The following is a 115,343-nucleotide window of genomic DNA, read 5'->3' on the forward strand; positions in this document are numbered from 1 at the left end:
TCTTAAAAAGTGTCGCGGGATGGAGCAGCCCGGTAGCTCGTCAGGCTCATAACCTGAAGGTCGCAGGTTCAAATCCTGCTCCCGCAACCAACTATAGCGAACCAGCCGCCGCAAGGCGGCTTTTGTCGTTCTGGGCCAGCCCAATCATTGCTGCAGGGCACCCTCCAGTTCGATCTGCACGCCAACCCGTTCATGTTGGATCGTGACACGTTCGATCAAGCCCCGGATAGTCTCCAAAGCTCGTGTGCGGATAACTTGCCACGGTGATCGGGGACATCGGCCATTCAAACCAATAGCAAATGTCAGGTGTCAGCGAGGTGCTGATGTCTGGGTTTGGTGGGAGGATTGGAGGGCCCAATAGCCGACTTCGACCATGCTTCGGTCTTTTGTCAGCGCAGCAAGTCGTGAATCGCTCATTCCGGACGTTCAAAACCAAGTTCTGATGGCTGGTGAGCGGACGTAGCCGCCGTTAGCTTCAATGATGTGCTGGTCCTTGAGATGAACCTAGTTTCTTTGGACAACTCAAACCTTCCCGAGTGTGTCTTTTTCATTTGGCACAGATTTCACTATATTGTTCCTGACTGTTCTAATGGTCGCGGAGACCTGGTACGGCCACCAACCTCCGGCAATTTGAGGAATGCAAATGACGAAGTACTCGGCACCTGCGGAAGAAGCTCCGCATGCTCGGACTTGGATGTGTTGGCCGACGCGGGCTGAAATATACCAGTATGGTGATCGCCCGGAAAAATATCATCAAGATGTCATGGCAACGATTGGGCGATTGGCAAAAGCGATTGCTGAGCATGAACCGGTATCAATGTGCGCTCCCGAAGACCAACACGGAATTGCCCGCGCTGTTTGCGGCGAAAAAGTGGACCTTGTTTCAATTCCGACCGACGACATGTGGGCGCGTGACACCGGACCTGTTTTTGTTTCCGGTGAGTACGGCGAACTGGCCGGGATCACACTAAATTTCAATTCTTGGGGAGAGAATTGGCACCAACCGAATGACGCTCAGGTCTCAGAACGAATTCTCGACTATGCGGGCGTGCATGAAATCAAAGCATCGATCGTAGGCGAAGGTGGTGGCATCGAGTATGATGGCGAGGGGACGCTTCTGCTCACCGAAAGCTGCTGGGTCAATGAAAATCGGAACCCGCATCTGTCGCGCGATGAAATAGAAAGCGAACTCCGTCGCGTTCTGGGCGTTGAACATGTCATTTGGCTGAAGGGCGTTTCAGGCGAAGAGGAAACAGACGGTCATATCGATGGGTACGTTCGCTACATCCGTCCAGCGCTCGTACTCATGAGTGGGATGGATGAGTTAGCAGTTGAATGGGAAGGCAATGACGTTTGGAATGAAGACTACCGCGATGCCCGCGAGCGCCTTAGAAAAGCACGGGATGCCCAGGGCCGCAAATTCGAAGTCATTGAGCTTCCGTGGGCAAACAAATCTCGTTCTAAAGATCCCCGTTTTTTTACAAGTTACGCAAACTTTTATGTAGGCAACAAGGCGGTATATTCTCCGCATTTTGGAGATGACAAGGCAGATCACCGTGCCGAAGAAACCTTGTCAGCGCTGTTCCCCGACAGAACAGTCGTCATGCTTGACGTTGACCGAATTTATGAGAACGGAGGCGGCATTCATTGCGTCACCCAACAAGAGCCGGCCTCGGGCTCTTGATGAGTTTTCGACGCGTTCAACTTGACTCGATAGCGATGGCTGCTTTCAACAGTAGCGGTCGTTCGTCAACAAACCGCGAAGGTCCGATTTGTGGACCCAGCTATCTTTGACCCAGCCAGCGCATTGGCCGCTCTCAGCCCAAACCAGACCTTTGACTGGAGCTTGGTTGCAAGTAGCTTGAGGATGAAATCGGCATCAGAATTCTGCCTCAAAATTTTGGCAAGTATCGATCCAACAGGGCATCGACCAACCCTTCCTGAAGTTGGTAGCCAGTTGCTTCATCCACACGCAAAATATCTTCAAGAATAATAAGTTGTTCCATGCCCGTCGTCATGGACAATCGCTTCGCCAGGTCGTCAATTTCTTTCGGCTCCATCAATGAGTGAACTGGTGTAAGTGCTTCCGAAAAAGCCGCCACTCTTCTGGCACCACGCATTTTAACCGTTCCATCCTCAAGTGATGCCTTGAGTGATTCAGCCAGAAACTGCCGGAAGTGCGCCTCATGAACCCGAGAAAAATCCAGATAGTAGCGCGCGACGACATGTACACGGCTTCTGACGTTTTTCAGCCCTCTAAGAAGTTCCGACGTTGGAGTAACTTCAAGATCGAGCGTCGCATCCAAAGCCAAGACACTTGGGTCAGAAAAGTAACGATAGACCGTCGCGCGGCTGGTTTTGGCGCGTTCAGCGACTTTTGCCAGCGTGACTTCCTTGCCTTCTGACATCAGTTCACGTGCAGCGGAAAGAAGTGCTTCTCGCGTTCGGTTGATTTGATTTGTACGAGGCGCCAATTTCAAGCCTTTTGTGATACACTTGTCTCATAAGTAGATATATGTATCATAAGAGTAGTATGTTTCAAGTAAAGGGAGTCGCAGCAATGACTGAACCTCGCCCGCGAGTTTACCATCTTCTTGGGAACCTTCTGACCTTTCACGCCTTTCCAAGTGAGACCGGAGATCGTTGCACAATTGTTGAGATAAAGACGGCACCGGGTGCCGGTGCGCCGCCTAATCATCATGCCGGCGAAGACGAGAGTTTTTATGTACTCGATGGTGAATTCGAGTTCTTTTTGAATGGGGAGACAGTCAACGTCAAAGGTGGTGACTTCGTCAAAGTCCCGGACGGCGCAGTGCACGCTTTTACTTGTACCGGGGAACAGCCTGGCCGGTTACTCTGCATAAACGCCCCCGGCGAGATGCATGACACTTTCTTTACCGAAGCTGGCGAAGCAATGCCTGACGGTACGACAGACATTCCGGCGCCAGATGGACCGCCAGACATTCCGGCGATCATGGCCGTAGCAGACCGAGTGGGAATGACGATCCTGGTGCCTGCGGACATTCCCAGCTAACGAACGCGCTTACACAACTCCGCCCTGCGAAGTGGAGGCTTTGGAAACAAGACTCTGTCGTACGCTCCACCCGGCAATTCTAGCTGCCGGCCCGAAGCAGACCTTAAAATGACTATTCGCCATTGGCCGCATGGCGGGACTTTCCGTTCATTAGGTTTTCGAAAGTCGCTGAAGCAGCAACCCTTCGCGGGTGCAGCGTGGCTCTTGCGCCGGCGCATCAGTTTTCCGCTTCCGGTCATTCGGAAGCGCGTGTGGAGCAGGATATCAGATCAGGCATTCGCTGCGCGCCTGCTGGAGAAGCAAGACTCGGACAGAGCGTTCATTTACTGCGGTCCAAAATTGCCGAAGTCAACGGACGAGCATATGGGCAATTACGCAAGAACTGCAACAGTTCCTTCGAGTGTGCGCTGTAGTTTGCAAACGGCGCAAACCGGTGACTTAACGCCGATAGTTTCTAAGTTTGGCTTTAGGCGTTTCTTTGCTTCGGTTAAGAGTGTCGCTGAGGTCCCGAAATCCGAAAACGGAATATAGTGGCAGTTCTCCTTCAAGCGTCTACTCATTTCCGCCACCTTGTTCTTCGATGCGCCCAAGCGCACTTCTGAACGCTTTTGGCCAATACTTTTTGAAAACCGCTCGTGTCGAACGCCTAGGATTGCGTGTATTTATACTTGCAGTTCGTATTCTCCATCGACGGTCACTTCACCGTTTGCCGCAAAAGCGCAGGCTTCTTCGAGAGCCGACGTCACCGTGCCGGATACCGAAAACTTTTGTTGAATCGCGATTTTCTTCATGAGGTATTGGCGTGCGCCGATTTTGATTTCGAGGTCCAGTCGCGCCACGGCAAGGTCAATCAGGGATTTGATATAGGTGCTGATCTTTTCCATGACCGCGTTCACGACGACCTTCGCCCGTTCGCCAAGCGCTGAGGTCATTTCCGAAATCTTTTCCTGGGTCCGCTCGATAATCGGACCGGCGGCGTCCATACCTGATTGAACCGCGGACCGTATAGCGCCTTCGGCGAAGTCCCAGATCCGACGGATCCAGGTGTCTTCATCGGTGTCCACAACCGTGTTGAGGACACCGACAGAGTATTTCATGCTATCACCAAAGTGGGTGGCACGCGATAGTGCCTCGTCGTGCAAGTCTTCTGTCAGCGTCAACGGTATCATGTTTTGTCCTCAAATCTGGGCGTCGCCGGGATGATGTCCCATAGGCCCTCACGTTCTTGAAATAGGCCAGTCACTCCTGTCACAATACGCATTTTCGAAGTCTCAAGCCATGTCGAAGCAACTGGTGCGATGCCTGTCCGGAAAAACGCTTCGATCACCTCTTCGCGTTGATAAGTGACATCGCTGGTCATATCGTCAAAGCCGCCCCTTGCGACGGCGCGGGACCGGTTTTCATCGCAGAGCAACGCGTGCAACAAGTCTGCGGCGCAGTCTCGCTGCCGGTTCAACCGCGCAGTCTTTTGCGCGTCGTCATCCAGCAAGCCGGTGGCCTTTGCTGCCACACGGTCTGTCCATGTTATGAGTGGCACGGCTACCGGTTGATCGCCCAAAGCCCACTCGTCCTGGTTTTGCACCCAAGCCAGGGTACGACGGGCGCCTTCATGTCCGCGTGCGACAACTTCGATTTCTGACTGCCGGGCAGGATGGTTCAAAACCCGTTCTCGCACCCAATCTTTCCGAACCGGATGCTTTGCCAGGCTGGATTGCAACAGCTGGTCGAGGAACTGATTGGCGCCCGTGACAAAAAACCAATCCCCATATTCCAGCGTGAGAAAGTGCATGCCGGCTACTTCGGGACTGCCGTAGACCATGCCATTGATGTCCACGATGCGCCGCACTTTCAGCCGCGGCACGCCGGTTTCATCCCAATGGCGTCTGATCTCGTCGAGGTCCTTGGCGGAGATTAACCGGGCGAAGGAATTGTAACTCGACCGGCCGGTTTCCACGTGAACCTCGGTTGTGCGCAAGCTAAGCCCGAGCATGATATCGCCGGTGCAAGGATCGACGTTGATGTGAAAGAGCGCATCCGTTTGGCCAATAGGCAAAAGAAATCCGCGGGACATGACAGCAAAGTCATCGATCACATCGCTTTCGGGATCAGAATGCAAGGCGTGCAGTGTTTTGACACCTTCTGTGGCGACCGCCACAACATGCTGGACATCGGGCGGGTCTCCGACCTGCTCGCGGCGCTCAGTCATAAGTGACATCTGAGCTTCTCGCCGCTGCCGTCGTCCCAGTTCAAGAAACAACTCCATATCACGGGCCGGCGTTGTATCGCTGGGTTGGATCCGCCCTTTCCGGTACCGGGTCGTTGGCTCACGCTTGTCGGGATCGGGTGGCTTGAAGAAATATGCGAGGTCCTCAGGCGGCAGGTCGGCGAGACCACAGACCCAGCGTTTCATCATGTGTTGCGCCGCAACGTGAAACTCTTCGGTCGGCAAGGACAAATCTGGAATGGCATCTTCATATGTCCCAAATCGCGCAGTGTGCTGCAGCAGATTGAACGCCATAGATCCGGATATCTCGGCGGAATGCGTTTGGCGCCAGGCGCTTACGACGGATCGCACGGCAATGTAGCCGGCAAAGTAGACTGCATTCTCTGTCCGCAACACCGCTTCGAGGTGGGACTTGGCCTCTTGCTGCAGTGTATCGGCAGTGGCCGCGTCAAAGTCCTCGACAAAAGCGCTATGGGCTTGGGCCAGGGATTCCGAGGTGTATGTCTCGCCGGGATTGAAATCCACCAGATTTCGCAGGCATCGTGTCAGAATAGTATCGGTGTGCCGGTCGCGCTGCGGGTCAGCCGCCGTTTCGGCATAAACCGCAATACCTTCAAGCCACGGCGTCCAGACATCCTGCAGGATCTGCGCTTTTGCCGCCAATTCGAGGCAGATTTCCGCCTGCCGCAGTGCCAGAGTGCTAGTCCCGCGCCGGGGCGCCAACCCCTTTTGCGTAACAAACGCCCCCATGAAATCGCCTTGTGTGATGTCTACGCCATCCAAGCCCCAAAGCACCATTTCGGCGCGGTACAACGCGGTGCGCAAGGCTGTCAGCGCCCACCCTAAACCACCGTTCAAGGTGATCGCATGGGTCACTTCATGCGAAAGCTGCAATAGTTGCTTGCCAAAGGAGCGGTCGCGCAAGAACGATCGATTGTGCGGAACACACCGGAGGATCGCCGGGTGCTGTATTGTGCGGGTGATCCAATCCGTCGAGACCGATGTCTTCAGCTCGTCAGCCGTCAGATCGAACCAGCGATCATCCACGAGCGAGAGGAAATTCAATTCGACAGGCAGCCTGTCTTTCCATGTTTGGGTCGCTTCGTCCTCAAATCGCGACAGCGCGTAGATTTCCGTGACATCCGCATTCGGCGGCATCAACCCTACCCGTTCCTCTTCCGAATAGAACCTAAGCAGCGTGAGCAAGAGCGGCCGAAGGTCGGAAAAATGGACGAACAAGCGCCACAATTGATCGAGGCAATTTCTCAGAAAGGGCTCTTCCACGCCTTCAAGACGACTGACGGCGATTTCGCTCAGTGCAAAGGCTTCGGCTCTCCGGCTTGGGTCTTTGACCGCAGCATTTCTCACGGCATGCGCAAGGAAAAACGCGCAGGTGGCAATCTGGTGCTTGCGTTGCGCCTTTTCCGCCAAGGCGAGCGCAAATCTGCCGACCGGCTCTCCGAAATCCGGTGCGTTTCGCAAGATATCTATGGCCATAGACGCGAGGTTGTAGGCAAGGTCAGCCTCGCCGAGATCCAACAGGACTTTGGCATGATGAAAGCAGGCGTTTCCAAGCGCCAGTTCTTCGGGTCTGTCCGAAAAATTGATCTCCGTTTGCGACAGGCGAACGGCGACCAACACGGCGCTGTCAAGCAGCGGCGTGAAGCGACAGGCACTCTCCTGCGCGGCTATCCGGTAACCCGAGACGGCCCGTGCAGCATCGGAGGGAAAATGATCAATTTTTCCAATGAACAAACGCAGAAAAATGGCCCAGTACCCAGCTGTGGGCGGCGTCGAAGATTGAATGGCTTCGATAAAGTACTTTTCAAAAAGAGTCGCGTACGCCGGCCGATCGTCATTTAAGGCGGCTTCAATCGCGACCGTGTCTTCCGCCGAAATTGGTATCAAGGCTAAGGATCGGTCGATTTCCTTAATGAACAACTCCCTATAGCCTTGGATTGCCATGTGTGTCGCTTCTTGGTTTGCGCTACTTGGTGCGTATCGTTACAGCCTTCCTTGGATTGATCAAGTTGCTTCAGGGAGCGGCCAGAAAATCTCGATAAAGATCTCTTCAGAGAATTGGAAACGCGCAAGGTATTCGAACGACCGCCCCTTCCGCGACCTGTAAATTGCTGTCCAAGTCCTCGCTGCGCCAAGGACGAATGGCGGCTATCTCTTTGGCCTTGCATCGCTGCAAATCGAGCAGCTGCAGCAATTCGCGAACCGCACATTCCGGACGTTCAAAACCGGGTCTCAGATGACAGTAAAGCAGAATTTTGTGAATTCGCTGCGGTTACGCCAATGACTACTTTTGAAACTTTACAAGCACGCTGTTCGTTCCTATTGAAAACCTATGCAGGGGAGTCCCGCCAAGGGGACTGAGAGGCTGAGTGGGTGAAAACCCGGTGACGCGACCCTTTGAACCTGACCCAGTTGATACTGGCGTAGGAAGCTAAGGTCGTATTGCCAAATCTGGCCCCTGCGATCTGATCAAGGGGCTCGTGTTGAGCCCTTGCCTCCTCACCAAATTCATCTGGTTCTTTTTCGGCTTGAGCTTGAGGAGCGCCAAAATGAATGTCCCAAATCCGAAAATCACCACCGGTGAATTGCCCGCGTCGCGCAAAATCTATGTAGCAGGTGAGCTGCATCGCGATATCCGCGTGCCCATGCGCGAGATTTCAACCCACCCGACAGCAGGAGAGGCGCCTCTGCCGGTCTATGACAGTTCCGGCCCCTATACGGATCCTGACACCCTGACCGATATCAAACAAGGTTTGTCGGCGCTGCGTGTCGAATGGATCAAGGCGCGTGGCGATGTCGAGGAATATGACGGGCGCGAGATCACCGACGCCGACAACGGATTTGTTCAGGGTGACAAACTGACGCCGGAATTTCCGGTCAAACCACGCCCTCTGCGTGGCAAGGACGGCGCAGCGCCGACCCAACTGGCCTATGCTCGAGCGGGCATTATCACGCCAGAAATGGAGTTTGTAGCGATCCGCGAAAACCAGCTTCGCGAGACATCACCCTGTCTTCGGGACGGTAATGATTTTGGGGCTCGCATCCCCGATTATGTGACGCCGGAATTCGTACGCGCCGAGATCGCAGCCGGGCGTGCGATCATCCCCAACAACATCAACCACCCGGAAAGCGAGCCGATGATTATCGGGCGCAATTTCCTAGTCAAGGTCAATGCCAATATGGGCACCTCTGCCGTGACCTCTTCGATGGAGGAAGAAGTGGACAAGATGGTCTGGGCGATCCGGTGGGGCGCGGATACGGTGATGGACCTCTCTACTGGGCGCAACATCCACAACACACGCGAATGGATCATCCGCAACAGCCCGGTGCCGATTGGCACAGTGCCGATGTATCAGGCGTTGGAAAAGGTGAACGGCGTCGCCGAAGACCTGACCTGGGAGGTGTTCCGCGATACGCTGATCGAACAGGCCGAACAGGGTGTCGACTACTTCACCATCCACGCCGGTGTGCGCTTGCATATGGTGCCTATGACGGTGAACCGGGTGACTGGCATTGTGTCGCGTGGCGGCTCGATTATGGCCAAGTGGTGTCTGTACCACCACAAGGAAAGTTTCCTGTATGAGCACTTCGCTGAAATCTGCGAGATTTGCCGCCGCTATGACGTGGCGTTCAGCCTTGGTGACGGCCTGCGCCCTGGCTCGATTGCCGACGCAAATGACAAGGCACAGTTTGCCGAGCTTGAGACACTAGGCGAGCTGACCAAAATCGCCTGGGAAAAGGATTGCCAGGTGATGATCGAGGGGCCGGGTCATGTGGCCATGCACAAGATCAAAGAGAACATGGACAAGCAGTTGGAATGCTGCCACGAGGCGCCATTCTACACACTTGGACCGCTGACCACGGATATTGCACCGGGCTATGACCATATCACCAGCGGCATTGGGGCGGCGATGATCGGATGGTTCGGTTGTGCGATGCTGTGCTATGTCACGCCCAAGGAACATCTGGGTCTTCCCGATCGCAATGACGTGAAAACCGGTGTGATCACCTACAAGATTGCCGCCCATGCAGCGGATCTGGCCAAAGGTCTGCCCGGGGCGCAGCGGCGTGACGATGCGCTGTCTCGCGCACGGTTCGAATTTCGTTGGGAAGATCAGTTCAATCTCTCGCTTGATCCCGAGACGGCGCGGGATTTCCACGACCAGACCTTGCCCAAGCAGGCGCATAAAGTGGCGCATTTTTGTTCTATGTGCGGTCCGAAATTCTGCTCGATGCGGATCAGCCACGACATTCGCAGCGAAGCGCAGAAAGAGGGAATGAAGGCCATGACCGAGAAGTTTCGTGATGGCGGCGATCTGTATATACCCGTGACTGAGCCTGATGAATGATCACGATTGAAGGTGCTTGCATTGCCGACCTCGCGACGGCAATGCAACTTGCACGCTTACTGCCAGCCGCTTTAAAGCCATTGACTGCTAGGCAGGCCTTTGAGAGCGTGGCAAGTTCACAAATGCGGTAAAGCAGCCTTTCAGATGTGCCTTAATTGCACCTGCAGCGAATGACGGTTATGTGGCCGTATCCCTTGCCTTGCCCCACAGATTGCAGGCGCGGCGAATGTCAGCAAGGTCCGCACTTCAGCCGCTCGCACCGCTTCGGTGGATGTCTGCTTCGAGCCCAATCCTGCCAGCATTCGACACATTTCGAATTGTTGGTTTGGGCTTTAGGCAATGCGAAACAGACATAAAGGAGCCGTTTGCGTATCAGAGCAAAGAGATCGCGTTGATCACCGTTTCGCGGTTTTGAACAGCGCCCGTTTGCAAATATTCCATTGCTCTGAGCGCAGCTTCATGGGCTTGGAGGGATGACCCGCCGACGCAATCCTCCACAACGCGGCAGAAGTAGTCTGATTGATGGCCATCAACGAACGTGTAGTGCACACAAACATCGGTCAGGCCCCCGCATAGTATCAGAGTATCTACCTTTAGGCCGCGCAGCAGAATTTCGAAATCGGTTCCAAAAAACGCAGAATATCGCCGCTTCGGAACCAAATAGTCACCAGTGCGATATCCCATCTCTTCTTTGGCAACCTCTGTCCGCGGATCACCTTCGAGACAGTGTATGTCCTCATCGCCATCCAGCTCCCGGCCGAAGTCGATCTGGTCGGAACGATGAACTTCCTGAATGAAAATGACGGGCACATTGTTTTGATGTGCGGCATCAACCAAATCGCGCGCAGCGAGCATCCGTTCCTTATAACCCGGCATATTGTCGATTGAGCGGACTGCGCTGTTATCAATGAACGTGCTCTTCTGAATGTCGATCAAGATCAGGGCGGGTCGACCCTCGATCAGTTTCTTTGCATTTTTGTGTTTGGTTGTCATCTTCGACCTCAGTTTTATCTGGTCGTCCTGACTAAGCGCCGTTCCTGACCGGGTCGTCCCGGCGGGCAGATCAATTTTGCCTAAATGGGCTAGGGCGCTTGGTCAAGGGTATGGGTATATTTGCATTGGGATGAATAGCAGACGTTCACACCCAGACCGGCATTATCGGCTTTATCCACTCACAAATCTTAAGCGGTTGGTGGTACTAATGTCCGGTTTGCGCCGTTTGCAACTTGCCGCACGGCAATACTCAGGCCACCGATGAAGATCTGCTCAGGGCTCCACTGCAGCCATTCACTGCGGTGCGCTTGGACTGGCGGTCAGAGCCCAGAGCGACGGGTGCTGTGCTTGAATGGCTCCTTCCACCTGTATACATATAGCAGATTGCAGAAGTACGTATTGGATACTGCAGTTGGGAGAGATCGACATGACAACCCCAAACCTGACCCGGAGAGCTGTCGTTTCAACCGCGGGGGCCGCGCTTCTCATTGGGGCCGCCGGCCTTACCTTGCCGGCACGCGCGCAAACTGTTGCGGCCACTCCGACAATGCGGGGAGGAGCCAATAATTACCGCCCTGGCGCCCCGATCATGGAAAGGATCGGCGGTGGCGGCTTTTGGACCACTGGAACCGTGCGACGCGCGGGCGACGGTGCGCCCCTTGCCGGCCGGCGCATTCAGGTGTGGGCCCATACGACCGAAGGCCACGAACGGGACGCGCGGTCTCATGGCGCGACGCTTACCAACGCCGACGGCGTATTCCGCATCGAGATGCCACAGATTGTACCCGCCTTCGGTCAGCCACATGCGCATCTGGCTTACGATGCAGAATACGATGATGGCGGCTTCGAGACGGTTTTTTTGCGACCAGTGATGGAGAGGGCATCGGACACGAGCCTGCATGTTGAGTTCGTTCTGCGTCCTGTCTGATGAGCTTAATGCGCGGCGTGGTCGCATGGGGGGCTCTAGCCTTGGCAATTGCGGTGCCCTTGATCGCCGCAGCGCAAAGCCCGCTTCTGCAATGGCGCGAGCCGCTCTATGTCATTGCCGGATTTTCTGGGATCGTCGGATTGGCGCTTTTGCTTGTTCAGCCTCTTCTAATCACCGGCGTGCTTCCGGGGATTCCGGCGCGGCGCATCCATATCTGGACCGGAACGGCACTGGTTTTCGCGGTGGTTGTCCACGTGGCGGGTCTTTGGGTCACGAGCCCGCCGGACGTGGTGGATGTCTTGCTGTTCCGCTCTCCGACTCCGTTTTCCGTCTGGGGTGCGGTGGCAATGTGGGCCCTCTTCGCAACCGCCATCCTTGCTGCCGTGAGAAAGCAACTGGGACTGCGCATCTGGCGCCTCGGCCATAGCGTGGCGGCGGTCGTGATCGTGACAGGCACAGTCGTACACGCCTGGCTAATTCAAGGTGCGATGGAGGACGTGACGAAAGGGGCGCTCTGCGTGATCGTTTTGGGGGCAGGAGCATGGGCCTTGTGTCGCCGCCGCGTATGGCGAATGCTCCGCTAACTGAGGCGACAACAGATCGTGCGTAGCGGACCGTTCGTCGCCCACATTCAGGAAAGCCGGTGCAAGCAACATTTAGGTAGCTGCGCAATTCCCTGAACTGCATGGCTCAAACGGACGTTCATGGACGACGCGGCGAAAGCGCATTTCGACCGCAATTCAGACTTTAAAGGACTTGAACCGCTCGTTCAGGAATGGCAACCCAAAGGGAACCCAGCGTCACGTAGGAAATGTCATATGAAAAACCTTGTTCTAACGTGCTGCTTTGGAACTATTTCCCTAGCGTTCACCGTGGTTCCGTCGGCTGCACAGCCCCGGCTAGGCTGGGCGTATCAGATTGATGGGCTTGCCGCGTTTCAAGGGGATGCGGATTTGAGTGACGGTGGCAAGTTTTCTGCAAGTCGAGCGTTTCTACGTGCCACCGCACTTTATAATCTGGAAGGCGGAAGCTCCGTTGGGCTTTCCACCAGCTTTGGCAAGCTGGATTACAATTTCAGCCAATCGAACAACCAGCCTTGGGAAAACATCCGTGACCTTCGCGTAGCTGTTCCTGTGCGGTTTCGTGTGGGTGATACAACAACGGTTTTTGTGTCGCCACAGATCAGGTGGGACTACCAAAGCGGGGCTTCCTCATCTGACGGCAGAACCTACGGTATTTTCGCAGGTGTTGCATGGCAACTGAACGAGCGCCTGACGATAGGCCCGGCCTTTGGCGCGTTTTCTCAATTAGACGAAAGCGGTACTGATTTTTTTCCGGCTCTGCTGATCGACTGGGACATAAATGACCGCTGGAACTTGAACACTGGTTCTGGTGTCGGAGCGACGCAAGGTCCCGGGTTGACGCTGAGCTACGCGCTAAATGAGGTTATCAACCTTTCGTTGAGCGCACGATCAGAGAGAATCCGTTTCAGGTTGGATGGGGATGGCCTCGCCCCGGATGGGGTGGGTGAAGATAAGAGTATCCCTGTAGTTCTTTCTGTTGGGTACAACCCGAATCCTGGGGTTTCATTGAGCGTATTTGCAGGCGCAGAATTTGACGGCCGCCTGACGCTAGATGATGCGAATGGAGTGGAAATTAGTCGGCAGAGCTATGAAACTGCGCCATTGGTTGGGCTGGCGTTTAGGGTCAGGTTCTGATCACGGGCATTGAGCCAGTTTGCCAGATGTGTGCGGAGGTTTTCTCGCGGCTGAGTTCATACTTCTGCTTTGTCCGCGATCAGTGAATTCGTTCGCCCGCTGATTTTGCGTATGCAGCGAATGGTGGGTTTGACGGGCGGGGCCGCAGCATTTTGAAGGCGGTCTGCGCGATTGAACTGGAATTAGGGCAAGACTTTGCAAAGGGCGCTAACCGCGCAGAGCGGACGTCCTTGAACGGCAGCTGTACGACCGTATCCGCAGCACTGTCGAAATTAGATTTGGACTAGGCATTCCCGCTTAAAAGCGAAATAGTTCGGCAAAGGCCAAATCCTGCTCCCGCAACCAACCTTATCATTCAGTTATAAACACTTAACCTCGCACAACGCGGGGCTTCTTGTGTACGCCAAACCCGCTGGAAGTACTCCCGTCAGTTCCTGGCGAACTTCACCGCTGTTCTGAGGACGTCAGATTAAATCTGTAATTCTGGAACATCATGAGTGGTCCAATTTTTGGGCGCTGTTTCCTTTATTCAAAGAATCCGTTGGCGTTGATAAAAAATTCCGTTTGTTCCTAGTTAGCTTTGAGTTTGATTTAATCGTCACCATGCTGGTTAATTGCTAGAATTTCACCTTTCCTCGCTGAGGGAGAGCGAAAATCCACCTTTGTACGGGACTTGTACGAGAGTTTTCAGAACCTGGCTGTTTGCTCCTGCGAAGTTCAGCAAGTCGCGCGAACTTAGGGACGGCTTGAGTTCCTCTAAGTGTGTATTAGTAGGTGTAGTTTTCGCGACCCCGGCAGGATTCGAACCTGCAACCTGCCCCTTAGGAGGGGGCTGCTCTATCCAGTTGAGCCACGGGGCCTGCGAACCTCTCTGTACCCGCCTTTTTCAGGCTTGTCATCGCCTTTGCGCAACAGTTGTAAAGATTGCCCTGTTCACGCTACCATCCGGTAAAACAAGCAATGCAGGTACCCTCGTGACCACAGATACAAAACGCCCGCTCACCCTTCGTGATGTCTCGGAAGCGTCCGGAGTGTCAGAGATGACAGTGAGCCGGGTTCTGCGCAATCGCGGGGACGTATCCGATGCCACTCGCAAGCGCGTTCTGGCGGCGGCCAAAGAGCTTGGCTATGTACCCAACAAGATTGCGGGTGCATTGGCATCAAACCGGGTGAACCTTGTCGCGGTCATCATTCCCTCGCTGTCGAACATGGTCTTCCCCGAAGTTCTGACCGGTATCAATCAGGTTCTGGAAGACACGGAACTGCAACCGGTTGTAGGTGTCACCGACTATCTGCCCGAAAAAGAGGAAAAGGTTCTGTATGAGATGCTGTCTTGGCGTCCCTCTGGCGTCATCATCGCCGGGTTGGAACATACGGATGCTGCTCGGGCGATGCTGGATTCGGCTGGCATTCCGGTTGTTGAAATCATGGATACCGACGGAAAGCCCGTGGATGCCATGGTTGGCATTTCACATCGTCGAGCCGGACGCGAAATGGCGCAGGCGATTCTAAAGGCCGGGTACCGCCATATCGGCTTTATGGGCACCAAGATGCCGCTGGACCACAGGGCACGGAAGCGGTTCGAAGGGTTCACCGAAGTTTTGGGTAAAAACGGCGTCGAAATCGAAGACCGCGAATTCTATTCCGGTGGATCGGCCCTGGCCAAGGGGCGCGAGATGACAAAGGCCATGCTGGAGCGATCGCCGGATCTGGATTTTCTGTATTACTCCAACGATATGATTGGGGCAGGGGGGCTGCTTTATCTGTTGGATCAGGGTATTGACGTGCCTGGCCAGATCGGATTGGCGGGGTTCAACAATGTGGAACTGCTTCAGGGTTTGCCACGCAAACTGGCCACGATGGACGCCTGCAGGCTGGAGATTGGGCGGAAGGCGGCCGGGATCATTTCCGAGCGGCTGGAAAATCCGGATGCGGAAACAGAGGTTCATCTGAACCTGACTCCCAAGATCAGCTTCGGCGACACACTGAAACGGCGCTGAGACTGTGGCACAGCAACGGTTGGGCAATCGCGCGGCGCGGGCGCTTTTTCTGGACCGCCATGCATTGTTGGAACAACCCGCAGGGCCTGCCACGGGCGAGTACCTGCTGACCCTGATCCATCGACTGGGGTTCGTTCAGCTTGACAGCATCAACACTGTGGCTCGCGCCCATGACATGATCCTGTTTGCGCGACGTCCAACGTATCGCAGCCGGGATCTTAAGCAGCTTTACGAACGCGACCGCGCCCTGTTTGAACACTGGACGCACGATGCGGCTGTTATTCCGATGGAGTTCTATCCCCATTGGCATCTTCGGTTTCAGCGCGATGCGGAATTGCTAAGGTCGCGGTATAAGAACTGGCGGCGGGGCGGGTTTGAAAAACAGTTCGAAACGGTTCTTCAGCATATTCGTGATCAGGGTCCGGTTGGTTCATCCGATGTTGGAAAGGATGAAAAGAAGGGTTCGGGCGGTTGGTGGGACTGGCATCCGTCTAAAACCGCGCTGGAGTATCTTTGGCGATCCGGCGCGTTGACGGTTGTCGGGCGCGAGGGGTTTCAAAAACGATACGATCTGACCGAACGGGTGATCGACACGCACCTGCATCCCGGTCTGTCCCCCTGTGATGTCGAAGCCACCGTCGACTGGTTATGCAATGCAGCGCTGGACCGGCTTGGTTTTGCAACTTCGGGCGAATTAGCGGCTTTCTGGGACACGGTTTCTTCGGCTGAGGCAAAGGAATGGTGTCTGAGGGCCGTGCAAGCCGGGGTCATAGAGGAAATTGAGATTGAATGCTGCGACGGGCGTGTTCGCAAGGCTTTTGCCCGTCCGGAAACACTGGCGGAGGTGGGGAAACTGCCTGCAGCCCCTGGGCGCATGCGGGTTCTGAGCCCTTTTGATCCTGCGCTGCGCGACAGAAACCGGGCGCTTAGACTGTTTGGCTTTCACTACCGGATCGAGGTTTTCGTGCCGGAACCCAAACGGGTGTACGGGTATTATGTGTTTCCCCTTCTGGAGGGCGACAGGCTGATTGGCCGGATTGACATAAAGGCGCATCGAAACTGCGGTGAATTGCAGGTCAAGGCCCTTTGGCCGGAACAAGGGGTCAAATGGTCAACCGCAAGATCGCGACGGTTGGACGCCGAACTGGAGCGGGTTCGCCGGTTTTCAGGCATGGACCACGTTGTCTATGCAGATGGATGGCTTCGCGATTCAAAGTAGGTATTTGACGATCAATCAAGAAAACCCCGGCTGTCGACCAGCTTTTTCAACTCGGCCAGCGACGATTGCACGCCTTGGCCTGATGTGTCCAGTTGCGCCTGAGCACGGCCGTACAGTGCTTCGCGGCTTGTCAGGATCGATTTCAGTTGTTCCATCGCCTCGGGATTTCCGGCCATCGGGCGTTCATCACCCTGTGCCCGCACCCGATCCATGTGTTCAACCGGCGATGCACGCAGCCAGATGGTGTGGAACCTGCCCAGCAACGTGTTGTAGGTTTCAGGCTCGGCCACAATACCGCCTGCCACGGCAAGGACCATCTTGTCATGGGTTTCGATGACCCGGTTTAGGGCGCGGGATTCCAGTTTCCGGTACCCCTCTTGACCATAAAGCGCCATGACCTCGGCCACCGGCATCCCGGCCTGTTCTTCGATCAGTGCGTTCAATTCCACGAAGGGCAGATCGTATCGGGCGCCAAGCAGGGCGCCCAGAGTGGACTTTCCCGCCCCTCTCAGTCCGACAAGGCATATTCTGTTGGCGCGCAGGACTTCTTCGGGTTCCGGGCTGAGTGCATGCAGCACCATCTTCTTCACGTCTTCACTGGCGTTTCGATAGAGATCGGCAACACGCAACGCGTCGGAACTCCAGGGGTCATCCTCGCTGATCAGCCATTCGATGCGGTGATCCAGCGCCTTGGCAACGCGCTGCAAAAGGCCGATTGAAATATTGCCCTCGCCCGCCTCAAGCTGAGCCAGATACCGGGGAGACACACCGGAGATTTCGGAAAGGACACGACGCGGGATGGCCCGCATCTGACGGGCTTTCCTCACTCTCTCGCCCACGCGGGATATGAGTTCGTCTACCGAAGCTTCGGCCGGGTCAGAGCCGTCCTGTGCCGTGTCGTTGTCTCTGAATCCTCTGGTTTCGCTCATTCCGCCGTGCCGTTTATGTGAAATAATGCACAAATTACGACGGGCGGACCGGAGGGGCAATCCCAATTGCCGAACGGTCCTGCAATCTCAATAGGTTTCGACGTGATAGCGACCGCTTTCGCGCATGGTATTGCGCAGGTCGCCCCAATCCAAACCTACCCCACGCGCAATATCACCCAGGGCTTCTTCAACGCCCTGCTCCATGGCTTTCAGGCCACAGACGTAGATGTAGAAATTCGGATCGGCCAACAGTTTCCCAACCCTGTCGGCCTGTTCACGCAGCTTGTCCTGAACATAGTGTTTTGGCTGTCCGTCCTGACGCGAATACGCAAAATGCTTGGTCAGAAATGCGTCGGGTACTTTTTTGAGCGGTCCGAAATACGGCAGTTCCTGCGGACGGCGCGCTCCGAACACCAGGGTCAAAGAACCGTTCAGCGAAGGGTTTTCGCGTTGGCGTCGCATGGTAAAGGCGCGAAACGGGGCCGAGCCGGTACCGGTGCAGATCATCAAAAGCTGCGCATTAGGGTCTGATGGCAGCAGGAAGGTTGCCCCAAAGGGACCGGTGACCTGAACAGAATCGCCGGGCCGGAGATCACAGACGTAGTTGGAGCAAACCCCCAGTTCCTCGCGCTTGACCGTCAGCGAGAGGTTGTTGAAATTCGGTCGCTCTCCGTCGCGGGGGCTGGAAACCGAGTAAAGCCGGGGCAGGTGGGCATTGCCGTTTTCGTCGGTGCCCGGCGGGATAATCCCGATGCTTTGTCCCTCGAGCACCGGAAAGGGCAGTGACCCGAAATCCAGAATGATGTGCCGGACATCGCTGTCGCTGTCCTCTGCGGTAAGTCGGAAATTGCCGGTGACTTTTGCCAGCGCCGGTTTGGCCAGCCCATACATGCTGATTGAAGGTTTCGAAGCCGTTGCCGGCGCCCGGGCCTTGCCGCCGGCGCCTTTGTGAGCCTCTTCCAGCAAGGCCTCGATCGCCTCGTCCAGCGCTTCTATCTCGCTTTCACCCGAAACCTCTTGCTGCTCAGGCAGTTCCATCCAGTCATACTGATCTTCCAGCGAATACGGTGTGGCGACCACACGCCAGTTGTCGATCGAGCCTGTGGGACAGACGGGGATGCAATCCATACAGCCATTGCATTTGGACGCGTCCACGACGACGTTCATGTCGTCGTGTTCGATGGCCTCCTCGGGGCAGGTCATCTCGCATGTGTAGCAACGAATGCAGATTTCAGGGTCGATCAGGTGCTGCTTGAGCGGTTGGTTCATGAACTCTCGCGGTTTTTGGACAGGATCACGTCAGGCAAAACCAACGTTTCGATCAGTGCTTCGCACAGACCGACGCAGTCGGAACACCCGACACAGGGTCCCTGCAGCGCGGATATCTGACCGGCGAGGGATTTGAGCTGCGGCGTCTCGGCCTTGGAGCGGTTGATCTGCATTGCGGGTCTCCCCTTGTGAACAAGCCGGTTTCAGCGAACAGGACAAATGATGAGTCCGTCAATGCTGTTTTCGTCACAAATTGTTTCCATTTGCGGCATCCGGCCTGGATTCGGGCGCTAGGCCATGTGCAGTTTGACGTATTCGAAATCGCCTGGCTTGTTGTCGATGCCCACCTTGGGCGGGGCAATCCAGCTGGCATATTCGCCGGGCTCGTAACAGGGCTTCATCAGGGACTGGATGAAATCGCCGTCAGCGCCGGACGGCAGCCAGTCCTGCAGGCCACGTTCGTATTCTTCAGCGCTGACAAGTTTGCCTTCCGGGTTGAACCTGTGATCCGCAAAGACGCCGATCTTGCGGTTGAACGCCTCGTGCGGAAGCGCCAGTTCAAACTCGACACCCAGTTTTTCGATAATCTTGTTCCAGCGGCCGACGCCACCGGCGGCGTCCTTGGTATAGTCATCCCGCAAGCGCATGTTGATCGCGGTCAGGGCAGGGACCTGTTTTGCCACGGCTTTTCCGTCCTCAAGATCCCAGACCGTGTATGTGTCGTTCTGCAATTTGTGGTCATCCTTCAGGCGGCTTTCCATGTACCGGCCCTTGATCCCCGCGTTGAACGCATTGGCGGCGTTGGTCGACACCTCCTGCCCGAACAGGTCCAGAGACAGGGTATAGTGCAGATTCAGCTTTTTCTGGATCGTCGGAAGGTCAATGACGCCAAGATCGCGAATTCGGCCGACGTCATAAGGGTCGTCGATCCCGTTTTCCTTCATGACTTCGCAGGTGCGCTGAATCGTACGGCCAACACCGGTTTCACCCACGAACATGTGGTGCGCCTCTTCGGTCAGCATGAAGCGGCAGGTCCGGCTGAGCGGGTCAAAACCGGACTGCGCCAGCGATTCCAGCTGCATCTTGCCGTCCCGGTCGGTGAAATAGGTGAACATGAAAAAGGATAGCCAATCCGGCGTTTCCTCGTTGAAGGCACCCAGCATCCGGGGCGCTTCTTCCGAGCCCGACTGGCGACGCAGCAGATCATCTGCTTCTTCCCGGCCATCGCGACCGAAATACTTGTGCAACAGGTAGACCATCGCCCAGAGGTGCCGCCCCTCTTCGACGTTCACCTGAAACAGATTGCGCATGTCGTAAAGCGAGGGCGCGGTCAGAGCCAGCAGGCGCTGTTGTTCGACCGAGGCAGGTTCCGTATCACCCTGAATGACGATCAGGCGCTTTAGCATGTTGCGGTACTCGCCCGGAACCTCCTGCCACGCGGGCTCCCCCTTGTGTTCGCCACAGGGAATTATCCGTTCCTCAACCTGTGGAGCCAGCAAAACGCCCCAGCGGTATTCCGGCATTTTCACATAGTCGAACTTGGCCCAGCCTTTGGGGTCCACACTGACGGCGGTGCGCAGGTACACTAGCGAGTCCTGAAAGTTCTGCGGGATCAGATCGTTCCACCAGTTGATATAACCGGGGTGCCACTTCTCCAGCGCCTTCAGCACCTTTTTATCCTGACTTAGACCCACATTATTAGGTATCTGGGTGTCGTAACTTACGTTGATCAGGTCGAGCATATCTCTCCTCCGCCGGCCTTACACACGTTCCATGTCATATTCACCGCGCAATCCGCTGCCATAGCGTTGCAACGCACCATCCGGCCCAACAGCGTTGGGGCGCTGGAAAATCCAGTTCTGCCAGGCCGTCAGCCGACCGAATATCCGTGTTTCCATCGTTTCTGGTCCCGCAAAACGCAGGTTCGCCTCCATCCCCGTCATTGCGTCCGGGGAAAAGCTGGCGCGTTCCTCCAGAAAGATGCGCACCTCGTCTTCCCAGTCGATATCGTCAAAGGCATAGGTCACCAGCCCCAGCTTTTCTGCGGCTTCGGCATCCAGAGCCTCGGCCATGTGTTCCTTCAGCGCCTCTGCGCTGTCGGGATCACCCCAAAACCGCGTGGCCAACCGGGTCAGATCGTTGCCCATGGGGTAGGTGCCGAAATTGCCCTCGCTCAGAGTGATCGCCGCCAGCGGTCGATTGTCGCCCTCGAACTCGTCCAACATCATGTAAGACCGGTCCACGGCCCACAGCAGTTCAGCCAGCATCCCGGCGTAACATGACCCGTGCTCCACCAACGCCACAAGACTGCGGGAGGTCATGTCGACCCGCTTCAGCACGCGTTTCCAGTAGTGCAGAATTTCGCTGGCCAGCCAGTTGTCGTGATTGTCGAGCAGGAACTTTTCGTGCGCCAGAACTTGTGCGGGGTCGCCCTGGGTCTGAAAGACGATCAGGCCAACCTTCCGCTCGTTCAGGCGCAGATGCAAAATGGCGTCATCAAGCTCTCGTGCGGTCCTGAGGCTCCAGGTTTCTGCGCCCTGCTTCCACAGCTCATCGGTATTGGACGGCGCATCCTGTTCCGGACCCCTGATCATTATCGTTGCAGTGCCGGCAGTTTGGTCCAGTGCTACCTCGACGCTGGAATAGGTGATTGACCCATCATCGCCAAAAGTTCTGGTAAGCGGCTCTAACACAACACCTTTTAGGTTGTTTGGCTTGTTCGCAGCACTTGCGAATTCACGGGCGCGCTCCTGCACAACTTCATCAAATCTGGAATTCGGGGCGATTTCGTCGACAAGTTTCCAGTCTACGGCCCGCTGACCGCGCACCCCTTCTTCGAGGGAACAGAACACATCCGCCAGATCACGCCTGACCTTGCGTTTGTCCGTCACACGGGTCAGCCCGCCGGTTCCTGGCAATACCGCCAGCAACGGTACCTCTGGCAGGGCCACCGAGGATGAACTGTCATTGGTCAGCATGATGTGATTGCACGCCAGCGCCAGTTCATACCCGCCACCAGCGCAGGAACCCTTGATGGCCGCAACGTATTTCTGCCCCGAATCTTCTTCTGCGGCCTCATAAGTGTTTCGCGTTTCATTGGTGAATTTGCAGAAATTCACCTTGTGCGCGTGGCTGGCGCCGCCCAGCATCCGTATATTGGCACCCGCGCAGAACACGCGATCCTTTCCGGATTGCATCACGACAACCCTGACCTCGGGGTGTTCAAACCGCATCCGCTGCACGATATCGGACAGTTCGATATCCACGCCCAGATCATATGAATTCAGCTTCAGATCATACCCGGGGCGCAGCCCGCCTTTCTCGTCCACGTCCATGAACAGATTGGCAATATCGCCATCGTATTCGACGCGCCAATGGCGGTACTTCGAGGGATCAGTCTGAAAGTCGATGCGCTGGGGCATGACGGGTACCTCATGTGACATCCGGGAAGTGTAGTTTGCAGATACTCCAGCGGCAAGGCGTTATTGGCAAAATAATGCATTTATGACGCAAATTATTACGGCATGCTCGCGGTTTTCTGCAATATCTTGCTTAATTCGGGTGTGAATGCAGGTGCTGAACGCGTCGCTTCAGCTCTGAAACGTCAACTCCGAATACAGGGGCAGAGTTGCTGAAGTCCTGGATCTGCCGCTCCACCATCCCGCAAAGCCGCAGGACGGCATTGGGACGTCCCATGATCTTCTTGAGATTCGCGTTCGCAAGCTGGATGCAGGCCTGCACCATGGTGCGCTCATCCGAGTGCCGCGGCAGACACATCCAAACGGGTTCCCAGACCTCATGCGCTTCCCAAAAGAAGCCGTGATCAAACAAGACCCACCCACCCTGCCAGGCGTCTGATGCCCTGATCTGAGCCACGGACATTTCGGGCCTGACCGAGTGTACAAGCGCGGAAAAAAGCCCGTCCGGATGCCGCGCGGTCTGACCCGGGACATATGCATGATCGGGAAAAACAAGGCGCACGGTTCAGGCCGGGGTGACGTTGGCCGTTTCAATCCGCTGCAACCGGGTGCAATATTCCGCAACAGCCTCCAGCGTCGCCGCGCGCGCCTCGACATGCGGTTCATGTCGGCACTCCAATATGGCGGTATCGACAGGGCAATAAGCGCGCGTTTCGATCTCGGCGATCTGGTCCAGCGTCCCGTATTGGTCGTTGCGCCCCTGAATGGCCAGAATGGGCACGCGAATATAGTCGATCACCTCGGCAACGTTCCACGTCCGGAACGCCGGATTCAGCCAGGCGTCGCTCCATCCAAAAAACGCGCCATCTGGATCATCGTGGTATTTTGCCAGCCTGCTTTTCAGACCAGAATTTTCATAAGAGCCTCGCGCCCTGGCAATTTCAGCCATTCCGATTTCTTCGGTAAAGAAATGCGGCGCCTCTAGGATCAGCCCGCGCACACGGTGGTCCTCGACACTTCCGGCATAGATCGCGGCAATGGTGGCCCCATCGGAATGCCCGAACAGGATGCAGTGTTTCACACCCGATTGATCCAGAACATGCGGCAGCACGTCGATTGCTTCACGAGTCATGAAATCCATGGGGCGCGGCAGGTCTGCCGGATCGGATTGACCATATCCCTGGCGGGAATAGGCCAGAACGCCCAGCCCGGTTTTGTCCGCAAGTTCCTGCGGAAAATCTCGCCACAGGGCCACGCTGCCCAGACCCTCGTGCAACAACACGATCGTTGGGGCGTCCGACGGCGCAGGGCCATAGCACGCGTATTCCAGTCGAATACCCCCGACATTCAAGGGCTTTGCCGGGGACCGGGTCCATTCGATCATGAAACGTCATCCCGCAATTTGAAACGCTGAATCTTGCCTGTCGCGGTTTTGGGCAGATCTTCGACAAATTCGATCCACCTTGGGTACTTCCACTTGCCGACCTTGTCTTTCACAAAATCCTGCAGTTCGCCGGCAAGGTCACCGCCTTCGCCGTCTTTCAGGACAATGAACGCTTTGGGCTTTTCCAATCCGTTTCCATCCTTTGCCGCAACAACGGCTGCTTCCAACACCGCGGGGTGTGCCACCAGTGCCTGCTCGACCTCGAACGGTGACACCCAGATACCCGATGTTTTGAACATGTCGTCGGTTCGCCCGCAATAGACATACCGCCCGTCTTCGGTCATTTCGTACTTGTCGCCGGTTCTGGTCCATTCGCCTTCGAATGTCGTGCGGCTTTTGTTGCGCTTGTTCCAGTATCCGTCTGCGGCAGATGCGCCCCGCACCAGCAATTCACCCAATTCGCCAACGCCCACGTCGCTGCCGGTTTCGTCGACAAGGCGGGTTTCGTACCCCGGAACCGGACGCCCCGATGTGCCATAGGCTACGTCATCCGGTGCGTTGGACAAAAAGATGTGCAGCATTTCGGTTGATCCCACGCCATCCAGTATGTCTGTGTTCAACAACCGTGCCCAGCTGCGGCCGATTTCTTCGGGCAGGGCTTCACCCGCAGAAATGCAGCGGCGCAGTGTGACATCCGGCACGTCCCCGGCTTCAAGTTGTGCAACCATCCCGGCGTAGAGTGTAGGAACACCGCAAAATACCGTGGGCTGTTCGGCTGCGATGATCTCGATCATGCCTTCTGGTGTAGGGCGGCCATTGAAAAGCAGGGTTTCGGCCCCCACGGACATCGGAAAGGTCATGGCATTGCCCAGACCATATGCAAAGAACAGCTTGGCCGCAGAAAACAGAATATCATCCGGTTTGATCTGCAGAACTTGCGCCCCATAGGTATCTGCCGTTGCCCTTAGGCTGGCGTGGACATGGCGAACGCCTTTTGGTTGACCCGTCGAACCCGAGGAGTAGAGCCAGAACGCGGTGTCGTCATCTGATGCGTCAACCGCCTTTACCGGCATGGCATTTGCCATGAATGCATCGAAACTTATGGTCCCGTCCGGAGCCGAGCCAATCACCACAATACGTTCCAGGTATGGCGAGGTCAGCGCAACTGAACCGATGACCGGCCAAAGCTCTTGAGAGACAAACAGGCAGGTCGCGCGACTGTCGTGCAAGATGGTTTCGTAGACGGGCGGGGCCAGCAGTGTGTTCAGCGGGACCGGCACAACGCCTGCCTTCAGGCAGCCCCAGAATATCTGCGGGAATTCGATCTGATCCAGAACCAGCATCGCGGCCCGCGATTCCCTGGCGATGCCTGCCCGGGTCAGCGCTCCGGCGACCTGGCCCGACGTATCGGACAGTTCACCATAAGACATGGTGCGCTTATGCCCTGCGATTTCCCGAAAAGCCGTCTTGTGCGACCCGCCTTCGTCCACGTGCCGATCCACGAAGTACAGAGCCGCATTGCCGTTCATGGTCATCTCTCCCGGTTTGGGTGGAGGTGCTACGCGCGGGTGGCCCTCCTCTCCAGCCCGCGCGCGCCCCTCCCCTGGCGCGCAATAATGCATTCCAAACGCATTTATGCAAGATAGTGCCGATCACAAAAGGGTTTTTGTGCATCTTAATGCACCTATCGGCTATCCTGGCAACAAAAACAAGGTGATGGCCGGAAATGCGACAAGGATGATGACCCGAATGATATCTGACGCGACAAAGAACAGAACGGCCTTGTAGGTGTCCACCATGCGCGTGGTGCGATCCATGGCGTTGATGATGAACAGGTTCATGCCGACCGGAGGTGTGATCAACCCGACCTCGACCACGATCAGAACCAGAATACCAAACCAGATGGCGACATGTTCAGCTTCGATCCGGTTCGCCATGCCACGTGTGACGCGGATGCCCAGTTCCTTCATCTGGTCGCGGGTCAGTTCCGTACCGGTTGCGATGGCCTCCTGAATCGATGCAAGCATCCCGGCGCCCATACCTTCGGGGGTACCAGAACGCAGCACCTCCATCGCGGCATCTGCCTGCATGGCGGGCAGCGAGATCAGGTTGAAATCCATTGCCGATATGACCGGAAAGAAAATCGGAACTGTCAGAAGGATCATGGACAGGCTGTCCATAAGACACCCGAACACAAGATAGAAACACAGGATCAGTGCCAGTACCATCCAAGGAGAAAAGCCTTGGCTAACCACATAGTTCGACAGTTCCTGCGGCACCTGCGTGAGGGCCAGAAAACCGTTATAGAAGGCCGCACCTAGGATGATGAAAAAGATCATCGCTGTCGAACGTGCAGTGACAAGAAAGCTGTCTGTCAGCGTTTCGCGTGTCAGGCCGCCGTTGAAAAAGGCGATGACAGCGGTGCCGAATGCACCAACAGCCGCCCCTTCGGTGGGGGTGAACCACCCTAGATAGATACCGCCCACAACCAGCCCGAAGACGACCAGCACCGGCCAGACGTTCAGCAGGGCCGCAAACCGCTCGGAATAAGGCACCGGCGGACGGGTGCCGGCGCTTTCGGGATAAAGGCGCACATAGACTGATATCGCGATAACGTAGCCGATGGCGGCCAGAATTCCGGGGATGAACGCGGCAAGGAACAGCTTGGCAATATTCTGTTCGGTGAGGATCGCATAGATCACGAGCACAACCGAGGGCGGAATGAGGATACCCAGCGTGCCACCCGCAGCCAGGGTTGCCGTGGAAAACCCACCGGCATAGCCGTATTGACGCAGTTCCGGTAGCGCGACACGCCCCATCGTGGCCGCCGTGGCCAAAGAGGACCCACAAATGGCCCCAAATCCTGCGCAAGCCCCGATTGAGGCCATGGCGACGCCGCCGCGCCTGTGACCCAGCCAGCCCTCGGCGGCTTTGAACAGGGCATTCGACATCCCGCCAAGCGTTGCAAACTGTCCCATCAGCAGGAACATCGGCACGATGGTCAGCGAATAGCTGGAAAAGGTCGTGTAGGTTTCGTTCTTGAGGCGGGCAAAGGCAACCTGCGTACCATCGGTGACCAACACAAGTCCGACAAGACCCACAAGGAACATGGCCAGTCCAATGGGAACGCGCAGGAAAATCAGCGCCATCAATGCGGGAAAGGACGCAATACCGATCTCGAGGGCGGTCAATGGGATGCCTCCACGCCGTCCCAGATCAGGATGCGGCCCGTTGCAAATTCATAGGTACGAACGCAGGCCATGTAGACGCCTACAATCGCCGCCGCCAACGAGGCCGTAAAGCTGAGCGCATAGGCCCACCAGATCGGGAACTGCAGCAAAAAGGTCGTCTCGCCATAGGCTTTCTTGCTGACCATGCCGTCTCCCAGCTTCCACGTGATCAGGATCAGAACACCCGCAAAGACAATCTCGGTCACCATCCGAAGGAACCGGTTGACGCCCTTGGAAAAGGTGTTGGCCAGAATGTCGACCGACGCGTGACCGGCAGTGATCTGGCACAGTGGCAGGAAACAGAAAATTGCAAAGGCCACTCCGGCCTCGACCAGTTCAAAATCACCGTTCACAGGCCCGATGCCGATGCGGATTGCCCAGTCGGCAAAGCCCGGGGCAAGGGATTGCATGAACTCTCCGTGAAAGAACCCGTTCAGCAAGCGGCCCGAGATGGATATGCAGGTCAGCAGGATAAGCGCGCTCAGGACAATCCCGCCAATGATGGCCAATGTTCTGGCCAGCCCCATCATTACTTTGTGCATAAACTCTTGGCCTGTTCTTCGGAAGGTGCGGCCGCAGCACCTTTGCGCTGCGGCCTGCGGTCAGTTACCGGATCAGTTCGAATATTCCGGCGTGTACTTTTCGATCAGCATCTGCGCCTCTTCCAGCAGGGCCTGACCGTCTTTGCCCTTTGAATCCATGTCGGCGATCCACTCATCATAGATCGGCTGGGCCAGTTCGCGCCATTCTGCGACGCTGGCCTCGTCGATGGTGATGATGTTGTTGCCCAGATCCTCGGCCACAACGCGTGCCGGACCGTCCGCATCTGCCTGCGTTCCTCCGGCGAACACCGAAAACTCCAGCCCCGAATTGTCGTCGACCACCTTCTTCAGATCGTCCGGCAGGCTGTCGTACTTGTCCTTGTTCATTGCCAGCACGAAGGTCAGGGTATACAGCGCACGGCCATCGAATTCGGTGTGGTTTTCAACCAGTTCCGGCACCTTGAGGGCGGTTGTGACTTCCCATGGAATCGTGGTGCCGTCGATAACCCCTTTCGACAGGCCCTCGGGAACGGCGGGTACGGGCATGCCGACCGGCGTCGCCCCCAGCTTGGTCAGCAGCGAGTTGACAGAGCGCGAGCCGCCGCGAATCTTCATCCCCTGCAGATCATCCGGGCTTTCGACCGGGTCTGCAGTATGGATCATGCCGGGACCATGCACCCAGGTCCCGAGAATGTGGACGTCCTTGAATTCGTCATCCTTCATGTGTTTTTCGAACATTTCCCAGTACGCGTGGGAAACCGCCCGGGCATTCGTCATCATGAAGGGCAGTTCGAATACTTCGGTACTGGGGAATCGACCTGGCGTGTATCCAACGACGGTCCAGACAACATCCGCCACGCCGTCGATCGCTTGGTCCATCAGTTCCGGGGGTTTTCCGCCCAGCTGCATGGACGGGTACCGTTCAACCTTGATGCGGCCGTCCGAGTCCTTTTCCACGTTGTCTGCCCAGACATCCAGTACCAGTTTCGGCACGTTGGCCTGCGCTGGCAAAAACTGGTGCAGTTTCAGCGTGACCTCCTGTGCCATGGCTGTTCCTGCGCTGAAACCGGTGGCCAGCGCGGCAACGGCGGCCCCTCCGATCATGCTCAGAAGCGTTCTCCGATTGGTCATTTGATCCTCCCTTTGACCCCTCTTGCCTGGCGATATAATGCAAATTTTTGGAAAATATGCAAAATATTGCCATCATTTTTTTTCCGACCTTAGCGGCGCAGTCCGATTTCCCGGATTGGCGTCAAAGCCGGATAGCAGTTGCGTGACGTCTCCCTCTTGGTTCCAAGACTGCAACTGAAACGGGCCAACAGGCAAGCTTCGTCTTTGTTTCTGTTCGAACAAATGCCGTTCGAGGCGGTTGGGGAGGGTAACTATTCGGCCTCAGTCAGCGTCAGCCCGATGGGATCAAGGCCGTCGATTCCGCCAGTGATCACATCGCCCGCTACAACCGGACCAACCCCTGCCGGAGTGCCGGTCATGATCAGGTCGCCCGGTCGTAAGTGATAGAATCCTGAAAGATGGCTGATGATTTCGTCGATCTTCCAGATCATCTCGGAAAGATGCGCGTCCTGTCTGGTTGTGCCATTCACTTCAAGGTGGATGCGTCTGCCGTCAGAGGGTTGCCAATCGCTCGCTTTGGTCAGGGGCGCAAAAACGGCGGCGCTTTCGACATCCTTGCCCAGATCCCACGGGCGTTTCTTGTTGCGCTCACTGATCTGCAAATCCCGCCGGGTCATGTCCAGTGCGCAGCCATAGGCATACACCGCGTCCCACGCATTTTCCCTGCTGACGCGAAAGACAGGTTCACCGATGGCCAGCGCCAGTTCCATCTCGTGATGGTAGTTGTCGGTTCCGGGCGGATAAGGAATCACCGCACCCGACAAGATCGCATTCGGTGCGGATTTGGTAAAATAGAAAGGCGCCTCGCGATCGACCTCGTTTCCCATCTCGGCTGCGTGGGCCGCATAGTTCCGTCCGACGCAGAAAATTCGCCCCACTGGATATGTCCCGGTTTCTCCGTTTACCGGAATTTGGGGTGTTTGGGGGAGGGAAAAGAGAGCGTTGTTCATATCTGCCGTTCCTCGTGACTTGCCCGGTCTTGTCCCATTCGCGGCGGATCAGCTGTCCATCTCGTTCAGCTCATTCAGCAGGTCCAGCAATGTTTCATAGCCTTTCGGGCCCAGATGTGCGCGAATACGCTCGGACGCCTGAATGCTTGTCGTCAAATTGACCTGAATGATCTGATCTCCGGATTCGGTGATCTCGACGATTTGTCTGCGACGGTCGTTCGGGTCCGATTTACGCTGAATCAGAGCCTTTTCTTCCAGCTTTTGCAGTATCCGCGTCAGGCTGGGCAGCAGCAGGCAGGCCCGGTCGGCGATCCTTGTGGGATCCTGCGCCCCTTCTTCCTGCAGAACGCGCAAGACGCGCCACTGCTGTTCGGTGATACCCACATCTGCAAGCATCGTTCGGATCGGGCCCATCACGCTTTCCCGTGCACGCAACAACGCTATTGGCAGGGATCTGGATGTCAGTGGCAAGTCATTGGTCATGCGGAATCCTTGCCGAATTCCCGCCGCGCCGCAACCGGTGATTGCCAGCGCGCTTGACAGAATCAGAAAAATACTTCACATGTTAACAAAAGGAGGAGGCATATGCCGCATATCACCGTGGACTATTCAGCCAATATGGAAGACCGGGTTGATATGGCCGGGTTTTGCAACGCGCTGCGCGAAGCAGCGATTGCAACGGGCGTATTGCCCATAGCTGGTGTCAGAGTCAGGGCCATCCGCGCCGATCATGTGTCCATTGCCGACGGTAATCCTTGGCACGGCTATATCGACATTTCTGTCCGGTTGCGCGGCGGACGTGATTTGCAAACGCGCAAGGCGGCAACGCAGAAGATCTTTGACGCGGCACAGACCTTCCTTGAACCGGTACTGCAACAATTCCCGGTCGCCCTGTCCCTCGAGATGCGGGACATCGATCCGGACCTGTCCCCAAAAACCGGCACGATCCGGGACCATCTGAAAAAGGTTGATTGAGATGACTGACCTGCAAGCAAATATCACGAAACTGGAAAAGCATCTCGACCGCTTTCGCGGCGATGGAATCCTGAACCTGATCGGCGGTGAAACGGTTCCAGCGTTGTCCGGCGAGACGTTCGAAACACATTCTCCGGTGGACGAAAGCCTGATCTGTCCTGTGGCGCGGAGTGGGGCCGAAGATATTGACGCGGCTGCGGCTGCGGCCAAGGCGGCCTTTCCCGCGTGGCGCGACATGCCAGCGCTTGAACGCAAGAAGATTTTGCATCGTATCGCCGATCTGATTGTCGAGCGTGCAGAAGAGATCGCATTCTGCGAGTGCTGGGATACAGGTCAGGCCCTGCGGTTCATGTCCAAGGCCGCCCTGCGTGGGGCTGAAAATTTCCGGTTCTTCGCCGATCGCGCCCCGGCGGCCCGGGACGGGCAGAACTTGCAGTCCGCGACATTGATGAATGTCACGACGCGGGTTCCGATCGGACCGGTGGGTGTCATTACACCATGGAACACGCCGTTTATGCTCAGCACCTGGAAAATTGCGCCTGCTCTGGCGGCAGGATGTACGGTGGTGCACAAACCGGCAGAGTTTTCGCCGCTGACGGCCAGAATACTGGCCGAAATCGCGCATGAGGCCGGCCTTCCCGCCGGGGTCTGGAACCTTGTAAACGGATTTGGTGAGGATGCAGGCAAGCGCCTGACCGAACATCCCGATATCAAGGCCATCGCTTTTGTCGGCGAAAGCAAAACCGGTTCAATGATCATGAGACAGGGGGCCGAAACGCTTAAACGGGTGCATTTCGAGCTTGGCGGCAAGAACCCGGTCATCGTGTTTGACGATGCCGATCTGGACCGTGCGCTGGATGCGGCGATATTCATGATCTACTCGCTGAATGGCGAACGCTGCACCTCGTCTTCCCGGTTGCTCATTCAGGACAGTGTGGCGGATGAGTTTCTGGCCAAACTGACGGAGCGTGTGAACAATATCCGCGTTGGCCATCCGCTGGATCTGGCGACCGAGATCGGCCCACTGATCCATCAGGAGCACTTTAGCAAGGTCACGTCCTATTTCGATATCGCAAGGAAAGATGGCGCGACCATTGCGGCAGGTGGTGAAAGGGTTGGTGACAAGGGTTGGTTCGTGCGCCCGACGCTGTTTACCGATGCGACCAATGACATGACGATTGCGCAGGAAGAAATTTTTGGTCCGGTCCTGACGGCGATCCGGTTCACGGACGAAAATCAGGCTCTAACACTAGCAAATGACACTCAATATGGCCTGACGGGATATGTTTGGACCAACGATCTGACTCGTGCGCTGCGCTTTACCAACGCTCTTGAGGCGGGGATGATCTGGGTCAACAGCGAAAACGTCCGCCATCTGCCGACCCCGTTTGGCGGTGTCAAAGCCAGCGGCATCGGCCGCGACGGCGGGGACTGGTCGTTTGAGTTCTACATGGAGCAAAAACATGTCGGTTTTGCCACCGGCCAGCACGCCATTCCGCGCCTTGGCGCCTGAACCCGCATAGAAACGCGCATCCTGTTTTAAGGAGGAGAAAATGGGCGAAATCGTTCTGGCAGCAAAATGCACGCACGTTCCGACCATGTTGATGTCGGAACAGCCCGGACGTCTGGAAGGTGCTCGGAAACCGGCAATCGACGGGCACCGGGAAATCGCACGACGCGCCAAGGCGCTGGGCGCGGATACGATTGTGATCTGCGATACCCACTGGGTGATCAACGCGGGCTATCACATCAACGCAAACCATCGGTTCAAGGGGCTGTTCACTTCAAATGAATTCCCGCAATTCATCCAGAACCTGCCTTACGAATACGAAGGCAATGCGGCACTGGGCGATGCGATTGCGGAAAAAGCCAGCGACATGGGCGTCTATACCTTGTCGCATCAGCTCGACTCGCTGGAGCTGGAATACGGTACGCTGGTTCCGATGCGCTTCATGAGCCGCGAGGGGGATTTCAAGGTGGTTTCCGTCGCTGCCTGGTGCACCGTTCACGGTCACGACGAAAGCCGTATCGTTGGCGAGGCGATCCGGGCCGCGATCGAAGAGAGCGACAATAAGGTTCTGCTGGTCGCATCAGGTTCGCTCAGCCACAAAATCTGGGCCAACAAGGACTATGCCGCCAATAATGGCACCTTCACCATCAGCTCGGAATTCAATCGTCAGGTCGATCTGCACGTTCTGGATATGTGGCAAAAGGGTGATCACGCGACATTCCTAAAGATGCTCGGAGAATATGCCGAATTTTGCTGTGGAGAGGGGTCAATGCACGACACCGCGATGCTTTACGGTGCGTTGGGCTGGGACAGTTACACCGCGCCCTGCGAAGTCATTACCGAATATTTCCCCAGTTCCGGTACCGGACAGACCAACGTGATCTTTCCGGTTCAGTAAGGAGGACAAACATGCCTGTACCTGCACCAAACCTCTATCCGCCGTTCAACATCGTCCGGTTGAGCCACGTGGAATACCGCGTCACCGATCTGGCCGCGTCGCGCGCGTTTTACGTGGACACTCTAGGCCTTCAGGTCACGCACGAAGATGATACCCACATCTATCTGCGAGCCATGGAGGAACGCGGGCATCATTGCATCGTTCTGGTACAGGCTGATCTGGCCGAGGTCGGAGTGCTTGGTTTCAAGCTGTTTGACGAGCCCGATCTGGACAAGGCGGCAGAGTTCTTTTCGGCTCGTGGTCTGCCTGTGGACTGGGTCGAGCGCCCGCATATGGGCCGCACACTGCGCACCCGTGATCCGTGGGGCATTCCGCTGGAGTTTTACGTCAAAATGGATCGACTTGAGCCGATTCATCAGAAATACAGGCTCTATAACGGGGTAAAACCACTGCGGATCGATCATTTCAACATGTTCTCGGCAGATGTGGATGCCTCGGTCGCGTTCTACAATCACATGGGATTCCGCGTTACCGAGTTCACCGAAGACGACGAAAGCGGTAAGGTCTGGGCCGCCTGGATGCACCGCAAGGGTGGGGTACATGATGTGGCCTTTACCAACGGACTTGGCCCGCGTCTGCACCACACCGCGTTCTGGGTACCGAACCCGCTGAACATCATTGACCTTCTCGATCTGATGTCCACCACTGGCTACGTGGACAATATCGAACGAGGACCGGGTCGCCATGGCATTTCCAACGCATTTTTCCTGTATGTGCGTGATCCTGACGGGCATCGGATCGAAATCTACTGCTCGGACTATCAAACCGTCGATCCCGATCTTGAGCCGATCAAATGGTCGCTGACCGATCCGCAGCGTCAGACATTGTGGGGCGCCCCCGCACCGCGCAGCTGGTTCGAAGAGGGCTCGACTTTCGAAGGGGCCAAAACGGTTCAGAGCGCACTGAACGCGCAACCCATCATCGCGCCGTAAGGGGTCAGGAATGAAATGGAACGAATTTGCTAGTTGGGGCAAAAAGGTAGCCGACTGGTCGCAGGACTATCACCTGACCGTCGGTGAAAAACCGGTGCGGGCGCGTACCGAGCCCGGAGATATTCTGAATGCGCTACCGGTCAGCCCGCCAGAGGCGTCCGAGGCGATGGAGGAAATCTTCAAGGATTTCGAAGACATCGTGATGCCGGGGATTACCCATTGGCAGCACCCCCGGTTCTTTGCCTACTTCCCGAGCAACGCGACGCCGCCGTCTGTTCTGGCCGACTACCTGATCGCCACCGTTTCGCCACAGTGCATGTTGTGGCAGACATCTCCGGCGGCCACAGAAATGGAAACCCGCGTGCTGGACTGGTTGCGTCAGGGTTTGGGTTTGCCGGACGGGTTTCATGGTGTCATTCAGGACAGCGCAAGCGGGGCGACCCTTGCCGCCGTTCTGACCATGCGCGAGCGGGCGCTGAACTGGCAAGGCAATACAAAAGGTCTTGCAGGTCAGTCACCGGTTCGGGTCTATGCCTCTGGCGAAGTTCATACCTCGATCGACCGGGCAATCTGGATCGCGGGTATCGGTGAAGACAACCTTGTTCGCATTCCCGTAGAAGGTCCAAATCGCGGCATGCAGGTTGAAAAACTGCGGGAAGCCATTCGGGCTGATCGTGAAGCGGGGTTAACCCCTGCAGGAATTGTTGCCTGTGTCGGTGGGACGGGTGTTGGCGCAACTGACAACATCTCGGATGTCGCGGACGTCGCGCGTGAAGAAGGTCTTTATCTTCATGTTGATGCCGCATGGGCCGGAAACGCGATGATCTGCCCCGAGTTTCGTGCTTTCTGGGCCGGTGTCGAACGGGCTGATTCCATTGTTTTTAACCCATATAAGTGGATCGGCGGCCAATTCGATGGCTCGGTTCATTTTGTCCGTTCGCCCGAGGATCTGACCCAAACGCTTGCCATCAGTCCCGAATTCCTCAAAACCCATGGCAAGGACGGCATCATCAATTATTCCGAATGGTCGGTGCCGCTGGGCCGACGGTTCCGCGCGCTTAAGCTGTGGTTTCTGATCCGCGCCTACGGGTTGGAGGGGTTGCGCGAGCGGGTACGTAATCATGTGAAATGGTCACAGGCTTTGCATGACAAGCTGGCTGCAGAACCGGATTTTCAAATTGTGACTCAGCCGATGTGGTCGCTCTGGACCTTCCGGTTCGTGCCGGATCCGAATGCCGATCTGGATGATTTGAACCTGCGTCTGGTGAACGCCATCAATGACGATGGGCGCATCTATCTGACGCAGACTCGCGTGGATGGTGATCTGGCGATCCGGTTTCAGGCCGGTCAGTTCGAGACGACGGAAAAGGATGTGATGATGGCCTATGACGTCATCACTGAAATTGCACGAGGGCTTGCGTGATGCGGTTTGCTACATTCAGTTCAAATGGTCAGACATTCTATGGTGTCGCGACTGAAGGCGGCATGATCGCGCTGTCGCCGGAATTCCCGGACTGGCCGACTCTGCGCGAGGTGATCGGGGCTGACGGGCTGCACGATCTGGCGATGGCCGCCAAGGGTAGGGACGTCACCCATCCCAACGGCAGCTTCACCTATGAAACTCCGATCCCCGCGCCGGAAAAAATCATCTGCGTTGGCGTAAATTTCCCGGACCGCAATGCGGAATACAAGGATGGCAAGGAAGCGCCGCCGAACATGTCGCTGTTCATCCGGTTCCCCAGATCGTTCACCGGGGCAGAGCGGCCATTGATCCGCCCGCCGGAAACGCCACAGCTGGACTATGAGGGCGAGATTGCCGTGATCATCGGCAAGGGCGGTCGGCGCATTTCGCAGGACAAGGCGTATGAGCATATCGCGGCGGTGTCACTGTGCAACGAAGGCACGCTGCGTGACTGGGTGCGGCATGCGAAATTCAATGTCACGCAAGGCAAGAACTGGGACAGTTCCGGGGCAATTGGTCCTTGGTTAGTGCCTTTTTCAGCATCTGCGCAGCTGGACGATATTCGTCTGACCACGAAGGTGAATGGCGAGTTGCGCCAGGACGACCGGACCAGCCGGATGCTGTTCCCGATCCGGCGCCAGATCGAATATATCTCGACCTTCACGACACTGGTGCCCGGTGACATCATCATAACCGGCACCCCCACAGGCGCGGGCGCCCGCTTTGAACCACCCCGCTTTCTGAAACCCGGAGACGTCATCGAGGTTGAGGCCGAAGGCATCGGCAAGCTGGTTAACACGGTGGCAGACGAATGACACCGGATCAGCATAAGGAGGCCGCCGAGACCTTGTTTGAGGCTGAGGTGAGCGGGAAACAATGCGGCCTGTTGAGCCTGCGCTACCCGGGCATGACGCTGGACGACGCGTATGCCGTACAGAAGCGTCTGGTTGACCGAAAGCTGGCAACGGGACGACGGCGCATCGGCTGGAAAATCGGCCTGACCAGCCGTGCCATGCAGGACGCGCTGGGCATCGACACGCCGGACAGCGGCGTTTTGCTGGATGATATGGCTTTCGATACCGGCGGCACTGTTCCTGCCGGGCGGTTCATCCAGCCTCGTATCGAGGCCGAGATTGCGTTTGTCATGAAAGCACCACTTGCCGGAGCGGATTGCTCGCGCGACGATGTGCTGATCGCAACGGACTATGTTTGTCCGTCGCTGGAAATCCTCGACACGCGCATCCTGCGCGCCGATCCCGAATCGGGACAGGCGCGGGTCGTGACGGATACGATCAGCGACAACGCCGCAAATGCAGGGGTTGTTCTGGGGCTCGAACGCCACCGTGTCGACGCCCATGATCTGCGTTGGGTCGGTGCGTTGGTGACGCGAAACGGGACGGTCGAGGAAACAGGCCTTGGCGCCGGGGTTCTGAACGATCCTGCTACCTCGGTTCTGTGGCTGGCCCGGCGCATGGCCGGGTATGGACTTGCCATCGAAGCCGGGGATATCGTTTTGTCGGGCTCGTTCATCCGCCCGATCGAAGCCCCGGCCGGATCTGTGTTCCACGCCGCTTTCGGGCCATTCGGCTCGGTTCATATCAATTTTGCCTGAAGGGATTATGCAATGCCAGCTCCGGTAAACAGATTCAAACAGGCTCTGATAAAGGGTGAAAGGCAGATTGGTTGCTGGATGAGCTTTGCCGAGGCAAGCGTGGCTGAGATCATGGGAACAACCGGTTTCGACTGGCTGGTGATCGACGGAGAGCACGCGCCAAACGACATCCGGTCGATCCGCGATCAGTTGATGGCTCTCGCGAACAGCCCCTCGCATCCGGTTGTGCGTGTGCCTGTTGGCGAAACTTGGATGATCAAGATGGTTCTGGATGCTGGTGCACAGACGGTACTGGTGCCGATCGTGGAAAGCGCGGAACAAACGCGCGAACTGGTACGGGCGTGCCGGTACCCGCCACACGGGGTACGCGGGGTAGGCGCAACCGCCGCACGTGCAACCATGTTCGGAACGGCGGGCGAGTACATTCAGACAGCAGATCAACAGGTCTGCCTGCTGGTACAGGTGGAAAATCGCGCCGGCATTGAGGCCCTGAACGAGATCTTGCAGGTGGATGGTGTCGATGGCGTTTTCATCGGCCCTGCGGATCTGTCAACGGATATGGGATTTCAGGGAAACAGCGCCGCGCCTGAGGTGCGCGCAGTGGTTGCCGATGCAATATCCCGCATCAAGGCTGCCGGCAAAGCACCGGGCATTCTGGGCACGACAGAAGAGGCGACGCAGGCCTATCTGGATATGGGTGCGCAGTTTCTGGCGGTTGGGATCGACGTGATGGTTCTGGCCAAAAATGCGCGATCTTTGTCAGCGCATTGGCAGGCCAAATAGGGAATACGTATTTCCGCATAATTGACCCAAACCCCCCCTCGCCGTTAGCTTTATCTCATTCAGATATTTCAGCGCCGAAACCGTGGCGCACCACCGGGGAGGAGTAACGTGAAACGCATTCTGTGCGCAGGGATGGTGTCCGCATTCGCGCTGGCAACAGCCGCAACGGCCGACATCAAGATCGCCCATGTCTATGGCAAGACAGGTCCATTCGAGGCTTATGCCAAACAATCCCATGACGGGCTGATGCTGGGGCTGGAATATGCCACCGGCGGCACCATGGAAGTCAATGGCGAGAAAATCGTCGTGATCGAAAAGGACACACAGCTCAAGCCTGAGAACGGCAAGGCATTGCTGGAAGAAGCCTATGGCGATGACGAAGTTGATCTGGCGGTAGGCCCGGTCAGTTCCGGCGTTGCACTGGCGATGCTGCCGGTCGCCGAAGAATACGAAAAACTGCTGATCGTGGAACCTGCAGTGGCGGATTCCATTACCGGCGAAAACTGGAATCGCTATGTATTCCGTACGGGCCGCAACTCCTCGCAGGATGCGGTTGCCAACGCGATTGCCTTGGCGGGTGAAGGTGTCCATATCGCGACGCTGGCGCAGGACTATGCCTTTGGTCGCGACGGTATCTCTGCCTTCAAGGAGGCGCTGGAAGGGGCCGGGTCGGGTATTGTGCACGAAGAATATGTGCCAACGGACACCACGGACTTTACGGCCGCAGCGGAACGGATTTTCAACGCGATGAAGGATCTGGACGGCGAAAAGCGCCTGTTCATCATCTGGGCCGGTGGCGGTAACCCGATGGGCAAGATCAACGCGATGGACCCCAGTCGTTTTGGTATCGAGATCGCGACGGGCGGGAACATTCTGGCGGCCATGAAAGGCTACAAGGATTTTCCGGGCATGCAGGGCGCGACCTATTATTACTACGACATTCCGGATAATCCGGTGAACGATTGGCTGGTGAAAGAACACGAAGCGCGCTTCGGCACACCGCCCGACTTCTTCACTGCCGGTGGCATGGCGGCGGGCATTGCCGTGGTCGAAGCGATCAAGAAGGCAGGGGGTGCCGATACCGAGGAGCTGATCACTGCCATGGAAGGCATGGAGTGGGAAACGCCCAAGGGCAAGATGAAGTTCCGCCCCGAAGACCATCAGGCGATGCAATCCATGTACCACTTCAAGATCAAGGTGGATGACAATGTCGAGTGGGCCATCCCCGAGCTTGTCCGTGAGTTGACGATCGACGATCTTCCGATCCCTGTTCGCAACCAGTAATCCCTGTGACCTTGTCCGGTCCGGAACCTGCGGGGTTTCGGGCCGGTCCTTTGAAAAGAGACGCCCACAGCTATGCCCTCCCCTATTCTTGCAACCGAGGACCTGACAGTTCGTTTCGGCGGTCATGTCGCGGTGGACACGGTGACCTGTTCGTTTGATGCCGGAGAGCTGACGGCTATCGTTGGCCCAAATGGCGCAGGCAAGACGACCTATTTCAACCTGATATCGGGTCAAACCCCCGCCTCGGCCGGCCGGGTTTTTCTGCGTGGGAATGATATTTCGGGTCAGTCGGTATCGCGCCGGACCAAGGCGGGAATTGGCCGTGCGTTTCAACTGACCAATCTGTTTCCGAACCTGACTGTTCTTGAGAACGTTCGGCTTGTGGTTCAGGCCCGGTCCGGTCAGGGGTTCAATCTGCTGTCGATGGCAATCAGTCATGCCGAGCTGACGGATGCTGCCGATGCCATTCTGCAGCGGGTGCGTCTGCTGGACAGCCGCGATCAGGTCGTATCCGAACTGTCCCATGGTAATCAGCGGAAACTCGAGGTCGCGCTGCTGATTGCGCTGGACCCAAGCGTTTTCATGTTCGACGAACCCACCGCCGGGATGAGTGTGGACGAAGCGCCCGTCGTTCTGGATTTGATCGCGGAACTGAAAGAGTTGACGGACCGCACCATCTTGCTGGTCGAGCACAAGATGGATGTGATCCGAACGCTGGCGGATCGGATCATCGTTTTGCACAATGGCGCTCTGGCAGCTGACGGGCCACCTGCCGAGGTGATGGCATCGGATGTGGTGCAAGAAGCCTATATGGGGCGGGAGCTGGAAGATGTCTGATCCAATTCTCAGGCTTGAAGGCGTCTATACCAACATCGCGCAGTATCACATTCTGCAGGGTGTCGACCTGGAAGTGCCGCGTGGTGCGGTGACCATGCTGCTGGGGCGTAACGGCGTCGGCAAGACAACCACTTTGCGGACAATCATGGGGCACTGGCGCGCGCATCAGGGACGTATCTTGCTTGATGGCGAGGATATTACCCGCATGCCGACCCCGGCAATCGCACGGGCAGGCGTTGGTTTCGTGCCTGAAGACATGGGCATTTTCTCTGACCTGACGGTTGAGGAAAACATGACTCTGGCCGCCGTTTCCGGTGCCATAGATCCGAACCGGTTGGATTGGGTCTTTTCCGCCTTTCCACCGCTCAGGACTTTCTGGAAATCCGAGGCCGGGACTCTGTCCGGGGGACAGAAACAGATGCTGTCCATCGCGCGGGCCATGATTGAGGAACGCCGCCTGTATCTGATTGATGAACCGACCAAGGGGCTGGCTCCGGCCATCATCTCGACCATGGCGAGGGCTCTGAAGGACCTGAAGGAACAGGGCGCTTCGATCCTGCTGGTCGAGCAGAACTTCTCGGTCGCAAAAGCGCTGGGCGACAGCGCCAATGTCATGGATGACGGGCGCATGGTGTGGTCCGGCCAGATGGCGGAACTTGCCGGTGACGCGGACCTGCAGGAGCGGCTGATGGGCCTGAGCATGGAGGCGACGTGATGGTGAACCGGAACGGTGGCGCCGGAGATATTCAGCCTCCGGCGGGGATATTTTTTGCAAGAGGAAGAAGCGGGAATTGTCATGACTGCGGCACCTGAACACGCGCCTACGATTGCCCGGCTTTCACTGGTGGAGCGGCTGACGCCGTGGATGCCTGTCCTGCTGATTCCTGCGCTGGTCATCCTTGGGTTTCTGGTAATTCCAAGTTCCACGTCCTGGTTGACCCTGACAGTATCGGGGCTGGCGATGGGGATGATGATCTTTATCATGGCGTCCGGTCTGACGCTGGTGTTCGGGTTGATGGATGTCATCAATTTCGGCCACGGCGCCTTTGTCTCGGTCGGAGCGTTTGTCGGAGTGTCGGTGTTGCTGGTGCTGGGGCAGATGACTTCCGCGCCATCGCTGGCGCTGAACCTTGCCGCGCTGATGGTGGCGGTGTTCGGGGCCATGGCGGCAACCGGCGCGATGGGCTGGGCCTTTGAAAAGGTGATTGTCGAGCCGGTCTATGGTCATCATCTCAAGCAGATTCTGGTCACGATGGGCGGTCTGATCGTAGTTGAGCAGCTGATCATCGTCTTGTGGGGACCGGAGGAGATCTACATCGCACGGCCGGAGGCATTGAAAGGTGCGGTAACGTTTGCCGGTGCTGCGATCGAGAAATACCGTCTGGTCGCGGTTGGGGTCGGGCTGGTTGTCTTTGCCGTCATGCGGTGGGTTCTGCGTCGGACCAAGATCGGGCTGATCGTCCGTGCGGGCGTGGAAAACGGCGAGATGGTCGAGGCGCTGGGCTATCGCCTGCGGCTGGTCTTTGTTGGTGTATTCATTGCCGGTTCGGCGCTGGCCGGGCTGGGTGGTGTGATGTGGGGCCTTTATCAGGAGGTCATCACGGCGCATATGGGCAATCAGGCCATGATCCTGATTTTCATCGTGGTGATCATCGGCGGGCTGGGCAGTGTCGAAGGGTGTTTTATCGGCGCGCTGCTTGTGGGCCTTATGCAGAACTATGTTGCCTTTCTAGAGCCTAAAGTTGCCCTGATTTCGAACATCGGACTGATGGTCGCGATCCTGATGTGGCGCCCGATGGGCATGATCCCTGTGGTGAAAGCAAAATGATCAAAGCTGTTCTTTCGGGCGACACGCCCCGCTCGGTTCCTCTGGCCCTGATCCTCGGCGTAATTCTGATCTGTCTTGCGCTGGCGCCATTTCTGTTTCCCGGTGTGCGGACCGTGGATACGGCGGCACGTATCTGTATCTTTGTTGTTCTGGTGGCCAGCTATGATCTGTTGCTTGGCTACGGCGGTATCGTCAGCTTTGCGCATACCATGTTTTTCGGGATCGGGGCCTACGGCGTGGCGTTGGCTTCGACACATTTGGGTCGCGGGTTTGATGCGCTGATGCTGGGTTCGGTGGCCGGGGCAGTGGTTGCGGCAATACTGGCCCTGATTATCGGGCTGTTTTCGCTGCGCGTCAGAGCCATCTTTTTTGCAATGATCACACTTGCGGTGGCATCAGCGGTTGCCGTTCTTGTCAGTCAGCTGTCGGGCCTGACCGGTGGCGAGGATGGTCTGACGTTCAAAACACCACGGGCATTGGGGCCTGCGTTCAAATTTGGTGGTGAGCTGTTCGGCGTCAAACTGAATGGCAAGTTGCTGGCCTATTACCTGATCTTCTTTGGTAGTCTCGTCCTGTTCCTGTTGATGTTGCGGGTCGTGAATTCGCCGTTCGGGCGGGTCTTGCAGGCAATCAGGGAAAATGACTTTCGCGCTGAATCGATCGGATATCGGGTGGTGCAATATCGTGTTGCCGCCACATGCCTGTCGGCTGCGGTCGCGGCTTTGGCCGGCAGCCTTTACGCCATCTGGTTGCGATATGTGGGGCCGGATACGGTTCTGTCGATGGAGATCATGATCGATATCCTTTTGATGGTGGTGATCGGTGGAATGGGTACGATGTATGGGGCCATCATCGGGGCCACGGTATTTGTGATCGCCCAGAACTATCTGCAGGCCTTGATGGGGACGGCTTCGGGGCTTGTTGAAGGGTTGCCGGTGTTGCCACAACTGCTCAGCGCGGATCGCTGGCTGCTTTGGCTGGGTGTGCTGTTTATCCTGTCGGTTTATTTCTTTCCCACAGGTGTCGTCGGACGATTGCGTGGGAACAGGTAGCGGAATTCAACCCTTCATGGTGGCGGCTGCGCGGGCATAGCCACCGGATGCGCCATCAACGAAATGAACGTGATCGTCCTGCGTTGCAGAAGGCACAAAGCAGGTCATCATCGCCTCGGTCTGAGCGTGCATCCCATAGCGGATCTTGCGCCCCTCCCATGCTTCTTCCAGCATGGTGGTGATCCTGCTCAGCGTTGCGTCATCGCAATCCAGGGTCATTCGCAACCCGTCATCGAATTTACGGAAATCGGCGTTTTTGCTGACCATCTGCCGGTAATGCTCTGGATCAAAGCTGCCCATGGCCTTACCGGATTTGAACAAAAGCCAGATCAGCAGGTTTTGACCCAGCAGGAGCACTTTTTGCAATCCGAGGTTTCGTCCGGCGCGCGATACGTGTGCATCCAGATTCAGCCCCGGGGGCGGCCAGTTCATCGGAGGGCCATTGAGCGGCACAGGATGACCGCCCCGCTCCAGCCCGTCCGAAAGCGCAACGATGCGCTGGGCAAGATCGGCGAAATCGCGTTCGCTTGCCTTTTGTGTTGGCTGAATGATCAGGGATACGATGTGCCCGTTCTGCGCATGGCAGTTGGACCAGCGGCAGGACAGGCCTGTCAGGTCTGGTTGTACGCCGGGGTGGGCCGGAGGTACCTCATAAGCCCCCGCTTTCATTTTTGTTTCCGCCCAGGCCAGACCGCCGCCGTTGAACATCGCATAGTCCACGCCGTCTGACGCAGCATAGCGTGCAACCCGAATGTCGCGGCCAGTGTTTCGGATATCCGCCACCGGGATCAGCGCGGCGCGCAATTCGATGGAGAACTCTTCCCGGGCCCAGCATCGCAGCTGTGCAAGCGCCGCGCGTGTAGCATCCGCATCCTCGCCGGGCACGGCAAAGGAAGCTCCGTCGCCACCAAAAACATAAGGAAACCGCTTGCCGTTCAATGCGTTGATCATGGCAGAGATCACGGCAGCACCCACCATGTTTACCGTCTTGTACCGGCCATTCTCGATTTCGCCGGTTGAGTTCACGATGTCGGTGATGCCCACATACCAATCATCCGGAACCGGAGAAAACTGCACGGGCTCCGCAAGTGAGGCGAAATCACGCAATAGGGTCAGGCCTTCGTAGAACGAGCTTTGCGTATCCGCCATTGTCCCCCCATTGATGCGTTTGGTTGCAACAATAACGTCTTGATACCCCGGAACTGGTATTTGCAACAAACCACACGTGCTTGTGTGCATCGCCGGGACGTGCCAAGCATCCTGGCAGAGGTTCGAAGCAGGGGGCAGGACATGCAGGCAGGATTGGTGGTGTTGTGTCTTGCCTATGTGCTAAGCCAGTTCTTTCGCGCGTTTCTGGCGGTTCTGACGGCTGATCTGGGACGCGATATCGGTGCGACGCCCGAGGATCTGGCCTTTGCCTCGGGGCTGTGGTTCCTGATCTTTGCCGCCATGCAGATCCCGGTGGGATGGGCGCTGGATCGAATCGGGCCGCGGGTCACCTCGGCCGTTTTGCTGATGATCGGTGGTGCGGGCGGTGCGGCCTTGTTTGCCGTTGCAACGACGCCGTTTCACGTGGCCCTTGCAATGTCTTTGATCGGGATCGGATGTTCACCGGTTCTGATGGCATCGTACTTCATATTTGCGCGCGAGTTCCCTCCGGCAAAATTCGCCACGCTTGCCGCTGTCATGCTGGGTGTGGGGTCGGTCGGAAATCTGGTGGCATCTTATCCAACGGCGCTGGCCGTAGAACTGATGGGTTGGCGCGCGACCCTTGCGGGTTTGGCGGTGATTTCGGCGGTGGTGGCCGCCGGGATCTGGTTCACGGTGCATGATCCCAAGCGGGTCGAGACCGAACACAAGGGATCGTTGGTCGATCTGCTGAAAGAGCCCGCGCTTTGGACGATCCTGCCGCTGATGCTGGTGGCCTATGCACCATCCGGAGCATTGCGCGGATTGTGGGCCGGGCCCTATCTGCTGGACATTTTCGGGCTGAGCACCACTCAGATCGGTCAGGCGACGCTGATCATGGGGGCCGCGATGATTGCCGGTACCTTTGCCTATGGCCCGCTCGACCGCCTGCTTGGGACGCGGAAATGGGTGATTTTCGGCGGCAATGTTCTGAGCTGCCTGTCCCTGTTCCTGCTGTGTCTGTGGATCGATGATGCGGTCTGGTTGTCGGTTGTGTTGATGGCGCTGATCGGGTTCTCGGGCGCGGCGTTCCCGGTGATCATGGCGCATGGGCGCGCCTTTATTCCACCGCATCTGGTTGGCCGGGGAGTGACACTGCTGAACCTCTTTGGTGTGGGCGGCGTTGGGCTGGCACAGTTCGCCACAGGGCGCATTCATGCGGCAACGGTGGACATGGGACCAACCGCGCCCTACACAACGATATTCGGCTTTTTTGCCATCACTGTTGCCATCGGTTGCGTGATTTATCTGTTCAGTCGGGACAGCATGGACTGACGCAGCACCCTTCGGGAGACCCATGTGAAAGACCCTGTCGTCATCGCTCCAAATCTGAAACGCAGACTGTCGGGGGTGACTGCAACCATCGCGCGGTTGGTGCCGTTGCAGGTGCAATGGATCGATATTGCCGCAACGGGACCGGGCCTGCCCGCCGACATTCCGCATATTCCGTTGGGGCGTCTGCCGTTTCTGTCGCGCCGTACACTGCGCGTCTGGCACGCGCGGCGGAACACCGAAATGCTGTTGGGCCTGATCCTGCGTGGGTTGTTTCGATTAAAGCTGAAACTGCTGTTCACTAGTGCTTCTCAGCGCGCCCATACCGGTTACACCAAATGGCTGATTGGCAGGATGGACGCGGTGGTCGCAACTTCGCGCAAGACCGCCGGGTATCTTGAACGCGACGCACAGGTGATCATGCACGGGATCAACCTGCAGGATTTTATTCCGCCCAAAGACAAGGCGGCACTGCGGGCACAGCTTGGTCTGCCGGATGGGCTGTTGCTGGGGTGTTATGGCCGTATCCGGCACCAGAAAGGCACTGATGCCTTCGTCGATGCGATGATCGACCTTTGCGGGCGGTTTGAGGATGTTTCGGGCATCGTCATGGGCCGGGCCACCGAGAAACACACCGGCTTTCTTGGCGAGCTGAAGGAAAAGGTCGCAAGGGCCGGTCTGTCCGACCGTATCCTGTTCATGCCCGAGGTAACCGTCGATCAGATCGCCGAGTGGTATCAAGTGCTGGACCTGTTCATCGCCCCGCAGCGCTGGGAGGGGTTCGGCCTTACCCCGCTGGAAGCGATGGCTTGTGGTGTTCCGATTGTCGCCACCGATGTCGGTGCGTTTTCCGAGATCGTCACGGACCCCTCCCTTGGTCGTGTTGTCGAACCGGGTGATATACCGGCACTTGCAGATGCGGCGGCTGAGGTGTTGCAGGATCGTGATTCCCTGTCCCGTTCCGGCATCGCAGCCCGCACGCATGTCGAGCAGAATTTCGACATCAATAGCGAGGCAAGGGCGTTGGTTGCGCTGTATGAGCGCCTTCTGAACGGCTGATCCCCCTCAATTCGGCGTCATTCGCTGAATTCACCTCCGAAAGCCCTTTTTTCTTTTCTGCAACGCGGCTATGAACGCGCGTCCTTTATTCAGGAGACTAAAAATGGGCTATCGCGTCGTTGTCGTCGGCGCCACGGGTAACGTGGGCCGCGAAATGCTGAACATTCTGGCTGAACGCCAGTTCCCCGTCGATGAACTTGCCGTGCTGGCAAGCCGTCGTTCGCTGGGCACCGAGGTCAGCTTTGGCGACAAGACACTGACGACCCAGGATTTGGCCACCTTTGACTTTACCGGCTGGGATATCGCGTTGTTCGCCGTGGGCTCTGCCGCGACCAAAGACTATGCGCCCAAGGCTGCTGCTGCGGGTTGTGTGGTGATCGATAACTCGTCGCTGTATCGCTATGATCCGGATATTCCGCTGATCGTGCCCGAGTGCAATCCGCAGGCAATTCACGACTATTCCAAAAAGAATATCATCGCGAACCCCAACTGTTCGACCGCGCAGATGGTTGTGGCACTTAAGCCGCTGCATGATCGTGCCAAGATCAAGCGTGTTGTCGTTTCGACCTACCAGTCGGTATCCGGGGCGGGCAAGGAAGGCATGGACGAGCTGTGGGACCAGACCAAAGCCGTCTACAACCCGATCAACGAGGTTGAGCCGAAGAAGTTCCAAAAGCAGATCGCCTTTAACGTCATTCCGCAGATCGACGTCTTCATGGAAGATGGTTCGACCAAGGAAGAGTGGAAGATGGTTGTCGAGACCAAAAAGATCGTCGACCCGTCGATCAAGGTCACGGCCACCTGCGTTCGCGTGCCGGTCTTCGTCGGCCATTCCGAGGCCGTGAATATCGAGTTCGAAGAGTTCCTCGACGAAGACGAGGCCCGCGACATCCTGCGCGAGGCCCCCGGCATCATGGTGATCGACAAGCGTGAGGCCGGTGGCTACGTCTCGCCCGTCGAATGCGTCGGCGATTTCGCGACCTTCATCAGCCGCATCCGACAGGATTCAACCGTCGAGAACGGCCTGAACCTGTGGTGCGTTTCGGACAACCTGCGCAAGGGTGCGGCACTGAACGCGGTACAGATCGCCGAGCTTCTGGGCCGTGAGGTTCTGAAAAAGGGCTGATCGGCAAACGCCGGGAATTGGGTCAGGGCCGCTTCAGTCGAAGCGGCCTTTTCTTTGCCCGAGATGACAAGCCTGTCCCCACTTATAGGGCGCGTGCACCGAGCGGAATTTCGTGATCTGCATGGTGTGTTTTGTTCGCTGGACGTGCTGCTTCAAACACACCAATATCGGACTCAGGCAGAGTATATGGGGCGAGACGTGCGTGGTCTTGCAGGAAACAGAATTTTCCGCGCTCTGGTATTGAGCGGCGCGCTGATCCTGATGGGATTGGTGATCTTCGGTTTTACCGGTCGTTTTTTTGCGCCGGCTGATTCAATTGCCCTGATGCGGCCGCAAGCGGGTGTACTGTTGGTTGCGTTTGCCGCCATGCTGCTGTTCGTGAGAGCAAAAGGGTTTGCGGCTGTTTCACTGGCATTGGCGATTGCCGCCATTGGTTCAATCGCGTCCGGGTTCATTCCCTCGGGGCCTGATTGTGACGACGAATGCCTGACGCTGTATCAAAAGAACCTGTTGTCCAAAGCCTGGCCGCGATATTCGCTGGCGGATGATATCCTTGGGTCCAATGCTGAAATTGTGACCTTGCAAGAGGTTTCGTCCCACAACCAGAAATTCATGAGCAACCTGTTCGACCGGTATCCACATTCAGTAAAATGCGAATTCCGGCCCGAACAGAATGTCGCGGTTCTGACAGCGTTACCGATTGTCGAAGGCTCGGAATTTTGCCTGCCGGGTAACGGGCTGGCCGGAATTCAGGTGGTGACCCCGAGCGGACAGCCGGTCTGGGTGGTATCGGTACATCTGAGCTGGCCTTTTCCCTTTGATCAATTCGAGCAAAGCAAGATAGTCGCGGAACATGTTGAGAAGCTGGATGGTCCGGTGTTGATTGCGGGGGATTTCAACATGGCCCCCTGGGGTGGCAGCGTGCAACGGATCAGGCAGGCCGCAGATAACCAGAATTTCGGCACCGCGCTGAATACATATAATCTGGGTAGCTGGGCGATACCCATGCCCATAGACAACTTGCTGGTTCCCAAGGGTACAACCGGAACGGCCGTGCTGCGACCATTCATGGGCTCGGATCACCTGGGCATTCTGGCCCGGATCCGGCTGCCATGAAAAAGAAAACGCCTTGGGAAACACGGCATCGGTTCAGTTGGCGTTTTCAACGACCGTTTTCAGGTTGGCAAGCCCGGCTTCATAGTCCGCACCGACCCATTTATCCATCATCAAGCCCATCCAGCGTGCCATCGGATTTAGGCCCAGATCGGATTCGAACCCCCAAGTGACCTGCGTTTCTGCCCCTTCGGGTTGTAGCGTGAATGACGCCGTAGCCTTACCCATCGAACCAAAATCAAGCGCGGTTCTGACAAGTTGCCCCTCGATGCTCTCGATGATTTCCTGTGTGCCCGACCCGACCTGTGGATGGTCCGAGGTCCATGCTAGCTTGTTGCCCACGCCAGCGTCCGGGCCGGAATAAGCAAGTCTGGTTTCCGGATCACGTGCCAGCCAGGGGGACCATTGTTCAGTCAGTTGCATGGAATTCACATAAGGAAAAATCGCGTCCGGCGGCGCATCTATTGTGATACTGCGCGAAACCCGAGCCGTGCCGGGCAACACGAAAGAGATGGCAATCATCACCAGAACGGTCAGGATCAATGAGTACACAATGCGTTTGATCAATCTCATTTTGGGCTCCAAACAAACTATGCAGGCCCAGAATATCAAAAAAAGGCGCGCAACAGGTACCGTTACACGCCTTTTTTAAGTCGCTGACTTTTCGCGCCGGTCGGATCAGACCAAAACGAATTTCTTTTCTTGCGGATCATAACATTGCAGATCGCCTTCGCCGATGTCGGTCCACAGACCATGCACACTCAGCGTTCCGTCCTGTACCGCCGAAGAAACGAAAGGGAAGGTCATCAGGTTTTCAAGCGATGCCACAACGGCTTGTCTTTCAAACTGACGTGCCTGCTCGGTGCTGTCCTCGACATCGGCGACCAGCTCGTATTTTGGCTTGAGGATATCCATCCAGCGCCCGACAAAGCTCTCTTTCGCTTCCAGTTGCGGGGCCTGGCCCTTGCACATGTCAATGCAGCCCTGAACGCCACCGCATTGCGAATGGCCAAGCACGATCAGATGGGCAACCTTCAATGCGGTGACCGCATATTCGATGGCGGCACTGGTGCCGTGGTGATCGCCGTCAGGTGCATAGGGCGGCACAAGGTTCGCGATGTTGCGGTGAATGAAAAACTCGCCCTGATCCGCTCCGAAGATCGAGGTGACGTGAACACGGCTGTCGCAACAGGATATCACCATGGCGCGCGGACGCTGGCCCTCGGTTGCAAGCCGTCTGTACCAGGCCCGGTTCTCGGAATAGGTTGTGGCCTTCCAACCGTGATAACGCTGTACCAGGTAGTTCGGCAAAGGTTTGGCAGCATCCATAATTCTGTCCCCGCGATTTCATGCTGACGGCTGATTTAGTCCGAATTCAAACAAATTTCGAGAGATTATCGATGAGAAGCGCAACCTTTTGCAAAGGATTGTGGCCAAAGGATACGGTTACGCCGTGGGGGCGGGAAATACTGGGGTAAATGTGGTGGAGAAAATAGTTACGCTTCAACAATGCGAATCCGTGCGTCTGGACGCGGATCGTCTGGCCGGACTGTACCGGCAACTCGGAGAGGACAGTGCCGAAGATGTCCTGTGCCGCGCGGTCGAGGAGATGGCGGCGCGTCTGTCGAATTGCGAACAACTGTGGCGGCGGCGCGACTGGCTTGGCCTGCGCAAAAGCGCCCGGTCACTGGTTGCAATGGCCGATCAGGTCGGCATGACCGCTTTGGCGCGGGTGGCCGGCGACGTGACCGATACGGTCGATTCCGGCGATGCGGTTGCAGCGGGCGCGACGCTTTTCAGGCTGATCCGGGTTGGCGAGCGGTCGCTATTGGCGGTGTGGGACCAACAGGATCTTTCCGTCTGACGGGGGTTGCGGGTGGATCGGGGGTGGCTAGTCTGGGCGCACAACAACACGGACGAGATGCCCATGCCCCTGACCTTTGCCAAGCCGACCGATCAGGCCATCGACCTGCATGTTATCGCACAGTCCGATCTGGAAGACTGGCTTGCCGGCCAGTCCGAGGCCGTCAGTTCGTGGATCAATGCAAACGGGTTCACCGGAGCAATCGGGCAGGCCCTGCTGATACCCCAAGCCAACGGGGCACCCGGTTTTGCGGTGGCAGGGTATGGCAGCAAAGGCAGTCGTGCGCGCAAACGCTTTCCCCTGGCTGCGGCGGCAGAGGCCTTGCCCAAGGGCGTGTATCGCATTGCCTCAGGGGTCGCGGCGGATGCATTGGAGGTCGAATGTTTCGGCTGGCTTATGACCGGTTATGCCTTTGACCGCTACAAGGCACAATCGTCTACGGGGGCGGAACTGATTGCCCCCGATGACGTCGATGCAACGCGGGTTGAAATCATGGCCAATGCCGAGGTCCTGATCCGTGATTTGGTCAACACTCCGGCGGCCGATATGGGCCCGAACGCCTTGCAATCAGCGGTCGAAGCCATGGCGCAGGAGTTCGGAGCGTCGTGTGAGACCATTTCCGGAGAGGCATTGAACGACCGAAACCTTCCAATGATTCACGCAGTTGGCCGAGCGGCGGATCAATCGCCCCGGCTGATCGAGCTGAACTGGGGAAAGGCCGGGCCAAAACTGACTTTGGTTGGCAAGGGTGTCTGCTTTGACACCGGCGGCCTGGACCTGAAACCGGCCTCTGCAATGGCATTGATGAAAAAGGATATGGGCGGGGCTGCGAATGTGCTGGGTCTAACACAAATGATCATGGCGCTGAATTTGCCGCTACGGTTGCGCGTTCTAATCCCGGCGGTGGAGAATTCGGTGGCTGGCAATGCCTTCAGGCCCGGCGATATCCTGACCTCGCGCAAGGGGCTGACCGTCGAGATCAACAATACGGATGCCGAAGGCAGGCTGGTTCTGGCAGATGCCCTGACGCTGGCGGATGAAGACAACCCCGACCTGATCATTTCGATGGCAACGCTGACCGGCGCGGCGCGGGTTGCCGTAGGGGCTGATCTGGCACCATTCTATACCGACGATGAAGATGTGGCGGCATCGCTGGGGAAAGCCGCAAGGATCGTGGCCGACCCGGTATGGCGGATGCCGTTTCACGAGCCGTATGAGGCATTGATAGAACCGGGAATTGCCGATCTCGACAACGCCCCTTCGGGTGGGTTTGCCGGGTCGATTACGGCGGCCCTGTTCCTGCGCCGGTTTGTGACAGACAGCAGCTATATCCATTGCGACATCTACTCCTGGCAGCGCGCCAAAGAGCCGGGGCGCAGCAAGGGCGGGCTGGGTCAGGGACCGCGGGCCCTGCTGAAAGCACTGCCCGAGGTGCTCAAGCTATGACCAGGTACAATGTGGTTCTACCGGTTGTTGACTTGCTGCGCGCTCCGAACGGGCGGCGCGACAGACAATTACTGTTCGGCGATACGGTGACGGTTGAAGACACGGTCGAAGGGTGGAACCGCATTGTTTCGGAAAAAGACGGGTATTTCGGTTGGCTGCGTTCAGAGGCGCTTGGCCCGGTTGCTGAGCCGACTCATTGGGTCACTGCACCAGCGACGCATGTGTATTCCGAACCCGACATGAAAAGCCCTGATTGCATGTCGCTGAGTTTTGGCAGCAAGCTTCGTGTGGTTTCCGAAAGTAAGAATTTTGTGGAGACAGACTTGGGGTTTGTTCCTAAAGCCCATGTCCAACCCATAGCCAGCACTTCATCCGACCCTGTTGCAGTTGCGGAGCTGTTTCTGGGAACGCCTTACCTGTGGGGCGGAAACAGCCGGTTCGGGCTGGATTGTTCCGGTTTGGTGCAGGCCGCTTTGCTGGCGTGCGGTGTCTCGTGCCCCGGTGACAGTGGCGATCAGGAACAGGCGCTGGGCAGGAATTTGCCGGATGGAGCCCACCCCGAACGTGGGGATCTTATGTTCTGGAAGGGGCATGTGGCCTGGGTTGTGGATGAAGACACGCTTTTGCACGCCAATGCCCATCATATGGCCGTCCGTTTTGAACCATTGAAACAGGCGATCAGCCGGATCGAGGCGCAGGGTGATGGGCCTGTCACGGCCCACAAAAGGCTCTAATCCGGGTCAACCGATCGGATCAGCTTGCGTTCCAACACCCGCAGGACCGCACGCAGGTCGTGGCCACGTTTCAAAATACGCCCGTCCATCCCAACGACCGAATACATGCCCTGCCGCAATCGCAGGCGCGGATGTTTTTCCACGCGGTAAATGGGATGCTCTGCGGTTCGTCGGAATATCGAAAACACGGCCGTTTCGCGCAGGCTTGATATTCCATAATCGCGCCACTCTCCCGCAGCCACCATTCGGCCGTAAACAGAGAGGATCAAAGACAATTCGCGTCGGTCGAAGGCGACCTGCGTCGGGGCCGCACCCGCTGGAAACGGGCTGGGAGGCTGCATGTTCATGTTCCCAGCCTTGCCGGATTTTCGCGCCAAATCAAGCCTTCAGCATATTTGTCACCCGCAATTGAGGTTCCGGGAACACGCGGTATCGATTCGTCCCAACCAAAGATTTGTCTGGTTTTCACGCGAAACGCCCCTGGCAGAACCAGCCTGCTGACATCGTTCCGCCATGGCCATAGAACAGCCACAACCGGTCGCCCTGTTCGGTGACAACGGTCCAGTAGTCACGCACGCCACTGCGCCAATTGGGATCGTCCAGCCACCATTCCGGCGCAATCCGTTCCGGGCCGGTTGCCTGCGCCAGTTGCCAGTCGCGGCCGCGCCAGCGAAATGCTGTCGGAATATCCGGAATACCGGGGGCCATCACGGGTTCGGGCTGCCACATCAGTAAAGGACGGGGGCGGGCAGGGGCGGGCCAGTTGCGCGCCGGTTTCGACCAGGCTGCGGCCAGCGTTTGCGCGGTCTTTTCGGGGATGTGGGATGAGGCCGGATGACAGCGGGTGATCGTCTCCAGCCCGACCCGCGTGCCCAGTTTGCCGATCAGGTCATCAACAGCGGTATGACCCTCCAGGCGGTTGCGCACCGCTTGACGGGCCTCGGCATGACCAGACAGCGTGCGGGCGTAGACAGGCTCGGTCTGCACTGCCTCAAGCCGCAGCATGTCGATGCCATAGCCTGCATCGATCTTGTCAATTTTCATCTCTAACAAAGGGCGAATGCGATGTTTGTCAAAGGTTGGACTGGCCATCCCGACCTCGATCACCTCGGTAGCCTGGTCAGCGCGGTGCGCCTCCAGCCGCAGGGTTCGCGCCCCGCGCCCCTTTTCTTCCAGCCGGGTGCAGAGCGTGGGCAGAACCCGGTCGATGGCGGCCATCACATCTTCTTGCAGGCCAATTGGGTTGGGCAGGGTCATCCGCACTGCAAAGTGAAGTGGGCGGCGGGCAGGCGAGACCGGTTCGGGCGCGCTGCCCATGGCCTGATCCAGCCGCAGCACCAGGCCCCGTCCGAATCGCCGGGCCAGGCTGGCGCGGGGCTGGCCCAGCAGATCACCGATCCGACGCAGGCCCAGCCGGTTCAGTTGCGCGATGGTCTGATCGTCCAGCCGCAGCGCCGCGATCGGCAATGGGCTGAGTGCGCCATAGGCCTGACCCGGTGCCGCAATCCGGGCCCCGCCACCCGACGCCGCCACCTGAGGCGCCGCGCCGCCTTTGGTCCAGTGCCGCCGCTTGCCCGCACGGGCACGGGTGGCGCGGGCCTCCTGGCTGATGGCGTCGCCGGTACGATCCGATGCAGCCTCCTGTCCTGCATAGCGCGCCAGCGCCCAAGCCGCGCCCAGCGTATCAGCGATGCCCATTTGCACGCTCAGGCCCATATCGGCGCAATCGGCTTCGACTATGGACAACAGGGTTTCTTCGCCGCCAAACAGATGCGCACAGCCTGACAGGTCAATGACCAGCCCGTCGGGGGCCTCTTCGGCTACCCAGGGGCTGAACTTACCCGCCCACCGCCGAAGGGCTGTCAGAAACGCAATCTCAGCCGGGGCGTTGCGGGGACGTGTAACAAGGGTTGCGCACATGGCATGGGCGTCGCGCACCGGCTGCCCCGTGCGCAAACCGGCGGCCTGCCCTTGCGCATTCAGCGACGTGATGACCTGCATGTTGGCGCGCTCGGCCACCACGGCAAGCGGACCAGCGTGCAGGCCACGCGCGGCGCGTATCAGCCTTTCCGCCCCAAGGCGAGGAAACCACAACGAGAGTATTCGGCGTTTCGGCATCGGACAGTCAACAAAATGTTCTCATTTTGTTCTTATCCGGGAATCTACGCTTGAGTCGAGGGTGATTGCTGTTTTTAACCGCAGGTCACGCGCTGGATAACACCCGCGCCGTTCACAAAGACATTCAGGCGGTCAACCCGATAATCCTGCGTGGCAATGTCGTTCGGCCCAAGCACGCGTGCCTTTTCCGGCAGGCTTGCCTGAATCGATGAAACTGGCTGACCGATCGAGTCGGCGAACGCCTCTCCCTTGCAGAAGGCCAGATCGACCGGCGCCGCCTCGGGTGTGGATGCGCTTTCGATTGGAATCTCTGATTCAGCACACGCCGCCAACATGATCAGAATCGGGACAAAACGGTACATTGGCGCTCCTTCAATCGCTTATGTCGGATATGTAATATCAAATATTTAGCCAACCTGTCACGAAAGCGCAGTTGAAAACACCCTGTAATTGACGCAGGGTCGGGGCAAAATTGACAGGGAGATTAGCACCATGCGTACCCGTGCAGCCGTCGCAGTTCAGGCGGGCAAACCTTTGGAAGTGATGGATGTGAACCTCGAAGGCCCCAAGGCGGGTGAGGTTCTGGTGGAAATCAAAGCCACCGGCATTTGTCACACAGACGAGTTCACCCTGTCCGGTGCCGACCCCGAGGGGTTGTTCCCGGCCATTCTGGGCCACGAAGGCGCAGGCGTGGTGGTCGAGGTCGGACCGGGCGTGACCAGTCTGAAACCGGGTGATCACGTCATCCCGCTTTACACCCCGGAATGCCGGGAATGCGAATACTGTCTGCACCCCAAGACCAACCTCTGTCAGGCGATCCGCGAGACGCAGGGGCAGGGTCTGATGCCCGATGGCACCTCGCGCTTTTCGACGCTGGATGGCGATCCGATCCTGCATTACATGGGCTGCTCGACCTTCGCCAATCACACTGTCCTGCCTGAGATTGCGTTGGCCAAGGTGCGTGAGGACGCGCCGTTCGACAAGATTTGCTATATCGGCTGTGGCGTCACCACCGGCATCGGTGCGGTGATCAACACGGCCAAGGTTGAAATCGGCAGCCGCGCCATCGTGTTCGGTCTGGGCGGTATTGGTCTGAACGTGATCCAAGGCCTGCGTCTGGCCGGAGCCGATCAGATCGTCGGTGTCGACCTCAATCCGTCAAAGGTCGAGATGGCGACCAAGTTTGGCATGACCGATTTCGTCAACCCGAGTGATGTAGAGGGTGATCTGGTTCCCTATTTGGTTAACCTGACCAAAGGCGGCGCGGACTATACCTTTGACGCCACCGGCAATGTGGGCGTGATGCGCGCAGCGCTTGAATCGGCGCACAAAGGCTGGGGTGAATCGATCATCATCGGTGTCGCGCCTGCAGGTGCCGAAATCTCGACCCGCCCGTTCCAACTGGTTACCGGCCGCTCGTGGCGCGGCACGGCTTTCGGCGGGGCGCGGGGCCGTACGGATGTGCCCAAGATCGTCGATTGGTATATGGAAGGAAAGATCGAGATCGACCCGATGATCACCCACACCATGGGGTTGGATGACATCAACAAGGGCTTTGACCTGATGCATGCGGGCGAAAGCATCCGCAGCGTGGTGCTCTACTGATATTGAATTGAAGGGCCGCAATTTGCGGCCCTTTTTCATTGGATTTTTTCCGTTTGCTCAGCGCCCGTAGCGCGCCATAAATGTATCCACGGCCTGTATTGCGACTTCGTCCACTTCGGCCTGCGAAAAAGTGGTTTGAATTCCGAAAACCGCCCGCGTCCAAAGGCGCACTTTGCAAAGTTCCGAGAACTGTTCCGCCGCCATCGGGATGTCTTTGATCACAAGATCACCTGCCTCAACGGCTTTCTCAAGATACTCGCACAACTGATGCCGACCGTTCTCCGGTCCGGCTGCATAAAATGCGCGGCCCAGTTCAGGAAAACGGTCGCGTTCGGCCACACAGATGCGGAACACCTGCTGTGCAAAGTCCGAGACCAGAAATCCGACCAGTTGCGCGGCTGCGATGGTCAACACCTCGCGCACTGGTTTGCAGTCGTGGACCATGGACAGAATGCGCTCGGACATACGCTGGCATTCCGTCTGAGCCACCTCCATGAACAGCAGGCGTTTGTCGGGAAAATAGCTGTAAAGCGTCGCCTTGGACACTCCTGCTGCGCGGGCGATGTCGTCCACACTTGCGCCTTCGAACCCGTCGGCCATGAACACCTCGCGCGCGCCACGCAAAACCTGATCGAATTTGCGCCCTGTGCGAAGGATAGTGGCGGCCTGGGTCATGACATCTCCTGAAGAATTCGGTTCTTCAAATTTATAAACCGTTCAGTTCAGTTTCAACGATTATCGGCACCGGTTGCATGATTTGTATCAATCAGTATTTTAGAACTATTCTAAAAAGAGGGCAGGCATGCGGTTCTTCACCCAACGCAAACATTTTCGGGACCTGACGGATCAGGAAGTTATCGCTCTGGCTATTTCGTCCGAAGAGGATGACGCGCGTATCTATCGCTCATATGCCGAAAAATTGAGAGAAGAGTATCCTTCAACTTCCAGAGTTTTTGATGGCATGGCTGCGGAAGAGGATCAGCATCGTGCGCGGTTGATTTCCTTGCATGAACAGCGGTTCGGATCGGTGATACCCCTGATCCGGCGGGAACATGTGGCCGGGTATTACGCGCGGCGACCCATCTGGCTGGTTGAAAATCTGGGTATCGAACGCATTCGCGAAGAAGCGACGATGATGGAGCGTGATGCCGAACGATTTTATCTGACCGCTGCCGCCCGTACGTCCGACGCTGCAACGCGCAAGTTGCTGGGGGATCTGGCCGTGGCGGAAGCCGGTCATGAGGCTAAAGCCCAGAAATTGGAAGATACCTTTTTGGACGGAGAGAGCCGCGAATCCGAGGATGCGACATCACACCGGCAATTCATACTGACATGGGTGCAGCCGGGCTTGGCGGGTCTGATGGACGGGTCTGTTTCGACGCTGGCACCTATTTTTGCCACGGCCTTTGCGACACAGGACACCTGGACAACTTTTCTGGTCGGGCTGGCCGCGTCGGTCGGGGCGGGGATTTCGATGGGCTTTACCGAGGCCGCATCGGATGACGGAGAGCTTTCAGGCCGGGGTTCGCCAATCAAACGGGGGTTGGCCTCGGGCGTCATGACTGCGGTTGGCGGGCTGGGGCATGCTTTACCCTATCTGATCCCGGAATTCTGGACTGCCACAATCATCGCTTTCCTTGTGGTGTTTTGCGAGTTGTGGGCCATCGCCTGGATTCAGAACAGATTCATGGATACGCCCTTTTTCCGCTCGGCGTTTCAGGTGGTTCTGGGCGGGTCGCTGGTTCTGGCAGCAGGCATTCTGATCGGCAGTGGATAGCGTGTTGCCCTTGTGATGCGGTGAAATTGCGTTACCAATCCCACCATGGTCGAAATCTTTCTGCGCACATTGCCGTTTTTTGTGATTATCGGCCTGGGTTACTGGGCGGGGCGCAGCCGATTTTTTACTGAAGAAGCGACCGCCTATCTCACGAAATTCGTGTTTTACTTTGCCCTTTCGGCAATGCTGTTCCGGTTCGCGGCAACATTGCCCTTTGCCGAAATCTTCAACGGGCGTCTGGTCATCGGCTATCTGATCGGCACAACCTGCGTTTATGTGCTGGCAACGCTGGTTGCCTACGTGCGCAGGCTGGATATCCCAACCGCAGCGGTCGAAGCGCAATGCGCAGCAATCGGCAACGTCGGTTTTCTGGGTCTGCCAATGCTTGCCCTGCTGTTCACCGAGGCCGCTATCGGCCCGGTAATGCTGATTCTGGCGGTTGATCTGGTGGTCTTCTCGTCCCTCATCGTTATCCTGATCAACGGTGGCAGGGATGGCAAACTGACGTCCGGCACACTCCGGCTGATCGGGGTTGGGTTGATTAAAAACCCAATGATAGTGTCTATCTCAGCCGGTCTTGCCTGGTCGGCGCTGCAACTTCCTGTGCCGGCACCTCTCAATGATTTTCTAACCATTCTGGGCGGTGCGGCAACACCCGGCGCGTTGTTCGCAATAGGTGCGTCGCTGGCCAGCAAATCCGCTGAACGGGTGCAGATTGCGGCCTGGCTCAGCTTTTGCAAACTGGTGGTACATCCGGTTTTCGTTGCCGTCGCCCTGATCTGGCTGATTCCTGTCGATGCGTTTCCAGCCTCGGTCGCTATTGCTGCCGCCGCACTGCCGGTTGCCGGGAACGTCTATATGCTGGCGGCCCATTATGGCGTTGCGCCACACAGGGTCTCGGCGGCAATCCTGCTGTCGACCGCGGCCAGCATCGTGACAGTACCACTGATCATCGCCTGGATTGCGGCGCTCTGACCTTCGAGTTTCAGAAAAATAGGCCTGCCAGAGGCCCATGCACTTTACGCCAGAGCCCTGTGCCGTTAGCCATTGCACAGACTCAACGCAAGGATAATGCCGATGGAAACCCTTTCGGAAAATGCATGTTTTGGCGGTGTGCAGGGCGTGTATCGCCACGCGTCTTCCGCGTGTCAGTGCGATATGACCTTTGGTCTTTTCCTGCCCGCCGAGGCGAAGGATGGGCCGGTTCCGGTTCTGTGGTATCTGTCCGGCCTGACCTGTACCCATGAAAACGCGATGACCAAGGCAGGGGCACAGGGCTGGGCCGCGGAACAGGGCATTGCGCTGGTCTTTCCTGACACATCCCCACGCGGTGAAGGTGTGGCAGATCATGAAGATTATGATCTGGGGCAGGGTGCAGGGTTCTATGTGAATGCAACGCAAAAACCCTGGGCCCCGCATTTCAACATGTGGGACTACGTGGCCGAGGAGCTGCCTGCCCTTCTGACCGAAAATTTCGCCATCGACGGGGATCGGCAGGCCATCACCGGTCATTCCATGGGCGGTCACGGGGCGTTGACGCTTGCGATGAACCTGCCGGGCCGGTTCCGGTCGGTTTCAGCCTTTGCGCCGATCTCGAACCCTTCGGGTAGTGATTGGGGCCGCAAGCAACTGAGCGCCTATCTGGGTGATGATGAGGGCGTCTGGGCGAAGCATGACGCAACACTGATGATGAAGGAAAAGGGTTTTGACGGCCCTATTCTGATCGATACCGGCACAAACGATCAGTTCATCGACCTGCTGCGACCCGAAGCACTGGCTCAGGCCATTGCCGAAAGCCGCCAGCAGGCAACCAACCGGTTGCAGCCGGGCTATGACCACTCGTATTTCTTCGTCTCCAGCTTCATGGAAGATCACGTCACTTTCCATGCCGAAGCCCTGTACGGAGATTGAGGCATGGGCAAATACGACTATGACCTGATCATCATCGGTTCGGGCCCTTCCGGACGCTCGGCCGCTATTCAGGCGGGCAAGTTGCAACGCCGGGTGCTGGTGATTGACCGCAAGGACCGGTTGGGCGGTGTTTCCGTCCACACCGGCACAATTCCGTCCAAAACCTTGCGCGAAACCGTGCTGAACCTTTCGGGTTGGCGCGAGCGCAGCTTTTACGGGCGTTCCTACCGGGTAAAGGATCAGATCCGGGCCGAGGATTTGAAGGCGCGCCTCCACATGACGCTTGATCACGAGGTCGATGTGCTGGAGCACCAGTTCAATCGAAACCACGTGGAAACGCTCAGCGGTCTGGCGAAATTCGTTGGACCGCATGAGGTCGAGGTGGCAACCGACGCAGGGGACAAGACCCGGCTGACGGCTGCAAAGTTTCTGATCGCCACGGGCACCAAAACCTACCGGCCGGACTATGTGCCCTTCAATGGCACCTCCATCGTGGATGGCGACGACTTTCTGGAGATGGCTGAGATTCCGCGTTCCCTGTGCGTGATCGGCGCAGGCGTGATCGGCGTGGAATATGCCACCATGTTCTCGGCGCTTGACGTCCGGGTGACCCTGATCGAGCCGCGCGAGACCTTCCTGGATTTCATCGACCGGACCCTGATTCAGGAATTCACGCATCAGGTCCGCGAAAACGGGGTCGATCTGCGTCTGGGATCAGCCGTGGAAAAGATCGAGGATGCGGGAACTCATGTCGAGGTAACGCTGGACAATGGCCGCCACGTTCGGGCCGAAATGCTGCTGTTTGCAGCCGGACGCATGGGGGCAACATCGGCCTTGAATCTGGATGCGGTCGGGGTGGAAACCGATCATCGCAACCGGATCACCGTGGATCGCAAGACCTATCAGACCGCAGTGCCGCATATCTATGCGACCGGTGATGTGATCGGGCATCCCTCGCTGGCTTCGACCTCGTTGCAGCAGGGGCGGGTAGCGGCCTGTCACGCGCTGGAAACGCCGACGCTTCCGGAAAGTCCATGGTATCCCTATGGCATCTACTCGGTCCCCGAAATGTCCACCTGTGGCATGTCCGAGGAAGAGTTGCAGGAACGCGGCATTCCCTATGAGGTTGGCGTGGCACGATTCCGCGAAACCTCACGCGGGCATATCATGGGGCTGGAACACGGCATGCTGAAGATGCTGTTTTCGCTGAAAACCCGCAGGGTTCTGGGCGTGCAGATCGTCGGCGAGGGCGCGACGGAACTGATCCATATTGCGCAGGCCGTGCTGAACCTGAAGGGAACTGTGGATTACTTTGTCCAGAATACCTTCAATTATCCGACGCTGGCCGAGGCCTACAAGATCGCGGGGCTGGACGCTTTCAACCGGATGCCGATCCCGGATGAGTTCAAGGTACGCAAGAAGGCTGACGACTCTGCCGCCCAGGATGAGGCAAAGCCTGCAGCCAAGCAGGCCAAAAAGGCGTGAGCACGCTTTATATCGATGCCGATGCCTGCCCGGTAAAGGCCGAGGCCGAACGGGTGGCTACCCGGCATCGACTGCCCATGGTGCTGGTGTCCAACGGCGGGTTGCGCCCCTCGGCCAACCCGCTGGTGCAGGTGGTGATCGTGGCCGAAGGGGCCGATGAGGCGGACAAATGGATCGCCGATCGCTGTGGCGCGGGGGATGTGGTCGTTACATCTGACATTCCCTTGGCCGCAAAGTGCATCGAAGCCGGAGCGCGGGTCCTGCGGCCCAACGGCGAGGCATTCTCGGCCGCAAATATCGGTCAACAACTGGCCATGCGGGATCTGATGGCTGATCTGCGGGCCGCCAACCCTCTGGGTGCAGGCGGTGGCGGCAAACCGTTTGGCAAGGCGGACCGGTCGCGCTTTCTGGATGCGCTAGAACGGGAACTGCGCGCGGCAATGCGAGGCTGAAGGTTCCCGCCTGACGGGGCCGTATCGCAGATGCACCCCCTCTGGTTCCGCCTTGATCATTGGCGCGCAGCTTGGTTCAGTCACAGGCGACAGGAATTGATTCAGAACAGGATAAGCGAATGCCCGTTGAAGCCGTTGTTTTCGATATTGGCAATGTTCTGATCGAATGGCAGCCAGAAAGGTATTACGACCGCGTGATCGGTGCGGATAGTCGCCGCGCCATGTTCGCCGAAGTTGACCTGCATGGCATGAACGATCTGGTCGATCAGGGGCATCATTTCACCGAAACGATTTATGACTGGGCCGAAAAATACCCCGATTGGCGCGATGAAATCCGGATGTGGCATGACAACTGGATCGAGCTGGCCTCGCCCGAAATTCCGCATTCGGTTCGTTTGCTGCGCGCGTTGCGTGTCAAAGGTGTGCCGGTTTTCGCCCTGACGAATTTCGGGGTGCAGAACTTTGACTATGCCACAACGGTTTATCCTTTTCTGAACGAGTTCGACCGTCAGTACGTGTCAGGCCGGATGAAAACCGTGAAACCCCATGTGCCGATATATGAAATGGTTGAGGCGGATTGCGGCCTGTCACCTGCGTCCCTGTTGTTCGCTGATGATCGAATGGACAATATCGAGACAGCCCGGGCGCGCGGCTGGCAAACGCATCATTTCAAAGGCCCGCAGGGCTGGGCGGACCGATTGATTACCGAAGGTCTGTTGACCGAAAGCGAAGCCGGATGACGATTACGCAAATCTCCTTTGACGAGGGCGAGGCCAAACTGGATTGGCTGGAACTGGCGCAAGCGCTGGCAGACGGGCACAAACTGCCCAAGGCCCAGATCGGTGACACGTTTCTGTATCGTGATCAGGATACCGTCTTGTCGCGCGCCGCGTGGATCGACGGGTTGGGAATGGCCGTCAAGACGGCCACCATCTTTCCCGAAAATCCGCAGCGCAACGCGCCGATGATAAACGGGGCTGTTTGTCTTTATGACGACACGTTCGGAACGCTTGCTGCACTTGTCGATTTTCATCTGGTCACAAAGTGGAAAACAGCGGGCGACAGCCTGCTGGGCGCGTTGCGGCTGGCCAACCCGGATAGCCGGAACATTCTGATAGTTGGAGCGGGAGCGGTTGGCCAATCCCTGTGCGAGGCGTTTGCGGCGGGATTTCCACGCGCGAAGCTTCTTTTGTGGAACCGGACATTGGCGAAGGCCGAGGAACTGGCGTCAAAGCTCAAGGGTGTGGACGTTGCGCCAAACCTGCCGGACGCCGTCCATCATGCGGACATCGTCGTGACTGCGACCATGTCTACCGAACCTGTGATCAGGGGCGAATGGTTGCGGCCCGGTCAACACCTGAACCTGATTGGCGCATACCGGCCCGACATGCGAGAGGCGGATGACGAAGCGCTGAGACGTTCGCGCATCTATGTCGATAGCATTGATACGACCGTTGATCATATCGGCGAACTCAAGACACCTCTGGCCGAGGGGGTCATTGCCCGCTCTGATGTGAGGGGTGATTTTTATGATCTGGACGCCTTTGCCCGGGATGTGTCCGCCATCACCTTGTTCAAGAATGGCGGCGGGGCACATCTGGATCTGATGACCAGCCGCTATATTCTGGACAAGTACACCGATTGATCAGGCTGTGGCAGGCGCCAGGTCCCTGTTCTCACGGATCGGCAGATGTACGATTGCGCTGAATGCGCCGATGCCAATGCCGATCCACCAGACCATCGTGTAGTCGCCATAGATGTCATACATCCGGCCACCCAGCCAGACGCCAAGAAAACTGCCGATCTGGTGGCTGAGGAAGATGATGCCATAAAGCGTACCCATGTAACGCAATCCATAGAGATGTGCGACAAGGCCCGAGGTCAGCGGTACGGTGGCAAGCCATAGCGATCCCATCGCGATCGAAAACACGATGACCGACATCGGAGTGATTGGCAGCATGATGAACGCGGCGGCGGCAATCGTGCGCGCCGCGTAGATCGTTGCAAGCAGGTATTTCTTGGGAAAGTGGTTTCCGGCCCAGCCGGCCAGCAACGTGCCGCCGATATTGGCCAGACCAATGAGCGATATCGCAATAGCACCCAGCGCCGAAGTGGTCGTGATACCCATGGAATGCAACACGCCTCCGGGCTGAACGGGCCCACACATCTCGGTTACGAAGGCCGGGAAATGCGCGGTGATGAAACCAAGTTGATAGCCGCAGCTGAAGAACCCGAGAAATATCAAGGTATAAGACGGATCGCGGAGCGCTTTCCCCAGTATCCGGCTCATGCTTTCTTCAACTTCAGTGCGGTCTGCTGGTATGGGAGCGCGCATGAAAGGCAAAGTCAGTATGATTGCCAGAATCGCCGCGGCAAACAGGATGAAGACTTGCTGCCACGGCAAAAACGTCATCAGCCATTCAGCCGTGGGGGCGCCGACCACCTGACCAAAACTACCCGCTGCGGTGACAACGGCCAAAGACATAGACCGGTTTTTGTCCGAAGATGCACGTCCGACGACAGCCAGAACCACACCAAAGCCGGTGCCCGCAATACCAAAACCCACCAGCCAGGCGTACATCTGGTGTTCGAAGGGTGTGACCGACCAGGCGGACAACACCATCCCGGCTGCGTAAGTCAGCGCTCCGATGATGATCGCGCGCCGGTCGCCAACCTTTTCGGCGATTGCGCCGAATATGGGCTGACCAATTCCCCAAGCCAGATTCTGAATTGCAATGGCCAGCGAGAAATCTGTGCGCAGCCAGCCGAATTCATCCGCAATCGGTATCTGAAACACGCCAAACGAGGCGCGCACGGCAAAGCTGACCGTGATGATGATGCAGCCAACGATCAGAACAGGGTTCAGCAAACGGGCTGATTGCGGCATTTGGGTCTCCGGTACATATACGACCCGGACGTTAGCGGGATTTTGCAGGCGGTCAATTCAGGAGTTTTGTGCGGATGGATAAGCAAATTTGATGCGAGAAGAAAATGCCTGCTTTTCAATGCGCAATGCGGGCGGTATGGCTCGGGGATGACGGATCTTCTATCGCTTTACGAAGCGCGCATCGCAGAAGGCACTCTGACCCGGGATGATGCCCAGAATGCGGTATTGCCCGAATTCGAACGTATCCGAGCCAAATTGGCCGAGCCGGTCAAACGCGGGTTCTTCCGCAAGGCGCCGCCGCCGCCGAAAGGGTTGTACCTGTGGGGCGGTGTTGGGCGTGGCAAATCCATGCTGATGGACATGTTCGTCGAAACGCTGGTCGATGTTCCGGCGCGGCGGGTGCATTTTCACGCCTTCATGCAGGAAGTTCACTCTGGCATGCACAAGGCCCGTGAAGCCGGTGTTAAGGATGCACTGGCCCCGGTCGCGGCTGAGGTTATTAAATCGGTCCGGGTGCTGGCGTTTGATGAGATGCAGATTACCGACATCACGGACGCAATGATCGTAGGGCGTCTGTTCGACATGTTGCACGAGGGCGGTGTGGTTGTGGTGACGACCTCGAACCGGCATCCTGACGATCTGTACAAGGACGGGCTGAATCGTCAGTTGTTCCTGCCCTTCATCCATCACATCAAAGAGCAGTTGGTTGTGTGGGAGCTGACCTCACCCACTGATTATCGTCAGAACCGACTTGAGGGATCGCCGGTCTATTTCACGCCGATTGGTCCTGAAGCCCGCGCGAAGATCCGTGCGGTCTGGACCGATCTGTCAGGTGGTCCGGCCGAGCCGCTGAGCCTGCATGTCAAAGGGCGCGAGGTGGTGCTGCCCGCGTTCCGCAACGGCGTGGCGCGTGCATCGTTTTATGACCTGTGCGGCCGGATGCTGGGCCCCGGAGACTATCTGGCCATTGCCGATGAGGTGAAGGTTCTGGTGCTTGAGGACGTCCCGCGCCTGTCCCGCAACAACTTCAACGAGGCCAAGCGGTTCGTGACGCTGATCGACGCGCTTTACGAGGCGAAGGTTAGGTTAATTTGCTCCGCCGCCGCAGAGCCCGAGATGCTGTATGTCGAGGGTGAGGGGACGTTTGAATTTGAACGTACCGCATCGCGCCTGCGAGAGATGCAGGCAGTTGACTGGGGGCAGTGAGGGGCGCTGCCCCTCTTGGCCTGCGGCCAATTTACGCCAGAGTATTTCCGGCAAGAGAAAGGATCAGCCGTTTTCGCGCAGGATGTTGCCGGCCAGATAAAGTGAGCCGCAGATCAGTACGCGGGCCTGCGGGTCATTTTCCATGATTTTCGTAAGCGCATCCTGAACGGAAGCAGCCGTTGCTGCTGGTAAATTCACTTTGGCCGCTGCGGCTGCCGTGTCTTCAGCGCTGAGCGTGTTGGCCTCACCCGGAATCGAGACGGCCGTCAGGCTTTGGGCGTGCCCTGCCAACGGGGCCATGTATCCTGTGACGTCCTTGGTGTTAAGCATACCACAGATGAGATGGGTTGGTCTTTGGGGCAGTTTGGACAGGACGTCGGCCAAAGCTTGCCCGGCAGCGGCGTTGTGGCCGCCATCCAGCCAGAGTTCGGACTGAGGTGCCGCGTCGACCAGTGGCCCGGTTTTCAGGCGCTGCATGCGGGCAGGCCAGTGGGCGTTGGTTACCGCCGCTTCGTAAGCCGCGTCGCCGAGTTGCAGGTGGCGCAGTACGGCCAGCGCAGCGCCGGCATTCTGAATCTGGTGTGCGCCCAACAGATTTGGCAAGGGCAAGTCGCATAGGCCGGTTTCGTCCTGATAGATCAGGCGGCCGTTTTCTTCGTGAACGTGCCAGTGCTGGCCATAAGCGATCAAAGGGGCGCCGAGGCGTGCGGCGGTGGCTTCGATAACCTCCAATGCTTCATCCGGCTGCGGTCCGACGATGCAGGGCACGCCACGTTTGATGATCCCGGCTTTCTCTGCCGCGATCTTGGTCAGTGTGTTACCCAGAAACTGTTCGTGATCGATCGAGATTGGGGTGATTACCGTGAGCGCCGGGTTGTCGATCACGTTTGTCGCGTCCAGTCGACCGCCAAGCCCAACCTCGAGCAGGGTGTAATCTGCCTGAGTACGCGCGAAAGCAAGAAGCGCGGCGCAGGTGGTAATTTCGAAATAGGTAATGTTTTCACCACCGTTGGCGGCATAGCATTCGTCCAGCACTTTGGTTAGCTCAGGTTCAGAGATCAGCTCACCAGCCAGTCGAATACGCTCGTGAAATCGTGCCAGATGCGGTGACGTGTAGGCGTGGACGCCAAGCCCGGCACCCTCAAGACCCGCGCGGATCATAGCCTGGGTCGAACCCTTGCCGTTGGTGCCCGCGATATGGATGACTGGAGGCAGGTTATCCTGCGGGTTGCCCAATGCGCCCAGCAAACGCCAGACGCGATCCAAGGTCAGGTCGATGATCTTGGGGTGCAGCGCCATCATCCTTTCAAGGATGAGGTCCGATGTCTGGCCGGTCATTGTTCGCCTTTGTCCTCGGCGGGTGTTTCTTCGGTGGCGGGTTCTTCTGCGGCGGGCGCGGGCAGATCGCCTTTGACCGCGGGAGGCAGGCCCATCAGCATACGGGTGATGGTAATCAACTCATCCCGCATTTCCGTCCGCTTGGTCACGCGGTCCAGCATGCCGTGGTCCAGCAGATATTCGGCGCGCTGAAACCCTTCGGGCAGTTTCTCGCGAATGGTCTGCTCGATCACGCGGGGACCGGCGAAACAGATCAGGGCGTTCGGTTCGGAAATGTGCACGTCACCCAGCATCGCATATGATGCTGTTACGCCACCCGTCGTCGGATGGGTCAGCACGACGATATAGGGCAGTTTCGCCTCTTTCAGCATTTCCACGGCCACAGTGGTCCGCGGCATCTGCATGAGGCTGAGGATGCCCTCTTGCATCCGTGCGCCACCAGCAGCAGAAAACAGGATCAGGGGACGCTTGAGTTTCACGGCCTCTTGTGCAGCCGCGATGATGGCGTTGCCGACATACATGCCCATGGAACCGCCCATGAACGAAAAATCCTGCGCGGCGGCAACGATCGGGGTTCGGCCGATTTCACCGGTTGCTACCAGCATCGCCTCTTTTTCACCGGTCTTTTTCTGCGCCGCTTTCATGCGGTCAGGGTATTTTTTTTGATCACGGAATTGCAGCGGATCGGCGGTAGGTGCGGGTACTTCAACCTCGGTAAAGATACCGCCGTCGAACAGGCCTGCGAACCGGTCGCGCGGCGTGATGGCCATGTGGTGATCGCACTGGGTGCAGACATTCAGGTTTTCGGCCAATTCGCGGTGAAACAGCATGGTGCCGCACTCGTCGCATTTCTGCCATAGGTTTTCAGGCACTTCCCGGCGCGAGAAGATCGAGTTGATCCGGGGGCGGACGTAGTTGGTGATCCAGTTCATGGCGGAACCTTGCTGATGCGACGTTGGTGTCAAATAAGGCGCAACGACGGGAAATGCAATCAGCGCCGAAGCGCAAGGCGTGCCGCAAGCCATCCCACGAACATGACGGCGATATCCACGAACAGCCAGTTGCGCAATTCGCCGGTGTCGGACATTTCGTAGGGCAGCAGGAACAGGGCCAGCCCGCTTAGGGTTCCGGGCAAAGCAACAAAAAGCAGTGCAACAACATTGTTGAAAAAATGCAGGGCGATGGCGGGTCCAAGTGTCCCCGACCGTGCAGTCAGATCGGCGGCGAACAGACTGAATACCCCTGACCACAGCGCGACCAGTAACGCGTTTTCCCCCGCTTCTGCGGGAGAGTAATGCCCAGCCGCAAACAGAGCCGATGGCAGAACCATCCACATCCATGGGGAACGGAACCGGGCGGCGAGGGATTGTTGCAGGTAACCGCGAAACAGAACCTCTTCGGCACTTGTTTGAATCAGCACGGCCAACAGGGACATAGGCAGGATCGACAGCCAGACGGCGAATGACAGGTTGGGGATTAGCGGTTTACCCATGTCATAGGGTGGAAGCGCTGCAATTACCGCGCCTAAAATCAGCAATGTCCCCAGAACGCGGCGAAACTGGGCAAAGGCCAGACCGGGCTTTCCGATGACTGAGCGAAAAGGGCGGCGCTGCATGATTTTTGCCGCGAGGCCGACGCCCAGAGTGACCGAGGCGAAACTGGACAGCAGAACCAACATGGCTAACGGGCTAGAGGCCTCTGTCAGGTCCTGCATCAATGAAGCTGGTCCCAAAGTGGCAAGGGCCGCCAGCAAAGACGAGTTCAGGCCAGTCGCCACGAGACCCACAATCCCCAGACCGACAAGCAGACGCCAGATTTCCGGGTAAGCGCGGGCCGGTGCCACAAATTGGTGATGAGCTGAATAGGCTGATGCTCTGTCAGACTCCATGGCTTTATCCGGCCCGCCCCTGAGGTTCGTTTGCATCGGGGAGGTTTGCAGGGTTGAAGTTCGCCTCCTGCATGGTGCCAGCCAGATTGGTCAGGTAACCGGCAACCGTCTCAAGCAGTTGCATGGCGACACCGGCGTCACTTTCCACGACCGCGCGCAGTTCTTCGGCGCCGATCCTCAGGAATGAGCATCCGGTGTCGGCGATCAGGTCAAGTTGTCTGGGTTTGTCAGCAATAATAGCCAGATCGCCGATAAGGCGTCCCGGTTCCACGGTGGAGATCAAATGCGTGTTCTTCTGATCGTCGGTCCAGCACAGGTCGGCTTTGCCGTCGATGCACAGATAGGCCGCATCAGGCGATTGACCGCGGGAAAAGATCACCTGGCCTGCGGCCGCATCATACCACTGGGCCGAGAACGCGAGCAGACGCTGGTTGCGGGCGTCGAGCTTTGCAAAAAGCTCGGTCGAGGAGATGATCTTGAGTTTGCGGCTCAAATCTGCGGATGCGCCTTCCTGGATATCAGGTTCAGCACGTGAGACTCCGTCTATCCGCCCGTCCTTGACTTCGACGAACAGGTCATAAGCTTCGGGGTGGGCAAAGTGGTCTTCCATGAAGATCATGATCGACTCGGGTAGCAACTCCCGCAGTTTCAGGCGTGTCCGCAGGCGGCTTTCTGAATCGTGGCTTGCCAGCGCCTTGTCGAGAATCAGAATGTCGGGCCGCTTGATCCCTGCGCGGGAAAAGGCGGCGCGTTCCTGGAATACGGTTGGCAGGTTGTTTCCGCCCAGACCGGTCGGCAGGTCATAGATGATCGCGGCCAGGCGGCGGCGCAGACCGGCCTTGTTCAGCACGTCCGCCACCACGTCTTCGATTTCATCCATTCGCGCACCGGCCATGATCGAGACCCGGCCATACAGCGCATTTTCCAGAACCGTCAGGCGTGGAACGTAGGCGTCCGGCGTCACTGGGACGAATAGCCCTTTCATCGAAGACAGCAGATTCCCGGACTGGCTTTTGCGGATGGCAAGAATCTTGTCTTTGTATTCCTCGGGAAAGCTTTGGCCGATCTGTTCGGCGGTCAGCATGAACGGAACGGTCAGCAGCAACGCACGTTCCTGATCGGTCAATGCATCGTCGCCCTTGCTGGTGCGGCGGTCGGCGATGTCGAGAAGGCGGTGATACATGTCTTCGGACATGCCCAGACGCAAAAACAACGGGTGATCTGTGCCATCGCGACCAAACGCCTGTTTCAGGGATTCGAGTACGCCCAGTGCCATCTCCATGGCCTCAACGGCCAGATCATGACCTTGCAGCATGGCCAGAAACTTGCGATCGCCCGCCAGAACATCAGGCGAAATATCCCGCGATGGCGAAGCAAACAAAAGGTTGCCGCCAAGGGGTACCGCCGGGTTGAATTGTTCGGGGTCAAAGCGGAACACCAGATCGTCAAGACCCTTTTCCCGGATGCGTTCGGCCACTTCTTCCCGCAGATTGACAATCTCGGAGGCCAGCACATTGTGCAATTGCGGATCGACTCGAGACCGCAAAGTGCGGCGGAACATGAACTCGTCGATCCCCATGGCTTCGACCAATTGAAACCACCAATCGCGAATCTGCTCGCTATCGTTCAGACCGGCAAGACCGGGATCGACCCAGTTGTCATCGAGAGAGTCCGGCGTGTTCCCGGCCCTTACCGCCTCGATCTGTTTACGGGTCGGCATGCGAATGGCGTCCGCTTCGTGCTGGGGGCGGGTGCGTAGTGGCATCAGCAGGTTATCCCCCAACGTGCCGTCAAACAGATAGGGCCGGGAATAGGCATAGCCCACGCGGGCAGCGATCACCGCCTGATGCAGGTCGTTCAGATTGTGCCCGGCTACGATCACATCACCCCGTACAGGCTGAATTTCCCGGGTCAGAAGCTGCGCGATCGCGGATCGTTCCAAAGCATGAGACGACTGAATCGCAACTCTGGCACCCAAGGGAATGTTCAGGTTGATGTCTTCGAGGATCGTGTTGCCGTCCGGATCCCTGACGGTCACATTACGCAACTCGATATCGCCGGTCAGACGTGGAATGCTGTCGGGCTCACCCTCAAACAGGTTTTCGGGGATCATGTCATCAGGGGCAAATCGTTCGGTGACGATCTGCCAGCGCAGCGACATGTCCTGTACCTGGTTGTAATAGAACAGCAATTCCTTCCAAGGGCTACTCAGATCCTTATAGGCCCCAAGCGCGGCCACCAGAGCGCCCACCGTAATCTGACCCTTGATGGCCAGATATCCACCGACCGAATAAAACAGAAACGGCGTCATCTGCGTGATCAGGTTGTTGAGGAACTTCATGAAGAATTTCTTGTTGTAGATCCGGAACCGGATCTCGAACAATTTCCCCAACCGGTCGCTGAACTGGGCCAGCCTGTAGCGCCAGCCGCCATTGGCGCGAAGGTCACTGATACCCGCGGCGCTTTCACCGATTTCGGAGCTCAGCCTGCGGACCTCCTGAATGCGGTCCTTGTTCAACAGGTTGATCTGGCGCTGCAATTTTGGGATCAACCAGGCCTGCAGCGGGATCAGGGCAACAGATGCCAGACCGAACCAGACGCTTTGCATGAACAGGAAGGTGACGATCGTCAGCATCTGGCCAAGCTGGAAAACGGGCTGGGCAATGGCGTCACCCATCAAACCACCCATTGGCTCGGCCTCGGACGATATCATCGAAACCAATTCGCCCTGACTGGTGGTTGCGAAATAGGATTTCGGGAACCGCATCGTCCGGCTGATCAGGGTATAGCGCAGGCGACGCAGCATCCGCTCGGACAGAACGCCCTTCATCGTGTTGATGCGCATTTTCATCAGGCCGCTGATGATCACGGTGGCCAGAAAGGCGAAACACAAGATCATCAGGTACTGAACCTGCGTTACCGTCACCCCCAACAGGGTCACCGTATTACTTGGCGCACCGATGGCGTCGTTGATGATCCGCTTGGGCAGTTCAAGCGAGACGTACAGAAACGGAAATGACAGAACGGTCAGCACCAGCAGAACCAGTTGCTGTTTCTTTGAATGCTTCCAAATGAAGGAAAAAAGAGTGGGTTCCATGCCCGGCCTCATCGTGAAATTGGGTGGTCTGCGGCAATATGTGGAAGAACCCACTGCGTCGGGAACCAAACGGTAAGCACTGCCCCCCACGATTGCAAGAACGGCCGGTATATCTTCTGCTCACCAACTCGCGCAGGTGTTGTGCACTTTTTTAAGCTTTTTCCCGTTCCTGTCTTTATCTCGCAGACCCTCATTCGTTAAAGAGGTGCGAAACGCAGCGGAAGGCACATGGGTAAATATCTGGATCGGCTTTTTCACCGCGCGACCGAGCGGCGATGGCGCGAAGCCGCGCAGGCGGCGAAGTCGGCTGATTGGCGGGACTTGCGGAAATTGCGCGATCAGGCTCGCGGGCTGCGTAAACAGCTTGACCAGTTGATCCTGACGGCCGACGAGCGTTTGAATTGCCCGGACGTCGGATCAACCCGCTTTTTCCGGCCGCAAAGAACGGACTGGTCCTGGCGGCCTGACCTTTGGCGTGGGCCTTTGCAACGGTTCGGTCAGTCCTCTGTGGCGCGAAAGACACCTCTGGACGATCAGGTGAAGCTGTTTCACGATTGCGCCACCTCTGAGATCACGTTTCGCCAGATACGCAACCGGCAGGCGGGCGATCTTGCCCCTTTTGGTCTGAGTCTGGAGGTCTTCGAATTCGACGGCTCTTTTCTGTCCCTGTCTGCCGAACTTCCGCCGGAGGCGACCGCCGGGATGACAAAGTCGCATCTGATGCGGCTGGATGCATCGGTCGAAGCAGAGCGCCCGGTTGAGGTCATTGCCCGACTGAATATTCAGCATGGCCCGAATACGGAACAGATCGGACACCACTTTTCGACAGACTCTCCGGAGGTGTCGATCGAGTTTGATCTGGCTTACGCAAATCTGAATGAAAACCGGATCAGCAAGGTCTGGCTGGATCTGATATTCCAGTCACCCGAAATGAACCGGCTGGTTGTTCGCGATTTGACCTTGTGCCGCCACTTTCGGGCCGAATTGTAGGGTGTTCTGGAATGACACAACCAAATCTGAGCGCTGTTCGTTTTGAAAACGGAATATGGGAAGGCCACCTGAGCGGGCAGGACAAGCCGGATCTCAGGGTGTGCTATCTGGATCAGGATGTGGAAGGCATCGAGCTTTCGGAACTGGATAATGGATGGTTGCTGCGCATTCCCGTTCCGCTTGCCGCCGTGGCTGACGGTGTACATACGGTTGTCATCCATGATCAGGGCGCGGACATCAAACTTGGCGATTTCACTCTGATTGCGGGCTCTGTGGTGGAACATGACCTGAGGGCCGAGGTTGAATTGCTGCGCGCTGAGCTGGACATGCTGAAACGCGCATTCCGGCGGCATTGCCGGGAAACCGACGACTAGACACGCGGCAACCGATTGCATTTCCGCGAAACATTCCTGATTTTCCTATCTTTTTTGCGCTCGATAAGGCACCAATAGAACAAACCTACATTCAAGAGTGACCAAATGGACCGCAGTAGCATCACCAAGGTCATCGCCTTGATGGTGACCGCTTTTGGGATCGGGATCGATTTCACGGGTGCCTTGCTGCTGATACCTGCCATCGAAAATGCGTTCGATGCGGACATCACCAGCACTCAGTGGGTCCTGAACATCTATGCGCTATTCTTTGCGATGACGATGGTCGCGGGCGGGCGGCTTGGCGACATGTACGGCCACCGCAGGGTCCTGATGATCGGGCTTTTGATTTTTCTGGCGGCCTCGGTGATCTGTCTTGTTTCGCCCAGCCTGAATGTGCTGATTGCCGCGCGTGCCCTGCAGGGTATCGGGGCGGGGTGCGTCTGGCCCTGTACTCTGGCTTTCGGAGCCACCAAAGTGGCAAAGCCGGAACACCGCGCACTGGTGATGGGGTTGATTCTGGCCGGTGTTACCAGCGGCAATGTCTTTGGCCCGATGATCAGCGGCGCGGTCGTCAATCTTGGCGACTGGCGGCTGTTTTTTGTGGCCAACGTCATTTTCTCGGTCGTGTCGATGGTGACCGTGCGGCTGCTGATGGCGCGGGAAAAGGACCACAAACAAGGCGAACATATCGACTTTGCGGGTATGGCGGTTCTGTCGCTGGCGGTTCTGTGCCTGCTATACGGTTTGGATGTCGGTGCCGACTGGGGTTGGACGTCGCTGCCACTGATGGCACTGTTCGGCGTTAGTGCTGCGTTGTTTGTCCTGTTTCCAAAGGTCGAGAAACGCGTGGCCGAGCCGCTGATACTGCCGCAGATGATGCAGAATCGTGAGTTCAGGATCACGCTGGCTCTGAACGCCGTGAATGTGCCGGCCGCTTACATCGCTCTTTTGTATTTCCCGCAATACATGCAGAAATCGCTGGGCTGGTCGACCTTTGAATCGGCGCTTGGGTTGGCGCCCCTGACCTTGCTGCTGGCGGTCGGATCCATTCTTTCCGGCACGCTTTACAACGACTTCGGTCCAAAACGGTTGTTGTTCTGGGGGTATATCATAGCGACCGTCGGTTCTCTGAGCGTGGTTCTGATGCCAAGTTCGCTGGGGTATTTCCAGATCTTGCCCGGCATGGCTTTGATCGGGCTTGGCGCAACGCTGACAGTCGGACCTTCGGGTACCGCCGCGGTCTGTGCGGTCAAGCCGGAACGCGCCGGGCTGGTGGGCGGGCTGAGCTTTATGGTTCACCTTGTCTACGGCGCGATCGCGGTCGCTGTGGCAACGGCAATCATGTATATGGTCAGCCTGATAAGCCTGCGCGATGAACTTGCCGCCGAAAACATCAATCTGTCTGATGCCGAACAACGGGCGATCAATGGTGGAACCCTGGCGACAAAATCGGCGCAGGCGGTTCTGGAGAAGCTTGGACCGCAGGAAACCGAAAAAATCCGCAGCGCCATCAACGCTGCCTTCGACAGCGGCATGAACATGGCCTTTGTGTTTGCAACGATTTCAGTTGGAATCGGAGTGATCTTTTCGTTGATGCTTGACGAAGAAAAGCTTCACAAAGTCGAGGCGTAGAAGGGGCCGCCAGATAGACGGCCCCGTTTCGTATTATTGCGAGCGTGCCGGAGCCGCAGGGTTGAAGGCCGACAAACCTTTGAGGATATCAATCGCATAGGCCAACTGATAATCCTGCTCACGCAGTTCGGCAGTGGCTTCGGCTTTGGCGCGATCTTCCTCGATCTGCCGAATTTCATCTTCGCTCAGGCTGTCATTGTTCAGACGGCCACGCAGGTCCGCCTCGGAACGGCTGCGGGCGTTTGATTCTTCCTCTTCCTCGGTTTCAGGCTGACGGCGTGGCTGTTCGACAACGATGTCGGGGCTGACGCCAAGCGCTTGGATCGAGCGCCCAGACGGTGTGTAGTACCGGGATGTGGTCAGACGCATGGCGCCGTCTCCGCGCAGGGGCATCACCGTCTGAACGGACCCTTTGCCAAAGCTCTTGGTGCCGACAACGATGGCCCGGTGATGGTCCTGCAACGCACCAGCAACAATTTCCGAAGCCGAGGCAGACCCGCCATTGATCAAAACGACAATTGGTTTGCCGTTGGCCAGATCACCATCGGTTGCATTGAAGCGCTCACCGTCTTCGGGGTTGCGGCCGCGGGTCGACACGATCTCGCCCTCGTCAAGAAACGCGTCCGAGACCTTGATCGCCTGAGTCAGCAAACCGCCCGGATTGTTGCGCAGGTCCAGAACGACACCGTTTACCTTGTCGATGCCACCGGCCTCTTCGATCTGCTTTTCCAGACCTTCCTTGAGGTTCGGATAGGTCTGATCGTTGAAGGTGGTCACGCGCAGCACAACGCTGGTGCCTTCCGTACGCGCCCGGACGGCCGTCAGTTTGATCGTGTCACGGATGATGGTGACGTCGAACGGGTCCTGTTCGCCTTCGCGAACCACGGTGATGATGATTTCCGACCCAACCGGCCCGCGCATCAGTTCAACCGCCTTGTCCAGAGTAAGACCCAGAATGCTCTCGCCATCCACGTGGGTAATGAAATCTCCGGCTTCGATACCCGCCTCGTCCGCGGGTGTGTCGTCAATGGGTGAGACGACCTTTACAAAGCCGTCTTCCTGAGTGACCTCGATGCCCAGCCCACCGAATTCGCCGCGTGTCTGCACACGCATCTGTTCCGCGTCATCCGGCGACAGATAGCTTGAGTGCGGATCAAGTGATGTCAGCATGCCGTCAATCGCGGCCTCGATCAGCTCATCCGACTCGACCTCTTCCACGTATTGCGCGCGGATGCGTTCGAAAATGTCGCCGAACAGATCCAGCTGCTCATACACGGTAGCCTTGCTTTCCGCCTCTTGCGCCAGCAAAGGACCGGCAATCTGAGTGGTGGCGATTATGCCCGCCACGGTTCCGGCCAGACCGGCCATCACAAATTTCTTCATGCTCGTCTATCCATCCTTGTCCGTTCGGAACCAAGTTTCCGGGTCCGCAGGGCTGTTGCCCTCTCTCACCTCTATATAGAGCGTTTCTGACCGGTTTGTTCCAGTGCCATCACCGCTTGTTGACAGAATTGCGCCGATTTCCGGAGTCTCACCCGCCATCAGGCCGACAGGGCTGCCTTTTGGGATGACCTGTCCCGGCTCGCCAAAAACTTCGCTCAACCCGGAAAAAATGAACAGTAGATCAGGCTGTGGCTCAAGAATGACGACATTGCCAAGATCCAGCAGCGGCCCGCGATAGCGTATGGTGGCGGCGGTTGGCGATACCACCAGCGAACGGGGTCGAACACCCAGCACCAACCCGGGGCGGGTCACGCCGGCCGCATCGGTGCCGCCAAAGCGATGCAACAGAACGCCCTGAACAGGCAGGTCGATCTGACCTTTTAGACTGGAGATATCGGCGTTGGTTTCGGCGATGTCAGTGCCGGAAATTTCGGACAGACCGCTGGCAAAGCCGTCCAGAGTTTCGGTGGACGAGATCAGAATAGCCGTACGAACCGGGTCTTCCACGAACCGCTGCGGCAAATCCGTCCGGTCGGCGATGGCCTTGCTCAGCTCGGATCGTGCCGTTTGCACGCCAGTCAGCCCTTCGGTCAGGGTATTTGCAGCGCTTTGCTGAAGCTGCCGCAGCGTCTGGACTTCTTGCAGATCATCGGCAAGCGCCTGCGTCCGCGCATTGAGGCCCGGCGTGACCTCGGCCAGCATCATGCCGGTACGCGCCGCGCCCAGCGGGCCCGACGGGTGCAGCATCAGAACCGGCGGCGCGGTGGTTTCGATGGTTTGCAGAACGCCCAACAACTGCGAGATGTCTGTTTCCCGGGCCCTCAATTCCGCAGTCAGCTCGGCCTCGCGCGTTGCCGCCTTGCGCAATCCTTCGCGCATCGCGGCCAATCCGGCCTCATAGGCCTGAACAGTTGCAGTCAGGGCGCGCACCCGGTCCCGGGCGCCTTCGGCCTCGGTCAGGGAAACCGAGGCCTCCTCAAGCATTTGCGCCGCGTCCAGTGCAGCCTGCGTGACATCGGCCTTGGTGGCGGCAGGCACCAACCACAAAAGCGCAGCAGCAATAGTCGCCCACAGCTTCATCCCAACAGGCTCTGACCGGTCATTTCCGGTGGCTGTGGCAGGTCCATGAGGTCCAGAATGGTAGGCGCCAGGTCCGACAACCGCCCATCCCGCAGGTTTGCACCCTGAGGGCCGCCCACCAATGCGACCGGTACTGGATTCAGCGTATGCGCGGTATGTGGGCCACCGGTTTTGGGGTCGATCATCATCTCGCAATTGCCGTGATCGGCGGTGACGATCATGGCCCCGCCCGCGGCCTTCAACGCAGAAACCACCTGTGTCAGACCCTGATCAACGGCTTCACAGGCCTTGATCGCCGCATTCAGATCACCCGTATGGCCAACCATATCGGGATTGGCATAGTTGGTTACGATCAGGTCATATCCGGCCTTGATCGCTTCGACGAATTTGCCGGTTACCTGCGCCGCCGACATTTCCGGTTGCAGGTCGTAGGTCGCCACCTTGGGCGATTTCGGCATATACCGGTCTTCGCCTTCCTCGGGATCTTCCTTGCCGCCGTTCAAAAAGAACGTTACGTGCGGATATTTTTCGGTCTCGGCAAGTCGGAACTGGCGCCGGCCCTGTTTTGCGACCCAGGCACCCAGCGTGTTGACGATCTCGCGCTTTGGAAAGACGGTTGTCATATAGGCATTGTGCCCGGCTGAATATTCCACCATCCCCAGCAGCGCTGCCAGCCTTGGGCGCGGACCGGTGTCAAATTCGGAAAAATCCGGCTCGCCAATGGCACGCAGAATCTCGCGGGCGCGGTCAGCGCGAAAGTTCAGGCAGAACAGGCCGTCACCGTCCTTCATACCATCGTAGCCGGTCAGAACGGTCGGGGCGATGAATTCATCGGTTTCCGACTGGTTATAGGCGTGGTCCACGGCCGAATGCGCTGTGCTGACCTTGCGGCCCTCACCCTTGACCATCGCGTCATAGGCTTCGCCCACGCGTTCCCATCGGTTGTCCCGATCCATGGCGAAATACCGTCCAATGACGGAAACGACGCGGGCACCTGTCGGAAGGCGCTCTTCAAGTTCGGCAAAATAGCTGTAGGCAGATTTCGGCGCCACGTCCCGCCCGTCAGTGATTGCATGCAGCGCAACGGGTATTCCGGCCTGCGTGATGGCCTTTGCCGCAGCAACGATGTGATCGATATGGCCGTGTACACCCCCGTCTGAGACCAGCCCCATCAGATGAGCCGTGCCGCCCGATGCTTTGACCCTGTCGATAAAGTCCAAAAGTGTGTTGTTGTTGAAAAACGATCCGTCCTCGATCGCCAAATCGATCTGACCCAGATCCATCGCAACCACGCGACCCGCACCAATATTGGTGTGGCCGACCTCGGAATTTCCCATTTGCCCGGTCGGCAAGCCCACATCCGGCCCGTGCGTGATCAGCCGTGCATGTGGGCCGTTTGTCATGATGGCGTCAAAGGTGGGCGTATTCGCCAGCAATGGCGCATTGGCTTTGGTTGCATCCGACAATCCCCAGCCATCGAGAATGCACAGAACAACGGGCTTGGGGGCGGTCATATTCTTACTCCGGAAACTGCTCTGAGCAGCCTTCTACCCCTTGCCCGCCCTGGGGTGAACCGCCTTTAGCGCAACCACTTGCCAAAATTACCAGAACGTCTGGAATCGGTTTGATATTCGGGCTTATCTCGACCTGAAGCTCAAACTGTGGTTATGCGGCATCCGGCGTCAGCAGATGCCTGAGCAATGCCACCGGATGCGCCTTGAGGCTGAGGCGTGTGGCAACATAATCCTCGACCACCTGCTCGCCCAGAGACATCTGCGGCAGGTAGGCCGCAGGCTCGTCCAGCGCTTCGCCTTCCAGATCCTGCGCAAAAAGTGGCAGGGGTCTGGCTGTGGCAATCGCCTTGGCCTGCCACAATGCCTCGCGCCGGGTCAGGCCGCAGGTGGCAAAGGCATCCGCCTCGGCCAAACGCTCAATCACTGCCGGACCAAGACCAGCGCGGCGCCAGATATCGTCGACCTGCATATACCCATTGCCCCGTGCCGCGGTCAGCCACTCGGCATCCTCTTCGCGCAGGCCCTTGATCTGCCGGAATCCCAGACGCAGGGCCAGACCGCCGCGCCCGTCAGGCTCCATCACGTTGTCCCAATAGCTGGCGTTGATGCAGACCGGGCGGATCTGCACCCCGTGCTCGCGCGCATCGCGCACGATCTGGGCCGGGGCATAGAACCCCATCGGCTGTGAATTCAGCAGCGCGCAGGCGAAGATGCCCGGATGGTGGCATTTGATCCAGGCCGAGGCATAGACCAGCAGCGCAAAGCTGGCGGCGTGACTTTCGGGGAAGCCATAAGACCCGAAGCCTTCGATCTGCGAAAAACAGCGTTCGGCAAAGTCGTTGTCATAGCCGTTGCGCTTCATGCCGCGCAGGAACAGGGTGCGGAACTCGCTGACATTGCCGTGCTTTTTGAAGGTCGCCAGCGAGCGGCGCAGCCGGTCGGCCTGTTCGGCGGTAAAGCCCGCGCCGACAATGGCGATCTGCATCGCCTGTTCCTGAAACAGCGGCACACCCATGGTTTTGCCCAGCACCTCGCCCAATGCGTCCGAGGGGAAAACAACCGGTTCTTCGCCATTCCGTCGCCGGATATAAGGGTGCACCATGTCCCCCTGAATGGGGCCGGGGCGGATGATCGCGACCTCGATCACCAGATCGTAGAATTTGCGCGGCCTCATGCGGGGCAGGAAATTCATCTGTGCACGTGATTCCACCTGAAACACGCCAATACTGTCGGCCTTGCACAGCATGTCATAAACCTGCGGGTCCTCGGGCGGCAGGGTGGCCAGCGTATATTGGGTCTGGTGGTGCTGGCCGATCAGATCAAACGCCTTGCGGATACAGGTCAGCATCCCGAGGCTGAGGACATCGACCTTGAGGATGCCAAGCGAGTCGATGTCGTCCTTGTCCCAGCAAATGACTGTGCGGCCCTCCATGGTGGCGTTTTCGATGGGAACCAGTTCGTCCAGCCGCCCCTCGGTGATGATGAAACCGCCCACATGCTGAGACAGATGGCGGGGGAAGCCATCGATCTCATAGACCAGTGTCAGAGTCTGTTTCAGGCGGCGATCTTCGGGATCGAGGCCAATTTCGCGCATCCGTTCGGCCTCAAGCCCGGCAGCCGAGAAAAAGCCCCAGAGTTGGGAGGACAGCGCCGAGATGGTATCTTCAGTCAGGCCCATAGCGCGGCCGACCTCGCGGATGGCACGCTTGCCGCGGTAATGCACGACCGTCGCGCAGAGGCCCGCGCGTTCCCGCCCATAGCGGTCGTAGATGTGCTGGATCACCTCTTCGCGGCGTTCATGTTCGAAGTCGACATCGATATCGGGTGGCTCATCGCGCGCCTCGGAGACAAAGCGTTCGAAGACCATGGTGCCCATCTCGGGGCTAACTTCGGTGATGCCGAGGCAGAAGCAGACCACCGAATTGGCCGCCGACCCGCGCCCCTGACACAGGATGCCGCGCGAGCGGGCGAAATGGACGATGTCGCGGACGGTCAGAAAATAGGGTTCATATTTCAGCTTGCCGATCAGGGCGAGCTCATGCGCCAGCATCTTTTTTGCCTTCTCTGACGCGCCCGCCGGATAGCGCCATTTCAACCCTTCATGGGCCAGGCGCTGCAGGCGCTGGGTCGGGGTTTCCTGCTCATTGCCCTCGCTGGGGTATTCATAGCGCAACTCGTCGAGCGAGAATGTAAGCTGTTCGCTGAGCGCGTGGGCGCGGGCAACAGCGCCTTCGTGACCTTTGAAGATACGCAGCATCTCACCCTCGGACCGCAGGCGCTGTTCGCCATTGGCCAGCGCCTCGCGGCCCAGCTCATCCACCTTTCGGCGCAGGCGGATGGCGGTCAGCACATCACCCAGCTTGCGGCGGGCACCGTGATGCATCAGCGGCGTCGCGCTGGCGAGGGTGGGGATGTTCAGCTGTTTTGATTCAGTCTCTAATAAAGGGAAATATGTGGTATCGGCACCATCATACCGGGGATGCATCAACAGATGCATCCGCCCGGCAAAGCGGCGCGTCAGTTGTTGCGCCTGTGTCCGCCATGCGACCGCGCCGCCCGGAGACCGGGCCGCCTGTGGCCAGAGCAGCAGATGGAGGCCGTCGGAAAACTCCATCAGGTCCGACAGGTGCAGGATGCAATCGCCTTTCTCGGCGCGCAGGCGGCCCGTGGACAGGATGCGGCACAGATTGGCCCAGCCCTGCCGATTCAGGGGCAGGGCGGTGACGGTGGGCGCGTCGGTGAAAATCAGCCGCGCTGCCGGGATTAGGCGGGGCACCGCGTGGATCGGATAGGAGGGCGGTTTCGGGATGTGATCGGGGCAGGGCGGGCCGATGGTGGTATTCTGCGCCTCCCACTCCAGCCGCTCGCGAACCTTGCGGGCAATCTCGCGCCCTTGGGTATGGGCGCGGACGATTCCGGCGACCGAGTTGTCATCGGCAATCGCAATAGCGGGGAGGCCCAGGGTAACGGCACGCTCCATATACTCCTCGGGGTGCGAGGCCCCGGTGAGGAAGGTGAAATTCGACGTGATCGACAGTTCGGCATACATGGCGATTCCATATTATATTCACGTTTTGTTCTTTTTCGAGTCCTTTACGCCATTGCGCATGAAACGGGTCGCCCGAATGCGGGGTAGCGGGCATGTTCAGGGCAAAACAGGAGACCCGAGATGTTCAAGATCACTGCCTTATCCACCGAAGATGTGCGCGCCCTTCAGGCTGGTGGCCCGGATGCCTATGGCGCTACGCCGGAGCGTGTTGTCTCAAAAGGGGCAGGCAACCCTTGCCGCCATTGTCTGCAGAACATACCCGAGGGCGACGAGATGTTGATATTGGCACATCGGCCCTTTTTAGAGACACATCCGTACGCCGAAACCGGGCCGATCTTTCTGTGTGCCGCGTCATGTGAGCGGTATGAGGGCGAAGCATTGCCCGAGATTCTGACCTCATCCCCGGATTATCTGATCAAGGGATACGGACCGGATGATCGGATCGTCTATGGCACCGGTGCGATCACGCCCACCGATCGGATTGAAGCAAAGGTCAGCGACATCTTTGCCCGTGCGGATGTGAGCTATATTCACGTCCGTTCATCTCGGAACAATTGCTATCAGGCGAGAATCGACCGGGCCTAAAGCCTGACCCTGTGCATGCCCCGGCGCGGCTGATCCTGATCGTCTGCCGGGGTGTCCGCCTGTGTCGAGGTGAGGGCCAGAAAAATGTCCTCCAGATCCGCCTCTTCAGTGCGGACGTCGCGAATGCGGATGCCCGCCTGACGGACAGATTCCAGAACCTGCTCGGCGCTGGTCTGTGCGCTGCGATACCGCAGGATCAGATTGCCATCTTCGCTCAGCGTGGCCTCGACACCCTCAGCCACGGGCAGGTCCAAGACCGGGCTGTCTGGGATTATTACCATGGTTCGGCTATCCATGCGGCTCAGCAGGTTGGCAGTGCTGTCCTGCGCGATCTTTTCACCCTGATTGATGATGGCGATTTCGTCGCACATCTCCTGCGCTTCTTCCAGATAATGAGTTGTCAGGATGATGGTCATGCCCTGCTCGTTCAGCTTACGGACGTTGGTCCAGAGCATCTGGCGCAGTTCGATATCGACGCCAGCGGTGGGTTCGTCCAGAACCAGAACTTTCGGATGATGTACCAGTGCCTTGGCCAGCAGCAATCGCCGCCGCATTCCGCCGGACAGGGTGCGGGCATAGGCGTCGGCCTTGTCGCTGAGACCCACCAGTTCAAGTATTTCATCACTGCGTCGCGCGGATTTCGGAACGCCGTACAGCCCGGCTTGAACCTCCAACGCGCCACGGGGCGTAAAGAATGGATCAAGGTTCAGCTCCTGCGGCATCACACCAATAGCGGCCCGCGACCGGCGTGGGTTCCGATCCTGATCAAATCCCCAGATCGCCACATTACCCGATGTTTTGACAACCAGCCCCGCCAGAATGTTGATGAGTGTCGATTTACCTGCGCCGTTTGGACCCAATAGTCCAAAAACAGACCCGCGCGGTACAGTCAGGTCGATCCCTTTGAGCGCATGTTTTTCAGGTTGGCCCTTGCTACCGCGATAGGTCTTGTTCAGCCCTTTGATCCTGATCGCCGCATCGGTCATTTGTTGCTCTTGCCCCCGGTTTGCTCATCGCTCATAAACGCATCTAATACACGCCCGCCGGGCCGACAACTCAGGAAGGATCGCCAGCGATGACTATCGAAGCGCCGGAAACCAGGATCGTCGAAAACAGCCGCATTGCCTGTGACGGCGGAGAAGGTGCATTGGGTCATCCGCGTGTCTGGTTGCAGATTCCCGAGGACGAAGGCTGGGTCGAGTGCCCGTATTGCGACTGCAAATACGTTCTGGCGGGGCGCCAGGCGGACGTCTAGCATAGTTGCCGGAAGGCCCCGCAAGGCAGGTGCCGTCGGAATTTCCGTATTTTGAACAGAAGAAGATACCGGTTGCTTATAAATGGCGGCTGGCAGGCGCGGGCGCGTCATGGCACAACTGTGCAGGCGCAAACGGAGTGAGGTTTTCATGTCGCAGAATTTCGGAAAAGGGTGCCATCTGCATCTGATCGACGGCTCGGCCTTTATCTTTCGCGCCTATCACGCCTTGCCGCCTTTGACACGAAAGTCGGACGGGTTGCCGATCGGGGCCGTGTCTGGCTTTTGCAACATGCTGCAGAAGTATGTCGAGGACAACGCCGGTCCAGACGCGCCAACCCATGTGGCGGTGATTTTCGACAAGGGCTCGCACACATTCCGCAACGATCTTTATGATCAGTACAAAGCCAATCGCGAGGCGATGCCCGAAGACCTGCGCCCGCAGATGCCGCTGACCCGCGAGGCGACCAAAGCCTTCAACATCGCCTGCAAAGAGCTGGAAGGGTATGAGGCCGACGACATCATCGCAACGCTGGCGGTTCAGGCGCGGGATGCGGGCGGTCGTGTAACTATCGTGAGTTCCGACAAGGACCTGATGCAGCTGGTCGGCGACGGCGTGGAAATGCTGGACGCGATGAAGAACAAGCGCATTAACCGGGATGGCGTGTTCGAGAAGTTCGGTGTGGGGCCGGAACGTGTTGTCGACGTACAGGCGCTGGCCGGGGACAGCGTCGATAACGTGCCGGGCGCGCCGGGGATCGGGATCAAGACGGCAGCCTTGCTGATTAACGAATATGGCGATCTGGAAACCCTGCTGGACCGGGCTGAGGAAATTAAACAGCCCAAACGCCGCCAGACGCTGATCGAAAAGCGTGATCAAATCGAGCTGTCGAAAAAGCTGGTGCAGCTGGATGAGAAGACCCCGCTGGATTTCACGCTTGATGATCTTGAGGTGAAAGACCCCGAGCCAGACACCTTGATGGGTTTTCTGGCCGAGATGGAGTTTCGCACCCTGACCAAGCGGATGGCTGACAAACTCGGCGTTGAGTCGCCAGTTATCCCTGAAGCGCCCGCCGCTGTTGTCGAGCCCGAGGCTGATGTGATCCCGTTCGATGCGTCCAAATATGAATGCGTGCGGGATGCGGCAGCGCTGCAGAAATGGATCGATCAGGCTTATGAGCGTGGCTGGGTCGCGGTGGACACCGAAACCACCGGTCTGAACGAAATGATCGCCGAGTTGGTGGGTATTTCGCTGTGCGTCGAGCCGGGCGAGGCCTGCTATATCCCGCTGATTCATCGCCAGAGTGCAACTGAGGACCTGTTCGGTTCGGATGCGCTGGCCGAGGGGCAGATGCCTCTGGAAGAGGCTTTGACACTGCTGAAACCAATGTTCGAAGACCCGTCGATCCTGAAGATCGGGCAGAACATGAAATACGATGCCAAGATCTTTGCGCGGTACGGGGTGAATGTCGCGCCCATCGACGACACGATGCTGATGTCTTATGCGATGCACGGAGGTGAGCACGGGCATGGCATGGATACCCTCTCCGAACGGTACCTGAGCCATACACCTATCCCGATCAAACCGCTGCTGGGATCGGGCAAATCTGCGATCACATTTGACAAGGTGCCGATTGATGAGGCGACGGCCTATGCCGCCGAGGACGCGGATATCACCCTACGGCTGTGGAAGCTGTTCAAACCGCAGCTGCATCAGGTTCAGGTGACGACTGTTTATGAGACGCTCGAACGTCCGCTGGTACCGGTTCTGGCCGAAATGGAAATGCACGGCATCAAGGTCGACCGCGATGTGCTAAGCCGCATGTCCAACGCATTTGCGCAGAAAATGGCCGGGTTAGAGGCTGATATTCACGAGCTGGCTGGTGAGAACTTCAATGTTGGCTCGCCCGCGCAGCTGGGTGAGATCCTTTTCGACAAGATGGGTCTGGAAGGCGGCAAGAAGGGCAAGACCGGGAAGTATTCGACCGGGGCGGATATTCTTGAGGACCTGGCGACCGAGCATGAACTGCCACGCCGGGTGTTGGACTGGCGGCAGTTGTCCAAGCTGAAATCGACTTATACGGATGCGCTTCAGACGCATATAAATCCGGATACGGGCCGGGTGCATACGTCTTATTCGATCACCGGCGCCAACACGGGGCGTCTGGCCTCGACCGACCCGAACCTGCAGAATATCCCGGTCCGCACCGAAGAAGGACGGCGCATTCGCGAGGCGTTTATTGCCGAGCCGGGAAATGTGATGCTCAGCCTCGATTACAGCCAGATCGAGCTGCGAATCCTGGCCCATATCGCCGATATTCCGGCCTTGAAACAGGCGTTTTCCGATGGGTTGGACATTCACGCGATGACCGCGTCCGAAATGTTTGATGTGCCGCTGGATGAAATGACGCCGGATATTCGCCGTCAGGCCAAGGCGATCAATTTTGGTGTGATTTACGGAATCTCGGGTTTTGGTCTGGCGCGCAACCTGCGCATTCCACGGGCTGAGGCGCAGGGGTTCATCGACCGCTATTTCGAACGGTTCCCGGGTATTCGGCGTTACATGGACGACACCATCGCCTTTGCGAAAGAGCACGGTTATGTGCAGACCCTGTTCGGGCGGAAAATCCACACGCCAGAGATCAATGCCAAGGGGCCTCATGCCGGGTTTGCGCGCAGGGCCGCAATCAACGCGCCGATTCAGGGCACTGCGGCGGATGTGATCCGGCGCGCAATGGTGCGGATGCCGGATGCGATCAACGGCCAGCCTGCCAAGATGCTGCTGCAGGTGCATGACGAACTTTTGTTCGAGGTTGCTGAAGAGGCTGTGGATCAGACCATGGAAATTGCGCGGGATGTCATGGAAGGCGCTGCTGATCCGGCTGTCAAACTGGATGTGAAGCTTGTTGTCGATGCAGGGCGTGGTGCCAACTGGGCCGAGGCCCATTGACGGGCGGGCCGCTCATCAGGCCCGGTGGGCCATCTTTGCGGCGGGTCAGGCCTCGGGCCTGACCAGTCGCGCAACCAGACGGCGGACAGCCGGGCTTGCGATCAGGATGACGGTAAAAGCGATGGGCCAGCAGAACGCCCACGACGCCATCCAATCGCCAAGTGTGCTTGGCCCGAATCCGATGGCCTTGAGCGTTGCGATACCGGTTACAATGCAGGACATCATCCCGGACATGATGAATCCGAACAGGGCGGGAGCAAAGCGGGCGGGGATCATTCAGGTCTTCCTTAGCATGTTGGATGTCATATGCGATATTCAAGATGTGAAATCCAGTGCCAATCGGTCACCATCGCATCCATTTCAGCGACTCGGCTGTTTGAGGTGTCGATGGCGAATATTCCGCGCTTATCCATCCGGAATAGCCGCTGGCGTCGATGGCTTCGAAGAGGGCGGGAAAGTCTGTCGGGTCTTGTCCGGGTTCGGATCGGTGAGGTGCTGAACCAATCTGGACATGAAAGACCCGGGCGCAAAAGCGTTCCCAGATGGCATGGGCGTCTCCGTGGATCATCCGGGCATGAAAACTGTCGTATTGCAGGCCAACATTCGGGCGGTTCACCTGATCCAGAACCTCAGCCGCCAGATCATAATCGTTCAGGAAGTAGTCGGGCTGAGATATCGGGTTGAGCGGTTCGATGGTGAACCGTTGCTGCGGAGCCGTATCCGCAGCCCATTGCAGGTTTTGCACAAAAGTGTCCCGCGCATCCTGCCCAGTTTGATAACCTGACATCAGGTGAATCAAACCCGGACGCAGAACCTCGGCATAGCGTAACACCCGCCGGATATCGGATTGAAACCGCGCCTCGCCACCCGGAACCGCCGCATAGCCTGGTGTGCCACCCGAATAGTTCGGCGGCGGCGCGTTGATCAGCACCAGCTCCAGCCCGCTGGCAATCAGGGCGCTGCGCGTTTCCTTGGCAACAACATCATAGGGAAACAGAATCTCTACCGCTTCAAAACCCGCATCTGCCGACGCCTGAAATCGGTCCTGATACGGCAACTCCTGAAACAGCAAGGAAATATTGGCGGCAAAGCGAGGCATCTGCGAACTTTCTGTGGCTGCGCGGACAATAAACAGCCGGGGATTGCTGCGAAAGGGACTGAAAACGACAGGTTGTCGAAAACCGGCCAGATCAACACCCGGAATCACGCGACGCTGGCAACATGTGGCGAATCATTTCCGTGTCGCTGCAACTACTTGAGGAAAAGCACCTATGGCCATGAGCCCGGAACCCGTCGGCGGGGGCGCTATTTCTGCGCCTTACGGGCGGCCCGCTGTCAGATCCGGCAACGCTTTGGCGGTTGCTTCGATGCTGACTTGGGCCGTGGGGTTTCCGGCGGTCGAAGTTTTGTTGCAAAGCTGGCCACCCTTGGCGCTGAACGTGGCCCGGCTTGCTCTGGCTGCCTGTGTCATGTTTCCGATCTGGTTCCTGATTGATGGCCCGGCCCGCATACTGAATGCCCGGTGGCGGCACGCGGTTCTGGTTGGTGGCGTCGGAATGGGTGTAGGCACCGTTCTGCTGCTGCTGGCGCAGAAACTGACCGACCCGGTTACCGTGGCGATCATACTCTCATGCGCGCCACTGATAGCAACCATTCTTGAGCAGGTGTCGGGCACTCGCCGGATGACGCGGAATTTTGCCTTTGGGTTAATGGCCTCGGTCGTTGGCGGGTTGGTCGCGACCAGCGCCATTGCCCCTGCCCAGCTGGGTCTGGGGGCGGTTTGCGCGGTATTGTCGACCTGTTGCTTTTGCTGGTCCAGCCTCGCCACAGCCCGGGATTTCCCCGACCTCAGCCAGATGGGCCGGACGACGATCACGATGCTTGGTGGTTTGGTGGTTGCAGGGCTGTTGCTGTTTGGTGCGGGGAAAATAGGAATGACCATTCGCCCGGCCAAGTCCTTCGACTTGCATCAGGCAGGGATGCTGGCGATCTATGCTTTTGTTGCTGTGGGCCTCAGTCAGATGCTGTTCATCTCATCCATCGGGAAACTTGGCGTGGCGGTCGCATCCTTTCACATGAACATCGCGCCATTCTATGTCATGGTGATCATGGTCATGCTGGGGGATGAGTGGAGCTGGACCCGCGCGCTGGGCGCGGGAATTGTCGCCTTGGGTGTTGTGCTGGCGCAGGACAGAAGGCCTGAGCAAACCGCCTAGATAGCGCCGAGTTCATCGGATGGCATGAACGGGAAAAATCGTTCTGACGACCAGACACCAAACCAGCCTTCGTGATGTGTGCCGATTTCCACTAGGCGATAGAAACTCTTTCTGTCGATGCGCGCTTCCAGGTCACTGCGAATCAATACATAGGGAGACGGCTCTGCTGTTTCGGTATCGATAACAATTCGAATGGGATGCTCCGGCCCTGCAATGGCCGCGTCACCGACATGTGTTGTGAAAGTAATGATTTGAGCCGGACCCTCGCCGGAAATGTCGAAATCGACGGCAACAAAGGGCGCGTCTTCGACGGTGATTCCCACCTTTTCAACCGGCGTAACAAGAAAGTACTTGCCGTTTTCTTTCTTAAGAATGGATGAAAACAGCCGAACCAGTTCGAACCGGTTGATGGGCGACCCCATATAATACCAAGTGCCATCTTTGGCGATCCGCATGTCCAGATCGCCACAAAACGGAGGATTCCACAGGTGAACGGGCGGCAAACCCTTGGATTTGGCGGCTTTTACCGAGGTCACAAGACCGTCGGGAGATGGTGTCACAGGATTTTGTCCGCTCATTGCTTTTGCCATTTCCTCTCAACGCGATACACTTCAATCATACATGTGCACGGAAGGGAAAGTCATGACCGAACCCGCCGACCTCGTTGCCGAGATCGAAGCGCTGGAAGAAAAGCTGCAACAGGCCAAAACTTCGATTACCAGCAGGTTTATCGGGCAGGAGCGGGTCGTTGATCTGACCCTGACCGCGCTGCTGTGCGGCGGGCACGCCCTGTTGATCGGGTTGCCCGGTCTTGGCAAGACCCGGCTGGTTGAAACACTGTCGACGGTGATGGGGCTGCACGGCAATCGTATCCAGTTCACGCCTGACCTGATGCCTGCCGATATTCTGGGGTCTGAGGTTCTGGATACGGCTGAGGATGGCAGCCGTCATTTCCGCTTTATCCCCGGCCCGATCTTTTGCGAGTTGCTGATGGCGGATGAAATCAACCGCGCCAGCCCGCGAACGCAGTCGGCGTTGTTGCAGGCGATGCAGGAACGCACGGTGACGGTCGCGGGCGAAGACCGCTCGCTCGGGGTGCCGTTTCATGTGCTGGCCACCCAGAACCCGATCGAGCAGGAAGGAACATATCCCCTGCCCGAAGCGCAGCTTGACCGCTTTCTGGTGCAGATTGATGTGGATTACCCGGACCGGCAGACCGAACGGGATATCCTGATCGCCACCACCGGGGTCGAGGAAGAACAGGCCAATCAGATTTTCACCAAACAAGAACTGCTGGCGGCTCAGGTTCTGCTGCGTCGGATGCCGGTGGGTGAATCGGTGGTCGAACTTATTCTGGATCTGGTGCGCGCATTCCGCCCGGAAGAGACCGGCGTGTCCGAGCGTGTTGCGGAAACGGTCGCCTGGGGTCCCGGACCCCGCGCGGCGCAGGCGCTGATGATGACGGTGCGCGCACGGGCGATGCTGCAGGGGCGTCTGGCCCCGAATGCCGAGGATGTTCTGGATATGGCCCGGCCGGTTCTTAGCCACAGGATGGCCCTGAACTTCGCTGCCCGGGCGCGCGGCGACAGTCTGGCCGATCTCATTGAAAGCACTGCTGCCGGGTTTGTCCGTAACGAGGCTGCGGCGTGAATGCCGCGCTGACCCTTCGCGAAAGATCCGAGGCCGAGGCGTCCCGGCTGCCACCCCTGTTGGCGCGGGCCGAACATCTGGCCGGAACGGTCCTGTTGGGTGATCATGGCCGTCGCCGTGCCGGACTGGGCGATGATTTCTGGCAATACCGTCCGGCGCAGATCGGTGACAGCAAGCGGATGATCGACCATCGCCGTTCAGCGCGTGGGGATCAGCAGTATGTGCGTGAGCGCGAATGGCAGATCGCACAATCCGTAATGCTGTGGGTCGATCAAGGGGCCTCGATGCGGTTTTCGTCGGCAAAGACCTTGCCGACCAAGGCGGACCGAGCGCGCCTGCTGGGCCTTGCCACAGCGATCTTGTTGGTCCGTGGCGGTGAACGGGTTGGGTTGACCGGAACCACTCTGCCACCCCGGCGCGGCAATGCGCAGGTCATCCGACTTGCCGAAGCCTGGTCCGAAGATGCAAGTGCGGATTATTCTCCGCCCGAGCATCGCGCGATGATTCCCCATGCGCGTGCCGTTTTTGTTTCGGACTTTCTGGGCGATATTCAGGAAGTTGAACTGGCACTGACCAAAGCCGCTGACAGGGGTGTCAAAGGGGTTCTGCTGCAGGTCCTCGACCCCGAAGAAGAAACCTTTCCCTACAGGGGACGGACCATTTTCGAAAGCGTCGGCGGTTCGCTGCGGCATGAGACGCTGAAGGCCGGTGATTTGCAGGATCGTTATCTGGAACGTCTGGCCAGCCGAAAAGACGCCCTGATGCAATTGTGCCGCGCGACCGGCTGGCAGTTGGGGCTTCACCACACAGGTGAAAGCGCGCAGGCGGCGTTGTTGTGGCTTTACCGCGCGCTGGATGGGGGCGCGCGATGACAGTGCTGGCGGGCATCGGGTTTTCCGCCCCGTGGATTTTGTTGGGGCTGCTCGCCTTGCCGGTTCTCTGGCTGATTCTGCGTGCAGTACCCCCGGCGCCTATTCGCAGGCTGTTCCCGGCTGTCACCCTGCTTTTGGGTCTAAAAGATGATGAGAGCGTTTCTGACAGGACCCCGTGGTGGCTGCTGCTGCTGCGGATGTTGGCGGTTGCGGCGATAATCATCGGCCTAGCCGGTCCGGTTCTGAACCCTTCGCGGGATCAGGCGGGTTCCGGACCGCTGTTGCTGGTGCTTGATGCAAGCTGGGCCGGAGCGCCGGACTGGTATTCGACGATCAACCAGATTGATGCACAACTGACTGAGGCGGGACGCGCCGAACGCCCCGTGGCAATCCTGCGGTTAAGCGAACCCGAAGCTGCGGTTTTTCAGTCCGCAGAAGCCTGGCGAAGCCGTTTGCCAGGGCTGGTTCCCGCACCATGGCAACCGGGTGAGGCCCAGATTGCGCAGGCGGCGGACATTATCAAAGGCATCGAGGGTGGGTTCGATACGCTTTGGTTCAGCGACGCGCTGGACTATGCCGGTCAGGACCGGATTCTGGCGGAATTGCAGCCTCGTGGAAGCGTGACGGTGTTTCAGTCACCTGACCCGGTGGTTGCGCTATTGCCCGCCGGGTTCGAGGACGGGGCCGTACAACTGACCGTTCTGCGTTCCGGGGTCGAATCTGCGGAAACTCTCACTCTGCTGGCGCTGGGGCCGGACCCTGCCGGTACCATGCGGACACTGGATTATGCAGAGGCCGAGTTCGTAGTGGGTGAGGCGTCGTCTCAGGTGGCGCTGGCCTTGCCATCCGAATTGCGCGCGCGGGTTTCGCGGTTTGAGATACAGAACCGACGCTCGGCCGGGGCGGTTGCACTGACCGATGACAGCCTCAGACGCCGGGAAATCGCGTTGATCGGAAGCAGCCGCAACCGCGAGGGGCTGGAGCTGCTCTCACCCCTGCACTACCTGAAACAGGTTGCCGTACCTACGGCGGATTTCGTTGACGGATCGCTGGCCGAGGTTCTGCCCGCGAACCCGGATGTCATTGCGCTGGCTGACGTTGTCATTCTTTCCGAATTCGAAGAATCCGAGCTTGCCAAATGGGTTGAAAAGGGCGGTCTGTTGCTGCGTTTCGCAGGTCCTCGCATGGCGGCAAGTGATCTGGGCCGTTCGGAAGAGAATATTCTGCTTCCCGTCCGCTTGCGGGGCGGGGGCAGATCGGTTGGCGGCGCCATGAGCTGGGGTGAGGCAAAGGGCCTGGCACCCTTCCCCGAGCATTCTCCGTTCTTCGGGTTGAATATTCCCGACGATGTGACGGTCAGTACGCAGGTCATGGCGCAACCCGATCCCAACCTTGCGGATCGGGCGATTGCTTCGCTCAGCGATGGCACGCCGCTGGTGACGCGAAAGTCTCTTGGGTTGGGGCAGGTTGTTCTGTTCCATGTTACGGCGGATGCCGAATGGTCGAGCCTGCCGTTGTCGGGGCTATTCGTCGAGATGTTGGACCGTCTTGCCGTGGCTTCGGCTGCCAAAGAGCAGCAAAAGGCACAGTTGCAGGGAACCGTTTGGGTGCCCTCTCAGATCATGGATGGGTTTGGCGGGTTGTCCGACGCAGGTAATCTGGCCGGTGTGGACGGATCAACACTAGTTGAGGGTCAAATCGGCCCCGGCCTGCGCCCCGGAATTTACGAAAACGAAGGTCAGAAGTTGGCCGTCAACGTGATGCAGGGCCAGGACGCTCTGCAAGCGGCATCCTGGCCGTCTGACGTGCCGGTAAAGGGGCAGGAAACAAACCGCGAGGTCCCGGTGGGCGGCATTTTAATGAGCATTGCACTGATATTGTTGTTTGTGGACATTCTGGCTTCGCTTGTCCTGTCGGGACGATTGGGTGCCGTGCGGGCGGCGGCAATGGTGCTGGGCGCGGCATTGATGGCGCCGCATGCGCAGGCACAGAATGCAGCGGACGCTGATTTCGCAATCCGGTCAACGCAGGAACTGGTTCTGGCCCACGTTCTGACCGGTAACCGTCAGGTGGATGACGTGGCCTTGGCGGGGCTGAAGGGGTTGTCGGACACGCTGTTCTACCGCACGTCCGTTGAGCCCGCGGATCCGGTTGGCATTGATCTTGAGCGGGATGAACTTGCGTTCTTTCCTCTGCTTTACTGGCCCGTGACGCCGGATCAGCCTCAACCGTCGGACGAGGCCTATGCAAGGCTGAACACCTATCTGCGGTCCGGCGGAATGATTCTGTTTGATACGCGGGACGCCGATATTGCCAGTTATGGCGTGGCCAGCCCGAATGGTCGCAAGCTGCAGTCTCTGGCCGCGTCGCTGGACATTCCACCGCTGGAACCTGTCCCCAGTGACCACGTTCTGACCCGCGCCTTTTACCTGTTGCAGGACTTTCCGGGACGGCACGCCGGTAACGAGGTCTGGGTCGAAGCGGCGCCACTTGACGCCGAACAGATCGAAGGGATGCCGTTTCGCAATCTGAACGACGGCGTGACACCGGTGGTGATCGGCGGCAACGACTGGGCCGGGGCTTGGGCCGTGGACAGGAACGGTCAGTCTCTATTGCCGGTTGGGCGCGGCTATGCCGGTGAGCGGCAGCGCGAGCTGGCCCACCGCTTTGGAGTCAATCTGGTGATGCATGTGCTGACGGGGAATTATAAATCCGATCAGGTCCACGTGCCCGCCCTGCTGGACAGGTTGGGACAATGACCGGAACCGTCATCTTTGATCCGCTGATCGCCTGGCCGCTGCTTTTCATCGTAGCGGCGATCGCTGTTGCCGGGATTGTGCTGGCACTATGGCGCGGACTGTCCGGTTGGGCACTGCGCGGTCTGGCGGCAGTGGTCGTGATCGCTGCGCTGGCCGGACCTGTTTATCAGGTCGAGGATCGTGCGGCGCTGACCGACATCGTGCTGATGATCGAAGACGAAAGTTCCAGTCAGACTTTGTCGGATCGGGCGGCGCAGACTGCGACAGCGGCCGAAGAACTGGCCGGTGTCATTGAGGCACGCGATAACACCGAATTGCGCCGTATCAGAGTTGGTGACGACGAGGGGGATGAAGGCACCAGAATCATGTCCGCCCTGACCGAAGCGCTGGCCGAAGAGCCGCGCGCGCGCGTCGCCGGTGTTATTGTCGTATCCGACGGGCTGGTGCATGACGTCGATCTGGCCCCGAACCTGCCCGCGCCGATGCATCTGCTGCTCACCGGGCGGTCCGAGGACTGGGACCGCAGGCTGATCGTCCGTAACGCACCGGCCTTTGCAATCATCGACGAGCCGGTAACCCTGACCCTGCGGGTCGAGGACAGCGGTGCCGCACCGGCCAACGCAGTTACCGCGCCGCTGGAGATTTCCGTGGATGGCGGTGAACCGGAACGCTTCACCATTCCCATCGGACAGGATGTGGAGCTGCCGGTCGCGCTGCCGCATGGCGGTCGCAACGTGATCCAGTTCTCGGTGCCGGTTGCCGATGGCGAGCTGACCGACCGCAACAATTCAGCATTGGTACAGATGAATGGCGTGCGGGACCGGTTGCGGGTTCTGCTTGTCTCGGGCGAGCCGCATCCCGGCGGGCGGACCTGGCGGAATCTGTTGAAATCGGACAGTTCAGTGGATCTGGTGCATTTCACCATTCTTCGCCCGCCCGAAAAACAGGACGGCGTGCCGGTGGACGAACTGTCCCTGATCGCCTTTCCGACGCGCGAGCTGTTTCTGGAAAAGATCGACGATTTTGATCTGATCATTTTCGACCGCTACAAGCGGCGTGGCATTCTGCCGGCGATTTATCTGGACAATGTCACGAATTACATCAATGACGGCGGCGCGGTTCTGATCAATTCCGGACCCGATTTCGCCACCGCCGACAGTATCTTCCGTTCGCCGCTGGCGCCGATTTTGCCAGCACAGCCGACGGCGCGGGTGATTGAAGAACGTTTTGTCCCCGAGGTAACGGAACTGGGTCAGCGTCATCCCGTTACAGCTGATCTAGGCAATCCGGACGAGTGGGGGGCGTGGCTGCGACAGATCGATGTCAACCACCGTTCGGGCGAGGTGTTGATGACCGGTGTGGATGAACGACCCTTGCTGGTTCTGGACCGGGTGGGTGACGGGCGCGTGGCGATGCTGGCCTCGGATCACGCATGGTTGTGGAGCCGCGGTTTCGAAGGCGGCGGGCCGCAGCTTGAGCTTTTGCGACGTCTGGCACATTGGATGATGAAAGAGCCGGAACTGGAGGAAGAGGCGCTGTGGGCCGAGGCAAACGGTCAGTCCATCCGGATCATCCGCCAGACCCTGAGCGACGAAGCCAGCGCGGTTACCGTGACCCGGCCAAACGGCGAAACAACGGAAGTTGAACTTGCCGAAGTTTCGCCCGGCCGGTTCGAAGCCCAATACTACGGTCCCGAAATCGGTCTTTATCGCCTGAGTGATAGCGAACGCGAAGCGGTGATCGGCCTTGGACCCGCCTCTCCGAAAGAGTTCGAGAATACGATTGCGACCGGCGACATTCTGAAACCAGTACTGGCCGGAATGCGCGGTGGCGTGATCCGGTTGGAGGACGGCGTGCCGGTGATACGCAACGTCCGCGAAGGCAGGCCCGCTGCGGGTCGCGGCTGGATCGGTCTGACGCCACGCGGGGCTTATGAAACGCGCGATATCACCCAGGCCGGATTGCTGCCGCCCTGGCTGGTCCTGTTGCTGGCCAGTGGTTTCCTTGTGGCCGGGTGGCTGCGGGAAGGGCGGCGCTGAACAAGCGGATCACTCAAAGGTGACAGTTACAGTCGGATCACCGGGCAGACCGGAATAGGTAACTGACGCTCCACCTTTGCCCTTGCCCGGCGGGAACAGCGGCCCGAATGACCCGACCGAGACGAGATCACCGGGTTTGAATTCGACGCCCTTGGACAACAGCCACAATACTGCGTTGGCCGGGTGCTCCAGAACCGCACGTCCCGGAGCCTGCGCCAGAACCTCACCATCTGCTGCACGCAGCGTTACCTGCATGTCAGCTAGGGCGGCGGTCATCGCCGGCGGGTCGGTGACCGAAATTTCCTGCCCAATGACACCCAGCTTTGGCGCGACGCCGATTGCGGTTAACGTTACCGGCGTGATCGGCTCATCCTCCGCCAGGATCAGATCGGGAAGCTCGATGAAAGGTCGGATGGCCGTGATATTTGCGATCACCTCTTCGGGTGTGGTTGCCTGATTGATGGCCGCGTCACCCACCACCAGTATCAGATCGGCTTCGAAAACCGGTCGGGCACCCCAATCCGAGGGAATTTTGGCTCCGTCCTTGCGCATCATGTCCCGAAACAGCACGCCTTGAACCGGTTCACTTGCACCAAACCTTTCCTGTGCCGGTTTGCTTGTTAGACCAGCTTTGTAACCGATCACCGGCCCCAAATGCGGCTCTAACGCTTCGATAACCAGTGCTTGTGTACACAGCGCATCGTTCATGTCGCCATCGGCGGTCAGGGCGGATGTCGGAGTGTTGGACAGATAGTCCGATACAAACCCCTGAATTTCAGCTTCTGACGCGCAGTCAGCCAGCGCGCTGCCGGCCAGACATGACATCAAAACGAATATCGAACTCCGCATGGCTTCCTCCCTAATCAATCTGGATGGAGACCCGGTCGGATCGTCCGCGGGCATCGACAATCACCAGCGACGCGTAGCCCCGCCCCGGGTTGGGAATGTCGAATTCCCGCTGGCGCTGATCCGTTGTGACTGGCCTGCCGTCCGCCAGTACTGCAAATGGCCCCGTGCCGCCCCGCAGCTTGATCGTAAGCGGTGTGCCGCCGGCGGCCAGACGGGCGCCATCCGGGGGAAATACCAGTTGCGGCGCATTGTCGGCTGGGGCAAACGCGGCTTTGCGCGGGCGAAATCGCTGAAGTGGTGGCGGCAGCTCTGCTGCACCCACGATCAGGGCGGCGGCAGGTGGTGCGCCAAGCGGGTCAAATTCGGGCTTCAGGTGACCGAAGGCATGAAACAGCAACGGCGCGGCCAGATCGCCGCCAAATGCACCGGGGACCGGTGTGCCGTCGGCCCTGCCCAACCACACGCCGATAACATGTCGCCCGTCATATCCGATCGCCCAGGCATCGCGATGCCCATAGGAAGTGCCCGTCTTGTAAGCCAGAACACCGGCAGGGGCGCCTGACGGCGGGGCCAGTCCCGATAGAATGTCACCAACCTGCCACGCAGCGACATCGGACAGAATTCGGGCGGTTTCGGCATTGGGTTCAAGCAGGCTATGGCGCAGAACCGGACCTGTTCCACCGGCTGCAATGCCCGCATAAAGCTGCACAAGATCCCGAAGGCTGATACCTATTCCGCCCAAAGAGATGGCGAGCCCGGGGCGTCCCCCGGTCAATTGCGGTCGGGCTCCGGCGCGGTTCATCGCAGCCATGACGCGGGCTGGCCCAAGCTCGTGCGTCAGTCTTACCACTGGAATGTTAAGCGACATCTGCAACGCGTCGCGAACCCTGACGTCACCGCGAAAAACGCCGTCGAAGTTGCGCGGCGCGTAGCGGCCGAACATAACCGGGCTGTCGCTGATCAGGGTTTCGGGATGCGCCAGCCCCTGATCGAATGCCAGACCATAGACCAACGGTTTGAGGGTTGAGCCGGGCGACCGCAAGGCCATCGTCATATCGACAAAACCCTGCCGTTCATCTTCGTATCCGGCAGAGCCGACCGAGGCGAGGATATCTCCGCTCTGGTGGTCGGCTACGATCAGTGCACCCGAAACACGTGGACCCACCAACCTCGCGGCTTGCGAGACAAGTGGCTCCAGACGGGCCTGCAATCCGGCATCCAATGTCAGGTCGTGAACCGATGCTTCCGGCGTCAGTTTTGTTATCCGATCCGTCAGATGTGGGGCCAGACGGGGAAACGGGCGCATCTTTCCAGGAACCGGTTCGGCCATCGCTGCCGATGCCTGCGCTTCGGTCAGGACACCTTGTCGTTGCACCCGTTGCAGAACGCGATCCCGCGCATTGCGCGCTTCATCCGCGTGACGGTCCGGGCGCCGTGCTTCGGGTGACTGAGGCAGGGCAACAAGCAAGGCCGATTGCGCGTGCGTAAGGCGGCGCGGCTCTTTCCCGAACCATGACCGCGTGGCCGCGCGGATACCTTCAAGGTTTCCGCCATAGGGCGCATGGGTGAGATACAGCGCCAGAATTTCGTCTTTGCTCAGGCGTCGCTCAAGCGCATATGCGACTCTGATCTGGCGTAATTTGCCTTTCCAGCGCCCGGTCGATCCATCCTCCAGCAGCCGCGCGACCTGCATGGTCAGGGTCGAGCCACCTGAAACGGTGCGCCCGTTCAGGATTGCCTGCCCAAAAGCACGGACAAGGGCAATCGGGTCCACACCGGAATGCGACCAGAACCGTTTGTCCTCGTACCGGACAAGCATGTCTACATAGCCGCGATCCACATGGCCGGGCGTCAGCCGCCAGATGCCATCCCCGACTGGGTAGGCGCGCAACAGTGCCCCGTTGCGGTCGCGTATTTCGGTCGAGGTTTCGGTCAAAACCGGGGGCAGTACGGTGGCGTCGATCCAGCGATCACCTGCGTCGCGCAAGGACGCGGCGCAAAAAAGCCCGAAGGCAAGGCCAAGGAACAGATGGCCGGGTTTAGGCATCGACCCATCCCTCCCACAAGCCTGGATAACGGGTAACGAAACCGGACTCGTGTACCCTCAACTCAGCCGAGAAGGCTGGCGACTCATACTGAACATGGTCAGGGCCAAGGCTGGTGTAGGTCTGCTCCAAAGGCCCGATTGTAGCGAAATCCGGCTTTAGCCACGCTGCGCAGACATGCGCAGATTGATCGACTTTCAATGGCAGGCGTCGCAAAGGCAGAAGGTTGGTCGAGGGCGTGAAGCTCAGGTCCAGATCAATGCAACCGGCTGTTCCCTCCTGCAAATCGCCGTTCAGATACCAGCCGTCTTCGGCGAGATGCAGCCGCAGGGAAAGTTCCTGGCCGTCAACCTCGCCGCCGATATCTGCCGAAAGACTGGCCCAGCCTGGATCGCAGCGAATATCATAAGTCAGGCTGGCGTCGGCCTTCCCATCATGCCAGATCGCCTGGCCGACCAGCATCCAGCCATTATTCAACCGTGACAAGGTGCAACGATCCGTTCCCTCCTTATCCAACCGCCGCCAGTGCGCTGTTGCGATGGCCGTCCGGCCGGTCATCGGACAATCACCCGCCCGGTATCCGTCCGGGCGCGGTTTTGCGGGCGATACATATCCTCGACCGACGCCGCCGGGTGGTGGAAGTTGCCCGGTGTGACCGCTCGGGCGACATAGGCAAGGGTCACGGTCCTGCGCTCCCGTATATCCACTGCAGCAAGAAACCGGTCGGTTCGGAATTCGGCATGGGTGGCTTCGGACAAATCAAGCCAGTCGAGCGTGCGTACGTCGCCCGAGCGCAACAGGCTGGGATTGTCTATCTCGATCCCGGCAGGCAACGGATCATCTACCATCAACCGCGCACCACCGTTTTCAAAGGGCTTTACGGTGATCACCGTGACAAATCGTTCCCCAACGGCAAAATCCCGGCGATCCAGCGGTTCGCCATCCATCGAGTAATACTGCCGTTCAATGGCGTAACCGGTTCCGCCCGCGCCTGGGGCAACTTCGGGTACACCGGTGACCGTCAGGGTAATATCGGTGCTATGATTGCTGGCGCTGGTGATATTCAGTTCTTTGTTCGCGTTACTTTCCAGCACCTGCACAAACGGCCCCTCGACCACAGCACCATTCACGCGCAGCCCCGACTGTTCAGGCGTCGCGATTAGCGAATGCGCGGCCAGCAGGGACCACGCAGCTTCCTGCGTTGAGAGATAATCGCGCGGTGTACTGATCCGCTGCACCAGAGCATCGCGATCCACTACGGCGCTGCCTGCACCGGTAGCCAGTGCAAGCACCCCGGCTGCATCGCGCAGAGAGGTTCCGTAGTCCGCGCGCCAGATCGATGCCTGTTGTGAGTTTTCCGCGCCAATCATCCGGGCGGCCCGGGCGAACATCGCGTCTGCCCGCGTCTGATCCCCGTAAGAGGCCAATGCCGCGCCAAGCTGGGCCGCCGCAAGCGGAGTGTCAAAGGCCCCTCCTTTGACGTCGGCATAGTAGCGCAGATCGCCCATCGACGCGGCACCTTCGCGCGCCAACACCATCAGGGCATAAGCAATGTCGCGTCCTCCGGTGTCAAAATCCGGGGCATAGTTGATATGATTGCGCAGATTGTCCATCGCCTGTGCAAAAGCCCCGTCCGGAACCGCGTGACCCTGCGCCCGTGCCCGCGACAGGAAATCGCTGACATAGGCATCCAGCCAGAAATCCCCGCTTTCGGCCCGCCACAGCCCAAACGCACCGTTCGGGGCTTGCCGCGCCAGAATGCTCCGGATCGAGTCACTGACCCTTTTGTCGGCGACTGATCCTTCGCCAAGGCCCCAGCTTTGCGCGACCGAGGACAGATACAGCAGCGGCAAGGCCTTGCTCGTGATCTGTTCAGTGCAGCCATAAGGATAACGGTTCAGCCTGTCCAACAGTCCTGGCGCGTCGAGCTTGGCCAAGGGACCCGCGGACAGAATTGCCCTGGCCGATCCGGGCCGGAAACCGTCAAACACATCGGATGAGAACAGAAAGCTGTCGCCAGAACCCAGCGAAAACCGTCGTGTTAGAGCCACAACTGGATCGTTTGACCGGACCGGGAGACGCAGAGATTGCCTCAGATCCTGTCCATCCGGCGTTTTCAACGCCACGGTGATTTCGGGGTCGCCCAGCGTGTTGGCGCGTACGGGAACCTCGTATGTGATCTTGCCGCCGTCAGTCAGGGTAAACGATGCCGTAACCTCACCCAGTGTCAGGGTGTCCGGCGCTGTCAGGGTCAGGCCCATGTCGCCTGTTGGCCCGTCGGCGTGGACGATTTCTAGCAACATCCGGCTTTCATCACCAGGTGCAAGAAACCGGGGTAGACTGGCCGTGACGACAACCGGATCGCGCACGATCATTTCAGCCTCGGCCTGACCAAGTGCTGATCTGGACCAAGCGACAACCATCAGCCGCACAGTGCCGTTAAAAGCAGGTAGCGGGATATCGACGATGGCCTCTCCGTCAGCATCGACCTGAACCGGCCCGCTGAACACGGCCATCAGATCCTGCGTTGGTGGAGGTGACTGCATCCGCATGCCGTTGTCATTGTCCCCGCCCGAACGCACGATACCCAATGCACCGTTCATTCCGTCGATCAAACGGCCATAAACATCCCGCAATTCGACCCCGAGTCTACGCTGCCCAAAATAGTAGCCGGTCGGGTCCGGGCTTTCGAACCCGGTCAGATTCAGGATGCCGACATCAACGGCCGCAAGGGTCAGCCATACCTGTTCCCCTTCTTTGGCATCTTCGACAGTGATACGGGCCTTTTCGGTTTGTCTTGGTTTGCTGATTTCGGGCACGTCAATGGCCACAGACAGTTTGCGCCCGACCGGCTCGACCGAGGCATGAGAAAGGCCCAGTGCCCGCGATGGGTTCTGGCCTGCGGACACAACCATCGGACGGATTACAGTCGCGGCGACATATGCGCCCGCGCCCCATTCATCTGTGACATTCAGCGGTATGACGGTTTCGCCCTCGGGGACTTCGACCATCCGGCGTTCGATCAACCTGTTGGACATCACGTCGATCTGAGCCACCCCGGCCACGCGCGGCACGATCCGCAATTGCGCGGTGTCACCGGGACGGTAGCTGTCCCGGTCCAACGACATTTCCAGCCGGTCGGGTGTGGTTGACGCATCCGCCGACCGGTACCAGCCCGCATAGAAATCCACCGCGGCTTCGGCGTAGTCGCCATCGATGCGCTGCACCACCAGTTCATACCGGCCCCAGTCAACTGGTTGGCCTAAGGTCAGCGGGTCGGACCCCAACTGCGATTCTCCGGTGGCGACGCGCGACCGTCGGGTTGTGGGTTCCCAATTCCAGTTGCCGTGAAGCTGATACCATTGATACCGCGTTTCCAACCGGTTCAGCGTCCAGCGCACCTGCATTGGCGCTGGGGTCATCTCGGGGGACAGGGCGATGATCTGAAACCGTGCCTCGGACCCTTCACCCACGACATCCTCGAACATCGGTTTGATCCCGATTACGGGCGCTGAGGGAAGGACCGGAGCCGCTATCTGACGTTCGACCGGTCGGCCGGACCCGTCGGCCAGACGTACAGTTACCGTAGCCTCCACCGGTTTGCCATCAGTCTCTAATTGGGGGATTTCGACCGGTATCGTCGCGCGACCCTGTGCATCCGTGCGGTCACCACCGAAATGGGTGCTTTGGGTGGAAAGGGGGCTGTCATATCGTCCAAATCGATATCCGTCATATCCCGAAACCGTCTCGGCAGGCCGTACGATCACTTGCCCGTCAATCGTCAGATCCGAGCCGGGGGCGCCAAACAGATATTTCGCCTCGATGCGTAAGGGCGGGGTATCTCCGGCCCTTAGCGGTGCGTCCGGCAGCGCCAGATCAAAGTCGATACGTTCCGGCAGGAAGTCTTCGACCAAAACGGTTTGCCGGGCCAGATCGTCACCTTTGGGGTCCGATCTCAGCTCGATCTGCCAGGACCCGCGCGGAACATCCGCCGCCACTGGCAGGGCAAAGACGTGGCCTCCGGCAAATCCGCCATCCGATACCGACCGGCGATACTCCACGCCATCGGGGCGGCGCAGAATTGCAGTCAACGGCAGATTTTCGATGGCCCCGGCCTGATCGTCGCGCGACAGCGCTGTCACATAGATTGTTTCTCCGGCGCGATAGGCCCCGCGATCTGTTGTCATGAATACATCTACAGGCCCCGCGGGCGCACGGCCCTCTACGCCGCGATCCGACAGATCGAAGGCCGGATCGGTCAGTGACAGAAAGTTGAAATCCGCCTCTCCGTCCGCCGCAATTATCATGGCTGGTGCACCGGCCCCTTTGCCTCGGGCCAGTCCGGGATCAAACCGGGCATACCCTTCGGCATCAGTCTGGGTCCTGCCGATGACGGCATTGGCGCGGGACACAAGCGAAACCTCCACTCTGGCACGCGGCGCCGCATCAGCCAGACCGCGCACCGTGACGTGCAATCCGTCTGTACCGGAAACCGAACTGATCCCCAGATCGGACAAAACAAACCATTGCGTCGCACCGGGGTTGTCATAGGGATCGGCACCGGGAACGCGCGCAGTCAGGGCGTAAATACCTGCGGGCTGTCCCGAAATGGCGTCAGCCATCGGCAGACGCGTGGTCATGTCCCGGTTCAACTCCGAGGTAACTTCGGCGGTTCCCGACCAAACATCCTGAGCTATTTCGTCCGAGAATGTCCGTTCCTGCCAGTTACTGAGGGGGCGGCCAAAGAAATCCTCCTGCACGGCGCGCAGCAGATTGCGGTCGCTGACGCGGCGCAATGTCAGATCCAGGGTCGTGACATTGACCGATTCCACAGGCAATGCCGCATCCGCTGCTTTTGGCAGGACATAGGCCCGCCCCGGAAACCGGACCGACGGGGCGCGGTCGCGGACATAGTGGGTCAGTTCAACATCTTTGATCAGGGCTTCGCCTGATGCAGCAGGCAGGCCCTGCCGGAAGGTGACACGATACCTTTTCCCGTGTTCGACACCATCCACGCAAAGCTGATTTCCGTCAGCCTGCACCACCAGCTGCGGGTCGGGCAGGCGCACGAATGGCTCATAATCTACGCCTGCTTTGACAAGCGGCTCGGAAAATTCGGCGCAAATGCGGGGGGCGGATGCGTCACTTTCAACTGTGCTGTCGACAAGGCGAAAACCGTATTTGCCAATGGCCCGTTCCAGAGCGGCCAGAACATCCGGCCGCTGCTGAAGCTCTGACGCAATGCGCAGCGTCGAAACCATGTCGCGCCCGCGTTCGTTTTCTTCCAGCGCATCTGCAAGCGTCATCAGTGCGCTGACCTGCGCGCCTGCAGAGTCTGACCGCAGATAACCGTTGATTGCCGCACTCAGCGCCCGCGCGCGCAGCGTGCGCTTTCGGGTCCAGTCATTGGTCTGAATGGATAGCAGCAGCCGGGCGTATTCGGTCCACAGATCGGACCTGTCATCAAGCGACACAGCAGCGCCGGTCCACCGCATGGCCTGATCGGGGGTCGAGGCGGCTTGTGCCGCCCCAAGAATTGCATCCAAATCCAGTCCGCCCGCCAGATGACGCAGCCCCAGATCCCGGGCCTGTTGATAGGCCTGTTTCAGATCGGCGGGTTTCAGAAACTCCAGATCCCCGGCCCGGGATTTTGAACGCTCCAGTGTCCGGGCATCGGCCACGATCTTTTGCGCGGATATCGCCCCTTCATAAGGTTCCTGCCGATTCACTCCGCTTTTGGGAAAACACGCATTCGACCGAGTGTTAAAGGTAAATGCCGCACAGTTACGGTTTGCCGAGCAGGCTCGGATGCAGGATTTCAGATCCGTATCGAACAGAGCATCCAGATCTGACCCGTAAAAATCGGCATCCCGCGTGCCGACATAGCGGAACTCCGGAACCGCCGATTGCGCGTGAACGGCGGTGATCGGGAAAAAAAGCGATATAATCAAAGGTATTGCGGAAAATACGAAGCGACGCATCACGACCTCCTGTTTGACGAAAGGGTCGCATGAGGCCGCTTTACAATGCAACGACTTAAACTCTTTTTCATCGTCTCGGCGGATGCTGCGGAAGAACCGCCCGGAGACCCAGATCATGAGCCTTGCCGAAAAACTTGCCCAGGAACGGCGCGCGCGTTTGGCCGCCGAAAGATTGCTGGAACAGAAACAGGCTGAACTGTCTGCCGCAAACCGCAAACTTGGCCGCCACGCGATTGCCCTGACACGACAGATCGGCGAAACGCAGGCCGAGGTGGCGACAGTTCGGGATGAAAACGAAAAGGTCAAATCGGACCTGACAGTGGCCAACGCCAAGATCGAGGTGGCAGAGCGCCGTCTTTGGCACTCCATCCAGACCATTCATGACGGGTTCGCGTTTTTCGATGGTGAAAACACACTGATTGGCGCGAACGCAGCCTACCTGAGCGTATTCGAAGGGCTAAGCGAGGTCGCGCCAGGTGTCTCATACCTGCGCCTGCTGGAAATCATGACGGACGAAGGGATTGTCGATACGGGGCCGGAACCGGGTGCCGACTGGCGCGCCAGAATGCAGAAACGCTGGGGCCGGTCAAACCCCGAGCCGATCGTGATCCAGTTGTGGAATGGCCAGTATATCCGACTGATAGATCAGCGGGGGCAGGGGGGCGATGTCGTCAGCCTTGCGTTGAACATCACGGCTTCGGTCCGGCATGAGGCTGAATTGCAGGGCGCGCGGGACCGGGCCGAGGCGGCCAATCGCGCGAAATCCGCCTTTCTGGCCAACATGAGCCACGAAATCCGGACGCCCATGAATGGCATCGTCGGGATGAGTGAATTGCTGATTGAAACGCCATTGGATGAAGAGCAGCGGCTATATGTCAACACGATCCGGAATTCGGGTGAGGCGCTGCTGGTCATCATCAACGACGTTCTGGACTATTCCAAGATCGAGGCGGACAAGCTGCTGCTGCACACCGAAGAATTCGATCTGGAACGCTGCATTCACGAGGTGGCGATGCTGTTGCAGCCCTGCGTGCGGGACAAGGGGCTGACTTTGCTTGTCGATTATGATCTGTTTCTGCCCACGTTATTTGTCGGCGATCCGGGCCGGATACGACAAGTGCTGACCAACCTTGTGGGAAATGCGGTGAAATTCACCGCCGAAGGGCATGTGCTTATCCGGGTTACGGGCGTGCCGAATCAGGACAGCCAAACCTGCGACATTCATGTAGCAATCGAAGATACAGGTATCGGGATCGCGCCGGACAAGATCGACCACATCTTTGGCGAATTCAATCAGGTCGAAGGCGAGCGCAACCGCCAGTTCGAAGGCACGGGGCTGGGGTTGGCGATCTCGAAGCGCTTGATTTCGATGATGGGGGGGACGGTCTGGGTGGAAAGCGAAGAAAGGCGCGGGTCCTGCTTTGGCTTTCGCGTCACGCTGCCGACCACGGACGGGCCACAGCCCGCGCCCCCCGATCTTGCGGACAGGTTGCAGCACGTGATGGTGGTGGACGATCTGGCCGTCAACCGGGCGATCCTGATGAAACAACTAGGGCGTCTGGGTTCCCGGGTGACGGTGTGCGAAACCGGGACCGAGGCGTTGGAACGGCTTGATGGCTCGGTCGATCTAATCCTTTGCGACCACGACCTGCCGGATATGGACGGGCTGGAACTGGCCCTGTCCCTGCGTGAAAAGGGGTGGCAGGACGTGCCCGTAGTATTGATGTCCGCCAATCCGGGGTTGGTGCAGGCCGATCCTGCGCGCGCGCTTATTCAGGGTGTGCTGCAAAAACCGCTTCCCCGGGCCGAGCTGTTTTCACGGCTGGTAGCTCTCGGTGATCCGGTTTTTGTGGAAAGGAATACTGAACAGAATAGCATGCCTGACACGGGTAAATCCGGCGCAACGCAGGGCGGACAACGGCGCATGCGCGTTCTGGCGGCCGAAGACAATCGCACCAATCAACTGATCCTGAAAAAGATGACCAAGGACCTGAACATTGATCTGCAATTCGCCGCAAACGGGCTAGAGGCGGTTAAGGCCTGTTCAGACTTTACCCCGGATCTGATCTTTATGGATATTTCCATGCCGCAGATGGACGGAAAACAGGCAACGGCCGAAATTCGGGCGACAGAGGTCGGAACAGACCGGCACGTGCCGATCATTGCTCTGACCGCTCATGCGATGGCGGGGGATGATCAGGGGATATTGGCCGCAGGGCTGGATCACTATCTGACAAAGCCGCTGCACAAACAGCTGATCCATCAGGCGATCCGCACACACTGCCCTGCGGGTGTGTTCCCTGTTGTTGATGAGGATGAGCCGGCGCTGTAGTTTCGCCACATGTCAGATCAAAAAGGGTTTCGGCCTCGCGCGCTGGGCGAGATTGCCATTCGCTGCGCCGATATGGGCGCGATGGTGGAGTTTTATGAGAATGTTATCGGGTTGGAGCGTCTGACCGGCGATCACAACAGTGCCATCACCTTTTTTCGCATCGCCGAAGGGTTCGGCGGGCATACGCAGGTGTTGGCCCTGTTTCACCACAAGGCTGCGCCACGCTCCGGCCTGCATCCAACCGGCGCGGAACGGCCCGCGACGGGGGCAGGGTCATCACTGCACCACATCGCGCTGTCCCTGCCGTTTGCCGAGCAGGAGGCGGTGATGCGCTGGTATGACAAACTTGGCCAGCCCTATCGCATCGAACAATTCGGCTGGATCGGATGGCGCGGTATTTTCACCGAAGATCCCGAGGGCAACACGGTCGAGTTGGTCGCCTATGACCCTTCGATGCTGGATCAGGCCTGATAGGGGCGCAGGAAAACGGGCTTGTCCTTTTCCGATAGGTCCGGGCGATATTCATAGCCACCGGTGTCGAAATCCAGCAACCCGTTGTGATCGGTCAATCGGTGCTGAATGATATAGCGGGCCATGGCACCGCGTGCCTTCTTGGCAAAAAAACTGACGATCTTGGGGGTGCCGCCTTTGTCTTCCATGAAGACCGGGGTGATCACCCGCAGTTTCAGCGCTTTAGGGTCTACTGCGCCGAAATATTCCTGACTGGCACAGTTCACCAGAACACCTGACCCGATCACTTCACCTTGCGCGTTCAGGGTCTTGCTCAGCTGGTCGCGCCAGTATTCATACAGGTTCTTGCCGCGCCGGGTCTTCAGCTTGCTGCCCATCTCAAGCCGATAGGCCTGAATGGCGTCCAGCGGGCGCAACACGCCATAAAGCCCGGACAGAATGCGCAGGTGATCCTGTGCCCATCCCATTTCATCGCTATCCAGCGAAGCGGCCTCTAGCCCCTGATAGGTGTCACCGGCAAAAGCCAGTGCGGCAGGGCGGGTCACATCTGCTGCAGGAGTATCGGAAAAGGCGCGGTACCGGTCCCGATTCAGGCGGGCCAGATCATCGCTGAGATCCATCAGTTTCTTCAGATCACCGAGAGTCAGGTTGCGTGCGGTTTTTGACAGGCGGATCGCATCATTCTGAAAGTCCGGCTGCGTGACCTCGACGTCCCGCTCTGCCCAGTCCAGCCGCTTGGCCGGGGAAATCACTACCAGCATATCCGTCCTCGTTCCTTGCCTGATTGGCCGTATCTAGCCCGCATCCCGCAGCACGTCCAGAAACGCGGCACCAAACCTTTCGTGACGCCGGTCGCCCAGCACCTGTTCTATCCCGCGCGAATCTTCAGGCCGCAATTGCGCGATCCTGGCCAGTTGTGAGGCGGAACAGGTCAGCGGCTTGTCGATGCCATCGGGCCCGCGCGACAGCTGCGTCTGAACCTCGAGCAGGCGGTCATAGATACCGCCCTGATCGCGACCGGCCAGTTTACGGCGGGCAGGGTGCAATTCTTCGACGGCGCCGGTCAGAACCTCAAGGAAAGTCGTGCCATAGCGTTCCAGTTTCTTCGCGCCAACTCCGCCGATCCGGGCCATATCATCCAAGGTGCCGGGGCGGCTTTCCGCCATCTCGATCAGGGTGCGGTCGGGAAAGATGACATAAGCCGGAACACGCGCGGCCTCGGCCAGAGCACGGCGTTTGGCCTTGAGCGCGGACAGCAGGGGCGCGTCCTCTTCCGACACCATCATCTTGACGGCGGGGCGACGAGTGGCCTTGCGGATCGTATCCTTGCGCAGGTCGATCTGTGCCTCACCTTTCAGGATCGGCTTGGCCGCTTCGGTCATGCGCAGGGCACCGTGGCGTTCGGGATCGGGACGGACCAGATCATGGCCCATCATCTGACGAAAAATCGCCTGCCATTGCGGGCGCGACCAGTCTTTGCCGATGCCATAGGTTGACAGGTTGTCGTGGCGACGCGCGCGGATCTTGTCGGTCTCGTTGCCCAAAAGGATGTCGATCAGATGACCCGTGCCGAACCATTCTTCGGTACGCAGGATCGCGGACAGGGCCATGCGAACTGGCGTGGTGCCGTCGAACACCTCGGGTGGTGTATCGCACAGATCGCATTTCCCGCAGGGTTCGATCTGTTCTCCGAAGTAGCCCAACAGAGTCTGGCGGCGGCATACCAACGCCTCGGCCAGACCCAGCAGGGCGTTCAGCCGCGCGTGATCGGCCATGCGTCGTTCGGGCGGAGCGAGCCCTTCGTCGATCTGCGATCGTCGCAGACGGATATCGTCGGGGCCGAAGAGGGTCAGAGTCTCGGCAGGGCCGCCATCGCGGCCAGCGCGACCGATTTCCTGATAATAGGCCTCGATGGATTTGGGCAGGTCCGCATGGGCGACCCAGCGGATATCGGGTTTGTCGATGCCCATGCCGAACGCGACGGTGGCAACCACGATCAGCCCATCCTCACGAGCAAAACGGGTTTCGACGATGCGGCGATCCTCGGCCTCCATCCCGCCATGGTAGTGGCAGGCGGTGTGGCCTTCGGCGCGCAGGGCCTGGGCCAATACCTCGGTCTTGTTGCGGGTGCCGCAATAGACAATGCCGGACTGGCCCTTCCGCGCCTCGGCAAAATCGAGGACTTGTTTGCGCGGACCGTCTTTGGCGGCAAAAGCGAGATGTATGTTGGGACGGTCAAAGCCACGCAGAAATTTGCGCGGTGCGGTGCCGTCGAACAGTTTCTCGACAATCTCGTCCTGCGTTTCCGCGTCCGCCGTGGCGGTGAACGCGGCCAAAGGCACGTCCAACGCGCGCCGCAGCTCTCCGATCCGCAGGTAATCCGGGCGGAAATCGTGACCCCACTGGCTGACGCAATGGGCCTCGTCCACCGCGATCAGGCTGACATTGATCCGCCGCAGCATGCCAAGTGCAGACCCGGCAGCCAGCCGTTCAGGCGCCATATAAAGCAGTTTCAGCCGTCCGGCCTCCAACGCCTCCCACACTGCATCGGTTTCTTCGGGCGTGTTGCCCGAGGTCAGCGCGCCTGCCTCGACGCCTGCCTCTTGTAACCCGCGCACCTGATCCCGCATCAAGGCGATCAGTGGGGAAATCACCACCGTCACACCGTCGCGCAACAGGGCGGGCAGTTGAAAACACAAGGATTTGCCGCCGCCTGTCGGCATGATGGCCAGCACGTTTTCACCCAGCGTGACGGCATCGACGATCTCTTCCTGACCGGGGCGGAAATCGTCGAATCCAAAGACATCTCGCAGCAGCGGTGCGGCGTCGAACATGTGCGGAGTGGCCCTGTTTTAAGGTTTATCTGCTCTTATGACAGGACAATCACATACTAAGAATCGGTGAACAAGAGGTCAGTAGAAATAGACCGCATTGTTGATCAGCACGATCCGCAGCGCATAGACACCGATCAACACCACCAGCGGCGTCAGGTCCAGACCGCCCATTGCGGGCAGGATACGGCGGATGGGGCCATAAAGCGGTTCCAGAATGCGGTTCAGGCCATACCATATCTGTGCCACGAATTGCTGATGCAGGTTCAGTACCTGAAAGCTGATCAGCCAGCTCATGATCACGTGGGCCAGAATGAAGAACCAGACGATATCCAGGATCAGCAGCAGGATTTGGATCAGCGACAGCATGGGAACTCCGTTTTCACATTGGCTGAGACCTAAGCGCCGAAGGGGCAAAGGGCAAGCCCGTGCAGCATCGAAGCCAACAGAATGCTTGCGAAAATGCCCAAAGGTCCGTCTTATGGCACAAAAGAACGCAAGGGGCAGTCATGGCAGAGATTTCCAGGCGCAAGCGCATATGGGGATGGTGGTTTTTCGATTGGGCCAGCCAGCCCTTTCACACCCTTCTGGTGACATTTGTGTTCGGCCCCTATTTCGCGGGGGTTGCGGCCGGGTACTTTACAGAGACCGGCATGGATGCCCAATCCGCCGCTGCGCACGCGCAGAGCGTCTGGGCGCGTTGCCTAACCATAACGGGGCTGATCATCGCGTTCGGCGCGCCGCTACTGGGGGCCATGGCTGACGTAACCGGTCGCCGCATTCCGTGGATATTTGCGTTTTCCGTGATGTACGCGGTGGGGTCTGCGGCCTTGTGGTACACGATGCCGGACGGATCGAACATGTGGCTGATGTTGTCCGCCTTCGGTCTGGGCTTTGTCGGTGCGGAATACGCGTTGATCTTCATCAACTCGCAGCTTCCTGATCTGGGGGATGAGAATGAGGTTGGCGAAATCTCGGGCTCGGGCTTTGCGTTTGGATATTTCGGTGGTCTGTTGTCGCTTGCGATCATGCTTGCGTTGTTTGTCGAGCAGCCGAACGGCAAGACCCTGATCGGGATGGATCCGTTGTTTGGTCTGGATGCCGCTGCGCGTGAAGGCACGCGCTTTGTCGGCCCCTTCACAGCCGGGTGGTTCGTCCTGTTCATGGTGCCCTATTTCCTGTGGGTTCGCGACGACGACGTAACGAACAAAAAGGGCAGTGTGGGTGAGGCGCTGCGGCTTTTGGGCAAATCGGTTTCGGCGTTGCGCCACCGGGGCAGCCTGGCCGCCTATCTGGGTTCGTCCATGTTCTATCGCGATGCGCTGAACGGGCTCTATAGCTTTGGCGGCATCTATGCCCGTCTGGTGCTGGAATGGGATCTCATCAAGATCGGCGTCTTTGGGATCGTCAGCGTGCTGGCCTCGGCCATCTTTGCCTGGATCGGCGGGAAGATGGATAAGAAATATGGCCCTAAACCGGTCATTCTGGTTGCGATCTGGGTGCTTATTCTGGTCTGCACGACGGTGGTTTCGATGGACCGCACACAGATATTCGGCATCGGCCTGCCCGAGGGGTCAAACCTGCCCGATCTGACCTTCTTTGGCTGCGGTGTTCTGATCGGGGGCATGGGTGGCATTCTGCAATCGGCCAGCCGCTCGATGATGGTGCGTCATACCGATCCAAAAACACCTGTCGAAAGCTTTGGCCTTTATGGCCTGTCTGGCCGCGCGACCGCATTCGCAGCACCGCTTTTGATCGACGTTGCAACAGTTGCCACCGGCAGTGCACGTTTGGGGGTGTCTCCGATCGTTCTGTTGTTTATTCTGGGCCTGTTCCTGATGCGCTGGGTCAGACCGGAAGGGGACCAGACCGGATGATTTTATTACGTTTTTTGACTTTCGCCGCCGTTTTGTTTCTGGGGAGTGCGGTAAGCGCCGAGCCCCTTGCGAAACAGTTGTTCGGGGCGCAGAAGGTAAGCTCCCGGCAGAAACCCGCCGCTTTCGGCAGCTATTCCCTTGGGTGTGCTGCTGGGTCTGTGCAGTTGCCTGAAACCGGCCCGACATGGCAGGCCATGCGTCTGTCGCGCAATCGCAACTGGGGGCACCCCCAGGCGATCGACTATATTCAGGACCTGAGCGGCTTTGCCGCAAAACAACCGGGGTGGAGTGGTCTCTATATCGGCGATATCAGCCAGCCACGTGGCGGGCCGATGACTTCAGGGCACCGCAGCCATCAACTGGGTCTGGACATCGATATCTGGATGCTGCCGGCTGACAATTTGCGCCTATCTCGTAAATCGCGCGAGAATATCTCCTCAGTATCTCTGCGCCGCTCCAATGGGGCTTATGTAAACGGCAACTGGTCGTCGCAGCACCACGCCATCCTGCGCGAAGCGGCCAAAGACAAACGGGTCGCGCGTATCTTTGTATTCCCCGGTGCCAAGGTTCAGATGTGCAACGATGAAAAAGGTAACCGGGCTTATCTGCGCAAGATCAGACCGTGGTGGGGCCATCACTATCATTTCCATGTCCGACTGAAGTGCCCCAAAGGGTCGCGCGGCTGCGTCAATCAGGACCCGCCGCCCAAAGGCGATGGCTGTGCCGAGGCGCAGCAATGGGTCCGCAACATTCTGAACCCGCCGCCGCCTGATCCGAACGCACCAGCGCCCAAAAAGCGTCGCGAGTATGTAATGGCAGATTTGCCCAATCAATGCGCTTCAGTGCTGCAATCCAACTGATCCCAGCGCTGTTTCTGGCCGCTGCCGCAAGCGCGGTTGAGGTCAGGACAGCCACGCATCTGAACAGCTTCACGTGGCAACACGACGCCGACTGGTTTGGCGGTTTTTCCGCCCTGACGCTTTCAGATGACGGGCAAAGCATGGTCATTCTGAGCGACCGCGCAAAACTTGCGACGGCGCGAATAATTCGCTCGGGCGGCAATATTCGAGAGGTCAGAATAGATGACGTCTGGCCCGTCCGATCCAGCCGCAACCGTATTCTGCCGGGATGGACCGGGGATTCCGAAGGGCTTGCCGCCGGTGACAACGGCGATTTCTACATCTCGTTCGAAGGCGTACACAGGGTGGCGCACTATGCCCAGCCTGACGCGCGGGCCCGGGTTCTGCCACGTCCCCCGGTGTTCAGGACTTTTGAGGACAACGGATCGTTCGAAGCGCTGGCAATCGACGGGCAGGGCAGGCTGTATACCCTGACCGAAAAAAGCAGAACGGCAGACGGCCACATTCCCGTCTATCGCTGGGACGGTTCGGCATGGTCCATGCCTTTCACTCTCACACAGCGGGGCAGGTTTCGCCCGGTCGCGTCCGATTTCGGCCCGGACGGCCGGCTCTATGTGCTGGAGCGCGCGGTTTCCCTGTTTGGTTTCAGATCGCGATTGCGTAGGTGGCAGGTAGACGAGGATGATGTCTTTGCCGAAGAGATCCTGTTTGAAACCTCGGCCCGCACCCATGACAATCTTGAAGGTCTGTCTGTTTGGCGCGATGGCCAAAACGGGCTGAGGGCGACGATGGTGTCTGATGATAATTTCCTGTTCCTGCAACGAACGGAGCTTGTGGAATACGCTTTACCTGACTGACTTGCCAAATGCGTTTTGACCCGCTAGAAGCGCGGCTTGCCTTGGGCGGTGCCCTTGGCCAAGTCGCCGCTACCTTGTCAAAACGGGCATCAAAACATGCAACGCGCTTACATTCCCGGCATTATTGCCATGGCCGCCATTGTGGTGGCCTCGAACATACTGGTTCAGTTCCTGATCCTTGATGGCCTCCTGACATGGGGCGCCTTTACCTATCCTCTGGCTTTCCTCGTTACGGATATCATGAACCGCGTCTATGGCGTGGGTCCGGCCCGCAAGGTCGTATTTGCCGGTTTCGTGACCGGCATCGTCTGTTCGCTGATCGGCAGCCAGATCATGCTGCAGGGCGACGGTTTCACCTATGCCGCCGTGCCACTGCGGATCGCGGTCGCATCGGGCACCGCTTTCCTGATTGCGCAACTGACGGATGTGACCGTCTTTAATTCACTGCGGGGTGGTCGCTGGTGGCGGGCGCCGCTGGTCTCGACCCTTGTGGGATCGGCTCTGGACACTGCGCTGTTCTTCACCATCGCGTTCTCGGCCTCGGTTACCTTCTTTGGGGCCAACGCGGACGCTGCAATCAACTGGGCGTGGGAGCCCGTGCCCTTCATGCTGACCGGTCCGATGGCGCCGCTCTGGGTCACGCTGGCCTTTGCCGACTGGCTGGTAAAGCTGTCGCTGGCCCTGATCGCGCTTGTC

At 58.3% G+C, this 115,343-nt stretch carries 99 protein-coding genes, 2 tRNA genes and 1 riboswitch (1 of these 102 running past the window's edge); of the genes, 56 read left to right on the plus strand and 45 right to left on the minus strand.

The annotated features are described in order from the left end of the window. Window positions 1–13 precede the first annotated feature (13 nt). Window positions 14–90, plus strand: a tRNA-Met gene (locus tag ACR0NA_RS08700). A gap of 553 nt (window positions 91–643) precedes the next feature. After that, window positions 644–1,684, plus strand: a complete 1,041-nt coding sequence (locus ACR0NA_RS08705) for an agmatine deiminase family protein (RefSeq protein ID WP_480728054.1) — start codon at window positions 644–646, stop codon at window positions 1,682–1,684. Window positions 1,685–1,892: 208 nt separating this feature from the next. Here ACR0NA_RS08705 and ACR0NA_RS08710 read toward each other — a convergent pair whose 3' ends face one another. Then, complete coding sequence (locus tag ACR0NA_RS08710; RefSeq protein ID WP_480728056.1) at window positions 1,893–2,480, minus strand: TetR/AcrR family transcriptional regulator; 588 nt, start codon at window positions 2,478–2,480, stop codon at window positions 1,893–1,895. A gap of 80 nt (window positions 2,481–2,560) precedes the next feature. Here ACR0NA_RS08710 and ACR0NA_RS08715 point away from each other — a divergent pair, with 80 nt between their 5' ends. Continuing rightward, a complete protein-coding gene (locus ACR0NA_RS08715) occupies window positions 2,561–3,034 on the plus strand; it encodes a cupin domain-containing protein (protein ID WP_480728058.1) in 474 nt (157 codons plus the stop codon). A 662-nt stretch (window positions 3,035–3,696) separates the two neighbouring features. Here the strand turns inward: ACR0NA_RS08715 and ACR0NA_RS08720 are convergent. Both ACR0NA_RS08720 and ACR0NA_RS08725 read right to left on the minus strand, forming a co-directional pair. Beyond that, entirely contained in the window at window positions 3,697–4,203 is a 507-nt protein-coding gene (locus tag ACR0NA_RS08720; RefSeq protein ID WP_480728060.1) for a hypothetical protein, read from the minus strand. Next, on the minus strand, window positions 4,200–6,464 hold the full coding sequence (locus ACR0NA_RS08725) for a hypothetical protein (RefSeq protein ID WP_480728063.1): 2,265 nt from the start codon (window positions 6,462–6,464) through the stop codon (window positions 4,200–4,202). The genes ACR0NA_RS08720 and ACR0NA_RS08725 overlap by 4 nt, the downstream gene beginning before the upstream one ends. 21 nt (window positions 6,465–6,485) lie before the next feature. Here ACR0NA_RS08725 and ACR0NA_RS08730 point away from each other — a divergent pair, with 21 nt between their 5' ends. Then, a complete protein-coding gene (locus ACR0NA_RS08730) occupies window positions 6,486–7,121 on the plus strand; it encodes a hypothetical protein (RefSeq protein WP_480728065.1) in 636 nt (211 codons plus the stop codon). Window positions 7,122–7,605: 484 nt separating this feature from the next. Further along, a riboswitch (TPP riboswitch) is annotated at window positions 7,606–7,726 on the plus strand. Window positions 7,727–7,828: 102 nt separating this feature from the next. After that, entirely contained in the window at window positions 7,829–9,628 is a 1,800-nt protein-coding gene (thiC, locus tag ACR0NA_RS08735) for a phosphomethylpyrimidine synthase ThiC (RefSeq protein ID WP_480728067.1), read from the plus strand. A 372-nt stretch (window positions 9,629–10,000) separates the two neighbouring features. Here thiC and ACR0NA_RS08740 read toward each other — a convergent pair whose 3' ends face one another. Further along, the gene (locus ACR0NA_RS08740) at window positions 10,001–10,621 is read right to left on the minus strand and encodes a cysteine hydrolase family protein (protein ID WP_480728070.1); all 621 of its coding nucleotides are present in this window, start codon (window positions 10,619–10,621) and stop codon (window positions 10,001–10,003) included. 427 nt (window positions 10,622–11,048) lie between these two features. On the opposite strand from ACR0NA_RS08740, the gene ACR0NA_RS08745 reads away from it, so the two are divergent. The 3 genes from ACR0NA_RS08745 to ACR0NA_RS08755 all read left to right on the plus strand — a co-directional run bounded on the left by ACR0NA_RS08745 (window position 11,049) and on the right by ACR0NA_RS08755 (window position 13,267). Continuing rightward, complete coding sequence (locus ACR0NA_RS08745; protein ID WP_480728071.1) at window positions 11,049–11,549, plus strand: twin-arginine translocation pathway signal; 501 nt, start codon at window positions 11,049–11,051, stop codon at window positions 11,547–11,549. After that, entirely contained in the window at window positions 11,549–12,133 is a 585-nt protein-coding gene (locus ACR0NA_RS08750) for a ferric reductase-like transmembrane domain-containing protein (RefSeq protein ID WP_480728073.1), read from the plus strand. Before ACR0NA_RS08745 ends, ACR0NA_RS08750 begins: the two co-directional genes overlap by 1 nt. A gap of 120 nt (window positions 12,134–12,253) precedes the next feature. After that, entirely contained in the window at window positions 12,254–13,267 is a 1,014-nt protein-coding gene (locus ACR0NA_RS08755) for a hypothetical protein (RefSeq protein WP_480728076.1), read from the plus strand. 786 nt (window positions 13,268–14,053) lie between these two features. On the opposite strand, the gene ACR0NA_RS08760 is transcribed toward ACR0NA_RS08755, so the two are convergent. Continuing rightward, window positions 14,054–14,127 (minus strand) — tRNA-Arg (locus ACR0NA_RS08760). Window positions 14,128–14,241: 114 nt separating this feature from the next. Between ACR0NA_RS08760 and ACR0NA_RS08765 the strand changes: the two genes are divergently transcribed. Both ACR0NA_RS08765 and ACR0NA_RS08770 read left to right on the plus strand, forming a co-directional pair. Further along, a complete protein-coding gene (locus ACR0NA_RS08765; RefSeq protein WP_170653423.1) occupies window positions 14,242–15,267 on the plus strand; it encodes a LacI family DNA-binding transcriptional regulator in 1,026 nt (341 codons plus the stop codon). A 4-nt stretch (window positions 15,268–15,271) separates the two neighbouring features. Continuing rightward, window positions 15,272–16,486 (plus strand): winged helix-turn-helix domain-containing protein, encoded by a 1,215-nt coding sequence (locus tag ACR0NA_RS08770; RefSeq protein ID WP_480728078.1) that lies wholly within the window; start codon window positions 15,272–15,274, stop codon window positions 16,484–16,486. Between the two features lie 11 nt (window positions 16,487–16,497). On the opposite strand, the gene ACR0NA_RS08775 is transcribed toward ACR0NA_RS08770, so the two are convergent. The 13 genes from ACR0NA_RS08775 to hpaR all read right to left on the minus strand — a co-directional run bounded on the left by ACR0NA_RS08775 (window position 16,498) and on the right by hpaR (window position 29,823). Next, the gene (locus ACR0NA_RS08775) at window positions 16,498–17,415 is read right to left on the minus strand and encodes a helix-turn-helix transcriptional regulator (RefSeq protein ID WP_480728080.1); all 918 of its coding nucleotides are present in this window, start codon (window positions 17,413–17,415) and stop codon (window positions 16,498–16,500) included. An 87-nt stretch (window positions 17,416–17,502) separates the two neighbouring features. After that, window positions 17,503–18,684, minus strand: a complete 1,182-nt coding sequence (gene boxA, locus ACR0NA_RS08780; RefSeq protein ID WP_480450971.1) for a benzoyl-CoA 2,3-epoxidase subunit BoxA — start codon at window positions 18,682–18,684, stop codon at window positions 17,503–17,505. Next, window positions 18,681–18,857 carry a hypothetical protein gene (locus tag ACR0NA_RS08785; protein ID WP_480728082.1) on the minus strand — a complete coding sequence of 59 codons (177 nt, stop codon included), beginning with the start codon at window positions 18,855–18,857 and terminating at the stop codon, window positions 18,681–18,683. The genes boxA and ACR0NA_RS08785 overlap by 4 nt, the downstream gene beginning before the upstream one ends. A 117-nt stretch (window positions 18,858–18,974) precedes the next feature. Continuing rightward, window positions 18,975–20,426 (minus strand): benzoyl-CoA 2,3-epoxidase subunit BoxB, encoded by a 1,452-nt coding sequence (gene boxB / locus ACR0NA_RS08790; protein WP_480728084.1) that lies wholly within the window; start codon window positions 20,424–20,426, stop codon window positions 18,975–18,977. Window positions 20,427–20,444: 18 nt separating this feature from the next. Further along, window positions 20,445–22,106, minus strand: coding sequence for a 2,3-epoxybenzoyl-CoA dihydrolase (gene boxC / locus ACR0NA_RS08795; RefSeq protein ID WP_480728087.1), 1,662 nt, complete (start codon window positions 22,104–22,106; stop codon window positions 20,445–20,447). Between the two features lie 130 nt (window positions 22,107–22,236). Beyond that, a complete protein-coding gene (locus tag ACR0NA_RS08800) occupies window positions 22,237–22,665 on the minus strand; it encodes a DUF309 domain-containing protein (protein ID WP_480728089.1) in 429 nt (142 codons plus the stop codon). Between the two features lie 3 nt (window positions 22,666–22,668). Beyond that, complete coding sequence (locus ACR0NA_RS08805; RefSeq protein WP_480728090.1) at window positions 22,669–23,487, minus strand: alpha/beta fold hydrolase; 819 nt, start codon at window positions 23,485–23,487, stop codon at window positions 22,669–22,671. Beyond that, entirely contained in the window at window positions 23,484–25,016 is a 1,533-nt protein-coding gene (locus tag ACR0NA_RS08810; RefSeq protein WP_480728092.1) for a benzoate-CoA ligase family protein, read from the minus strand. Before ACR0NA_RS08810 ends, ACR0NA_RS08805 begins: the two co-directional genes overlap by 4 nt. A gap of 162 nt (window positions 25,017–25,178) precedes the next feature. Further along, window positions 25,179–26,678, minus strand: coding sequence for a TRAP transporter large permease (locus ACR0NA_RS08815; protein ID WP_170653441.1), 1,500 nt, complete (start codon window positions 26,676–26,678; stop codon window positions 25,179–25,181). After that, on the minus strand, window positions 26,675–27,259 hold the full coding sequence (locus ACR0NA_RS08820; protein ID WP_480728097.1) for a TRAP transporter small permease: 585 nt from the start codon (window positions 27,257–27,259) through the stop codon (window positions 26,675–26,677). Before ACR0NA_RS08820 ends, ACR0NA_RS08815 begins: the two co-directional genes overlap by 4 nt. Window positions 27,260–27,331: 72 nt before the next feature. After that, entirely contained in the window at window positions 27,332–28,390 is a 1,059-nt protein-coding gene (locus tag ACR0NA_RS08825; protein ID WP_170653445.1) for a TRAP transporter substrate-binding protein, read from the minus strand. Between the two features lie 251 nt (window positions 28,391–28,641). Continuing rightward, a complete protein-coding gene (locus tag ACR0NA_RS08830; protein WP_480728099.1) occupies window positions 28,642–29,340 on the minus strand; it encodes a fumarylacetoacetate hydrolase family protein in 699 nt (232 codons plus the stop codon). 48 nt (window positions 29,341–29,388) lie between these two features. Continuing rightward, window positions 29,389–29,823, minus strand: a complete 435-nt coding sequence (gene hpaR, locus ACR0NA_RS08835) for a homoprotocatechuate degradation operon regulator HpaR (protein WP_480728101.1) — start codon at window positions 29,821–29,823, stop codon at window positions 29,389–29,391. A gap of 102 nt (window positions 29,824–29,925) precedes the next feature. Between hpaR and ACR0NA_RS08840 the strand changes: the two genes are divergently transcribed. From ACR0NA_RS08840 to ACR0NA_RS08900, 13 genes are all read left to right on the plus strand, one after another. Further along, the gene (locus ACR0NA_RS08840; RefSeq protein ID WP_480728103.1) at window positions 29,926–30,315 is read left to right on the plus strand and encodes a 5-carboxymethyl-2-hydroxymuconate Delta-isomerase; all 390 of its coding nucleotides are present in this window, start codon (window positions 29,926–29,928) and stop codon (window positions 30,313–30,315) included. Window position 30,316: 1 nt separating this feature from the next. Beyond that, entirely contained in the window at window positions 30,317–31,828 is a 1,512-nt protein-coding gene (gene hpaE / locus ACR0NA_RS08845) for a 5-carboxymethyl-2-hydroxymuconate semialdehyde dehydrogenase (RefSeq protein ID WP_480728106.1), read from the plus strand. 40 nt (window positions 31,829–31,868) lie between these two features. Next, entirely contained in the window at window positions 31,869–32,723 is an 855-nt protein-coding gene (gene hpaD / locus ACR0NA_RS08850) for a 3,4-dihydroxyphenylacetate 2,3-dioxygenase (protein WP_480728109.1), read from the plus strand. A gap of 11 nt (window positions 32,724–32,734) precedes the next feature. Further along, the gene (gene hpaD / locus ACR0NA_RS08855; protein WP_480728111.1) at window positions 32,735–33,715 is read left to right on the plus strand and encodes a 3,4-dihydroxyphenylacetate 2,3-dioxygenase; all 981 of its coding nucleotides are present in this window, start codon (window positions 32,735–32,737) and stop codon (window positions 33,713–33,715) included. Window positions 33,716–33,725: 10 nt separating this feature from the next. Continuing rightward, entirely contained in the window at window positions 33,726–35,138 is a 1,413-nt protein-coding gene (locus tag ACR0NA_RS08860) for a pyridoxal phosphate-dependent decarboxylase family protein (RefSeq protein ID WP_480728114.1), read from the plus strand. Beyond that, window positions 35,138–35,992 (plus strand): fumarylacetoacetate hydrolase family protein, encoded by an 855-nt coding sequence (locus tag ACR0NA_RS08865; protein ID WP_480728117.1) that lies wholly within the window; start codon window positions 35,138–35,140, stop codon window positions 35,990–35,992. The genes ACR0NA_RS08860 and ACR0NA_RS08865 overlap by 1 nt, the downstream gene beginning before the upstream one ends. Continuing rightward, a complete protein-coding gene (gene hpaH / locus ACR0NA_RS08870) occupies window positions 35,989–36,789 on the plus strand; it encodes a 2-oxo-hept-4-ene-1,7-dioate hydratase (protein WP_480728119.1) in 801 nt (266 codons plus the stop codon). The genes ACR0NA_RS08865 and hpaH overlap by 4 nt, the downstream gene beginning before the upstream one ends. 12 nt (window positions 36,790–36,801) lie before the next feature. Further along, window positions 36,802–37,572, plus strand: a complete 771-nt coding sequence (locus ACR0NA_RS08875) for an HpcH/HpaI aldolase family protein (RefSeq protein WP_480728121.1) — start codon at window positions 36,802–36,804, stop codon at window positions 37,570–37,572. 108 nt (window positions 37,573–37,680) lie between these two features. After that, window positions 37,681–38,856 (plus strand): substrate-binding domain-containing protein, encoded by a 1,176-nt coding sequence (locus tag ACR0NA_RS08880; protein ID WP_480728123.1) that lies wholly within the window; start codon window positions 37,681–37,683, stop codon window positions 38,854–38,856. Between the two features lie 72 nt (window positions 38,857–38,928). Continuing rightward, complete coding sequence (locus ACR0NA_RS08885; protein WP_480728125.1) at window positions 38,929–39,693, plus strand: ABC transporter ATP-binding protein; 765 nt, start codon at window positions 38,929–38,931, stop codon at window positions 39,691–39,693. Beyond that, window positions 39,686–40,408, plus strand: coding sequence for an ABC transporter ATP-binding protein (locus ACR0NA_RS08890; RefSeq protein ID WP_480728128.1), 723 nt, complete (start codon window positions 39,686–39,688; stop codon window positions 40,406–40,408). The genes ACR0NA_RS08885 and ACR0NA_RS08890 overlap by 8 nt, the downstream gene beginning before the upstream one ends. An 81-nt stretch (window positions 40,409–40,489) precedes the next feature. Then, window positions 40,490–41,521, plus strand: coding sequence for a branched-chain amino acid ABC transporter permease (locus ACR0NA_RS08895; RefSeq protein WP_480728130.1), 1,032 nt, complete (start codon window positions 40,490–40,492; stop codon window positions 41,519–41,521). Next, window positions 41,518–42,573: a branched-chain amino acid ABC transporter permease gene (locus tag ACR0NA_RS08900; RefSeq protein ID WP_170653477.1), complete on the plus strand. Its 1,056-nt coding sequence runs from the start codon at window positions 41,518–41,520 to the stop codon at window positions 42,571–42,573. Before ACR0NA_RS08895 ends, ACR0NA_RS08900 begins: the two co-directional genes overlap by 4 nt. Window positions 42,574–42,579: 6 nt before the next feature. Here ACR0NA_RS08900 and ACR0NA_RS08905 read toward each other — a convergent pair whose 3' ends face one another. Further along, on the minus strand, window positions 42,580–43,722 hold the full coding sequence (locus ACR0NA_RS08905) for a DUF3095 domain-containing protein (RefSeq protein WP_480728135.1): 1,143 nt from the start codon (window positions 43,720–43,722) through the stop codon (window positions 42,580–42,582). 141 nt (window positions 43,723–43,863) lie between these two features. Between ACR0NA_RS08905 and ACR0NA_RS08910 the strand changes: the two genes are divergently transcribed. From ACR0NA_RS08910 to ACR0NA_RS08925, 4 genes are all read left to right on the plus strand, one after another. Next, window positions 43,864–45,036 carry an MFS transporter gene (locus ACR0NA_RS08910; RefSeq protein ID WP_480728137.1) on the plus strand — a complete coding sequence of 391 codons (1,173 nt, stop codon included), beginning with the start codon at window positions 43,864–43,866 and terminating at the stop codon, window positions 45,034–45,036. Window positions 45,037–45,060: 24 nt separating this feature from the next. Next, entirely contained in the window at window positions 45,061–46,092 is a 1,032-nt protein-coding gene (locus tag ACR0NA_RS08915) for a glycosyltransferase family 4 protein (RefSeq protein ID WP_480728139.1), read from the plus strand. Between the two features lie 103 nt (window positions 46,093–46,195). Next, window positions 46,196–47,218 (plus strand): aspartate-semialdehyde dehydrogenase, encoded by a 1,023-nt coding sequence (locus tag ACR0NA_RS08920; RefSeq protein ID WP_170653484.1) that lies wholly within the window; start codon window positions 46,196–46,198, stop codon window positions 47,216–47,218. Window positions 47,219–47,416: 198 nt separating this feature from the next. Next, complete coding sequence (locus ACR0NA_RS08925) at window positions 47,417–48,334, plus strand: endonuclease/exonuclease/phosphatase family protein (protein WP_480728142.1); 918 nt, start codon at window positions 47,417–47,419, stop codon at window positions 48,332–48,334. A 33-nt stretch (window positions 48,335–48,367) separates the two neighbouring features. Here the strand turns inward: ACR0NA_RS08925 and ACR0NA_RS08930 are convergent, their stop codons facing one another. Together ACR0NA_RS08930 and ACR0NA_RS08935 are read right to left on the minus strand one after the other, a co-directional pair. Continuing rightward, window positions 48,368–48,904, minus strand: coding sequence for an SRPBCC family protein (locus ACR0NA_RS08930; protein WP_480728145.1), 537 nt, complete (start codon window positions 48,902–48,904; stop codon window positions 48,368–48,370). A 105-nt stretch (window positions 48,905–49,009) separates the two neighbouring features. After that, the gene (locus tag ACR0NA_RS08935; RefSeq protein ID WP_170653490.1) at window positions 49,010–49,660 is read right to left on the minus strand and encodes a carbonic anhydrase; all 651 of its coding nucleotides are present in this window, start codon (window positions 49,658–49,660) and stop codon (window positions 49,010–49,012) included. Window positions 49,661–49,814: 154 nt separating this feature from the next. Here ACR0NA_RS08935 and ACR0NA_RS08940 point away from each other — a divergent pair, with 154 nt between their 5' ends. The 3 genes from ACR0NA_RS08940 (at window position 49,815) to ACR0NA_RS08950 (ending at window position 52,375) form a co-directional block, all read left to right on the plus strand. Beyond that, window positions 49,815–50,195, plus strand: a complete 381-nt coding sequence (locus tag ACR0NA_RS08940) for a hypothetical protein (RefSeq protein WP_480728148.1) — start codon at window positions 49,815–49,817, stop codon at window positions 50,193–50,195. Between the two features lie 63 nt (window positions 50,196–50,258). Further along, entirely contained in the window at window positions 50,259–51,641 is a 1,383-nt protein-coding gene (locus ACR0NA_RS08945; protein WP_480728150.1) for a leucyl aminopeptidase family protein, read from the plus strand. Then, complete coding sequence (locus tag ACR0NA_RS08950; protein ID WP_480728152.1) at window positions 51,638–52,375, plus strand: C40 family peptidase; 738 nt, start codon at window positions 51,638–51,640, stop codon at window positions 52,373–52,375. The genes ACR0NA_RS08945 and ACR0NA_RS08950 overlap by 4 nt, the downstream gene beginning before the upstream one ends. Here the strand turns inward: ACR0NA_RS08950 and ACR0NA_RS08955 are convergent. From ACR0NA_RS08955 to ACR0NA_RS08965, 3 genes are all read right to left on the minus strand, one after another. Continuing rightward, entirely contained in the window at window positions 52,372–52,722 is a 351-nt protein-coding gene (locus tag ACR0NA_RS08955) for a DUF2794 domain-containing protein (RefSeq protein WP_170653498.1), read from the minus strand. The genes ACR0NA_RS08950 and ACR0NA_RS08955 overlap by 4 nt on opposite strands. Before the next feature lie 118 nt (window positions 52,723–52,840). After that, window positions 52,841–54,493, minus strand: coding sequence for a DUF6504 family protein (locus ACR0NA_RS08960; protein ID WP_480728154.1), 1,653 nt, complete (start codon window positions 54,491–54,493; stop codon window positions 52,841–52,843). Between the two features lie 74 nt (window positions 54,494–54,567). Next, entirely contained in the window at window positions 54,568–54,855 is a 288-nt protein-coding gene (locus tag ACR0NA_RS08965) for an I78 family peptidase inhibitor (RefSeq protein ID WP_170653502.1), read from the minus strand. A gap of 130 nt (window positions 54,856–54,985) precedes the next feature. On the opposite strand from ACR0NA_RS08965, the gene ACR0NA_RS08970 reads away from it, so the two are divergent. After that, window positions 54,986–56,098: an S-(hydroxymethyl)glutathione dehydrogenase/class III alcohol dehydrogenase gene (locus tag ACR0NA_RS08970; RefSeq protein WP_480450928.1), complete on the plus strand. Its 1,113-nt coding sequence runs from the start codon at window positions 54,986–54,988 to the stop codon at window positions 56,096–56,098. A gap of 57 nt (window positions 56,099–56,155) precedes the next feature. Here the strand turns inward: ACR0NA_RS08970 and ACR0NA_RS08975 are convergent, their stop codons facing one another. Further along, window positions 56,156–56,773 carry a TetR/AcrR family transcriptional regulator gene (locus tag ACR0NA_RS08975; protein ID WP_480728158.1) on the minus strand — a complete coding sequence of 206 codons (618 nt, stop codon included), beginning with the start codon at window positions 56,771–56,773 and terminating at the stop codon, window positions 56,156–56,158. 127 nt (window positions 56,774–56,900) lie between these two features. Here ACR0NA_RS08975 and mbfA point away from each other — a divergent pair, with 127 nt between their 5' ends. The 7 genes from mbfA to ACR0NA_RS09010 all read left to right on the plus strand — a co-directional run bounded on the left by mbfA (window position 56,901) and on the right by ACR0NA_RS09010 (window position 63,368). Next, on the plus strand, window positions 56,901–57,875 hold the full coding sequence (gene mbfA, locus ACR0NA_RS08980; protein ID WP_480728161.1) for an iron exporter MbfA: 975 nt from the start codon (window positions 56,901–56,903) through the stop codon (window positions 57,873–57,875). A gap of 45 nt (window positions 57,876–57,920) precedes the next feature. Then, on the plus strand, window positions 57,921–58,850 hold the full coding sequence (locus tag ACR0NA_RS08985) for an AEC family transporter (RefSeq protein WP_480728163.1): 930 nt from the start codon (window positions 57,921–57,923) through the stop codon (window positions 58,848–58,850). Between the two features lie 102 nt (window positions 58,851–58,952). After that, the gene (gene fghA / locus ACR0NA_RS08990) at window positions 58,953–59,786 is read left to right on the plus strand and encodes an S-formylglutathione hydrolase (protein WP_480728165.1); all 834 of its coding nucleotides are present in this window, start codon (window positions 58,953–58,955) and stop codon (window positions 59,784–59,786) included. A 3-nt stretch (window positions 59,787–59,789) separates the two neighbouring features. Beyond that, the gene (gene sthA, locus ACR0NA_RS08995; protein ID WP_480728167.1) at window positions 59,790–61,271 is read left to right on the plus strand and encodes a Si-specific NAD(P)(+) transhydrogenase; all 1,482 of its coding nucleotides are present in this window, start codon (window positions 59,790–59,792) and stop codon (window positions 61,269–61,271) included. Then, a complete protein-coding gene (locus ACR0NA_RS09000; RefSeq protein WP_480450921.1) occupies window positions 61,268–61,723 on the plus strand; it encodes a YaiI/YqxD family protein in 456 nt (151 codons plus the stop codon). Before sthA ends, ACR0NA_RS09000 begins: the two co-directional genes overlap by 4 nt. Window positions 61,724–61,842: 119 nt before the next feature. Then, window positions 61,843–62,463, plus strand: coding sequence for an HAD family hydrolase (locus ACR0NA_RS09005; RefSeq protein WP_480728169.1), 621 nt, complete (start codon window positions 61,843–61,845; stop codon window positions 62,461–62,463). Then, window positions 62,460–63,368, plus strand: coding sequence for an ornithine cyclodeaminase family protein (locus tag ACR0NA_RS09010; RefSeq protein WP_480728172.1), 909 nt, complete (start codon window positions 62,460–62,462; stop codon window positions 63,366–63,368). Before ACR0NA_RS09005 ends, ACR0NA_RS09010 begins: the two co-directional genes overlap by 4 nt. Here ACR0NA_RS09010 and ACR0NA_RS09015 read toward each other — a convergent pair whose 3' ends face one another. Further along, the gene (locus tag ACR0NA_RS09015) at window positions 63,369–64,610 is read right to left on the minus strand and encodes an MFS transporter (protein ID WP_480728174.1); all 1,242 of its coding nucleotides are present in this window, start codon (window positions 64,608–64,610) and stop codon (window positions 63,369–63,371) included. A 147-nt stretch (window positions 64,611–64,757) separates the two neighbouring features. Between ACR0NA_RS09015 and zapE the strand changes: the two genes are divergently transcribed. Beyond that, complete coding sequence (gene zapE, locus ACR0NA_RS09020; RefSeq protein WP_480728176.1) at window positions 64,758–65,816, plus strand: cell division protein ZapE; 1,059 nt, start codon at window positions 64,758–64,760, stop codon at window positions 65,814–65,816. A 63-nt stretch (window positions 65,817–65,879) separates the two neighbouring features. Here the strand turns inward: zapE and ACR0NA_RS09025 are convergent, their stop codons facing one another. Genes ACR0NA_RS09025 through ACR0NA_RS09040 form a run of 4 tightly spaced genes read right to left on the minus strand, consistent with a single transcriptional unit; the run spans window position 65,880 to window position 72,139 of the window. Next, window positions 65,880–67,154 (minus strand): bifunctional folylpolyglutamate synthase/dihydrofolate synthase, encoded by a 1,275-nt coding sequence (locus ACR0NA_RS09025; protein ID WP_480728178.1) that lies wholly within the window; start codon window positions 67,152–67,154, stop codon window positions 65,880–65,882. Further along, complete coding sequence (gene accD, locus ACR0NA_RS09030; RefSeq protein WP_480728179.1) at window positions 67,151–68,086, minus strand: acetyl-CoA carboxylase, carboxyltransferase subunit beta; 936 nt, start codon at window positions 68,084–68,086, stop codon at window positions 67,151–67,153. Before accD ends, ACR0NA_RS09025 begins: the two co-directional genes overlap by 4 nt. Window positions 68,087–68,145: 59 nt before the next feature. Further along, window positions 68,146–69,042 (minus strand): CPBP family intramembrane glutamic endopeptidase, encoded by an 897-nt coding sequence (locus ACR0NA_RS09035; protein WP_480728181.1) that lies wholly within the window; start codon window positions 69,040–69,042, stop codon window positions 68,146–68,148. Window positions 69,043–69,046: 4 nt separating this feature from the next. Next, window positions 69,047–72,139 carry an ABC transporter transmembrane domain-containing protein gene (locus ACR0NA_RS09040; protein ID WP_480728183.1) on the minus strand — a complete coding sequence of 1,031 codons (3,093 nt, stop codon included), beginning with the start codon at window positions 72,137–72,139 and terminating at the stop codon, window positions 69,047–69,049. Between the two features lie 228 nt (window positions 72,140–72,367). On the opposite strand from ACR0NA_RS09040, the gene ACR0NA_RS09045 reads away from it, so the two are divergent. The 3 genes from ACR0NA_RS09045 to ACR0NA_RS09055 all read left to right on the plus strand — a co-directional run bounded on the left by ACR0NA_RS09045 (window position 72,368) and on the right by ACR0NA_RS09055 (window position 75,135). Continuing rightward, window positions 72,368–73,129, plus strand: a complete 762-nt coding sequence (locus ACR0NA_RS09045; RefSeq protein ID WP_480728185.1) for a DUF6478 family protein — start codon at window positions 72,368–72,370, stop codon at window positions 73,127–73,129. A gap of 11 nt (window positions 73,130–73,140) precedes the next feature. Then, the gene (locus tag ACR0NA_RS09050) at window positions 73,141–73,503 is read left to right on the plus strand and encodes a hypothetical protein (RefSeq protein WP_480728187.1); all 363 of its coding nucleotides are present in this window, start codon (window positions 73,141–73,143) and stop codon (window positions 73,501–73,503) included. A 105-nt stretch (window positions 73,504–73,608) separates the two neighbouring features. Next, window positions 73,609–75,135 (plus strand): MFS transporter, encoded by a 1,527-nt coding sequence (locus tag ACR0NA_RS09055; RefSeq protein ID WP_480728189.1) that lies wholly within the window; start codon window positions 73,609–73,611, stop codon window positions 75,133–75,135. 33 nt (window positions 75,136–75,168) lie between these two features. On the opposite strand, the gene ACR0NA_RS09060 is transcribed toward ACR0NA_RS09055, so the two are convergent. The 4 genes from ACR0NA_RS09060 to ACR0NA_RS09075 form a co-directional block, all read right to left on the minus strand. Further along, entirely contained in the window at window positions 75,169–76,518 is a 1,350-nt protein-coding gene (locus tag ACR0NA_RS09060) for a S41 family peptidase (protein WP_480728191.1), read from the minus strand. A gap of 6 nt (window positions 76,519–76,524) precedes the next feature. Then, window positions 76,525–77,658, minus strand: coding sequence for a murein hydrolase activator EnvC family protein (locus ACR0NA_RS09065; protein WP_480728194.1), 1,134 nt, complete (start codon window positions 77,656–77,658; stop codon window positions 76,525–76,527). Continuing rightward, window positions 77,655–79,172, minus strand: a complete 1,518-nt coding sequence (gene gpmI, locus ACR0NA_RS09070) for a 2,3-bisphosphoglycerate-independent phosphoglycerate mutase (protein ID WP_480728196.1) — start codon at window positions 79,170–79,172, stop codon at window positions 77,655–77,657. Before gpmI ends, ACR0NA_RS09065 begins: the two co-directional genes overlap by 4 nt. A gap of 151 nt (window positions 79,173–79,323) precedes the next feature. Next, complete coding sequence (locus ACR0NA_RS09075; protein WP_480728198.1) at window positions 79,324–82,221, minus strand: error-prone DNA polymerase; 2,898 nt, start codon at window positions 82,219–82,221, stop codon at window positions 79,324–79,326. A gap of 120 nt (window positions 82,222–82,341) precedes the next feature. Between ACR0NA_RS09075 and ACR0NA_RS09080 the strand changes: the two genes are divergently transcribed. After that, complete coding sequence (locus ACR0NA_RS09080) at window positions 82,342–82,806, plus strand: DUF1203 domain-containing protein (RefSeq protein WP_480728200.1); 465 nt, start codon at window positions 82,342–82,344, stop codon at window positions 82,804–82,806. On the opposite strand, the gene ACR0NA_RS09085 is transcribed toward ACR0NA_RS09080, so the two are convergent. After that, window positions 82,803–83,792: an ABC transporter ATP-binding protein gene (locus ACR0NA_RS09085; RefSeq protein WP_480728203.1), complete on the minus strand. Its 990-nt coding sequence runs from the start codon at window positions 83,790–83,792 to the stop codon at window positions 82,803–82,805. The genes ACR0NA_RS09080 and ACR0NA_RS09085 overlap by 4 nt on opposite strands. Window positions 83,793–83,881: 89 nt before the next feature. Between ACR0NA_RS09085 and ACR0NA_RS09090 the strand changes: the two genes are divergently transcribed. Both ACR0NA_RS09090 and polA read left to right on the plus strand, forming a co-directional pair. Then, window positions 83,882–84,061 (plus strand): zinc-finger domain-containing protein, encoded by a 180-nt coding sequence (locus tag ACR0NA_RS09090; RefSeq protein ID WP_480728205.1) that lies wholly within the window; start codon window positions 83,882–83,884, stop codon window positions 84,059–84,061. A gap of 148 nt (window positions 84,062–84,209) precedes the next feature. Continuing rightward, the gene (gene polA, locus ACR0NA_RS09095; protein WP_480728207.1) at window positions 84,210–87,008 is read left to right on the plus strand and encodes a DNA polymerase I; all 2,799 of its coding nucleotides are present in this window, start codon (window positions 84,210–84,212) and stop codon (window positions 87,006–87,008) included. A gap of 45 nt (window positions 87,009–87,053) precedes the next feature. Here polA and ACR0NA_RS09100 read toward each other — a convergent pair whose 3' ends face one another. Beyond that, a complete protein-coding gene (locus tag ACR0NA_RS09100) occupies window positions 87,054–87,284 on the minus strand; it encodes a DUF2798 domain-containing protein (RefSeq protein ID WP_480728209.1) in 231 nt (76 codons plus the stop codon). A gap of 67 nt (window positions 87,285–87,351) precedes the next feature. Further along, entirely contained in the window at window positions 87,352–88,107 is a 756-nt protein-coding gene (locus tag ACR0NA_RS09105; RefSeq protein WP_480728211.1) for a hydroxypyruvate isomerase family protein, read from the minus strand. A gap of 172 nt (window positions 88,108–88,279) precedes the next feature. Between ACR0NA_RS09105 and ACR0NA_RS09110 the strand changes: the two genes are divergently transcribed. Continuing rightward, window positions 88,280–89,224 (plus strand): DMT family transporter, encoded by a 945-nt coding sequence (locus ACR0NA_RS09110; protein ID WP_480728213.1) that lies wholly within the window; start codon window positions 88,280–88,282, stop codon window positions 89,222–89,224. On the opposite strand, the gene ACR0NA_RS09115 is transcribed toward ACR0NA_RS09110, so the two are convergent. Beyond that, window positions 89,221–89,802 carry a DUF1285 domain-containing protein gene (locus tag ACR0NA_RS09115; RefSeq protein WP_480728214.1) on the minus strand — a complete coding sequence of 194 codons (582 nt, stop codon included), beginning with the start codon at window positions 89,800–89,802 and terminating at the stop codon, window positions 89,221–89,223. The two genes, ACR0NA_RS09110 and ACR0NA_RS09115, sit on opposite strands and share 4 nt — an antisense overlap. 64 nt (window positions 89,803–89,866) lie before the next feature. Between ACR0NA_RS09115 and ACR0NA_RS09120 the strand changes: the two genes are divergently transcribed. Genes ACR0NA_RS09120 through ACR0NA_RS09135 form a run of 4 tightly spaced genes read left to right on the plus strand, consistent with a single transcriptional unit; the run spans window position 89,867 to window position 96,544 of the window. Next, complete coding sequence (locus ACR0NA_RS09120; RefSeq protein WP_480728216.1) at window positions 89,867–90,874, plus strand: AAA family ATPase; 1,008 nt, start codon at window positions 89,867–89,869, stop codon at window positions 90,872–90,874. Next, entirely contained in the window at window positions 90,871–91,746 is an 876-nt protein-coding gene (locus tag ACR0NA_RS09125; protein ID WP_170653564.1) for a DUF58 domain-containing protein, read from the plus strand. Before ACR0NA_RS09120 ends, ACR0NA_RS09125 begins: the two co-directional genes overlap by 4 nt. After that, window positions 91,743–94,505, plus strand: coding sequence for a DUF4159 domain-containing protein (locus tag ACR0NA_RS09130; RefSeq protein WP_480728217.1), 2,763 nt, complete (start codon window positions 91,743–91,745; stop codon window positions 94,503–94,505). The genes ACR0NA_RS09125 and ACR0NA_RS09130 overlap by 4 nt, the downstream gene beginning before the upstream one ends. Next, window positions 94,502–96,544 (plus strand): hypothetical protein, encoded by a 2,043-nt coding sequence (locus tag ACR0NA_RS09135; RefSeq protein ID WP_480728219.1) that lies wholly within the window; start codon window positions 94,502–94,504, stop codon window positions 96,542–96,544. Before ACR0NA_RS09130 ends, ACR0NA_RS09135 begins: the two co-directional genes overlap by 4 nt. A 9-nt stretch (window positions 96,545–96,553) precedes the next feature. Here ACR0NA_RS09135 and ACR0NA_RS09140 read toward each other — a convergent pair whose 3' ends face one another. The 4 genes from ACR0NA_RS09140 to ACR0NA_RS09155 are packed head-to-tail and all read right to left on the minus strand — an operon-like array spanning window position 96,554 to window position 105,419. After that, window positions 96,554–97,393: a 2-keto-4-pentenoate hydratase gene (locus ACR0NA_RS09140; protein WP_480728221.1), complete on the minus strand. Its 840-nt coding sequence runs from the start codon at window positions 97,391–97,393 to the stop codon at window positions 96,554–96,556. Window positions 97,394–97,403: 10 nt separating this feature from the next. Then, the gene (pbpC, locus tag ACR0NA_RS09145) at window positions 97,404–99,440 is read right to left on the minus strand and encodes a penicillin-binding protein 1C (RefSeq protein ID WP_480728223.1); all 2,037 of its coding nucleotides are present in this window, start codon (window positions 99,438–99,440) and stop codon (window positions 97,404–97,406) included. Then, on the minus strand, window positions 99,433–99,996 hold the full coding sequence (locus ACR0NA_RS09150; protein WP_480728225.1) for a putative glycolipid-binding domain-containing protein: 564 nt from the start codon (window positions 99,994–99,996) through the stop codon (window positions 99,433–99,435). The genes pbpC and ACR0NA_RS09150 overlap by 8 nt, the downstream gene beginning before the upstream one ends. Next, window positions 99,993–105,419 carry an alpha-2-macroglobulin family protein gene (locus ACR0NA_RS09155; RefSeq protein ID WP_480728226.1) on the minus strand — a complete coding sequence of 1,809 codons (5,427 nt, stop codon included), beginning with the start codon at window positions 105,417–105,419 and terminating at the stop codon, window positions 99,993–99,995. Before ACR0NA_RS09155 ends, ACR0NA_RS09150 begins: the two co-directional genes overlap by 4 nt. Before the next feature lie 115 nt (window positions 105,420–105,534). Here ACR0NA_RS09155 and ACR0NA_RS09160 point away from each other — a divergent pair, with 115 nt between their 5' ends. Next, window positions 105,535–107,751: a response regulator gene (locus ACR0NA_RS09160; RefSeq protein ID WP_480728228.1), complete on the plus strand. Its 2,217-nt coding sequence runs from the start codon at window positions 105,535–105,537 to the stop codon at window positions 107,749–107,751. Window positions 107,752–107,760: 9 nt separating this feature from the next. Continuing rightward, window positions 107,761–108,222 (plus strand): VOC family protein, encoded by a 462-nt coding sequence (locus ACR0NA_RS09165; protein ID WP_480728229.1) that lies wholly within the window; start codon window positions 107,761–107,763, stop codon window positions 108,220–108,222. On the opposite strand, the gene yaaA is transcribed toward ACR0NA_RS09165, so the two are convergent. From yaaA to ACR0NA_RS09180, 3 genes are all read right to left on the minus strand, one after another. Further along, entirely contained in the window at window positions 108,213–108,983 is a 771-nt protein-coding gene (gene yaaA / locus ACR0NA_RS09170; protein ID WP_480728231.1) for a peroxide stress protein YaaA, read from the minus strand. The genes ACR0NA_RS09165 and yaaA overlap by 10 nt on opposite strands. Before the next feature lie 33 nt (window positions 108,984–109,016). Further along, a complete protein-coding gene (gene recQ / locus ACR0NA_RS09175) occupies window positions 109,017–111,056 on the minus strand; it encodes a DNA helicase RecQ (protein ID WP_480728232.1) in 2,040 nt (679 codons plus the stop codon). A gap of 78 nt (window positions 111,057–111,134) precedes the next feature. Next, window positions 111,135–111,422: a YggT family protein gene (locus tag ACR0NA_RS09180; protein ID WP_170653592.1), complete on the minus strand. Its 288-nt coding sequence runs from the start codon at window positions 111,420–111,422 to the stop codon at window positions 111,135–111,137. Between the two features lie 140 nt (window positions 111,423–111,562). Between ACR0NA_RS09180 and ACR0NA_RS09185 the strand changes: the two genes are divergently transcribed. The 4 genes from ACR0NA_RS09185 to ACR0NA_RS09200 all read left to right on the plus strand — a co-directional run. Further along, on the plus strand, window positions 111,563–112,930 hold the full coding sequence (locus ACR0NA_RS09185) for an MFS transporter (RefSeq protein WP_480728235.1): 1,368 nt from the start codon (window positions 111,563–111,565) through the stop codon (window positions 112,928–112,930). Then, entirely contained in the window at window positions 112,927–113,790 is an 864-nt protein-coding gene (gene mepA / locus ACR0NA_RS09190) for a penicillin-insensitive murein endopeptidase (protein WP_480728236.1), read from the plus strand. The genes ACR0NA_RS09185 and mepA overlap by 4 nt, the downstream gene beginning before the upstream one ends. Beyond that, on the plus strand, window positions 113,763–114,647 hold the full coding sequence (locus ACR0NA_RS09195) for an esterase-like activity of phytase family protein (protein WP_480728240.1): 885 nt from the start codon (window positions 113,763–113,765) through the stop codon (window positions 114,645–114,647). Before mepA ends, ACR0NA_RS09195 begins: the two co-directional genes overlap by 28 nt. 96 nt (window positions 114,648–114,743) lie before the next feature. Then, window positions 114,744–115,343, plus strand: the 5' portion of a protein-coding gene (locus ACR0NA_RS09200) for a queuosine precursor transporter (protein ID WP_170653600.1). The gene runs 51 nt beyond the window's last position; only the first 600 of its 651 coding nucleotides appear in the window; the start codon lies at window positions 114,744–114,746; its stop codon lies beyond the right edge, outside the window.

Source organism: Ruegeria sp. C11 (assembly GCF_056537725.1).

Excerpts from the sequence above, each read along its gene's own strand:
- ACR0NA_RS08705 (WP_480728054.1), top strand. The coding sequence starts at position 644 with ATGACGAAGTACTCGGCACCTGCGGAAGAAGCTCCGCATGCTCGGACT.
- ACR0NA_RS08715 (WP_480728058.1), top strand. The coding sequence starts at position 2,561 with ATGACTGAACCTCGCCCGCGAGTTTACCATCTTCTTGGGAACCTTCTG.
- ACR0NA_RS08720 (WP_480728060.1), bottom strand. The coding sequence starts at position 4,203 with ATGATACCGTTGACGCTGACAGAAGACTTGCACGACGAGGCACTATCG.
- ACR0NA_RS08730 (WP_480728065.1), top strand. The coding sequence starts at position 6,486 with ATGGACGAACAAGCGCCACAATTGATCGAGGCAATTTCTCAGAAAGGG.
- thiC (WP_480728067.1), top strand. The coding sequence starts at position 7,829 with ATGAATGTCCCAAATCCGAAAATCACCACCGGTGAATTGCCCGCGTCG.
- ACR0NA_RS08740 (WP_480728070.1), bottom strand. The coding sequence starts at position 10,621 with ATGACAACCAAACACAAAAATGCAAAGAAACTGATCGAGGGTCGACCC.
- ACR0NA_RS08745 (WP_480728071.1), top strand. The coding sequence starts at position 11,049 with ATGACAACCCCAAACCTGACCCGGAGAGCTGTCGTTTCAACCGCGGGG.
- ACR0NA_RS08750 (WP_480728073.1), top strand. The coding sequence starts at position 11,549 with ATGAGCTTAATGCGCGGCGTGGTCGCATGGGGGGCTCTAGCCTTGGCA.
- ACR0NA_RS08755 (WP_480728076.1), top strand. The coding sequence starts at position 12,254 with ATGGACGACGCGGCGAAAGCGCATTTCGACCGCAATTCAGACTTTAAA.
- ACR0NA_RS08775 (WP_480728080.1), bottom strand. The coding sequence starts at position 17,415 with ATGAGCGAAACCAGAGGATTCAGAGACAACGACACGGCACAGGACGGC.
- boxA (WP_480450971.1), bottom strand. The coding sequence starts at position 18,684 with ATGAACCAACCGCTCAAGCAGCACCTGATCGACCCTGAAATCTGCATT.
- ACR0NA_RS08785 (WP_480728082.1), bottom strand. The coding sequence starts at position 18,857 with ATGCAGATCAACCGCTCCAAGGCCGAGACGCCGCAGCTCAAATCCCTC.
- boxB (WP_480728084.1), bottom strand. The coding sequence starts at position 20,426 with ATGCTCGACCTGATCAACGTAAGTTACGACACCCAGATACCTAATAAT.
- boxC (WP_480728087.1), bottom strand. The coding sequence starts at position 22,106 with ATGCCCCAGCGCATCGACTTTCAGACTGATCCCTCGAAGTACCGCCAT.
- ACR0NA_RS08805 (WP_480728090.1), bottom strand. The coding sequence starts at position 23,487 with ATGATCGAATGGACCCGGTCCCCGGCAAAGCCCTTGAATGTCGGGGGT.
- ACR0NA_RS08810 (WP_480728092.1), bottom strand. The coding sequence starts at position 25,016 with ATGAACGGCAATGCGGCTCTGTACTTCGTGGATCGGCACGTGGACGAA.
- ACR0NA_RS08820 (WP_480728097.1), bottom strand. The coding sequence starts at position 27,259 with ATGCACAAAGTAATGATGGGGCTGGCCAGAACATTGGCCATCATTGGC.
- ACR0NA_RS08825 (WP_170653445.1), bottom strand. The coding sequence starts at position 28,390 with ATGACCAATCGGAGAACGCTTCTGAGCATGATCGGAGGGGCCGCCGTT.
- ACR0NA_RS08830 (WP_480728099.1), bottom strand. The coding sequence starts at position 29,340 with ATGAACAACGCTCTCTTTTCCCTCCCCCAAACACCCCAAATTCCGGTA.
- hpaR (WP_480728101.1), bottom strand. The coding sequence starts at position 29,823 with ATGACCAATGACTTGCCACTGACATCCAGATCCCTGCCAATAGCGTTG.
- ACR0NA_RS08840 (WP_480728103.1), top strand. The coding sequence starts at position 29,926 with ATGCCGCATATCACCGTGGACTATTCAGCCAATATGGAAGACCGGGTT.
- hpaE (WP_480728106.1), top strand. The coding sequence starts at position 30,317 with ATGACTGACCTGCAAGCAAATATCACGAAACTGGAAAAGCATCTCGAC.
- hpaD (WP_480728109.1), top strand. The coding sequence starts at position 31,869 with ATGGGCGAAATCGTTCTGGCAGCAAAATGCACGCACGTTCCGACCATG.
- hpaD (WP_480728111.1), top strand. The coding sequence starts at position 32,735 with ATGCCTGTACCTGCACCAAACCTCTATCCGCCGTTCAACATCGTCCGG.
- ACR0NA_RS08860 (WP_480728114.1), top strand. The coding sequence starts at position 33,726 with ATGAAATGGAACGAATTTGCTAGTTGGGGCAAAAAGGTAGCCGACTGG.
- ACR0NA_RS08865 (WP_480728117.1), top strand. The coding sequence starts at position 35,138 with ATGCGGTTTGCTACATTCAGTTCAAATGGTCAGACATTCTATGGTGTC.
- hpaH (WP_480728119.1), top strand. The coding sequence starts at position 35,989 with ATGACACCGGATCAGCATAAGGAGGCCGCCGAGACCTTGTTTGAGGCT.
- ACR0NA_RS08875 (WP_480728121.1), top strand. The coding sequence starts at position 36,802 with ATGCCAGCTCCGGTAAACAGATTCAAACAGGCTCTGATAAAGGGTGAA.
- ACR0NA_RS08885 (WP_480728125.1), top strand. The coding sequence starts at position 38,929 with ATGCCCTCCCCTATTCTTGCAACCGAGGACCTGACAGTTCGTTTCGGC.
- ACR0NA_RS08890 (WP_480728128.1), top strand. The coding sequence starts at position 39,686 with ATGTCTGATCCAATTCTCAGGCTTGAAGGCGTCTATACCAACATCGCG.
- ACR0NA_RS08895 (WP_480728130.1), top strand. The coding sequence starts at position 40,490 with ATGACTGCGGCACCTGAACACGCGCCTACGATTGCCCGGCTTTCACTG.
- ACR0NA_RS08900 (WP_170653477.1), top strand. The coding sequence starts at position 41,518 with ATGATCAAAGCTGTTCTTTCGGGCGACACGCCCCGCTCGGTTCCTCTG.
- ACR0NA_RS08905 (WP_480728135.1), bottom strand. The coding sequence starts at position 43,722 with ATGGCGGATACGCAAAGCTCGTTCTACGAAGGCCTGACCCTATTGCGT.
- ACR0NA_RS08910 (WP_480728137.1), top strand. The coding sequence starts at position 43,864 with ATGCAGGCAGGATTGGTGGTGTTGTGTCTTGCCTATGTGCTAAGCCAG.
- ACR0NA_RS08920 (WP_170653484.1), top strand. The coding sequence starts at position 46,196 with ATGGGCTATCGCGTCGTTGTCGTCGGCGCCACGGGTAACGTGGGCCGC.
- ACR0NA_RS08930 (WP_480728145.1), bottom strand. The coding sequence starts at position 48,904 with ATGAGATTGATCAAACGCATTGTGTACTCATTGATCCTGACCGTTCTG.
- ACR0NA_RS08935 (WP_170653490.1), bottom strand. The coding sequence starts at position 49,660 with ATGGATGCTGCCAAACCTTTGCCGAACTACCTGGTACAGCGTTATCAC.
- ACR0NA_RS08945 (WP_480728150.1), top strand. The coding sequence starts at position 50,259 with ATGCCCCTGACCTTTGCCAAGCCGACCGATCAGGCCATCGACCTGCAT.
- ACR0NA_RS08950 (WP_480728152.1), top strand. The coding sequence starts at position 51,638 with ATGACCAGGTACAATGTGGTTCTACCGGTTGTTGACTTGCTGCGCGCT.
- ACR0NA_RS08955 (WP_170653498.1), bottom strand. The coding sequence starts at position 52,722 with ATGAACATGCAGCCTCCCAGCCCGTTTCCAGCGGGTGCGGCCCCGACG.
- ACR0NA_RS08960 (WP_480728154.1), bottom strand. The coding sequence starts at position 54,493 with ATGCCGAAACGCCGAATACTCTCGTTGTGGTTTCCTCGCCTTGGGGCG.
- ACR0NA_RS08965 (WP_170653502.1), bottom strand. The coding sequence starts at position 54,855 with ATGTACCGTTTTGTCCCGATTCTGATCATGTTGGCGGCGTGTGCTGAA.
- ACR0NA_RS08970 (WP_480450928.1), top strand. The coding sequence starts at position 54,986 with ATGCGTACCCGTGCAGCCGTCGCAGTTCAGGCGGGCAAACCTTTGGAA.
- ACR0NA_RS08975 (WP_480728158.1), bottom strand. The coding sequence starts at position 56,773 with ATGACCCAGGCCGCCACTATCCTTCGCACAGGGCGCAAATTCGATCAG.
- mbfA (WP_480728161.1), top strand. The coding sequence starts at position 56,901 with ATGCGGTTCTTCACCCAACGCAAACATTTTCGGGACCTGACGGATCAG.
- ACR0NA_RS08985 (WP_480728163.1), top strand. The coding sequence starts at position 57,921 with ATGGTCGAAATCTTTCTGCGCACATTGCCGTTTTTTGTGATTATCGGC.
- fghA (WP_480728165.1), top strand. The coding sequence starts at position 58,953 with ATGGAAACCCTTTCGGAAAATGCATGTTTTGGCGGTGTGCAGGGCGTG.
- sthA (WP_480728167.1), top strand. The coding sequence starts at position 59,790 with ATGGGCAAATACGACTATGACCTGATCATCATCGGTTCGGGCCCTTCC.
- ACR0NA_RS09005 (WP_480728169.1), top strand. The coding sequence starts at position 61,843 with ATGCCCGTTGAAGCCGTTGTTTTCGATATTGGCAATGTTCTGATCGAA.
- ACR0NA_RS09010 (WP_480728172.1), top strand. The coding sequence starts at position 62,460 with ATGACGATTACGCAAATCTCCTTTGACGAGGGCGAGGCCAAACTGGAT.
- ACR0NA_RS09015 (WP_480728174.1), bottom strand. The coding sequence starts at position 64,610 with ATGCCGCAATCAGCCCGTTTGCTGAACCCTGTTCTGATCGTTGGCTGC.
- zapE (WP_480728176.1), top strand. The coding sequence starts at position 64,758 with ATGACGGATCTTCTATCGCTTTACGAAGCGCGCATCGCAGAAGGCACT.
- ACR0NA_RS09025 (WP_480728178.1), bottom strand. The coding sequence starts at position 67,154 with ATGACCGGCCAGACATCGGACCTCATCCTTGAAAGGATGATGGCGCTG.
- accD (WP_480728179.1), bottom strand. The coding sequence starts at position 68,086 with ATGAACTGGATCACCAACTACGTCCGCCCCCGGATCAACTCGATCTTC.
- ACR0NA_RS09035 (WP_480728181.1), bottom strand. The coding sequence starts at position 69,042 with ATGGAGTCTGACAGAGCATCAGCCTATTCAGCTCATCACCAATTTGTG.
- ACR0NA_RS09040 (WP_480728183.1), bottom strand. The coding sequence starts at position 72,139 with ATGGAACCCACTCTTTTTTCCTTCATTTGGAAGCATTCAAAGAAACAG.
- ACR0NA_RS09045 (WP_480728185.1), top strand. The coding sequence starts at position 72,368 with ATGGGTAAATATCTGGATCGGCTTTTTCACCGCGCGACCGAGCGGCGA.
- ACR0NA_RS09050 (WP_480728187.1), top strand. The coding sequence starts at position 73,141 with ATGACACAACCAAATCTGAGCGCTGTTCGTTTTGAAAACGGAATATGG.
- ACR0NA_RS09055 (WP_480728189.1), top strand. The coding sequence starts at position 73,609 with ATGGACCGCAGTAGCATCACCAAGGTCATCGCCTTGATGGTGACCGCT.
- ACR0NA_RS09060 (WP_480728191.1), bottom strand. The coding sequence starts at position 76,518 with ATGAAGAAATTTGTGATGGCCGGTCTGGCCGGAACCGTGGCGGGCATA.
- ACR0NA_RS09065 (WP_480728194.1), bottom strand. The coding sequence starts at position 77,658 with ATGAAGCTGTGGGCGACTATTGCTGCTGCGCTTTTGTGGTTGGTGCCT.
- gpmI (WP_480728196.1), bottom strand. The coding sequence starts at position 79,172 with ATGACCGCCCCCAAGCCCGTTGTTCTGTGCATTCTCGATGGCTGGGGA.
- ACR0NA_RS09075 (WP_480728198.1), bottom strand. The coding sequence starts at position 82,221 with ATGTATGCCGAACTGTCGATCACGTCGAATTTCACCTTCCTCACCGGG.
- ACR0NA_RS09080 (WP_480728200.1), top strand. The coding sequence starts at position 82,342 with ATGTTCAAGATCACTGCCTTATCCACCGAAGATGTGCGCGCCCTTCAG.
- ACR0NA_RS09085 (WP_480728203.1), bottom strand. The coding sequence starts at position 83,792 with ATGACCGATGCGGCGATCAGGATCAAAGGGCTGAACAAGACCTATCGC.
- ACR0NA_RS09090 (WP_480728205.1), top strand. The coding sequence starts at position 83,882 with ATGACTATCGAAGCGCCGGAAACCAGGATCGTCGAAAACAGCCGCATT.
- polA (WP_480728207.1), top strand. The coding sequence starts at position 84,210 with ATGTCGCAGAATTTCGGAAAAGGGTGCCATCTGCATCTGATCGACGGC.
- ACR0NA_RS09100 (WP_480728209.1), bottom strand. The coding sequence starts at position 87,284 with ATGATCCCCGCCCGCTTTGCTCCCGCCCTGTTCGGATTCATCATGTCC.
- ACR0NA_RS09105 (WP_480728211.1), bottom strand. The coding sequence starts at position 88,107 with ATGCCTCGCTTTGCCGCCAATATTTCCTTGCTGTTTCAGGAGTTGCCG.
- ACR0NA_RS09110 (WP_480728213.1), top strand. The coding sequence starts at position 88,280 with ATGGCCATGAGCCCGGAACCCGTCGGCGGGGGCGCTATTTCTGCGCCT.
- ACR0NA_RS09115 (WP_480728214.1), bottom strand. The coding sequence starts at position 89,802 with ATGAGCGGACAAAATCCTGTGACACCATCTCCCGACGGTCTTGTGACC.
- ACR0NA_RS09120 (WP_480728216.1), top strand. The coding sequence starts at position 89,867 with ATGACCGAACCCGCCGACCTCGTTGCCGAGATCGAAGCGCTGGAAGAA.
- ACR0NA_RS09130 (WP_480728217.1), top strand. The coding sequence starts at position 91,743 with ATGACAGTGCTGGCGGGCATCGGGTTTTCCGCCCCGTGGATTTTGTTG.
- ACR0NA_RS09135 (WP_480728219.1), top strand. The coding sequence starts at position 94,502 with ATGACCGGAACCGTCATCTTTGATCCGCTGATCGCCTGGCCGCTGCTT.
- ACR0NA_RS09140 (WP_480728221.1), bottom strand. The coding sequence starts at position 97,393 with ATGCGGAGTTCGATATTCGTTTTGATGTCATGTCTGGCCGGCAGCGCG.
- pbpC (WP_480728223.1), bottom strand. The coding sequence starts at position 99,440 with ATGCCTAAACCCGGCCATCTGTTCCTTGGCCTTGCCTTCGGGCTTTTT.
- ACR0NA_RS09150 (WP_480728225.1), bottom strand. The coding sequence starts at position 99,996 with ATGACCGGCCGGACGGCCATCGCAACAGCGCACTGGCGGCGGTTGGAT.
- ACR0NA_RS09155 (WP_480728226.1), bottom strand. The coding sequence starts at position 105,419 with ATGCGTCGCTTCGTATTTTCCGCAATACCTTTGATTATATCGCTTTTT.
- ACR0NA_RS09160 (WP_480728228.1), top strand. The coding sequence starts at position 105,535 with ATGAGCCTTGCCGAAAAACTTGCCCAGGAACGGCGCGCGCGTTTGGCC.
- ACR0NA_RS09165 (WP_480728229.1), top strand. The coding sequence starts at position 107,761 with ATGTCAGATCAAAAAGGGTTTCGGCCTCGCGCGCTGGGCGAGATTGCC.
- yaaA (WP_480728231.1), bottom strand. The coding sequence starts at position 108,983 with ATGCTGGTAGTGATTTCCCCGGCCAAGCGGCTGGACTGGGCAGAGCGG.
- recQ (WP_480728232.1), bottom strand. The coding sequence starts at position 111,056 with ATGTTCGACGCCGCACCGCTGCTGCGAGATGTCTTTGGATTCGACGAT.
- ACR0NA_RS09180 (WP_170653592.1), bottom strand. The coding sequence starts at position 111,422 with ATGCTGTCGCTGATCCAAATCCTGCTGCTGATCCTGGATATCGTCTGG.
- ACR0NA_RS09185 (WP_480728235.1), top strand. The coding sequence starts at position 111,563 with ATGGCAGAGATTTCCAGGCGCAAGCGCATATGGGGATGGTGGTTTTTC.
- mepA (WP_480728236.1), top strand. The coding sequence starts at position 112,927 with ATGATTTTATTACGTTTTTTGACTTTCGCCGCCGTTTTGTTTCTGGGG.
- ACR0NA_RS09195 (WP_480728240.1), top strand. The coding sequence starts at position 113,763 with ATGCGCTTCAGTGCTGCAATCCAACTGATCCCAGCGCTGTTTCTGGCC.